We start from the raw sequence: 93,236 nt of genomic DNA, 5'->3' as shown, positions 1-93,236 counted from the left end.
CGTTGACGCCCAGATTCAGGATCACCGTGGTATCTTGGAGTCTTACATCGCAGCCATCGTCTACCAGAACATGGTAGATGCCAAGGAAGTGGACAACGAAAGCGGCGGTTCTGACGAGATCAGGATACCTGTGTACGAAGTTTATTATGCTTTGTTTGAAAACCAGATCCTTGATGTGGAGCATCTTTCCTCGGATGATGCCAGCGATCTGGAAAAACAGGTCTATCAGGCTTTCCTCTCCAAGGAGGAGAATGTATTTTCTGAGATCCGCAGTGAGCTGACTTCTGACACTCCTACGGCTTATCAGGATCTCACCAATGAGATGAAAGCATACTCTTCCTATATCGTGAACGATATGCTGGCTGAGGGCACGGGCATCTTGGATACGGACGCCATCGACAAGAATGATGAGACCTACAAGGCCTGGAGAGAGGACGAGACCATCAGCCTGAAGGAATTTCTCACCTATGCCATCAGCAAGGACTGGATCGATATCGGAAAACTTCAGCTGGATTCCGAATATCTGGCTTCCGATGAGATCTATAATGCTCTGGCAGATTACATTTTTGACTATCTGAAAACAGATGATGCCTTCACAAGACAGGTATACAAGTACATGATCGAGGAAGAACAGCTCAGCGGCCGTGATATCTGCCTTCTTCTCTTTGACCAGGGAATACTGGAGAAGAACGATGACGATTATACCGCTCTGGCATCAGGTACGATGGGCGCTTATGATTTCATTCGCTCCAAGATCTACAAGCTGGAGCTGACACCGGCCCAGCTGGCTCTGGAACCCTGCTCCGGTTCTGTAGTCATTACGGATCCGGACAATGGCAACGTGCTGGCCTGTGTAACCTATCCCAGCTATGACAATAACCTGCTGGCAAACACGATGGACAGTAAATATTATGAGAAACTCCGCACGGACAAATCCAGTCCCTTTTATAATCGTGCGACCCAGGAGGTAACAGCTCCAGGTTCCACCTTCAAGCTGGTGACTGCCACCGCCGGAGTCATGGAGAATAAGATCTCCATTTATGATACCATCACCTGTACCGGTAAATTTGACCTGGTAGAGAAGGATAATCCCATCAACTGCTGGATTTATTCCGCAGCGGACGGCTGGGGATCCCATGGACCGGAAACGCTGGAGACAGCCATCCGTGATTCCTGTAACTTCTATTTTAATACGGTTGGTTATTATCTGGGTCAGAACGAAAATGGAGAATACGTCGGCGATATGACTCTTCTCAATAAATATGCGGAGATGTACGGTTTCGATTCCACCAGCGGCATCGAGATCAGCGAGATGGATCCCCAGATCGCTACCGCCGACCCGACCCGTGCAGCTATGGGACAGAGTAACAACGCATTCACGACTTCCCAGCTGGCCAGATATGTGACGACCCTGGCAAACAGCGGAACCTGCTATGATCTGACCCTTCTCGACAAGATCACCGACGCTTCCGGAAATACCCAGGAAGAGCCGGATCCGGTGGTACACAACCGCCTGGAGCTCCCGCAGGATCTCTGGACGACGATTCATGCAGGTATGCATGATGTGACCATCAATAACGGAAATGGTATCTTTGCTAATCTGCAGACCCAGTACAACTTCAACGCAGCCGGAAAAACCGGTACGGCCCAGCAGAGAACAGATAAAGCGAACCATGCGCTGTTTATCGGATATGCCCCCTATGAAAATCCTGAGATTTCCATGGCAGTCCGTATCACTAACGGTTACTCCTCCAGAAACGCAGCTCTGGTGGCAAAAGACATCATGTGCTATTATTTCAATCTGAAGGATAAAGATACCATTATCGACGGTACCGCAGGAAATGCGATCCAGAATGTAACAAAGGGCAGTAGCCAGGATTAAACAAAAGCAGGAGGCCAGAGAAAAATGAACATCCATTCCGTGATTATCAAATGCAATAAGTACGGTCTGATCGTTATTCTGGATAAAGATCTTCCCTTTGAGGAACTGTTGAAGGACATTGAAGATAAATTCAAAGAATCCGCAAAGTTTTTCAAAAATGCCAAGATGGCTATGACAATCCGGGGACGGGTATTAAGCCAGTCAGAAGAAAAGCAGGTGGTGGAGACCATCGTCAACAGCTGTGGACTCCATATCCTCTGTGTTATCGACGAAGATCAGAAAGAGGAAATGCTTTTTCATCAGGCAGTGGATAAGGCCATGGAGGCAAAAGAAACAGAGGACGGCTGGTTTTACCGGGGAACACTCCGGGCCGGCCAGGTTCTGGAGACCGAGCACAGCATTGTGATCATCGGAGATGTGAATCCCGGAGCCAATGTGGTTTCCAAGGGAAACATCGTGATCCTGGGTTCCCTTCGGGGAACGGCCTATGCGGGAGCTACTGGTGACAGAAGCTGCTTTGTCGCAGCTCTCGTCATGAAGCCTATTCAGGTCAAGATTGCAGATAAAATGGCCCGGAGCGCTATCACCAAGCGGGTGGATATCGCGGAATACAAGATGGACCCGAAAATCGCCTATGTAAAAGAAGATCACATTTATGTGAAACCTATTTCCCAGGAAACCCTGGGAGAGCTTTCCGTATAAGATCAGAAAAACACCAAGGATGACCAAACCAGTAATTGAATGAGATGGAAATCGGAGGCAAAACTATGAGTGAAGTCATTGTGATAACATCTGGAAAAGGCGGCGTGGGAAAGACCACCGCTACAGCAAATATCGGAATGGGCCTGGCCCGTATGAAAAAGAGGACCGTGGTCATCGATACAGACATCGGTCTTCGGAATCTGGATGTGGTTCTGGGGCTGGAAAACCGGATCGTCTACAATATGGTGGACGTCATCGAGGGAAACTGCCGTCTCAAGCAGGCGCTGATCAAGGATAAGCGTTGCCCGGAGCTTTCCCTTCTTCCTTCCGCCCAGACCAGAGACAAATCCGCAGTAACTCCGGAACAGATGATCAAGCTGACGGAGGAACTGAAGGAACATTTTGACTATGTACTCCTGGATTGCCCCGCAGGCATCGAGCAGGGCTTTAAAAATGCCATTGCCGGAGCGGAGCGGGCTATTGTGGTTACAACTCCGGAGGTTTCCGCCATCCGTGACGCGGATCGGATCATTGGCCTGTTGGAAGCTGCTGACCTCCGGGATATCGACCTTCTGATCAACCGGATCCGGCCGGATATGGTGCGGCGCGGAGAGATGATGTCCGTGGAGGATGTTGTGGAGATCCTCGCGGTAAATCTCATCGGAGCGGTGCCGGATGACGAGGAGGTGGTCATCTTCACAAATCAGGGAGAACCTCTGGCAGGAGACGATACGCCGGCGGGACAGGCATTTTTCAACGTGTGCCGCAGGATTCTCGGTGAGGAAGTGCCTTTGATGGAGCTTGACCGGACACCGGGCTTTCTCTCCAGAATATCCGAGCTGTTTCACAGGAACAGATAACGGAGGGCTTCTATGAAAAAATTCAGTTTCATGCGTCAGGATAATTCCTGCAGGGTTGCGAAAGACAGACTGTCCACGGTGGTGCTGTCAGACAGGCTGAACTGTACGCCGGAGATGGTGGAACTGATGAAACAGGAAATTTTATCCGTCATGGAAAAATACCTGGAAATTGACAGAACCAGGATGACGATACACTTGGAAATAACGACCAAAGAAGAACAGGGTGTGAAACATGCTAAGACAATACAGATTAAAGGACTATAATTTTCGACTGATCATATGGGTGATCGCGCTTTCTGTCGTGGGAATCCTGGTGATCGGAAGTGCAAAAGAGAGCGTACAGACAAAACAGATCGCGGGACTGATTCTGGGACTGGTGGTCATGGTGCTCACCTCACTGATCGATTACAGCTGGGTTTTGGGTTTTTACTGGCTTTCTTATTTTGTGGGTATCGGACTTCTTGCCGCCGTGCTGCTTGCCGGTGAAAATGTGGGTGGTGCAACACGTTGGATTCGTGTGGGAGGAGTCCTGCAGTTTCAGCCTTCCGATGTGGTAAAAATCCTGATGATCGCATTTTTTGCCAAGTTTTTTTCAAAACATGAAGAAGATATCAGCCGCTTCAAAACGATCCTGATCGCTTTGCTTCTTGTGGCAGCTCCGACAGCCCTGCTTTTGAAGGAACCGGATCTTTCCACGACCATCGTATTTGTATTACTTTTTTGTGCAATGTTTTTTGTATCAGGATTGAGTTATAAAATTGTTGGTGGTATAATAGTGGCATGTGTTCCGTTGGCGGTTCTCCTTATGAGTCTGATCCTGTCGCCGGATCAGCAGGTTCTCCAGGGCTATCAGGCAAATCGTATCCTGGCGTGGCTGAAACCGGAGGAGTATCCGGATATTGCCAGACAGCAGGTAAATTCGATCATAGCCATCGGATCCGGACAGCTTTACGGAAAAGGTCTGGACAATAATGTGGTTTCGTCAGTAAAAAACGGAAATTTCATTTCCGAATCCCAGACAGACTTTATTTTCGCTGTGGCCGGTGAGGAGCTTGGTTTTCTTGGATGTTGTATCATTATTATCCTGGAGCTTCTGATCGCTTTGGAGTGTATCAACATCGGAAGACATGCAAGAGATCTTCCAGGCACCCTTGTAGGGTGCGGAATGGGAGCTTTGATCTTTTTTCAGAGCTTTATCAACATCTGTGTTACGACTGGCCTGATGCCAAACACCGGCCTTACACTTCCCTTTGTAAGCTACGGGCTGACATCTCTTGTCAGCTTCTGTATCGGAATCGGTCTGGTTCTGAATGTAGGGCTTCAGGTACGAAAATATTAACAGGGGGTAGCAAATCATGAACATTGGATTAGTTGCACATGATGCAAAGAAGATTTTAATGCAGAATTTCTGCATCGCATACAGAGGGATCCTGAGTAAAAATACTCTGTATGCCACAGATACCACCGGACGGCTCATTGAAGAAGTCACAAATCTGAATGTCCATCGATACCTGGCCGGACACCTGGGCGGAATCCAGCAGATGGCGGCGCAGATCGAGAATAACGGCATCGACCTTATGATTTTTCTTCGAGATCCCATGAATCCCAAAAAATTCGAGCCGGATATCAAGGATATTTTCCGTCTTTGTGATACCCACAACATTCCACTGGCTACGAACTTGGCAACAGCAGAATTGCTCATCAAATCATTAGACAGAGGAGATTTAGAGTGGCGTGAGATGTACAAATAAAAATGAAAAAACAATTCCCAGGGAGAGAAGGAGCACTTACCAGAGAGAGATCAGCCGCAGGCGCAGACAACGGCGGCTGATCATTCGTTTTGTCTCTCTTCTGGTGATTCTGGTCCTTCTTCTGGGAGGCTTGGGATATGAGTTTCTCCTGAAAAGTCATGAGATCGAGCTGGTGAAAGCTTATGATAAGACGGACAGCACCTTCGGGCTTACCACAGTAAGTTTTGACGGTGATTTTTCCACCTCCTTTGCCTCAGATCTCTGTGTGGCTCCGCAGGAGGATGTCGTTCTTTCTGACTTTTCCGTGGAGGCCGTGTCAGCGGCTATTTTTTCCGAGGCCGATCATCAGACGGTCTACGCGAAGGCTGTTCATGAGCGGCGCTATCCCGCGAGTCTGACCAAGATCATGACCTGCCTGGTGGCACTGAAAAATGGAAACCTCGACGAGATGGTCACCGTGGGAGACGAGTGCCGGGATATCGATGTGGGTTCTTCCGTCTGTGAGATCCAGCCGGGGGACGTCTTAAGCTTAAGGGAACTGCTTCTGGGACTCATGATCAATTCCGGTAATGACGCCGCCATGACCATCGCGAAAAATGTAGGCGGCAGCGTGGAGAACTTTGTGGCTATGATGAATGAACAGGCGGCAGAGATAGGGGCTGTAAATACACATTTTATGAATCCCCATGGTCTTCAGGATGAAAACCATTACACCACCGTCTATGATATGTACCTGATTTTCCATGAGGCTTTGAAAAATGATGATTTCCGCGATATCATCAGCCGCCACAGCTACTATGCTTCTTTCAACACGACGACCGGCGAAGAGCGGAATATTACCTGGGAGTCCACGAACCACTATTTTATCAATCAGGCGGTTCCTCCGAAGGATGTTGAGGTCGTAGGCGGCAAAACCGGAACTACCAGCGAGGCCGGAGCCTGCCTGGTTCTGCTCTCCAAGAACAAATATGGCAACCCTTATGTGACCGTAATCATGAAAGAACCTGACAAAGACAGCCTTTATCAGGAAATGAATCAACTTTTAGGTAAAATAAACGAAAAATAGTTGTATTTTTGAGAACGATATAGTATAATTGCAATATAATTACTTGTGTCGATAGACTAAAGGAGGAGATTACAATGATACAGATCATCGCAGGTGAGAAAGGCAAAGGAAAGACAAAACAATTACTGGACAAGGTAAATACGGAGATTAAAACTGCCCATGGCAGCATCGTATACCTGGACAAGAATGCGAAACACATGTATGAGTTAAACAACAAGATTCGTTTGATTGATACTTCCGCATTCCCCATTGGAAACAGCGACGAATTTATCGGATTTATCTGTGGTATTCTTTCACAGGATCACGATCTGGAGCAGATGTACCTGGACAGTTTCTTAAAGGTTGCAAAGCTGGAAGGCTGTGACATCAGCACTACAATTGAAAAACTTGATAAGATCGGTGAAACTTTTGGTGTGAATTTTGTACTGAGCGTATCCATGAACGAGTGCGATCTTCCGGAATGCGCGAAATCAAAGGTAATTGTTTCATTGTAATACATATCCGAAAGATGAGGGCTGTCTCCGAAAAGGAAGGCAGCCCTTTTTATTTGTTTTTATTCGCCTGCTTCTTCTCCTACGGCAACGATGCGGCCGTACATACTTAAAACATAGAGTCCGGAGAGTCCCACCAGGGCATAGATGATTCTTGAGAGCAGGGACAGTGAGCCGAAAAGGTAAGCCACCAGGTCGAATTTGAAAAAACCGACCAGGCCCCAGTTGACAGCGCCGATGATGACAAGGGTCAGAGTAATGTAGTCAAGCCATTTTAAATTCATATCAATTCCTCCTTATGATTTTATCTTAGTGTTGTCTTTTTTGGGAAATTTATACACTCAATGCAAAGAAATCAAAAAAGCGGTTGAGAGATAGGTAAATAAGTGGTAAAATACCTTGGATAAGGAGGATGTTTCTTTGAACAAACAGAAAAACAATAAGATCGTGAAATACAGAAACGGTCCGGTTTTCAACATCGGAACGGTTCTGTTCGGTGTTATTTTCATTTATATGATCATCTGCCTTGTCATGTATGTGACAACCGATCATATTACAGCCTATGAAGTGACGGCTGGTCCTCTGGCAGGAAATTACCGCTACAGCGCCCTGGCGCTTCGCTCAGAGACCATTATCAATGCGGATCATGCGGGAAATGTGAGCTATTATGTCCGTGAGGGCAGCAAGGCGGGCACGGGTACGGCAGTCTGCACGGTGAACGAAGGTTCAGCCACAACCTCTCTGGTTCCGGAAAAGGTAAGCACGGGAAGCGAGGCTGCCAGTGCAATGACGGAGGAGAGCAGTCTGGATGAGGATACCCTGAAAAATCTCAAGGACGAGATGGAGAGCTTTTCCCTTGGCTTTCAGCAGGAAAATTTCCAGTCCATCTACAATTTTAAAGGTGATCTGGAAAGCACACTTCTTGAGGTGGGAAACACAGGGACAGCAGGAGCGGACGGAAGTTCCATCATCAACGCCTGCACAGCTCCCACGGAGGGAATTGTCGTTCTCTCCACGGATGGTTTTGAGTCAAAGCTTCCGGAGACAGTCACGGCCTCTGACTTTGAGCAGAAAAATTACGAAAAGAAAAATCTCCGTATGAACAAAACTGTTAAAAGCGGAGATCCGATTTATAAGCTGGTGACGGATGAGACCTGGTATCTCTGCATTCTGCTGGATCAGAAGATGGCCACGGAGTTGGCGGACAGCACCAGCGTGAAATTCCGCTTCTTAAAAGATGATACGATCTTTTATGCGGGCTTTCAGCTCCAGAAGCAGGGAAGCTCATATATTGGAATCCTGACGATGGATAAATGCATGAGCCTTTATGCTTCCGAGCGTTATGTGGATATCGAGCTGGTGCTGAACCGGAAGACCGGCTTAAAGATTCCCAATTCCGCCATTGCCACGAAGCGTTTTTACAAGATTCCGGATGAGTTTGCCGTCTACGACAGAGAGACTACGAGTATGCCCTCCGAGATCAGCGTTCTTTGCCCGGTGGTGGATAAAAACGGAGCAGAATCAGTAAAGACAAAGACGGTCACGGTATATGACAAGGCAGATGACGGCGGTTTCCTTGTAGACTGCACAAGTTTCAATGAAGGCGATGTGATCCGCAAGCAGAACAGCCAGAAGACTTACACGATCGGCGAGACGGAGACCATCAACGGTGTTTACAACATCAACAAAGGCTATGCCATTTTCCGTGAGATCACCATCATCGATGAGAACGAGGAATACTGCATCGTTGAGGCGGGCTCTACTTTCGGCCTGGCCCAGTACGATCATATTGCTCTGAATGCAGATACGGTCAATGATGAAGACATTGTGATTCACTACTAATATACAGAAAGCGAAGTGTAAAACATGAGTATGTTACTCGATAACCTGAAAGATGTGGAAGAACGAATCCAGGCAGCCTGCGATAGAAGCGGCCGTAAAAGAGAGGACGTTCTTCTGGTTGCTGTGAGCAAGACAAAGCCGGTGGAGATGATCGAGGAGGTCATGACGGCGGGAATTGTGGATTTTGGAGAAAATAAACCTCAGGAGCTCCGGGACAAATATGAAGTCCTTCCCCAAAATCTGCGTTTCCATATGATCGGCCATCTGCAGACAAACAAGATCAAGTACGTTATTGACCGGGTTGTGCTGATCCATTCCATCGATTCCATCCATCTGGCCGAGGCCGTCAATGCAGAGGCAAAAAAGCACAACCGGATCATGCCGGTTCTGGTGGAAGTCAATGTGGCTCAGGAGGAGAGCAAGTCCGGCTTTCTGGTGGAGAAAACCGAAAATGCTATCCGTGAGATTGCAAAACTGTCCAACATTCGGGTGGAAGGTCTCATGACCATTGCTCCTTTTGTTGAGAATGCCGAAGAAAATCGTCAATATTTTGTAAAATTAAGAAAATTATCTGTTGACATCGCCGCCAAAAACATTGATAATGTTACTATGCATCATCTTAGTATGGGAATGACCGGCGATTACGAGGTAGCCATTGAAGAAGGTGCAACCATGGTCCGCGTAGGGACCGGAATCTTCGGAGAAAGAAATTATCAGATTGGATAAAGATAGGAGATAAAAATGGGAGTATTAGACAAATTCTTAAACGTCATGAAACTAAACGATGATTATGATGACGATGATTATCTGGATGATGAGATTGATGACGAATTTGAGGAAGAACGCCCTGCGAAGAAACATTTTTTCAAGAAAAACGACAGCTTTGATGAAGATGATGATTTTCAGGATGACTTCAAGATCAAGGAAGCCAGAAAAACCAAAGCACCTGCACCAAAGGCGCCTGCTTCCGAGCGTCCCAGACAGATTAAGACTCAGCCTGTGACCAGCAGTAAGGTTTCCCCCATCCGCCCGCGGAAGAGCAGCGGAATGGAAGTCTGTGTGATTAAGCCGAAGTCCATGGAGGATGCCAGAGAAATCACCGAGACACTTCTCGGCGGCTGTACTGTTGTCCTGAATATGGAAGGCCTGGATCTGGATATTGCGCAGCGAATCATCGACTTTTCTTCTGGTTCCTGTTATGCCATCAACGGCACTCTTCAGAAGATCAGCGGTTATATCTTTATCATCACCCCGTCTACAGTGGATGTATCCGGTGATATTCAGGAGATCTTAGGCGGTTCCTTTGATGTGCCGTCCGTTCATTCTTCCAGATTTTAGGAGAAACGAAGATGAATCGGGAAGAAGAGTTATTTAAAAAGAGACTGAAAGATCTGGCCAGCGCTGCCGACCGAAGAGGGATCGCGGTCTTCACCGATTTCATGAATCTTAATGAACTGAATATTTTTCATAGCTGCACCAGGGAGTTTGGATATGTTTCCTATCAGCTCTTTGGCGGCTATGAACATGCAGAGCGTCAGATAGCAGCCTTTCTTCCTGATGCTCTTTCTTATAGTTATGACTTTCCCATCATTTCATTAAAGATTCGACCTCTTCAGAAGAAATTTGCAGAGGATTTAAGCCACCGGGATTATCTGGGGGCTCTTTTAAACCTGGGTGTGGACCGTTCCAAGATCGGAGACATCCTGGTGGGAGAAAAAGAAGCCATTTTCTTCTGTGAAGAAGGGATTGCACCTTTTCTTCAGCAGGAGCTCACCAGAGTCCGCCATACGCCGGTTCTGGTGGAAGAGGCGGCTCCAGATGAGATTCAGGTAACGGAGCACACCGAGGTTGTCCGCGGAACCGTGAGCACCGTACGGCTGGACAGCGTTATGTCTGTGGCTCTGAAGGCATCCAGAAGCAGTCTGGTTTCCCTCATTGAAGAAGGAAAGGTCTTCGTCAACGGCAGACTGGCGACGTCCAACGGCTGCCAGCTGAAGGAAAATGACCTGATTTCCGTTCGTGGAAACGGCCGTTTCCGCCTCTTGACCCTGGGCGGCCAGACAAAGAAAGGCCGCTGCGTTATTGAGATTGAAAAGTATCTATAAAAAGGAGAAACGATTATGAGTGAAGAGATCAAAAAAGCTCTGACTGTGAAAACAGGTCAGAGAACTTCTTATGATATTTACCTGGAGGAAAATTTTGACGGCCTTACCGAGGCAGTCAAGACTCTGGAGCCGGAAAAAAGAAAAATCTGTATCGTAACTGACAGTACGGTAGCCTCCCTCTATCTGAATCCGGTAAAGGCGGTTCTGGAAAAAAGTTTTGCCGGGGTAAGCATTTTTACCTTTCCGTCTGGCGAACCCTCCAAAAATCTTGACACTGTGAGAGAGCTCTACCGCCACCTCATTGAGGCTCATTTTGACCGGAAAGATGTTCTTGCCGCCCTGGGCGGAGGTGTCACCGGCGATCTGACAGGTTATGCGGCTGCTACCTATCTTCGTGGCATTGATTTCATCCAGATCCCCACCACTCTGCTGGCCCAGGTAGACAGCAGCATCGGCGGAAAAACCGGCGTGGATTTCGACGGTTACAAGAATATGGTGGGAGCTTTCCATCATCCCTCCCTGGTTTATGCCAACCTTTCCACACTCAAGACTCTTACGGCAGAGCAGTTCGCCTGCGGTATGGGCGAGGTGCTGAAACATGGTCTGATCAAAAACGCTTCCTATTATGAATGGTGCATCAATCAGATGTTTGAGATTCAGGACCGGGAAGTTGAGGCTTTGAAGACCATGGTTCTGGAGAGCATGAAGATCAAAAAAGCTGTTGTAGAGAAGGATCCCACAGAAAAAGGGGAGCGTGCGCTTCTGAATCTGGGGCACACCGTAGGCCATGCTATCGAAAAAATTCAGAATTTCCAGATGCTCCACGGTCAGTGCGTGGCTCTTGGATATCTCTGCGCCGCTTATATTTCCTGGAAGAGAGGTCTTCTCACCAACGAAGAGTTTTTCGAGATCCGCGATATGAACGTAGGGTTTGATCTGCCGATTTTCCTGGATGCTCTGGATGAGAATGAGGTGGTTCTGGCTACAAAATCTGACAAAAAAATGGAGCACGGCCAGATCAAGTTTATCCTTTTAAAGAGCATCGGCCATGCTTATGTGGACTTTACGGTGACAGACGAAGAGATCCGTGCTGCAGTCCACTATTTCCTTGATAACGGAGAAGAAGATGAAGAATAAAAAAAATGACCGCTGGTACATCCTCGGGTGTCTGGCGGCTCTTCTCATACTGGTCATTATCGATCAGTGGAGCAAAGAGCTGGCTGTTCATGGCCTGAAAGACCGGGATACTATTGTACTGATTCCGGGGGTCTTTGAATTGTTCTATCTGGAAAACCGGGGCGCGGCCTTTGGAATTTTTGAAAATATGCGCTGGATGTTCCTTTTAGGGACAGGCCTTATTCTTGTTCTGGCGGTGTTTTTGTTCCGCCGTTTTCCGAAAAAACGGAAATATCTTCCTTTTTTTATTTCGCTTACCATGATCGCTGCCGGGGGAATTGGAAATCTCATCGACCGCCTGCGTCTGGGCTATGTCATTGACTTTTTCTATTTTTCCCTGATTGATTTTCCGGTGTTCAATGTGGCGGATATTTATGTAACGGTGGGAGTGGCGCTTTTTGCCATTCTTTATCTGATCACAGGAGAGGAGGAGCTTTCCTGCCTTTCCGGAAAGAAATGACAGGAGGACAAATGGACGAATTTACTTACGAGATCGGCGTGGAAAATGCCGGTGAACGGATCGACAAATTTTTATCAGGAGAGCTTTCCGAGCTCTCCCGTTCTTATATTCAGAAACTTCTGAAAGAAGGCATGGTGACTCTGGGAGGAAAGGCCCTGAAGGCCAATTACCGGCTCAGGGAAAAGGATGAGATCGAGATCAAAATCCCGCCTGCCATGGAACCGGATATCCTGCCGGAAAATATTCCCCTCGATATCCTTTATGAGGACAGTGACGTTCTGGTGGTCAATAAGCCTAAGGGAATGGTGGTCCATCCCGGAGCCGGCCATTACAGCGGAACTCTGGTTAACGCTCTTTTATACCACTGCGGGGACAGTCTTTCCGGCATCAACGGCGTCATGCGTCCTGGCATTGTCCACCGCATTGACCGGGATACTACGGGTTCCCTTCTGGTCTGCAAAAATGACCTCGCTCATCGCTCGATCGCGGAACAGCTGAAAGTTCATTCTATCACGAGAAAATACCGGGCAATCGTCTATGGAAACATCAAAGAAGACGAAGGCACCATTGATGCGCCTATCGGCCGTCATCCTGTGGAGCGGAAGAAAATGGCCATCAATTACAAGAACGGAAAAGAGGCAGTGACCCATTACCGGGTACTGGAGCGTTTTCGTAATTATACCTACATTGAATGTCAGCTGGAGACTGGGAGAACGCATCAGATCCGCGTTCATTTGTCCAGTCTTCATCATCCGCTTCTCGGCGATGAGGTGTACGGGCCGAAAGAGAATCCCTTCCATCTGGAGGGGCAGACGCTGCATGCCATGGTTTTAGGCTTCGACCATCCGTCTACAGGTGAATATATAGAATTTTCAGCTCCATTGCCAGAATATTTTGAAAAACTTTTGAAAAAATTACCAAAATAAATGTACATTTTCACATTTTTATGCTATACTATTCACAAACAAAAATCCATTCTGTGTATCGTCTGGAATGGATAAAGAAAGGACGTGTTGTGTATGGCAAAAGCAATCATTACAATTGGAAGACAGTATGGAAGCGGCGGAAGAGAGATTGGTCAGAGGCTGGCAGAAAAACTGGGAATCAAATGCTATGACAGTGAGCTTCTCGACCGGGCCGCAAAAGACAGCGGTATGTGCCAAGAGATTTTTGAAAATCACGATGAGCGCCCGACGAACAGTTTCTTATATTCTCTGGTAATGGATACCTATTCTATGGGCTATTCTTCTTCTGCTTTTGCAGATATGCCGATTAACCACAAGGTTTTTCTGGCACAGTTCAATGCCATCAAGGAGATCGCCAAAGAAGGTCCCTGTGTTATGGTTGGCCGCTGTGCAGATTACGCGCTGGAAGACAATCCGAATCTGTTATCTGTTTTCGTTCATGCGCCTCTGGAAAATCGTATCCGTCGTATTGCAACAAAATATGATCTGACGGATTCCAAGGCCAAGGATTCGATCCTCAAGACCGATAAAAAACGTGCCAGCTATTACAATTACTATTCTAATAAGAAATGGGGAGATGCGGCCAGCTACCAGCTCTGCATAGATAGCAGTGTCTGCGGCATTGATGGTTCTGTGGAGGCGATCCTGAACTTTGTTGCCCTCAAGGAAGCGGCTGCCAAGAAGAAATGAGATTGGTGATACAGAGAGTGACGCATGCTTCCGTCACGGTTGATCAGGAAGTGATCGGCAAGATTGAAAAAGGCTTTCTGGTGCTCATGGGTGTGGGAGCGTCAGATGATGAAGCGATGGCAGATAAGTATCTGAAGAAAATGCTTGGTCTTCGGATCTTCGAGGATGAGAACGGCAAGACCAATCTTTCCCTGAAAGACGTGGGAGGAGAGCTTCTTCTGGTGTCTCAGTTTACGCTCTATGCCGATTGCAGGCATGGAAACCGTCCCGGATTTACACAGGCAGGTGCGCCGGATCACGCGGAGAAGCTCTATGAATATATGCTTGCACGCTGCCGGGAGACTGTTCCTGTTGTGGAGCATGGAAAATTCGGAGCCGATATGAAAGTTGAGCTCTGTAACGATGGACCGTTCACCATCATTCTGGATGAAAATACTTTTGCATAAGAAGAATGGAACCGCCGGGGGAACTGTCTCCCGGCGTTTTTTTACAGTACTCTTACACAAAATTTTCAGGATTCTTTTGTCAAAAAACCTTGAAAACGTTTTCATAAAATATCGAAACAGGAAAAAGAAGAAAAATATTACTAAAAAACGCAAGATTTTACTTCTTGAAACAGGTAAAAATAAATATATTTTCTGGATTTTCATGAAAAGATCCTTGTCATCCTTTTAGTTGACAAATAAAAGTGGGTCGTGTATAGTATGCTCAGTCAGAAGAAAAACGCAGAAAACATCTGCAATCTGAGAAAGGATGGTTCATATTATGGCTCAGACAAAGATTAAATTAAATGCAGTGGAAGATGCCACAGAGCTGGTTCAGGCAGCTGAGAAATGCGATTTCGATATTGATGTGGCAAATGGCCGGGCTATTGTAGACGCAAAATCACTTTTAGGTGTGATCAGTCTGGGGACTGGTAATGTTCTTATGGTTCAGTGCCATGGAGAGAACCAGGACTTTAATAAGACAGTTCAAAAATTTGCAATTGCATAACGAAATAAGATAAAGAAAATGTGATGAAAAAGACCTGTTGTTGAACGTGAAGTTTGGCGGCAGGTCTTTTTCTCTGTCCTGCCATCTGGCAGGCAATCCGGAATCAGGAGCAGCTGATGGATACTGCAATTTTGGAAATTTAGAAATTATGAAAACGTTTTCAGATAAAGGAATTGCCAGGGAATGGCGGTTGACAAAGGCTTCCTGGAAAATCTCCAGGGACTGACCACGTTGAAGATCTATCAGGCAGATGAGAAAAAGGCCCGGGAGATGGATGAGGAATCCCAGCGGTTCCGTCAGATCACGATGAAGGTGCTTACCATGCAGCTTAATTCTACCAGTGTTATGGATATCGTAGCTTACGGTGGAGCGGCTGCCGGAATGATTGTGGCCTCCCTGGAGTTTTTAAATGGCCATTTAAGCTTTGCCGGAGCACTGACGATCATTCTCCTGGCTTCCGAATTTTTCATCCCGCTGCGGCTTCTGGGCTCTTTCTTCCATATTGCCATGAATGGAATGGCGGCCAGCGATAAGATCTTCCATCTTCTGGATCTGCCGGAGTCTGAACATGGAACGAAGACTCTGGAAGGAGAGGCTCTAGATATCACGCTGTCAGATGTACATTTTTCCTATGAGAAAGACCACGAGATCCTGAAAGGAATCAATCTTTCCGTTCCTTCCGGAAGCTTTGTGGCTCTGGTGGGAACTTCTGGCTGCGGAAAAAGTACCATCGCGGGCCTTCTGCCCGGAAAAAACAAAGTTCAGAAGGGTGAAATCTGTATCGGAAACCGGCGCATAGAGGAGCTTTCTGAAACAGAGCTCCTGAAAAACGTCACGCTGATCCGTCACAACAGTTACCTATTTAAAGGAACCGTCCGGGACAACCTGAAAATGGCGAAACCGGAAATTGGATGAACGTTCCGTGAAACTGGCCTCTTTCCAGAAGGATCTCAGCAAAATGGAAGGCAGCCAGCGTTCCATCACGAATTTCTCAATCCTTGGGTTTTCGCTGGTCATGCTGCTTTTGACAATGGCGCTTTATCATCAGGGCGAGATCGGCTTTGACGCGATGCTGATCTGTACAGTCGCCATGATGGGCTCCTTTGGGCCTGTGGTGGCCTTATCCAGCCTTTCCAACAACCTGAATCAGACGCTGGCCAGCGGTGAACGGGTTCTCTCTATCCTGGAGGAAACACCGATGGTAGAGGAGATTCCTGTAAGATCTGAGGGCGAGAAGCTGGCTTTTGCAGGGGCTGCGGCAGAGAATGTGAGCTTTGCCTATGAAGAGGAAGAAATTCTGAAAAACTGCTCTGTAAACATAGAGAAGGGAAAGATCATCGGTATTCATGGAGCCAGCGGTTCCGGAAAATCGACCCTTCTTCGGTTGTTTATGCGTTTCTGGGACGTACAGAAGGGAAGCATTACGATCTCAGGAAAAGATGTACGGACAATTCCTACACCGGTTCTTCGGGACACGGAGAGCTTTGTAATGCAGGAGACCCAGCTGTTTCATGATTCCATCGCCAATAACATTGCGATTGGAAAGGAAAATGCTTCCCGGGAGGAAATCATAGAAGCTGCCAAAAAGGCTTCTATTCACGAGTTTATCTCGACTCTGCCGAAGGGCTACGATACGGAAGTCGGAGAGCTGGGAGATACCCTCTCGGGTGGTGAGAAACAGAGAATCGGAATTGCCAGAGCCTTCCTGCACGATGCGCCCTTCCTTCTGATGGATGAGCCCACCAGTAATCTGGATTCCCTAAATGAAGGAATTATCTTGAAATCTCTCAGAGAAGAAGGTAAAATGAGAACAGTTTTACTGGTTTCTCACAGGAAATCCACGATGAAAGTAGCTGATGTGGTCTTTCATATGGACCCTTCCGTCAGAAAGACGAGAACGTAAAAAATGAAATCTGCAGAGGGAAAAGGATGCGTAAGATTAACAGAGAAGATATGCTGGAGCTCACCAGGCGGATGACGGTAAAGAGAAACTGCTTTGACCGGATCGCCGGAGCTTATCTGGATGAGGAGGGCTATGTGGATGCCACCTTTAATCGTCATTTTCTGAAATTAAAACTGAATGAACAGGCGGAAAATCTGGCGATTGCAAAGGAGATTCCTTTTGCAGATACGAACAAAAATCTGAGAGAATATGCATTTCCGGAAGATGCTCAGAAGCCCGGAAGTATTTGGCAGCTTCTGATGGCATTAAAGAGCTGTGAGCTGAAAAATGATGCGCTTCTGGATGTGTTTTATGAGAAAGTCGGCGGGGCCTATAAGAGCAAAGGCCCCTACGCCGTCTATTTCTTTCATGGAAGCTACGACGTTCCACGAAAAGGAATGGACAAAGAAAGCCAGTGGGAGTCAGAAGAGGTCTATCAGTTTCTGATCTGCGCCATCTGTCCCGTCTATGGCGATTATGAACCCGGCAGGCCGGAATGTGGCTTTCTTTTTCCGGCTTTCACTGAACGCTGCGCCAATTTAAACGGTATTGACATCTTTCAGGCTGACACCAGCCATCCCCATATGGAACTGATACGGGAAATACTGGAAATGCCCGTTTAATCACGTCTCAGATGGACGGCGGAAGCTGCCTGACGGCGGCGATCCTCGCCCATGGCGGCGTAATGTTTACGGGTTGTATTGACATCTTTGTGTCCAAGCACCTCGGCTACCAGATAGATATCACCGGTTTCGCGGTAAAGGCTTGTGCCATAGGTACTGCGAAGCTTATGCGGGGTGATCTTCTTGGTGGTCGTGATAGCCCGGGCATATTTTTTTACCATATTTTCTACGGCCTGAACACCTATTCGACGGCGCTGGGTAGAATAGAAGAGAGCGTTCTCGTGACCGGCGATGGGAGTGATCCCTTCCCGGACCGGAAGGTAAGCTTTCAAGGCATCGGCCACTTCATCCCCAAAATAGACGATGGTTTCATTACCGCCTTTTCGTACGATACGGATGCCGTTGTTGTCAAAATCAATATCCTGAATATCCAGGCCCACACATTCGGAGACACGGATGCCGGTGCCCAGAAGAAGGGTCACAATGGCCAGATCCCGTGCTTTTGTCTTTTCATAGTACATTTTCCTCTGGCCTGTAAGTTCGTCGCCTCCATGCTCGATATAATCCAGAAGAGCGGCCGTTTCATTGACTTCCAGACGGATGATGGATTTCTCATGGATTTTCGGCATATCGACCAGGAGCGTGGGATTGCTGGAGATCACCTGGCGTTTGTAATAGTAAGTGTAGAAGCTCCGGAGAGCTGACATTTTTCGTTTCAAGCCACGTTCGCCGTTGGTGATCTGTTTGTCACAGCTGGAGGCCTCATAGACTTTTAAATATTCCTGATATTCCTCAATATCAACAGCTTCCAGCTGATCCAGCACATCCACAGGAAAATCCCGGATATCCATTGTGCGTAAAGCCGGATTCCGTTCCTTGAGAAATCGGAAAAACACGCGGATATCGTAAGCGTAAGAGATACGGGTCTTCGTGGAAGTCGTCGGCTCCATGGCCCGGAAATAATCCCGGCAAAATCCGGGAAGAGTTTTTAAAACCTCACGAAGCTTTAAGGTGTTTTCCACATCCTGTTCATCGTGATAAGTGACTCGCTGAGGCATAAAAAATCCTTTCTGACAGGGAAAAGAGTGCTCTATAGATCTATACGACAAACACATGTTTTTCAAATAGATCTATAGAAATTCACCAAATTCCCTGCATATTCTGTTGATTTCTAACTTTTAAAGCTTTTCTTATTTTTCAATAGCTGCCCAGGCTTTCAGATATTCCTTTGCCATAATTGCACAGCCAGGATCAGAAAGATGCACGCCATCGTAGCTCAACTCTTCTGTAGGCACTTTCTCGATGAGGCTGTTGGTCAGGATTCCATTCATTGGCAGATATACATCGGCGTACTTTCTGGCAAGCCTGCGTACGACTTCAATTTTGGGTCCGAGATCCTCCCAGAAGATTTCTTTTTCTGGATCTGTAGGAAGCAAAAACGGCTCGATTAGCATAAGCTTCGTGTCCGGAAGGTCTTTTTTGATCTTTTCCAGAAGCTCTGTCAGATTGGTCTCAAACTGTTCTTTTGAGGTAATATCGTTGGAATCATATCTTCGCCAGGTATCGTTGATACCGATCATAATGGACAGATAATCCGGTTTCACTTCCAGAATATCCTTCTGATACCGTTCCAGCAAATTCTGGCATCTGTCTCCGGATACGCCCCGATTGACAAAATTTACCGGATTATGCGGAAATAACAATTCATAAATTTTTGCAGCTCTATAGGCATAGCCTTTCCCCAGAGCTCCGCCTCCTTCAGGAAACATATCCATGAGCAAGCCGCCGTCGCGGCCCCAATCTGTGATGGAATCACCCTGAAATAATACCGTACTTCCTGCCTTAAAAATTGTTTTCATAGCTTTTCTCTGCCTTTCTGAGGGAATTTCCTCGTTTATTGTGTAAACCTACTCATCAAATTCTGCGGTGACGATGAAGCCTCTTGGCGTATTATCCACGCTTACAATAACACCTTCTCTGGATTTCAGCCGTTCCGGGGCTTTAAAACAGCCTGACATGGCCACAGCAGGCTCAATAATATAACTGTAATTCATGTTGGTCTGGATCTCTGTGATCTCTACATGGTCGCCTGGCTGTACCAGATTCGGCCGTTCCATCTTAAATTTTTCTCTGCGCATATACATGAAGTCCTTTCTGAAATCTAAACATCTGGCGATGTTCTGCACACTATGTATTAATTATGATATTCGAAATCCGCTGATTTACTGCGTAAATCGCTACTTTCTTATATTTGGCGTGTCCCAAGTTCAAAAGCCTTATCGTGCAAGCACGAACAGCTTTTTGACCTTTTGACACTGGTATCATTAATTATAGCATTTTTGGAAAAACAGGCAAGCAAAAAAGACAAATTAAAAACAAACTTAAGATGTGATGAAAGAAAGCTGCCGGTACGGATGGATGTCTCCGCCCTGCAGCCAGACAAAATATTTGATAAAATTAACGAAGCTGCTCCGAATAATAAGGAATAATCAGCTGCTGACCATTATAAATGCGGTTATAATTGATCGAATTGATCTCCCGGATCTCATCCATATAGTCGTCAAGAGAACGATAAACGCTGGAATCCATATATTTGTTTGCGATATCCCATAAGGTATCTCCACGCTGGACCCGTATTTCTGTATAGTATTTATAGGGTTCCTGGGCTTTCTTCTGGGTCGCTTCCACAGTCAGCTTGCTGTAAGTGATCCCGCCCAGGCAAAGGGCAGATAAGAGAATGGAAAGGTAGGTATAGCGTTTTACTCTTTTTGCTCTTGTTCTTCTGTAACTTTTCTTCCTCGTTTCGTTCATGATCATAACCTCCCTGCATTGCTGCGAACATCTGTTTGCTTTCGATAACAGCATTATAATACACGAACATGCGTTTGTCAATACAAAAACGAACATATTTTCGAACAAAAAACTGTCGAATATTTGTTTGCAATTTTGAAACGAACATGATATAATTTTTTAAAAGCAGCGTTTGCAAGCAGCACAGCGGGTCATGAGAAGGATATCCGCTGAATTTTCGGAGGTATTCAGCTATGGCATATGGAAAAATCACAAAAAAACAGGAAGAAATTCTGGAATATATCAAAGATCAGATTATGAACCGCGGTTTCCCGCCTGCAGTACGCGAAATCTGTGAGGCAGTGAACCTGAAGTCCACCTCTTCTGTTCACGCGCATTTGGAGACACTGGAGAAAAACGGCTACATCCGCCGGGATCCGACCAAACCCCGCGCGATTGAGATTCTGGATGATAACTTCAATATGGTCCGCAGGGAGCTGGTAAATGTGCCGGTCGTTGGACGTGTGGCTGCCGGCGAGCCGATTCTCGCTACAGAGAACGTGGAAAGCTATTTCCCGATTCCGGCTGAATATGTTCCGAAGAATCCTACTTTCATGCTCACAGTAAAGGGTGACAGCATGATAAATGCAGGGATTTTCAGTGGGGATCATCTTCTGATCGAGCAGAAAAGCACCGCGGAAAACGGTGAGATCATTGTCGCTCTTCTGGATGATTCCGCTACCGTCAAGACTTTTTATAAGGAAGATGGTCATTACCGCCTGCAACCGCAGAATGATGCGATGGAACCCATCATCACAGATGACGTTCAGATCCTGGGAAAGGTCATTGGGGTGTTCCGTTTCCTTCACTGATTGAGAAAGATTATAATAGCCTGTCTTCTGTTTTATAAGAACAGTTGTCAGGCTTTTCTTACGTCAATATCCATTTTCTCCTCATGTAGTTTACATAAGTAAATTATGTAAACTACAATACAAAAAATACCGCTCAGCCAGCAAGTCATAAGCAAACCGGACTGAGCGGTAAAAATTATATTCAGATTTTTTTCAATACCAGTACCCCATACGGTGGAATTGTAATCTCACCGGAAAGTTCTTTTCCAGTCAGAAGATCCACAGCACTCTCTGTCAGAGAGGCCGGCATGGGAACCGGTTTATAATTGAGAAGAAAATAGAACTTTTCCTCTCCTGCTCCCCGGATCGTCAGTTCCACCTCCGGCGGAAGATTCAGCCACCAAGCGTCTTCAAAGACGGCCGGCATTTTTAAGAGAAGTTTTTCTGCGGTATCCCCGGAGAATGCGCTTCCCAGGTAATAAACCGTACCTTTTCCATAAGAATGGCTCACTAGAGCGGCGGCTTTTTTGTACCAGGTTCCGGTGTAGGAAGCCAGAGTTTCCGCCTCCTCAGGAATCAGGATCTCGTGAAGGGAATGAACGGCTGTGATGCTATGATCCTCCTTCCACTCCATAGAACCGGCATTTACATCGTCCGGTCCCAATACCGTATATTCTTCCACATAGCAGCCTGCAAGCTTTCTGAGAAGCCCTGGTGCGGTCTGGCGGACGATGTGGCCATGTTCATCCTTGCAGCCTGTTCTGGCGCCGAGGATCAGCGTTTTTCCTTCGGAAACGGTCTGATCCAGAAGGGCAGCCTGTTTTTCTGTCAGTACGGCGTCATGGGGCGCAATGAGCAGATCATAGGGGGCCAGATTTTCCATCGTGCTCTCGGGACGGAAATCCACAAAATCAAAGGGAATATGATTTCTCTGAAGAGTCTTAAACCAGGCATCCAGGCTCAGATCATTTAACGGTTTCAGGAAGATATCATTTTCTGCATCCCAGTTGTTCCTGTAATCCTGGAGAATCGCCACACGGCTGAGGCAGGGCTTACCGGCTACGTCATGGATCTTCGCAAAATCCTGAATCGTCTCCCGGGCCTCTTTCACCCGGCGATTTTCCCGGCTGTCCTGATCAAAAAGGCCGGTCCAGTAAATTTCTGTGCCTACATCGCTGGTACGGAAACGGAAATAATGGACGAAATCAGCGCCGTGAGCGATGGACTGGAAGGACCAGAGCCTTAACTGTCCCGGTTTTGGAGCCGGCTGCAGCAATCTGGTATTCCAGCCGCCGCCTCCGGACTGCTGTTCCATAATACCAAAGCAGGGAGAAATACTCCGTACCCGAGCCAGATTAAAGGAGGTATTTCGATCGTTAAAAGCTCCTTCTTTTCTGGGATCGGTGCCGATAGCAAAGCCAAAATTCGGATAGCTGTCGTAAGTGATAAAATCCAGGATTCCTGTCTCAATGAGCTTCTGGTAATCCAGATGAGGGAAAATGCCGTTGGTTGTAATAAAAATCTTGTCGTCGATGTATTTCCGGATGATATCGGCCTGACGCTTCATATACTGAATGGCAATATGTGAGACAAAATCCTTGCTCTCCAGTACCACATGAGGATTGCTGGAATTGCAGATCGTGAGACCGGGAAGAGCCGTGTCATCGAAGGAAAGGCAGGACTGGTTCCAGAAATCTCCTCCAATCACCTGATTGTATTCCTCAATTGACCGGTATTTCTGCTGGAGATATTCCCGGAATGCCGCGTGATCTGCCGGAGAATAATAGGTAGAAATCTCGCAGTTGATCTCGTTGTCCAGCTGCCAGCCGATGATGGCCGGATGACTGCCAAAATGGGAAGCCATGGCTTCGATAAGCCGGTCGCATTTTTCCAGGTAGACCGGACTTGTCATATTGTGGTGCTGTCGCATGCCGTGGCGGTAGGGATTGCCCTCTATGGTGGTGTTCAGCGTTTCCGGGTAACGTCTGGAAAGCCAGGCCGGAGGCGTACAGGTGGGGGTACAGAAAATAATCTTGACTCCTGCTTCCTTTGCCTCATCCAGGAAACGGTCAAAGAGAGCAAAATCATAAACACCCTCCCGGGGCTCAAAGAAATTCCAGGCAAACTCTCCCACCCGGGCAGTTTCCAGGCCAAGCTCTTTCATGAGCTGGAGATCTTTTTTCCAGTAGTTTTCTCCCCAGTGCTCCGGATAATAGCACACGCCGGCAGCGATATGGTCCATTTTTAAAGGATAGGTATGTTCTTTCATAAAAACTCCTCCTTTTATGCCTGTTCTCTGCTGATCTCGTCGATCTTCTTAAGCTCTTCTTCCGTAAAATCAAGATGCTCCACGATGGAGATATTTTCTTCGATCTGTTCCGGTCGGGACGCACCGATGAGAACAGAAGCTACTTCATCGTCCTTCAGAATCCAGGAAAGGGCCATCTGTGCCAGGGTCTGGCCTCTCTCAGCCGCCAGTTTGTTGAGTTCATTGATCTGGTGCAGGCGTTCTGGTGTCAGGGCTGAGGCCTTCAGGAAACGATGATCCCTTGCGATACGGCTGTCTTCCGGGATTCCATGGAGATATTTGTCGGTGAGAAGTCCCTGAGCCAGCGGGCTGAAGGCGATGATTCCCATGCCGATCTCCTTACAGCAATTTTTGACACCATCCTCCTCGATGGTTCGGTCAAAAATAGAATACCGGCGCTGATTAACGATGAGCGGGCAATGAAGCTCCTTCATGATGGCGGATGCCTTTCTCGTGTACTCTTCGTTGTAATTGGAAATACCGGCATACAAGGCTTTACCGCTGTGAACGATGGAGGCCAACGCTTCCATGGTCTCCTCCAGAGGAGTTTCCGGATCCATGCGGTGATGATAGAAAATATCCATATAATCCAGTTGAAGTCGTTTAAGACTCTGATCGATGCTGGCAGTCAGATATTTTTTGCTGCCCCAGTCACCGTAAGGACCGGGCCACATATCGTATCCGGCTTTTGAAGTGACAATAAGTTCATCACGGTAAGGGCGGAAATCTTCGCTCAGAATCCGGCCTGCATTTTCCTCTGCGCTGCCGTAGACAGGGCCGTAATTGTTGGCCAGGTCAAACTGGGTGATACCGAGATCGAAAGCCTTCCTGCACATGGCTTTCATGTTGTCATAGTTGTCCTTGCTTCCAAAATTATGCCAGAAACCAAGAGAAACTGCCGGAAATTTGAGACCGCTTTTTCCAACCCGGTTGTATACCATTTTTTCATAACGTTTGTCGCTGGCTAAATAAAGATCTCCCATAAATGAAATACTCCTTTTCTCCTGTTAAAATTAAAATGCTGTCTGCATTATACCATTTTTTTCTCACGAAAAAAACAGCTTTTCAAAATTCTTATTTTGAAAAGCTGTCTGTATCAGGAATTGCCGCTCTTTTTTTGAATTTCACTTAAAGTATAATGATAAATCTTCAGGCAGGTGGCCGTCGTATAATGGCAACCGTCCAGAGTCTCATAACCGGAAGACTCCAAGTAACTGTAGGTATCAATGTAACAGTCCGGGAAAGCCGATTTGAGAATACTGTTAAAAATAGTTACCAGTTTTGTGGTCTTGTTTCGCTGGACAAGACTCGGGTATTTGACATCGTCCACCGGATTAACGGCCATTACATAGAAATGAGCCTTCGGGTAAGTATTTATCAATTCCTGGTAAATCTGAATGTATTTGGAAATATTCCCCAGATCATTTACTCCAAAATTTAAAATCACATCAGACTGGGGGTAGACCAGCAAAAGCTTTTTTAACTCGAGGATTCCTTCGTTTACAAACCAGTTATATCCTATGCCATATTTATAGACATAACTGGTTTCAGAAGAGCCAACTGCTTTTTTCAGCTGCATTGTGCGTGAATCTCCGCAAAAAATTTTATGGCGGGATTCTATTTGCTTCTCTGCCACCCGTTTTCCATTCGGGCCAAGATAGTTTCCGTCAATCGAACGATTGGCGACTCTCACTCCATTAACGAAAAAGTAATACCAGCTTCCATTGATTTCCATCCATCCGGTAGCTGCAGAACCGTCCTGTGTGAAATAATAGACCTTTTTTGAAAGACACTTCCAGCCCGTTACCATGGTTCCGTTTTCACGGAAAAAGTAAATTTTTCCATTGATCACTCGAAGACCTTTGACCATAGAACCGAAAGAATTGAAATAATAAGTATATTTCTTATATTTCACAAAACCGGTTGCACGGGTACCATCTTCCTGAACATACCACCTCTGAGAGCCATTTGTAACCCAGAGGTTCGAAGCCAATGTGCCGTCTTTCTTCAGATAATACCATTTTTTCTGCCAGGCAAGCCAGCCGGTTTTCCGATAACCATTCTTATCAAAATAATAAATTTGATTCTTGATTTTAGCCCAACCGTTCTTCAGATAATCTCCGGATGTCAGTTGAAACATGGCTCCCTGAGAAGTCTCTATAAAAGAGCCCTCCTGATTTGGTGCAGAACGCATAAGCAGAATCAGGCTGCTGTTAGTCGCTGATTTCATGGTGTTTATGAGATTCTGATAGGCTGAGGTGGTGTCCAGGGACTGATCCTTTGCCGTTTCCGTCGTCTCTGCAGCGCGGGAATAATTTCCCAAAGGCACAGCAGAAAACAGGGAACACGCAAGTAAAAAAGAAAGGATCTTCTTATTCGGTATATGCATGAAATTCCTCCATAAACGATAACAGATTCTTCTTAAAAATGTAAAGTTAACATAATATTTATTATACTATATCGGAGGATTTTTTTCAAGGCAATTTACATTTTTTTGAAAAAACTCATACAGGGATCTTGACAACCATTTTCCGATAAGTATTCTTTTTCTCCGTATGACAGCAGGGTTTGTGGCCGTCTTCCGGATAAACCAGATAGAAAGTACCGGCAGGAACCTCCATGAGACTGCCCTTTCCCTGCCAGAACTGGATGTCTTTTTCTGTATTGTAGGGAACGGTTTCCGTAAGGTCGTGAATGTTGGCATACTCCATCATCTCCTTGCCTTCCAAAATCCACTGAAGGTCAAGAAAATTTTTATGAGATTCAAATTCTGCGCCTTCCAGCGCTCTCGTCTCCCCCTCCTGAATCATAATCCTGCCGCCGGGATAAGGATAGGTTCCCACCGGCTTTTCTGCAGCCTTCCGGGCAAAATTAAGGATCACATCCAGATGTGGGATCAGGGATTTGTAAAGTTCCAGGTTCGATGTTTTATCAATGATCATAGTTGTCACCTCGAAATAACTTCTTTTTATTTTTCTTCATAACTCACACCTCCTGGCTATGATTATAGCACACTTATATATGGCTGAGAACCCTGGAAGCAAAAAAGCATGCACCAATAATAACTTGATGCATGCTTTTAAAAATCCAAAATTTAATTCTCTTTACAGCTCTTCCACCGCAACGTCCTTACCGTCTCTCCAGATTCTGGCGAGGTCATAAAATCTGCGGTTTTCCTGGTCAAAGATGTGGATGACTACGTCTCTGTAATCCATGAGAATCCAGTTTGCCGTTGTGTAACCCTCTACCTGTTTGGCAGAGAGACTGAGTTTTTTGCCGAGAGTCTCTTCTACATTGTCGGCCATGGCCTGGACTTGATTGCGGTTCATGCCGCCGGCGATGACAAAGTAGTCAGCCAGGCTGGAAACTTCGGAGATGTCGATGACTTTGATATCGTCGGCTTTTTTGTCAGCAAGGGCTTCGCAGGCAAGTTTTGCGATTTCTTTGGATGTATATTCGCTCATGTGTTGGCTCCTTTTCGTTCATTGTGCAGTTTCTGGTAATATTCGTATGCCTCAGTTGTGGACGGGTCCATCGTGTTGGCACTGCCGCTCAGATAAAGGATCGTATCTCTGAGGATCCGGTACATGGTCTCATCGAGATCCTGGAAAGCCAGATGGCGGACTTCCGGAAGATTCTTGGCCTTGTAGCGGCCGGGCTCGATATAGTCGGCGATATAGACGATCTTTTCAAGGGGCGTCATATCCGCCTTGCCCGTGGTATGGTACCGAATGGCATTTAAGATCTCCGGATCGGTGATCCCGTACTTTTTCTTCGCGATATAGACACCTACTTTGGCATGGAGAAGAGCTTCATTTTCTTCTTCCCATTTTGTAAGGGCAATATCGTTCTTCTTACAGATCTTGAGCTTCTTCCCGGTGGGAATGCATTTGGCACAGTCGTGAAGAAGGCCGGCCACCTGGGCTTTGACAAGATCTTCTCCGTGACACATGGCAAGGGCTGTGGCTGTGTACATAACGCCCTGGGTATGGATGAAACGGTCTCGGGTGAGATATTCTTTCAGCCGGTCCTGCATGCGTAAGATGTTGTACTCTTCCATGTTTCTGCTCTTTTCTGTGAAAACTAATTTCGGCTGTAAATCCGCTGTTCTTCTATATAGGAAATGACAGGGTTCGGAACATAATAGCGCAGCGAATGACCGCTGGCAATCCAGGAACGCAAAGTCTCAGAGGAAATATCAATATTCGGTGTGTCCAGTTTCTCAATCCTGGCGCCTAAAATTTCTTTCAGGTGAAGAATCTGAGCATCTAGTTTTTCCTCGGAAACATGGTCCCGGACAGCCACCACCAGAGTGGCCAGGCGGCAGATTTCCTCCGGCCCTTTCCAGTGCTCGAACTGAAACAGGGAATCGGCTCCCATAATAAAATAATAATCCGTGTCCGGATTTTCAGCCGTCAGCCGTCTGAGGGTCTCTTCTGTGTAAGTATAACCCTGATCATGGGTTTCCGCCAGTGAAAGTTCAAAATGCGGGTTGTCCTCAATCGCCAGCCGGACCATCTCCACTCGCTGCATTGTGGTGGCTCTGCCAGGCCGGTGAGGCTTGTGAGGCGGATTGCCGCTGGGCATGAAAAGAATGGAGTCCAGACCCAGCTGAAGACAGGCGTTTTCACCGAGGATCAGATGACCGATATGGATCGGATCAAAGGTGCCGCCCATGATTCCTTTTTTCTTGCACTTCCCTACCATTTCTCTGTCACTCCTTTTACGGGAGAATGATTTTCTTTTTCTCTTTTTTGCCTTCCCGGTACAGGACGATCTTTTTGCCGATGACCTGAACCACCTGGGAACGTGTGCGCTCTGCCACAACAGCCGCGATCTCTTTCGGATCGTCCAGGCAGTTCTGGAGAACACTGATCTTGATGAGCTCCCGGGCTTCCAGGGCCTCATCGATGGCTTTGGTGTTTTCCGGGGTCAGGCTGCTTTTTCCGATCTGGAAGATCGGATCCATAGTCATGGCCAGACCCTTTAAATAAGCACGCTGTTTGCTTGTCATATAAATTTTTCTCCTACTCTTTATAATAATCAAACTGGAGACCATACATGCGGACCGTATCGCCATCCTGGATACCGGCAGCCTCTAGATCTTTCAGAATACCGGTGTTTTTCAGGAAGTTCTGGAAGAACAGGAAGCCTTTCTCGGAATCCAGGTTTGTGTAACCCAGCATTTTCTCGATCTTGGGGCCTTCCACCACAAAGGTGTGCTCATCCAGCTGTTCCACAGTGTAGGAAAGATTATCATTGCTGTTGTAGTCGCCGGGGAAATACTCCTGCTCGAAGACAACGGGCTCCTGGGGAAGCTCTTTTAAAACCTCCCAGATGTAAGAGAGAAGCTCTTTTACACCTTTGCCGCTGACTGCGGAGATGGGAAATACTTTGATGCCCTGGGGCTCAAACTCAGCGCGGATCTTTTCTACGGGATCCTCGTCCTCGGAATAGATCACGTCTGTCTTGTTGGCAGCGATGATCTGCGGACGGGAAGCCAGCTCCTCGTTGTAATTTTTCAGTTCCTCGTTAATTTTATAAATATCATCAATGGGGTCGCGGCCTTCTGTAGAAGCGGCATCTACCACATGAAGAAGGATCTTGGTACGCTCGACATGACGAAGGAACTCGTGGCCGAGTCCGACGCCCTCAGAAGCGCCCTCAATGAGTCCGGGGATATCAGCCATGATAAAGCTGCTTCCGTCACCCAGATCTACGACACCCTGCATGGGATTCAAGGTTGTAAAATGATAATTGGCGATCTTCGGCTTTGCGTTGCTCACACGGGAGAGCAAGGTGGATTTTCCGACGTTCGGAAAACCGACAAGCCCTACGTCTGCAATGACTTTCAGCTCCAGATTTACCCAGAGCTCCTGGGCAGCCTGACCGGGCTGGGCATATTTGGGAACCTGCATCGTAGCGGTTGCATAGTGCATGTTTCCCTGGCCTCCGCGGCCTCCTTTTAAGATTACCTGGCGTTTGTTGTCACCGGACATGTCAGCGATGACTTTTCCGGATTCTGCCTCGCGGATGATGGTTCCGGCAGGGACTTTCAGGATCAGATTTTTTCCATTGGCACCGTGGCAGCGTTTCTTTCCGCCCTGTTCTCCAGGTTCCGCGGTAAATTTTGCACGGTGACGGTATTCGGACAGATTGGTGAGACCTTCATCCACCTCGAAAATCACATCGCCGCCTTTTCCGCCGTCTCCGCCGTCAGGACCGCCGTTGGGCACGAAAAGCTCCCGACGGAAGCTCACATGACCGTCTCCGCCTTTTCCGGAGCGGATAAATATCTTTGCTCTGTCTGCAAACATGAAAATTCTCCTTCTATATAAAATGAGGCTCCAAACCAAGAGATGATTTGAAGCCCTAAAGTGTCACTCATTATTCGGAAACAGGAACGATAGAAACCTGCTTCTTGTCTCTGCCTTTTCTCTCAAAACGAACAACGCCGTCAACCAGAGCGAACAGGGTGTCGTCACCGCCACGTCCAACGTTTACTCCCGGATGAATCTTGGTACCACGCTGTCTGTAAAGGATGTTACCAGCTTTTACAAACTGTCCGTCTGCTCTCTTGGCTCCTAATCTCTTGGACTCGGAATCTCTGCCGTTCTTAGTAGAACCAACACCTTTTTTATGAGCGAAGATCTGAAGGTTCATTTTTAACATAACCGTTACACCTCCTTGGTTGCAATCTTTATATATTTCTTTCCATAACTCTCCTGGATGGACTCAAGCCCGAGGACCAGAGAATCCAGAAGCAGGGATGACTCCTTGGAGCATGTCCCTTCAAGTCTCAGTTCCAGATAACCTTCGTCCTGTCGGACGTCGGCTGCATCGTCGGTCAGTTCGTCGATGGAATTGATCGCGTTCACTGTCAGAGCGGAAACTGCTGCACAGATGATATCGGATCCTTCCTCCGCATATCCCGCATGGCCGCTGCTTCGAAAGCCGCGATACTGGTCCTGATGCTTAAAAACTGTAATTGTGATCATAACAATTAAGCGTTGATTTTCTCAATCTTAACCTGAGTGTACTGCTGTCTGTGGCCGTTCTTTTTGTGATAGCCAGATTTCCGTTTATATTTGTAAACGATAACCTTTTTTGCTTTAGCGTTCTTTACAACGCTGGCAGTTACGGTAGCAGCTGCTACGTCAGCACCGACTTTCAGACCCTCGTTGCTTACAGCAAGAACGTTATCAAAGGTAACGGTCTCTCCTGTTTCTGCACCCAGTTTCTCTACGTTAATGATATCGCCTTCGGCTACTTTGTACTGTTTACCACCTGTTGCAATAATTGCGTACATATGGCACCTCCTATTATCATTACTCGCCAGATATGGTGACTGTCAGACAGTTCTTATACCTCTCTGTGCGGCATACTTGCATATAATAGCATGAGTTTTTCGCTGTGTCAAGCATTTTCACTAAAATTCGTGGATTTATTTTCTGCCGGGTTACGGGTCGCCAGAAACTGATCCTGCAGGGGCTTGCGAAGTTTTTTCCGGGTGACTTCCACAAGCTCCAGGGCCGTCATATCGACCAGCGTGGTCTTTATTGGATCCCGTTTCAGCCAGGACGCAAATTCCTCCATCAGAAGTTTTCGGTTTTCCGCTGCGTCCATATTGATGAAATCGACAACGATGATGCCGGAAAGGTTCCGGAGCCGGATCTCCCGGGCGATCTCCCGGGCCGCTTCCAGATTGATCTTCAGGAAAGTATCCTGCTGATTTTTATTCCCGTCAAATTTGCCGGTGTTTACATCGATGACCGTCAGCGCCTCCGTCGGCTGGATCACGAGATAAGCGCCGGATTTCATCCAGACCTTTTCCTTCAGGGCATTTTCCAGGGCTGTCTCCAGGCTGTGGAGCTTGATCAGCGGAAGCAGGGGATCCTCGTAGAAACGAAGCTTATCCAGATCTTCCCGCTGGTAATGCTCGAGATAATGGTGGATTTTCTCGTGAAGACCGGGATCGTCGGTGATGATCTCGGTGAGTCCCGCTTTATAGGTGTCCCTCAGGCTGGAGAGCCAGGTCGTGGGATTGTTCTGATGAAGGAGGGTCAGCGGTTTGCGAAACTTCGCTTTTTCTGTCACTTCCTCATAGATGCCCGTCAGAAGCTTCAGCTCAGCCTGGAAAGTCGCCTCATCGGCTTCCCGGGCGTTTGTCCGGACGATACAGCCAAAGCGGTCGCTGACAAAGGGCTTCAGCCACTCTCCCAGCTGTTGCTTTTCCTCCTTGGAAAGCTTGGAAGAAAAACCGATGCTCTTATTTTCCGTGGTGAGAACCACATAATTGCCGGTGAAATTCAGGTTGGATGTGACAGCCGGCGGTTTGGATTTCAGATTTTCCCGGCAGACCTGCACCAGAAGCTCATCGCCGGCCTGAAGCTTCGGGGAGCTTCCTTTTTTGAGGAAAATCGGGTCTTTATTATCAGAAAGAGAATAATAGCACTGAAGTCCGTCGCCAACCTCAATGAAGGCGGCGTGAATATTTTTTACAATATTATGTACGCGGCCGATGTAGATGTTGCCCAGAAGAGAATTGCGCTCCTCCTCATCCAGGTGGAGCTCCACGACCTTATCCCCCTCTTTCAGGGCGGTGAGGATTCGGCCGCGGCAGCGTACGATAAGCAGTTTTTTATCCAATTTTCTCACCCAGTTCATTTAAGGAGACAAAGGTTCCGTCGGGGCCTGCCGCATAGAGATCGATCCGTGTGACCATCAGGGAGAAGGGTTCCAGAGAGAAGCCTGCATAGGAAGCAAAGGCCTCCATCATAAGCTCCGGTTTGATGTTCGCAGCGCTTCCGGAAGAAAGACGTACAAAAATGCTGTCTCCTTCCAGATGGCTCTCGTAGATCAGCGGGCGGATATCCAGCTCTGTCTCGCTTTTTTTCGTTTTCTTGATAATGGAAATGGAAGGCTGTTCCAGAAAAGCAGTGTAGAGCTTTTTCCAGTCCAGATCCGGCTCGTAGCCCTCCCGGAAACGGATCCGGTAATCGGCAGCGGCCACAAGCGCCATGGCGTTGCTGGCTTTTTCCTCGGGAATCTGACGGAAATCGAGAATCCGCATGCCCTCGCTCATGACAGCGTCCAGGCGCCGTACGGCTTCCTCTGTGGAGAGGGGTTCTTTGATCTCGATATCCATGTACTCGCCTTCGCTCTCGATGCCTACGCCCAACGGGGAGGCAAAGGACATGACCATGTGGGGGCTGAAGCCTTCGGTGAAGACGATGGGAATTTCAGCCCGCCGGATGGCTTTCTGGAAATATCGCATGATATCCAGATGACCGATGAATTTCATGGCTCCGTGTTTGGAAAATTTCACTCTAATCTTCATAGCATACACCTCCGCCGTAGGATCTTCCGCCGCAGCCTGAGCAGCCCTGGCGGCAGTTGGGTGTCACGATACCCTGTTTTGCTCTCTCCCATTCCCGTTCCAGGAATTTCCGGGTGACGCCGATATGGATGAAATCCCAGGGCAGGATCTCGTCGAAGGTGCGGGTACGGAAATTGTAGAAATCATAGGAGATTCCGGTCTCTTCCATGGCTTTGAGCCAGATATCATAGTGGAAAGTCTCGCTCCAGGCGTCGTAGAGAGCGCCATTCTCATAGGCTTTCAGGATCGTCCGGCCGATTCTCCGGTCACCCCGGGCCAGCAGACCTTCCAGCAGAGTCACATCGGCTTCGTGCCAGTTATATTTGATACTCTTCTTATTTAACTGATCTTTGATCGTGTGGTTGACCGTGTAGGCTTTTCCGAGGAACTCCTCATGGGTATTCATGGGAGCCCACTGGAACGGCGTGAAGGGCTTCGGAACGAAGAAGGAGGTGCTGACTGTGATCTGGCACTTTCCGTTTCGCTGGTCCTTCGGGATCTCATAATAATGCTCGGCGATTTTTTCCGCCAGATAGGCGATACCCTTGATATCCTCATCTTCCTCGGTGGGAAGACCCAGCATAAAGTAGAGTTTTACCTTATTCCAGCCGCCGGCAAAGGCTTCGCCGGAACCTCTCAGGATATCCTCCTCGGTGAGTCCCTTATTGATGACGTTTCGCATTCGCTGGGAACCGGCCTCGGGAGCGAAGGTCAGGCTGCTTTTCTTGATATCCTGCACTTTGCTCATGACGTCCAGGGAAAAGGCGTCGATACGGAGAGACGGCAGGGAAATATTGATGCCCTGGCCTTCGCAGTGCTCGATGAGGAAATTTACGATGCCTGCCAGCTCGGAGTAATCGCTGGAGCTTAAGGAGCTTAAGGAAATCTCCTCATGGCCGGTATTTTTCAGCATGGTGATGGCATAATCCTTCAGCATGGAAAGATCGCGTTCTCTTAAAGGACGGTAGAGCATACCTGCCTGGCAGAAACGGCAACCGCGGATACAGCCTCGCTGGATCTCCAGCACCACGCGGTCCTGGGTGGCCCGGATAAAGGGAACGACAGGGGCCTTTGGATAATAGGTGTCCGTCACATCCATGACGATCTGTTTTTCGATGACAGCGGGAATATCGGAACATACGGGGGCAAAGGACTCAATGGTGCCGTCCTCCTTATAAGTCACCTCATAAAGGGAGGGAACGTAAATCCCCGGAATTTTTGCCGCATCATGGAGAAATTCTTTTCTGGAGAGGCTTTTTGCCTTGTACTCCTTATAAAGGTCCATCAGATGGAAATATTCGGTCTCACCTTCGCCAATATAAAAAATATCAAAGAAATCAGCCAAGGGCTCCGGGTTATAGGTGCAGGGGCCGCCGCCGATCACGATGGGGTCTTCCTCCGTACGCTCGGAAGCAAGCAGCGGAATGCCAGAGAGGTCCAGCACCTGAAGGATATTGGTGTAGCACATCTCATACTGGATCGTGAAGCAGAGGAAGTCGAACTCCTTCACGGGATCCTGGGATTCCAGGGCGAAAAGGGGAATGTGTTTTTCTCTCATGACCTTGTCAAGATCGGTCCAGGGAGAATAAACGCGCTCACACCAGATATCGTCACGCTGGTTGAACATATCATAAAGAATCTGGATGCCTAAGTGGGACATACCGATCTCATAGACATCCGGAAAACAAAAAGCAACGCGGATATCCACCTGCTCTTTGTCTTTCATCACCGAGTTTACCTCATTGCCGATATAGCGGGCTGGTTTCTCGATGCTCAGTAAAATTTCATCGCTTAAAGCCAGTTTTCTCATGTTTTTCCTTTCGAAAATAAAATGATATGATCTCTTAAAAACAGGAATGCCTGGTGTAAAGGATTGGGTTAACCCTGAACACCATAACATTCCTATTATATCCGGATTCTTAAGTAAGTTCAAGCAAATATTCATTTCCCGGGAAATGTGATTCTCAATTACTCCATGCAACTGTTTTCGTGAAACAAAATCTGCGAAAAATAGCGAATTTTTCCATCATGGCCCCAGCAGATCATGCCTACGGCGTCTGCCATCTCCTGGGCGTCCACGCAGTAAGCGGACATGCAGGAGTGATGCTTGTAGGGACCGGCGCTCATGATGAGAAGGTCTGTCATTCCGGCGGCTTTCATCTGTTCGGCCAGTTGTTCTGTCAGCTGGTTATGGGAATGTTTCGCTTTCTTGTACTCCATTTCAGGAGTCTGGATAGTCTGAAGAACCAACGTTTTTTCATATTTCAGAGCCTGGGCCATCATTTCTTCCACAGTGCCGCTCTCCGGGGGACAGGCCGGATTCAGGTTATAGTTCCCGCACTGATTTTCCTCGCAGAATTTCCGGTATTCCGGTTTGAAAACGAGGTCCTTCGTATTCATGATAGCTGCATCGGAAAAACCTAAATTTTTTGCTGCCTGGATAAGATCCATAGATAAAACCTTCTTTCTGTATGTTAAGCTTGTGATGTAAAAAAGGGCGTGCAAAAAACAGACTCATTTTTTACACGCTTTTCTTTTTTAATCGCAGTGATACTGTTCTTTTTGGGCCTGAGTGAGCGTCAGGCCGCCCAGGAAATCTTTGCCGTTCTGGTACTGTTCTTCCATGGAGAGGAAGGGAACGGCATAGCCCAGAAGCTTCCAGCCGGCAGGGTTTACCAGAGTGATCCGCTGCTCGCCGTTTTCCAGATGGGTTTTCATGATCTCTTCTGCTCTGGGGTTGATCCGGTATACCTAGCAGGTATGGCGGAACGGAAGCTCCATCTGCAGGATTCCGCATGAGATTCTGTCTACCATACCGGCTTAAAACTTCTCATTCCAGGCAAGAATACTTTTTTTCAGCCGGTTCATGCCGTCCTCCACCCGGGATTTCGGGCAGGCCAGGTTGATTCTTAAGAAACCGTAGCCCTGGCGGTATTCCTGCCCGTCAGAGACGTACAGGCCGCTGGTCTTCCGGATAAAATCACTGAAATCGGAAAGATCGCCTTTCAGGGCATTGCAGTCCACCCAGAGAAGGTAGGTAGCCTCGGCTTTTATGACATGAAGCATGGGAAGCTCTTTCTCGATAAAAGCTTCCGCATAATGGCGGTTCTCAAAGAGATAGGCCCGAAGCTCATCCAGCCACTCTCCGCCTTTTCCAAAGGCGGCAGCAGGGGCGATCGCTGCGAAAACGTTGGGCTCAGCTACCTCATCGGTATTGAGGCCGCGGTTTACCCGGTGACGGATCGTCGGATCGGGAACGATGACGGCTGCGGTCTGAAGGCCGGCCAGATTGAAGGCTTTGGTGGGGGCCACACAGGTGATGCTGTTTTTCCGGCAGTTCTCGGAGACGGAGGCGAAAGGAACATAATCCTTCCCCGGCTCGGTGAGGTCGCAGTGAATCTCGTCGGAAAGCACCAGGACATGGTGTTTCACACAGAGGTCACCCACCTTTTCCAGTGTCTCCTTGTCCCAGATCTTGCCCACAGGGTTGTGGGGGTTACAGAAGATCATAAGGGAGGTCTGGGGATCGGCAAGCTTCTCTTCCAGGTCCTCGAAATCAATGGAATAGGCACCGTTTTCGTATTTCAGCGGGCTTTCCAGGATGTTTCGTCCATTGTTGTAAATGGAATTAAAGAAAATATTGTAGACCGGGGTGAGAACTACGACTTTTTCTGCCGCTGTGGTCATTTTCCGGACGATACTGGAGATGGCGGGAACCACGCCGGTGCAGAAAATCAGCCAGTCTCGCGGAATCTCGAAATTGTGGCGGATTTTCCACCAGTTCTGATAAGCCTCGTACCAGTCGTCTTCGATGAGGGTGTAGCCAAATACACCGTGAGCGGCTCTTTCGCGAATCGCTTCCTGCACTGCAGGAGCCGTCTCAAAATCCATATCCGCTACCCACATGGGAAGTTCCTCCGGGGTCACATCCCATTTCATGCTTCTGGTGCCCCGGCGGTCTGTCTCTTTATCAAAAATGCTCTGCATAAGTCTTCACTCCTTTTATACCATCAGATGATCGCTGACTTTGCCGATCTTTTCGCACACGATCTCTGTCTTAGAGGGATCGATTTTTTCCTTATCCATAATGAGTTCGCCGATGGATGCGGCCCGGATGATGCCGGAGGTTGGATTTAAGACGCTGATAATATCGCTGGTGATCTCGGCATCCACGGTGGAATACTCAAAGGCCAGGTTGGTATTTAAGAGCTTACAGTTTTTCATCACAAGATTCTCGATATAGCACATGCCCTGAAGGCTCTCAATCGTACAGTTGATGAGGGTCAGGTTCTTTGCGTTCCAGCCCAGGTACTCTCCGGAGATGAAGGAATCATAGACCGTGACGTTTTCGGTGTTCCAGAAAGCGTCCTTGGAGAGCATTTTCGCATTGTGAACTTCCACATTTTTCGCTCCATCGAAGGAGTAGTTGCCGATCAGCTCGAAGTTGCTGATTTTCATATTTTCACAGTTCATGGCGAAATAATCGCCCTTGGCGGAAACCTCGTTCATGGTGACACCGCTGCAGTGCCAGAGGGTCTCGGCTGCGTTGGGCATAAATACATGGTCCAGAGTCAGCTCATGGCAGCGGCGGAAATTCTTCGGCGCCTGGATCACGGCATTTTTCACCGTGAGATTGTCGGTGTACCAGACACCGGCCCGGGCCATCTCAAACCAGGTGCAGTCCTCGGCGGTGATGTTTTTCGCGTACCAGAGGGGATATTTCCACTGGAACATGCTGTTTTTCAGGTCGATATCGCTGGCCTCCTTTAAGGGAGACTCGCCGTCGGTGAAAATGGTATCCTGGATGGAGAGATTTTTCCCGCCGAATAAAGGACGCTCACCGGTGAGGTATGCGCCGCTGATTTCTTTTTTTTCTGATTCTTCTTTACACATTTCTTCTTTTCTCCTTATCTATCGTTACTGTATACAAAAGTGCAGATATTTACTTATAGAATGAGTGTACCATTAAAGTCGAGTTTCAAGTCAAGAGGTTTTATAAAAATTTTACAAAAAAGTTTCTTTTCTGAGATGCTCATGGTATAATGCAAATACTCAAAGTAAGAAAGGTTGTTTTTTCATATGGCAGTACATAAGAATGGAATTATTGTAATCGGAGCTGTTTTTGTGGATATCAAGGGCTTTCCGGAGGGAATTTATCTTCCCACGGGCCGGAATGCCGGAAAGATTAAATACGTTCACGGCGGCGTGAGCCGGAATGTGGTGGAGGATATCGCCAATATCGAGCTTCGCCCCACCTTTTTAGGCATCGTTGACGACTCTGCCCTCGGCGGCGACGTCATCCGCAAGCTTCAGAATCACAAGGTAAATACCGAATATATGCGTACGATTCCCAATGGCATGGGAACCTGGCTGGCCGTCTTCGACCACAACGGAGATCTGGCCGGTTCCGTCTCCCAGCGGCCGAACCTGATGCCGATTCTCGATATTCTGGAGGAAAAAGGCGACGAGATCTTTGCCGAGGCCGATTCCGTGGTCGTCGAAGTGGACATAGACAAGGAGATCGTGAAAAAGGTCATTCAACTCTGTGAAAAGTATGATAAAAAGCTCTACGGCGTCATCAGCAATATGAGCATCGCCATTGAGCGCAGAGATTTTCTCCAGAAATTCGATTGTTTCATCTGCAATCTCGAGGAAGCAGGAATCTTTTTCACTGACGATTACAGTGAAAAAACGCCGGCTGAGGTGGAAAAAATCCTCGCCGGCTGTCTGGAGAAAGCCAACATCGATTCCATGGTCATCACGATGGGCGGCGAAGGAGCCGTTTACGCGGAACGAGGTGGAAAGAGCGGCTTCTGCCCCGCCAGAAAGGTTCAGGTCCGGGATACCACCGGAGCCGGTGATTCCTTCTGTGCCGGCGTCGTCAGCGGCCTGACCTACGGCTGTGACTTAAGCGAATCCGTGGAGATCGGCACGAGACTGGCCGCCTCCGTTGTTACCTCCTCCGAGAATGTCTGCCCGAGATTTCTGCCTGCAGAGCTGGGGATCCGGGTATGATAGGAGAAAAAACGTTGAAACGAAATGCAATAAGTTTATTTTCATCGTCCGGCATTGGTGATCTTGGTTTAAAAGCCAATGACATCACAACGATCATAGGCTGTGATATTCTCCCGGAAAGAATGAATCTTTTTCAGCATAACTATCCGGAAGCAAAGTGTTTTTGTGGTAATATCTGGGACGAAAAGAAAAAAATCATTGATTATTATCGTTCGATATATAAAGAGGAACCTTTTTTAATTCTGGCTACACCTCCCTGTCAGGGAATGTCTTCTAATGGTATGGGAAAAATGCTCAGCGATTATAGAAAAGGGTTGCGCCCTAAGATGGATGAGAGAAATCGCCTGATTATTCCAGCTATTGAAATCATTAAAGCACTGAAACCGGAATGGGTCATCCTTGAAAATGTTACGAATATGGTAAATACTCTGATTTTTGATGAAAATGAAGAGCTTATCAATATCATAGACTACATTATGCGTGAACTTGGAAAGGACTATTTTGGCAAACCAGTCGCGATTGATACTGCCGATTATGGTATTCCACAGCATCGAAAACGTCTGGTAACCGTACTTTCAAGAAATGAGCATGCCAAAAAACAATATTTAAAAAATGGCTCTTTATTTCCTGAAGCAACACAACCGTGGATTACATTGCGTGAGGCGATTGGAAATCTTCCGTCATTGAGAGCAGAAAAAGGAAAAAATAAGGCAACGGGCTATGATGGCTTACATAAAGTCCCTTTGCTTGATGCGAAAAAATTATTTTGGATTGATAATACTCCTGAAGGAGCCAGCGCATTTAATAATCAGTGTGTGAATCCTGCCTGCAGATTTCAAGGCAATAAAATACATGGCGCTTCACATGATAAAAATGGGATCAACAAATTGCATACGGATACTCCTCTTTATTGTGAAAAATGTGGTGCTCTCCTGCCCCGTCCCTGGGTTGAAGACAAGAAAACCGGTGAGAAAAGACTGATGAAAGGTTTTGTCAGCGCTTATAAACGGATGAACTGGGATGAACCGGCCAGCACTTTGACACAAAATTTTCAATATGCATGTTCAGATAATAAGCTGCATCCGGATCAAAGCAGAGTACTCTCTTTGTATGAAGGGCTTATAATCCAGTCGATTGCTTCCTATCCATTTTCTTTTACCATAGACGGAAAGCTTGTATCTGACGGTCTCATCCGCGATACGATCGGAGAAAGTTTTCCACCCCGTATTACGGATCTCATCTGCAAGCATATCATTGAACTTTCTAAATAAAATTAGAAGTGGTATACGTCAAATGCACTTATACCACTTCTTTATTATTCTTTTATTTTATATCCAATCCATTTTCGTCTGGAAAAAGCTTCTATATAAGCATCCATATCAATGACGGCCAGCCAGCCCTCACACATTTTCCTGACTCCGCCAGCTGTCATGATGGAAACGCTGGTGGTTCGTCCGCCGTCCTTTCGAGGCTGAACGATCTTTCCCCAGTCATCCATATTCAGATCATTACGATAAAAACAGGCTGTGATTGTGGGTACTTCATTAATAAAATCCCATACAATTGCTAATAAATTATTTGTTTCACGGTGATGTGCCTTCCAGTCAAGAGAGATTATTTTTTCTATCCGCTGTTCACCAATCAATGGTTTTGGAGATTGAGAAGCTGGCGGTGTATTGCCACAGGTTGCTTTTACTTCTATTCCTCCATACTTAAACGGGCTGAATAAAGACTTCTCAGATGGATATTTTTTGCCGTTTTGCTCCAGATAAAGTGACGCGTAATAATTCAAACTTTCCCTTGTGTTAGTCAGCAACAGATCCGGATAACCATCCTGATGCAGATTTGAATGTAAATGTCCTTCTGAAAAACGCTGAACACTTTTCGCAAAATATTCGCCGACCATTCCGCTTAAATTCCGCATTCCAAGAATCTCAAAAATATTGATATCAAACTGCTTTGTTTCCTGATCTAACTTCTGCAGTGCCTGATTGCAAAAATTTATTGCCTGAAGGATCTGCTGATTTGATAAAATCAATTCGTCCCTGATGATAATGCGATTATTATTGTTTACGATATACTTATATTCCAAACCATTACACCTCACATTCCCTCAAAAAATTCTGCAAAGCTGGTATCCAGTGCAATGATAAGTTTCTCAAGATTAACAATAGAAATATTTCGTTTTCCGCTCTCTACGCTGGCTATATAAGTCCGGTCAATATCAGCTGCAAGTGCAAGTTTTTCCTGACTCAGGCCTTTCTGATTCCTAAGTTCCCGCACGCGCGCTCCTACTTTTTGCTTTATCATTTGCATACAACCTCATACTATATCAGTATATAAGCAAATTGTAATGATATGTTGCTTATGTATCAACGGACTATAAGTAACATTTCCTCACTTTTTATGAAAAGCATGAAATACGATTTCAAGTTCTTCTTCCGTCGCCAGCGCCCAACAGCTTTTCTCAATCCGGAATCGGTTATCTCCGATGGCGGGCATCTGGTAGTCTGCCATGAGCTCGCGGAAGGCGGCAGAATCGAAGAAGCCGCGGACTTTTTCTTTGGCCGGAGCGACGGGTTTCTGGTAGAGGAGCATGGGTTCGGCGAGGGCTCCGCTTCTGGGGATGACAACCTTTGCCGCCGGTTTTTCCAGGCAGATCTGGGCAAACAGGGGCGGCATGAGAAAAATGGAACCGTAGGTGTTGGAGAGCCGTCCCACATGGCGGAGAGTCTCCGAGGGCGGGGCGAAGGAGGCGACGTTTCGCACAAAGGCCTCCAGGCCTTCTGGTCCATATTTCCGGAGCATGTAGAGACCGGCGAGAGGGTCCGGCATCTTTTTATTTCCGATGAGGCAGATCTCGCCCCGGTACTCTTCCCTTAAAAGGTCGTCGTAGGTTTCAGGTATCTTTCGCTCGCCCAGACGTCTTATATCCACCGCCATCACCTCGGGGAACCAGGCACGGATCTCCGGCTTTTCGTAAGCCTTTTCTGCCAGGGCGGCAAAGGTGGCTTCCGAGCACTCGCCGAAATCCATGAGAAAACAGGCGTCGGGAAGGTCTTCGGGCTTCATCCCTTTTAAATATTCTTCCTTTGGCATATTTCCGCCCACCTGGGCCGGGACGTAGGCTTTCAGAAGAATGCCGTCTTTCTGAAAACACTCCTCTGCATAGGCGGTAAAGGCATTTCTTAATCTCGTCTTTATGGGGCTTGGAACCTCCGCCCAGAGATCATAGGGTCGTTTATCCAATGTTTTTCCCTCCCCGGATCTGATTTCGGATCTCTTTCATCCGCTCTTCCTGCGCCCGAAGTTCTTTTAAAAGCTCCTCTTCCGTCGCTGTGCGGGTGACAATTCCCCGGATTCCGCCGTTTTCAATGAAGATCCGTTTTTCACAGGACAGGGCCAGGATCGGATCATGGGTGGAAATGAGAACGATCTTCCCTTTCTCCGCCAGGATCCGGATGATGGCGTCCTTGTCGATACCGGCATTTTCCGGCTCGTCGATGAGGACTGCCGGGGCTGCTGAGAGAAAGGCGATATCTGCGATCATCAATGCCCGGGACTGGCCGCCGCTCAAAGCTGTGATCATATCCTCCGGGTGAAGGGGCTCCCCGGCCAGGGAGTTGGCGCAGGCGAGGATTTTCTCCATGAGTTCTTCCGTACAGGGAATCCCCCTGCTTCCGGCATGCTGAAAAATAAAATCCCGGCAGGAAAGTTCCATGACAAAGTTCATACTCTGGGACAGGCAGGCACAAAAACGGTTTTCCAGCTCCAGCCGTAGTTCCTCCGTGAGTTCTAGACCGTTGATCCGTATTTTTCGGCCAGAGGGGGAATCGCCGGAGGCCAGGTACTCGATATCCTCCAGAAGCCGCGTCTTTCCGGAGCCGGTCTTTCCACAGACGCAGGCACAGTCCCCTTTGTGAAGTGTCACTTCTATAATTTCTGGCTTCCGGTCCTTGTCGAAACCGCCGTAAACTGTAAAAGACTCCACGGCTTCCGGGAAGCCCTGTAATAAGTTTTCTGAATTTTTATCCATTCTCTTCTCCCCACATTCGCTTGATCCGTCCACCGTTTCCTTTCTGCTGGAGCTGCATCTGCCCGGCGCAGAAGCTGCAGACCGCCGAGGGCATTGTGAAGCGTAAAAATTTACCGTCGATGGTCTCCTCCTCCGCACTTTCCCGGATGAAGGAAGCCAGCCGGTAGGCTCCTTGACCGGTCAGACCGTTGATAAAGCTCACCCGGGCTTTCCGGTTGGCCAGGCGGATGTTGTGAAGAAAAACCTCCCGCTCCGCCGGGGACACGAGATCCCCTTTCGTCACGGCGATGAAGTCCGCATACCGCAGCATGGGCCCGATCTTCTGGGGCGCGGTAATGCCGGAGAGGCAGTCGATCACACAGACCGCCGGAATATCGCGGATATGCGGAGAACATCGGCCGCAGAGGCCTGCGCTCTCCGTAATCAGAAGATCCAGCTTTTCTTTCAGGCCCCACTGGAAGATATCCGAGATGGAATCCGCAAAATAGTGGTCCGGGCAGATGTTTCCTGAAATGTATTTGACGTTTGTGATTCCTGCCGCGCTGTAGATCCGGTCGTCCTCACTGGAAATGCAGTCCAGCTTCATGACACCCGGCCGGCAGTTCTCCTTTAAGAGGAGCTCCGCCGTTTTTAGGATCACGGAGGTTTTCCCGCAGGCGTGAGCTCCTGCTACTGTGATCATTTTCATGGAAGATACCTCACACGAGATGGAGAGGAACGACGCTTCGGTATTCCCTTCCATCCACGGAAAACTGGTTGATATGGACCTGCACCGAGAAGGAATGGCGCATATTTTCCACGTTGATGACCTCAGCCGCATCTCCGAAAATATTGGTTCCGTCCTGGTTGAGAAGCAGGGCCTTGTCGGAAATCTTCAGGGCATGCTCCGGATAATGGGTATTGACGATGGCCGAAATCCCCCTGTTTTTTGAGAGCTTCTGAATCGTCTCCAGAATGATGAGCTGATTTTTGAAGTCGAGGTTGGACTCGGGCTCATCCAGAACCAGCATGGAGGGAAAAATCGTCAGCGCCCGGGCGATGAGAACCATCTGAAGCTCTCCGCCGCTCATCTCCGTACAGAGCTTGTCCCGGAGATAAGTGACGCCGATCTCCTCCATGGCTTCCTCCGCCGCTTTCCGGTCCTCTTTTCCCGGCTGGGCGAAGGTTCCGAGGTGAGCGCTCCGGCCAAGCGTCACCATGTCAAGAGCGGAATAACCGAAGGCGGCTCCCTTTGCCTGGGGAACATAGGCGATCTTTTTCCAGAAATCCTTGTGTTTCATCTGACTGATCTCCTGATCGTCCACATAGGAATGGCCACTGTTCCATTTGAGAAGACCCATCATACATTTCAAAAGGGTGGTCTTTCCCACACCGTTAGAACCCAGGACGGAAAGCACCTCCCCGTCCCCCACGGTAAAGCTGATACTTTTCAGAATCTGTTTTTCCTTGTATCCAAAGCATCCGTTTTCTACCCGAAAGATCATGACCAGGCACCTCCTGTTTTTCTTAAAAGTATGATAAATACCGGCGCTCCCACAATAGCTGTCAGAATGGAAATCGGAATCTCCGCCGCTGTGGCCGCCCGGGCAAAGGTGTCCATGACAATCATAAAGAATGCCCCAAGACCGATGCTTATGGGAATGACGGAGCGGTTGTTGTTTCCGCCGATCATCCGGGAGATATGTGGGATCAGAAGACCGACCCAGCCCACCTGGCCACACATGGAGACGCAGGAAGCCGTGATCATGGAAGAGGCCGCGATGAAGACCAGACGCATGATCTGGATATTCATGCCGAGGGAACTGGCCTCGTCCTCATTCAGGGACATGATATTGAGTCTCCAGCGAAGAGCAAAGATCAGAAGGATTCCGGCGATGATAAAGGGAGCGCCCATCATGAGGTTATTGTAGGTACTCCGGGACATGCTTCCCATGAGCCAGTAAGTAATCGTGGGAAGCTCCTCCTCCGGGTCCGCCACATATTTCATCAGGGAAACCAGAGCCTCAAAAACCGCGGAGATCACCATTCCGGCCAGGACAATCATGACGATGCTGCTCTTTCCGTTTTTTCGGCTGATGGAATAGGTGATAATACAGGAGATGATTCCAAAGATCAGGGCCAGCATCTGAACCAGGATCAGGTTTCCATGCATGAGAAGCCCTAAGACCGCGCCGAAGGAAGCGCCACTGGCCACGCCCAGGGTGTCCGGAGTCGCCAGAGGGTTGGAAAAAAGGCCCTGAAAAGCAGCTCCCGCGCAGGAAAGGCCCGCGCCCACTAGGATCGCCAGAAGGATTCTGGGAAGTCTTACGTTAAAAATAACCGTGTAGCCCGTGGGGTCCGGTTCATAGCCGGTGAAATGGGAAAAAAGAATTTTTACTGTTTCCTGGACGCTTAATGAATATCTGCCGATCCCCAGGCAGATGAGTGCCGCCAGAAGGGGAAGGACCGCGATGATAAGATTTCTGGTCTTATGAGAGGTTCGTTTTGCTGCCATCTGTCGTAAGTTCCTTTCAAATACTGGAAACGCCGGAAACAGTACGGAAAACTGCTTCCGGCGTAAGTCTTTCCGAAGTTATTTTACTCCGGATGCTGCACTTACAGGATTGTAGATCTTCTGAAGATCTTCATCCGTAAGGGTTACATTGTAATATTTCTCATAGTAATCTTTGATCTCCTGAGCCATATCCATATCTTTGAAAAGGTCCGGCTGGATCTTGGTGGCAAGCCATTTCAGTACCAGCGGAGTGTCAGATGCGGGCGGGAACCAGCGATACATACCCAGCGGGAATTTGTAAACCTGCTGATTCTTGACTGCAGTTACATTGCTCCAGTCGTCTCCGTCGATGGTGTTGTTGTAGAGATCGTCGGGCTGATACGGGGAGAAGTTCGTGATAAAGATGATATCCGGATCCCACTCGTAAACCTGCTCCATGTTGATCTCCGGGGTGCCGCTTAAGTCTGCTGCCACGTTGATGCCGCCTGCGGTCTCGATCCAGTACTGGCCGAAGAAGTTGGAACCGGAGGTTTTGATGACGCCGTCTGCATAGTTGAAGAGGATCAGAACCTTCGGCTTGTCCTCGTCAGAGATGGTGGAGGTCACAGATTTGATCTCTTCTGCAACACTTCTGCCCTCTGCGATGATCTCGTTAGCGGTGGCCTGCTCTCCGTAAATGTCACCAAGAAGCTGAATCCAGTCTGCGTAAGTCTCTACACAGTCATAGTCAGACATGCTGGTGGAGAAGCCAACAGCCGGGATTCCTGCGTTGTCGTACATCTCACGCTCGTCGGTATTGTTTGCACTGTAAAATACAACGTCCGGTTTCAGTGCTAGGAGCTGCTCAATGTTTACCTCTCCGTTTTCCACGAAGCTGGTGTCCGCATTGGCGATCTCCGGGAATACGTTGATCAGATAGGAGTTTTCTGCTGCGGCCATGGAGCTCGGATGAATACCTACAATGTCATCGGCGCTTCCACGGAACAAGCAGTATACAGAAGGAAGGGGAAGGATGGAGGAAATTACGACACGCTCGATCTTCTCCGGAAGAACAACCTCTGCTCCTGTGTGGTCCACGATGGTTCTGGTTCCTGTGCTCTCCTCGCTTCCTGCTTCAGAAGCTGCTTCTGTGGTGGTTTCGGAAACAGTCTCTGTCTCGGAAGCCAGTGCGCTGCCGCCGAAAAGGCTGGCTGTCAGTACAGATACCGTCAGTACGCCGGCAAAAATTTTCTGAATTTTTCTGATAGTCATTTGGTATTCCTTTCTTTTGTGTAGGGTTTGTAGTTTCTGTATGGGCAAGTGATAGCGGATCAGTTCCTCCCTTTCACTGTGCTTTCGATAATTTTAGAAATATCCTCCCCGAGATAATCCGGGTATTCGTCCCAGTGAAGCTTACTGGAAAGAGCCACATGGGGAAGTCTTACCAGCCGGACATCTTCCCGGCGGATCACCTTTTCAAATTCCGGATCTGCGAGGACGACCTGATATTTGCCGCTGTTGATCTCCCGGATGGCGCTGAGCTCATCAGGAAGGTGAACATCCTGCGGAGCTTTCAATTCTGCCTCCAGGCCGAAAAGGCTTCCCACGGTGATGGGAACGTCGGTCTCTTTGGAGAGAAGGGCCCGAAGCTCGTTGGCAAAAATCTGCTCGTGAATGATCAGGATGCCTTTCTTATCGCTATTGCCTTCCGGAAGGGGCTGGAACCGCTCCTGTTTTTCCAGACGGTCTTTCAGTTCTGCTCCGTCGCCTAAAGGCAGGCCGCAGATATAGGGGATGCCGTATTTTTTCTCCAGGAAACGGGCGGCGGCAAGGCCGGAACGGGCAGCCACCAGGTTTAAGTCCGCGTCCGGGCAGTTTTTGATCTGGTCCATGGAAAGACCCATCGCGAAATCGGACTGGATCTCATATCCTGCGTCTTTCAGCCAGGCAAGGATTCGGTCGGAATTTCCTCTGTTTCCCACATCCAGTGGAAGCATGCCGAGAACATTCAGCTTTTTGCTTGTTTTCTCCGCCGTGTTCTTTTTCTTTGCGAAGCGGCGGATCAGAGTCATGAAGACGTCGGAAGCGCCTTTGTCGTAATAGTCAAGGCCTGTGGTCGGAAAAGCGAAGGAGGGAATGCCGCTGATGTTCTCCGTCTCGGCCGCCATTCCTTTTAAGTCGGTTCCGATGACAGTTGGAACCGGGCTTCCGAGATAAGCGATGATGGAGGGATTTAAGTCCTCCGCGGCTTTCAGGGTGGCGTCGATGAATTTTTCATCGTTTCCCAGCACCGCGTCCATTCTCCGAAGGCCGGAGCAGTAGACTGCCGAGCGGGAACCCATCCAGCGCGGCTCGTCATAGCCGGTGAAGTTTCCGGTACAGCCGGAAGCGTCGTGCATGACTACGATGCCGCCCAGATCAAAAAGTGCCGATGCCGCTCCGGAATAATCTGGCGCCAGCGGAAGCATAAATACACAAAGTCTGCTCATATGATTAACCCCGCTTTCACGATCATTTCCCGGACGTCCGCCTTGCTCTGGTAAGCTTCCCGGAGCATCTCCATGAGACGTCTGGTTCCGTAGAAGCCGAACATGCCTTCATCCTCCATAAGATCTGCCACCCGGTCGGAACCGGTCATATAGCCGCAGTCAAAGCCGATGCAGAGATATTTTTCTCCCTCGTGAGGGAATTTCACGGCGTTATGAGACATGGGATTTTCGATGAGAACCTCCGGATCTTCTTTTTTCAGGGCTTCAAAGGAGGGCTTCTCAAAGGTGGACACACTGTCCGAAGCCACCATTCCCATATGGAAACCGTTTCGGCTCATCATGAGAGCCAGATTGTAGGGACGAAGAACCGCCTGATAATCCACGGCAATGGGATAATCCCTGATGACTTCTTTTGCCTTTTGGATCTCCTCGTAGGCTTTTTCTTTTTCTTCCTCGAGAGCCGGGCCGAAGTCCAGATCCAGCGCTTTTTCAAGCTTCCGGTAAACTTCTGTAATCTCTTCCGGATCGTAGGTTATATAGGCGGTGAAATAGGGAATGCCGAACTCTTTTTCCATCATCTCCGCTGTCTTGAGGGCGATGGGAGAAACAACGAGATTCAGTCTCGCGGAGGCCATCTCCATAAAGGAATCAAAATCGGTGTAATCTGCAATATTTGCCACGCGATAGCCTTTGGTTTTCAGGAGGCGTTTTAACTCCGAAGTTTTATCATAAGTAACATTGCTCCCCAGGACGTTGACCAGGTTCTTCGTCTCTTCTCTTTTTTTCAGGACGCTGAACATGTTCCGGTAGGTCGTGACTCCCGGTGGCAGCTTGGAATCCAATGAAATGGGATTCATCGTGCAGTGCCGGAATTTCACATCCGGATTTCTTCTCGTAAGCTCCGCCAGGATCGGCTCATGGTCGGTTCCCAGAAGGTCATCGAGGCAGGAAGTGAAAATCAGAAGGGCTCTCGGTTTTTTAGGCAGAGCCTCAAATAAAATATCTACATTATCGACGATCATCTGTTCAAAGTCGCCGGAAACGATGTCGGCTTCCGTGAGAAAGAGGTATGAGACCCGGTGTTTGATTCCGGCCACGGAAGCGCCGACAGCGTTGTGCCTTCCGCAGGCGGAAGGACATACGAACAAAAGATGTGCCTCCGGCACGAGAGCCGCCATGCGGACGATGCCCCAGCCGCCGTGGGAGGCGGAAACGTAATGAAGGGAACAGGCTTTACTCATAATTATTTTCTACCTCCGCCGAAAGGTTCAGGATATTCTCAGCCAGTTTCTGGTAAGCGCCAGCCATCTCGGAATCCGGCAGTGCTTCGATGACGGTTTTGCCCTCGGCTTCCGCTTCCTGAACGGATGCGCTTCTCGGAAGAACAGACACGATCTCGCCGCCGATCTCTTCCAGCGCTTTTTTGACCAGCGCCTCCTCGTTCTCAATGTTTCTGGAGTTTAAGATCACGCCGGAATACTGGGCATAGCCTCTTTTTCCGAAATTTTTCACCGCACTGGCGATGTTGGAAGCTGCGTAGAGGGCCATCATCTCTCCGGAAGTCACGATAAATACATTTCTCGCGTAACCGCCCCGGATCGGCATCGCAAAGCCTCCACAGACCACGTCTCCCAGCACATCGTAAAGAATGATATCCGGCCGGCAGATCTCGTAAGCGCCGATCTCCTCCAGCTTTTCAAAGGCGGTGATGATTCCACGGCCTGCACAGCCGATGCCCGGAGTCGGTCCTCCGGCTTCCACGCACCAGACACCGCCGTATCCCTGGAAAAGCACATCCTCGGAGGTGATATTTCCCTCTCCTTTTTCCCGGATCGCATCCAGTACAGAGGTGATTTTCTTTCCGTGCATCAGATTCTTCGTGGAATCTGCCTTGGGGTCACAGCCGATCTGCAACACCCGGTAACCCATGTCAGCCAGAGCTGCGGAAATGTTGGAGGTGGTGGTGGATTTTCCAATTCCGCCTTTTCCGTAAACTGCAATTTTTCTCATGTCTGCCTCCTGTCTTAAACAGTATTCTCATTAGTTTTAACTAACCTTGATTTATAAATATACACGGAAGTCTTCTGACTGTCAACATGGGTAATTATCACTTTTTTCTCATTACGCCGTTGAGATGTAGGTGCTGTGTGCCAGTGGCACACGTTTAGCACCGACCGAAGCGGAGCGGAGACCTTGCGTGAGCTGCGAAGCAGCGGAGCAATTCGTAGGCATCGGCGATTCTTTAAAAAAAGAAGAGCTGGTCTTAGACCAGCTCTCCCATATAGTAGAAGCCTCGGCTCTCTGTCAGATGAACAGAGACCAGCTTTCCGATGAGACTTTCGTCCCCTTTGAAATGAACGAGTAGATTGTTGGAAAGACGGCCGGTAAGATAGCCCTCTTCCTGGTGATTTTTCTCTTCAGCCAGGACCTCAACCACCTGTCCCGCATAGCGGGAGGAAGTCTCCTTGGCGATCTCCTGCACCTCTTTTAAGAGACGGTCGAAACGATCCTTGACCACGTCCTCCGGCACCTGGTTTTCCATGACGGCAGCAGGCGTTCCGGTACGTTTGGAGTAGATGAAGGTAAAGGCACTGTCATAGCGGACCTTCCGTACCACATCCAGGGTCTCCTGGAAATCCTCCTCGGTCTCGCCGGGGAAGCCCACAATGATATCTGTGGTGAGGGAGATATCCGGCATGGCCTTCCGGAGCTTCTCCACCAGCTCCAGATAGTGCTCCTTCGTGTATTTCCGGTTCATGATCTTCAGAATCCGGCTGCTTCCGGACTGAAGGGGCAGATGGAGATGCTGACAGATCTTTTTCGATTTTGCCATGACCTCGATGAGCTCGTCGGAGAGATCCTTCGGATGGGAAGTCATGAAACGAATCCGCTCCAAGCCTTCGATTTTCTCCACCTCTTCCAGAAGCTTTGCAAAGCTCATGGGATTCTTGAGATTTTTGCCGTAGGAGTTGACGTTCTGGCCCAGCAGCATGACTTCTACCACGCCGTCTGCCACGAGGGAACGGATCTCCTTGATGATCTCCTCCGGCTCCCGGCTCCGTTCCCGGCCACGCACATAGGGAACGATGCAGTAGCTGCAGAAATTGTTGCAGCCAAACATGATGTTGACGCCGGATTTAAAGAAATATTTCCGGTCACAGGGCAGATCTTCCACGATCTTGTCGGTGTCCTTCCAGACATCGATGATCATCCGGTCGGAAATCATGGAAGTGTAGACCAACTCGGCGAATTTATAGAGGTTATGGGTACCGAAAACCAGGTTGACGAAACGATAGCTCTTCTTGATCTTCTCCACCACCTGAGGCTCCTGCATCATACAGCCGCAGAGGGCGATCATCATATCCGGGTTGTTCTTTTTCTCATGACCCATGAGGCCAAGATGGCCGTAAACCTTGAGATTTGCGTTTTCCCGGACCGTGCAGGTGTTGTAAACGATAAAGTCCGCTTTCTCACTCTCAGTGATCTCATAGCCTACGGTCTCCAGAATGCCCTTGATCTTCTCGCTGTCCCTTGCGTTCATCTGACAGCCGAAAGTCTGGGCGCTGGCCACAAGGGGACGGCCCAGTTTCTTGCTTTTTTCTTTTACAAGAGCCCGGAGCTTTGCCATAAAATAATACTGGCGCTCAGGTTCCTGAACCGGCGCTTCCGTGCTTAAATCGATCTTATCTAAATCCAATGTATTCATAAATAGAATTTCCTTCCTGTGTGCATAATAAACCATCATTAATCTTATAAGATACCCCGGAAAATGTCAACCGGAAAAGAGAAAAGCCGGAGGCTGTCTTTTTCAGAACAGCGCTCCGGCTCTTACGATTCCTTTATTGATGTTTCAGTAAACCAAACTTGTTCAGCGGCCAGATTCTCAAGAAGGCCCGGCCTGTGATGTCGCTCCGCTTGATGTTTCCGACCTCCGGATAACGTCCGTCACGGCTGTTGTTCCGGTTGTCACCCAAGACGAAATATTCATCGTCCCCCAGTGTGATGGGCTCTGCGGCCCTTCCGGGATTTTTCATTACCTCTGCGCCGTAGATATCACTCTCCAGTTTCTCACCGTTGATGTAAACGTAACCGTCGATGATCTGTACGGTTTCACCGGGAAGACCGATGATTCGTTTGATGAAATGCTCTTTCTTGCCGTTCTCTTCAAAGGGGAAAACGATGATATCATAACGCTCCGGATCACGGAACCGATAGGAAACTTTATCCAGAATCAGGTTCTGTCCGTCTGCCAGCGTGGGATCCATGGAATGACCGTCCACCTGGGTTCTCTGGCCTACGAAGTTCACGATGAAAAGTGCCGCCAGCAGCGCGATCACCAGATAAAATACCATCTCCAAAATTTCTCTTGCCATACTTTTCTGCTCTTTTGGTTCCTGTTCCTTTGTGTTTGCTTTGCTCATAATCTACTTACACTCCTACTTCCTGATCTGTCCGTTTCCGTAAATAATGTATTTCGTGGTGGTAAGCGCCAGAAGCCCCATGGGTCCCCGGGCATGCAGCTTCTGGGTGCTGATGCCGATCTCCGCGCCGAACCCGAATTCAAAACCGTCTGTAAACCGGGTGGAGGCGTTCACATAGACCGCCGCCGCGTCGATTTCGTCCAGAAAACGCTGGGCGTGGCTGTAATCGTTTGTGATGATGGCCTCGGAATGGCCCGTGTTGTAACGATTGATATGTGCGATGGCCTCATCCAGGGAAGAAACGGTTTTGGCCGAAAGAATGTAGGCCAGGTATTCTGTCCCGTAATCCTCCTCCGTCGCCGGCACGATGCCATCAATGCTTCCGCAGACCTTTTCGTCCCCGCGGATTTCTACCTGTTTTTCATCCAGTCGGGCTTTCAGCTTCGGCATCAGCTCATCCAGGACTTTTTCATGGATCACCAGGGATTCACAGGCGTTGCAGACGCCGATCCGCTGGGTTTTTGCATTGAAAATGATATCCACTGCCATATCAAGGTCTGCCGTCTCATCCACATAGATGTGACAGTTTCCCGTGCCGGTCTCGATGACCGGTATTGTGCTGTTCTCCACCACAGCCCGGATAAGTCCCGCGCTTCCCCGGGGGATCAGTACATCCACATATTCCCGAAGCTTCATGAAAGCTGTTGTGGTCTCCCTTGAGGTGTCCTCGATGAGCGTCACCGCCGCCTCCGGAAAGCCTTTTTCCTGGAGAGCCAGGCGAAGTACCTTCACGATGGCCATATTGGAATGGATTGCATCCTTTCCGCCTTTTAAGATTACAGCGTTTCCTGTCTTAAAGCAGAGACCGAAGGCATCTGCCGTCACATTGGGCCGGGCCTCGTAGATGATGCCGACCACGCCTAAAGGCACCCGTTTCTGGCCGATGAGAAGGCCGTTGGGGCGCTTTTTCATGGAGAGTACTTCCCCAATGGGGTCTTCGAGTTGCTCCAGCTGATAAAGCCCCTCTGCCATCTGTTTTACTCTCTCTTCGGTGAGGAGCAGGCGGTCCAGAAGACCTTCCGGCATGCCGTTCTGTCTTCCGGCTTCCATATCCTTTTCATTTTCTTTCAAAAGAAATTCACTCTGCTCCACTAAAAGCTCTGCAGCCCGGTGGAGAACCTGATTTTTTGCGTCTGAATCTGCTTTCTGAAGGGAAGGCTGCGCGGCTTTCGCCAGGCAGCCGATTTCGTTTAAATCCATAAGTCTCCTCCTTTTACAAAAAATGTCAGCTGTGTCGGTATACTTTTGTGGGCGTCACCACCAGATCCGGCAGCACGTCAAAGGTATCCGACGGGATCTCTTCTTTGATCTGAAAATCCAGAGCCAGGGCGATCGTGGGATGCTTTGGGTGGGCGCTTAAGTAACGGTCATAAAAGCCTTTTCCGTAACCCAAACGATGGCACTCAGGATCAAATCCCACGCCAGGCACCAGAAGAAGCGCCGTTTCGTCCGTAGCTTCCGGAAGGGAAGTCTTCGGCTCCGGAATGGCGAAATAGCCCGGCTCCAGGTCTTCCTCCATAGAATGGATATAGTAAAAAGTCATATCCTCTCCGTGAACCCTCGGAGCAGCGATCCGTTTGTCGTCCCGCAGAGCCGCCTCATAAATTTCTCTTACGGAGGCCTCGCCCTTACAGTCTATGTATAAATATACAGCTTCCGCTTTCTGATAGACCTCCATCGAAAGGATTTTTTCTGCGATCGCATGGCTACCGGAACGGATTTCCTCCTCCGTCAGGGAACGGCGGTGCTTGAGGATCTCTTTTCTAATTTCCTTTTTCTTTGAGTTTTTGTCCATATTTTTCACCCAGGTTTTCCACGCTGCCGTCTTTGTTTAAAATATCGATGTTGTCCAGCTGGCTCTTCAGATTCATACGGACGGAAGCCAGAAATTCTTTTCGGAGAAGCTGCTGTTCCTTCTTCTCCTCCTCCGTCAGCCCCTCCGCCTTGGATCGGCGGGCCAGCTCGTTGATCCGCTGGATCTTTTCATCAGAAATTCCCATTTTTATGTCTCCTTACTTATAGTTTTTCCAGATAATCCATCAGGTAAAAATCTTTCCCTGAGGCCCCGGCAAACAGAGTGCCCAGATGCTCTCCGTTCATAAGCCGGTGCAGAATGCGGAAATCTTTTCCGTTGGCGATGATCATATCAGCTCCGGAACTCACAGCCAGCCGGGCTGCAGTAAGTTTAGAGGCCATACCGCCGGTTCCCACGTTGCTGCTGCTCGTGTCCTTTCCCATTTTCAGAAGATCCTCATCCAGCTCGTGAACCTCATCGATGAACTCCGCCTCCGGATTCGTATGGGGGTCATCGGTGAAAAGGCCGTCGATGTCGGATAGGAGGATCAGAAGATCCGCTCCCACCAGAGCCGTCACGATGGCAGAAAGCCGGTCGTTGTCGCCGAATTTCATCTCATAGGTGGAAACCGTGTCGTTCTCGTTTACGATAGGCACCACCCCGAGCTTTAAGAGTTCCTCAAAGGTATGATAGGCATTCAGCCGGCTGAGATTGTTCTGTACCGTACTCTTGGTCATCAGGATCTGCGCACAGCTCTGATTATATTCTGAAAAAAGCTTCTGATAGATCATCATCAGCCGGGCCTGGCCGATGGCCGCACAGGCCTGCTTTTCCTCGGTTCGCTCCGGCCTTTTCGGAAAACCGGCAGCCTGGCTGCCCACGGCGATGGCTCCGGATGAAACCAGCACCACGTCTTTTCCCTGGTTTCGAAGATCGGTGATCTCCCGGATCAGCACTTCCATCTTCGTGAGATTCAGCGCTCCGGTCTCCGGGTGGGTCAGAGATGAAGAACCGATTTTGATGACAATTCGCTTTTTGTCCTTCAGATGTTCCCGTAAATCCATACAGTTATTCCTCCTTAGGTCAAGCATATCGTTTTCATCTTACACCATTTTACGGAAAACATCCACTCTTTTTTCGATTAACTGCTGTAATTTTCCAGAAAGCTGAAGAGCTCCCCTTCCCCGGAAAGGCTCTTTCCCTCCCGGATTTCTTCCTGAATCCCGGCGGGAAGCTGCTTTACCGGAATAGAAGTTTTCTCATAGAGGGTATGCTCTTCTCCCTGATAAATGCTGACCTTTCCCTCTTCCTCCTCCAGATAATACACTATTCCTTCCTCTGCCCGGACACCCTCCTCGGCGCTCTGAAAGCGCAGGTCACTGAAAATATAGAGCAGGGAAAGCAGAAAAATTCCCACAAAAAAACCGATACCGTAACGGCGGCTGTTCATAGACATCCACTCCTTTTTCACAGTATCGGTCATTTTTCAGATTTTTTATGAAACAATTTTTACCAGTTCGAGAAGCTCCGGCTCCAGAAGAACGCCCTCCCGGGTATCATATCCGGCCGCATCACTTTTCTGAATGCAGTGAGCCACAAAGCGGTGGGCCGCCTCAGCCGCTTTCCGTAAGGACAGGCCTTTTAAAAGCGCTCCCAAGAGTACCGCTGAGAAAAGATCTCCTGTTCCGGGATAAGCCCGGCCGGTGGGCTCATAGGTGAACCAGTCCGCCTCGTCTCCATCAAGAATCCCTACGGCAGAAAGGCCATCCTCCAGCGGAATGCTGGTAAGGACTGCGTTTTTACAGTTCAGGTTTTTCAGCTTTTCTGTAATACGCAGAAATTTCTCTTTGCCGCAGCTCTCCTCGTAAGCTTCCCCGGTGAGAAGACAGCTCTCGGTATAGTTGGGCGTCATCAGCGTGCATCTCGGAATCAGCCCTTTTAAGAGTTCGTTATAGCTTTCGTCAAAGTTGGAATAAAATTTTCCGTGATCCGCCATGATCGGGTCGAAAAGCACCGGGCCGCCGGAAAAATCTTCCAGAAAAGTATAAGCCTCCCGGACGTTTTTTTCATTTCCCAGATACCCCACAAAGACGGCATCAAAGGAAAAACCCTGACTTTTCAGATGCTTTCCGCAATCCCCGGCAAAGCCGGACAGCGGATAAATGGCAGGTTTTCCGTAACCTCCCGTGTGGGTGGAAAGCACCATGGTCGGAACCGGGCAGGCTTCCACGCCGAGAACGGACAGCACCGGAAGGATATTTGTCATGGCTGCCTTCCCCACGGTGCAGAGATCGTGAAGGATGGCAGCTCTCTGGATCGGTTTCTTTTTTACAGCAGTCTGCATTTTTTCAGCACTCCTACAAGAATTGCGCCCTTGGGAATGGCGTAAAGTTCTCTCTCTGTGATTCCGCGAAGTTTAATGAGCACCACGCCGTAAACGACGATGGCCACGAGAATAGCTGCCAGGCAGGAAATTGCATTTCCCACAGCCAGATGGCAGAGATTATAAACGCCATAGGCGGCCAGTCCCATAATGCCGGAAGAAACCAGCGGAATGATAAAGGTCCGCACGAGCTCCTGACGGTAGCGGAGATATTTCTTGATGGAGATGGCATTGAGAATGCACATGATCAGCCCAAAGAAAATATTGGAATAAAGCACTCCGTAGATATTCAGCTTGAAAACAGTCATCAGAATCGCCAAAAGGATCAGATGAAGCACCAGAGCGATGGCGGAGTGGATCATCGGCTCTTTCATCCGGCCCAGACCCTGAAGGATACCTGTCGTCAGGGTGGAAAGGCCGAGAAGCACGATGAGCAGGGAACCGGTCTGCATGATACCGGAAGCCAGCTCTGTGGAATCGCTGAAGATCAGCTGCATGATCGGGGATGACAGTGCCAGAAAACCAACTGCACAGGGAATCGTGAGGATCATCGTATAGCGGATCGTGTCACGGACCTTTATGGAAGCTTCCTTCGTGTCATTGTCTGACATAACAGCAGCCAGGCTTGGCACCACAGAGGGAGCCAGGCAGGAGGCGATAGACAGCGGTACGTTCATCAGCACGCGGAACTCTCCGGAGTAGACGCCCCAGATCGTCACATACTGTTTCTCGGTATAGCCCTGGCCGGCCAGAATCGCGTTGAAAACGCCCTGATCGAGCACGGTTCCGATGTTGTAAATGACAGTGCTCAGTACGATGGGCACGAGGGTCCAGATCAGGATTTTATAAATCTCCCGATCGGATTCCTGCTCCGTGGTCACATCCCGCCGCAGCTGACGGTTCATCCGGCCGCGGTAAGCCATGTAGACCGCGATCAGAAAGATCAGAGCCACAGCAATGCTGATCACGGTTCCAAGCGTTCCGCCTGCAGCGCCGTAAGCAGCGCCCAGGCTGTCGTTTCCTTTTTTCTCACCAAGTTTCGTTCCGTAACCCACAAAGACAAAGGCAGCTGCCAGAGAGACAATGGCATTTACCACCTGCTCGATGACCTGTGAGGCCGCCGTGGGAACCATGGTGTTCCGTCCCTGGAAAAATCCACGGAACACACCGGTAATGGCAAAAAGGAAAATCGCAGGGGCCAGCACTCTAAGCGCGTAGGAAGCATTCTCTGCCTTCATGGCATATTTGGTAATGACTCCCGCAAATAAAAATGTCACGATGGACATGGACGCTCCCACGGCTATGGCAAAGCGCATGGCACACTTGAAAACCCGGTATGCGTTCTTCTGTTCCCCGGCATGGAGCCGTTCCGAAACCATCCTGGATACCGCCAGGGGAATGCTGAAGGACGAAACCATCAGAATGATATTATAGAGCTCATTGGCTGTGCTGTAATATCCGATTCCCTCTGTACCCAGTATGTTTTTCAGCGGAATCCGGTATACCATTCCGATGATACGGGCAATGAAAGAAGCCGCTACCAGAATCGTACCCTGTACTAAATAATCTTTATTTTTGCTTTTGTTTCCCACGGTACACCTCGTTGTTTCATTTTTTATTCGTTATTCGATAACAATATTATCCTCATAACTGTCCTGGATAATGCATACCCAGGTTCTTCCCTGATTCAGGGTGATCTCGTTGCCGTCGGCATCGTAATAAACGGCACGGCTGTCCGGATTCTCCGGATCTTCCTTCTTCCAGGTGCCTTTCTCATAGCCGCCCTTGGTGAAGTAATACATATCGCCGCCGGACTGGGTGTCGATGTTCAGATAGCCGTGATCGTCATAGTTCTGCCACTGGCATACCTGGAAAATGATGTTGGTGACAGCCAGCTGATCGTTGGTGTTCTGGTCGATCTGGGCCTCTCCGTACTGGAAACGGTTGTAGTAACCGGCCTCCGCATTGTACTCAAACCAGGGCTTGTTCACAGAATAACCCGGGCGGATCACCGTTGCGGTTCCCTCATCGGGCACGATGGTCTCATCGTCAGCGGCAAATTTATAATGTCCTGTAAAATCATCCTCATAATCGGTGCGGTAGCCGTTCCGCTCCATGGCTGTCTTGATGCCTTCCTCACTGATGTATACGTTATGGGGTGCGGGACGGTCGCTGGTGCGGTAGAAAATGTCCTCTCCGCAGTAGCCGCTGACAGCACCGGCCTGATCCTGATACTGAAGACCGCTGATGTTATCTGTTCCCTCGGCGTTCAGCTTGTTCATGGCATAAACGGCCTGGCCATAATGGATGTAAACGGCATCAAACTCTTTTGCAAAATCAATGTAATAGTCACGGCAGCTTCTGACAGAACCGATCTTCTCCATGCCGCGGTAATCCTCAAAGATTCCCATAAGACGGGTAAGTCCGCCTTCTACAGGAGCCTCGTAAACGATACCGGCTTCCTCGATACCGGCCTGGGGGCAGGCATCATAAATGTTGTTCAGCATGATTGCCATGGGGCGCTTCGTTCCCACTTCAGCATCAACCAGACGGCCGGTAAGCTTGCTTCGTACCTGAGCATCGGGGGCCAGGGACTCAGCCTCGGTGCTACTCTCCTCTGCTGCTGCAGTTTCAGCAGTCTCACTGCTGTCACTGGAGGAATCCACGCTTAAACCGGCCAGAGAATCGGTCCGGGTCACAGGTGCGTCGTCTTTCTGAACCAACTCTGCTGCCTGGGCGGAAGTGCCAAGGACGGCGATGGCTGCTGCTGTTACAAGAAGTCTTGTCTTTAATCTGTTCATAGTTTTATCCCCTCTCTGTTATCTTGTGATGGAAAGGCTCTGAAGGATTTCCTCCTGCCGCCGTTCCATTTCTTTTGCTTCCTCTTCTGTCATATGGTCGTACCCACAGAGATGGAGCATACTGTGAGCCACCAAAAAGGCAAATTCTCGTTTCGTCGAGTGACCATAAGCCTCTGCCTGCTCCAGGATCTTGTCCCCTGAAAGAACAATATCCCCCAGCATGAGTTCGCCGGATTCCGGATCAAAGGAATCGGCTTCCTCCTCTTCCACTCTGGAAAAATCAGACGGAGTCTCATAGTTTAAAAGCGGGAAGGAAAGTACGTCTGTGGGCCGGTCGATTCCCCGGAAATTCCGGTTCATCCCGTGGATCTCCTCGTTTCCCGTCAGAAGCACATTTACCTGGGCCTCATAGGGACAATTCTCATGATCCAGGCTCGCCTCGATCACTTTCCCGGCCAGCTCTTCCGGAGAAAAGGGCCAGTCCTTTCCATATTCATCTTCGTAAATAACGCTCATTGGCGCCTCCTTTGCTGTGCGGAAGTTTTCTTCTCGTACTCCTCATAGGCATTGACGATCTTCTGCACCAGCGGGTGACGCACGACGTCTTTGCTGGTAAGGTGGCAGAAGGAAATATCTTCCACATTCTTTAATACCTTCATTGCGATCTCCAGACCGGATTTCTGGGTGCTGGGCAGATCTTTCTGGGTGGAATCGCCAGTCACGATGACTTTGGAACCGAAACCGATACGGGTCAGAAACATTTTCATCTGGGCGGGCGTGGTATTCTGGGCCTCGTCAAGAATGATGAAGGCGTTATCTAGCGTACGGCCTCTCATATAAGCCAGCGGCGCTACCTCGATGAGACCTTTCTCCATATTTTTCGCGAAGCTGTCCGGCCCCATGATCTGATAGAGGGCATCGTACAGCGGGCGAAGATACGGGTCTACCTTGCTCTGCAGGTCTCCCGGCAGGAAACCAAGTTTTTCTCCCGCCTCAATGGCAGGTCTTGTGAGGATAATTCTGGCAACCTCGCCGTTTTTGAAGGCCGAAATCGCCACCGCCATCGCAAGATAGGTTTTTCCGGTACCGGCGGGGCCGATGCCGAAGACGATCATCTTGTTCCGGATGGCGTCCACATAGGCTTTCTGTCCAAGTGTCTTGGGTTTGATCACCTTGCCGTTGATCGTGTGGCAGATGCAGTCCTTGTCAATCTCCACCATGGAGCCGGTGTCTGTGTTTTCCATGGTGAGGGCCAGAGCGTAATTGATGTTCTGCTCCTCAATGGTGTTTCCTCTCATCGAGAGTTTCACCAGGTCCTGTACGATCTCCTTCGCCTTGGAGACATTGACCGCATCTCCGATGATCTTGAGCGTCCCGTCCCGGAGGATCATGGTCACGTTCAGGGTGCGTTCGATCTTTTTTATATGCTGGTCAAACTGACCGAATACGTTTTTCTCGTGCTCTGCCGGAATTTCTGTAATCGCTTCAATGATGCTCATGAATCTGTTCTCGTCCTTTCCACTCGTTTTCCGGTTCTCTGAATGAGCGTAAACTGCCCCCTTGCGGAACAGCTTTTCTCATCCGTTTCTATTTTAACATCATTTTCAAATATTTGAACCCCTTTTTCCTGAATTTTTTCCATATTTTTTTCCATTTGTTCCTGCATCCGGGCAGCGGCCTCCGCCGGGCTGTACCGTTTCTTCACCAGGCGGTATTCCCGCATACGCATCCGGCCATAAAAAAAGGGCAGCTTGAAATACCTGGAAAAGCCGAACTGCCGCTCTTCCGTCACCAGATCGAAGGTTTTGTAGGTCCCTTCCTTTGGTCTCCAGGAAAAAAGCCGGCTCCCGATCTGAAGAAGAAGCCCGCTCTTTTCTTTGCCGGTATAAACTTTTTCCTCATAAATCAATGGAAACTCATCCTGATACTCATAGACAGTCCGGATGAAAATGTCCGCATCCGCCCCGCAGTACTGATAGCCGGTGACTTCTTTCTCATCATTGAAAATCGGAATCTCGGAGGACACTAGGAGGTCTCCTTTTTTCACCCTATCCCCCACCTGGACCTGGGGCACGCCTTTCCGGGTCACAATACTTTCGATGACACCGCCGCTTCCGGCAATGAGATCGCTCTCCGGCAGCTCTTTCTGGGTGAGATCCCCAATATCGTTTTCCTTCACATCGATGAGGAGGCTGGTTCCCTTGATTTTGGCGGAAACCCAGAGAAAATCCGGAAATTTTTTCCGGAGGTCGGACTGAAGCTTCTTACAGTCGATGGTATTTTTCAAAGTTCCGTAGGTGGCCTTCTCCTCCTTGAGATAACGGTAAATGACCTCTGCGGAGGCGGAACGGTTGCCGTTGATCTCAATATTCCAGATAAAAAAAGAAAACAGAAACAGAAGGGTCGACCCGCCGAGAAAACCCACTGCAAATGCTTTCCGGTGCCGGTTCCGGAAAAGCCAGAATGGAAGGCCGCGCTTTTTAACAATGCGGATATGGGCTCCCGTCTTTCGGGCCAGGGGCCTGAGCTTTCGGAAATCTTTTATGGAAATGTTCAGTTCGTAGGCATTTTCTTTTGGGGTGAGATCCCATATGTAAAAACCATGAAGGGCACAGATGTTTAAGAAGCGGTCGTAGGAAACTGTCCGGACCCGGATTCTCACATAGCCCCTGATGAAGCGCTGGATTTTCTCCGTCATGAAAAATTCCTCCTGTCAGCTGGTCAGAAAGCAGATGCTGGTGATGGTTCCTGTAAGCTTCAGCGCATCCTTCGTGTAATAGACAAGAAAAAGATGCTGTCCTTCGATCCGCAAAAGGCAGGCTTTTGTCTGGAGTAAAAGAACAGCATCCGTGTACTGGAGAATTCCTTTGAAATTTTCAATGAACAGCTCTTCCTGACCGGTCATGGAAAGAAGGGGCAGGGAAGACACCAGCTCCGGCGGGATCCCTGCCGCGTCCGTCAGCGCCCGGCCAAAGGGCTTTTTTCCTTTTCGTCCCATAGGCAGCCGACCCTCCGGGCTTTTGTTATCCAGTATATGTAGAAAAGGGGCAGTTCAGAACTGCCGCATGTTATCCGGTCTGCCCTACAATAGAAATCAGATCTGCCCGGTAGGCTTCCAGCGGATGGCGGCTCTCGTAATCCATCCAGAATACCCAGCGGTCCGGTCCCACATCGGCGATGGGATCATAGGCGGTGACAGCTACCTGGAGATAATGGCTGTTCATCTCTCCGATGGTGAGCTTATCCAAAAGTGCATCCCTGGAAAAGAGCGTGCCGTCTTTATATTTTTTGAGTTCTTCCAGCCAGGAATCCTCACTGGTCAGCTCCATGAGATCCCAGCGGCTGAACTGTTTTTCGTACATGTCAATATCCACCAGCTTCTGTGCCGTCACCTGATCGGAAAGTTTGATCACTTTTCCGGTGGACGCATCCACGAGGTAGCAGTAAGAAAGGGTATCGTTCAAATAAACGGAGCCTTCCCACCATGCATCCTCTCCAAAGACATCCAGGCTGGTCTCGATCCTCATTTCCGGGTTGGCTTCCGTCTCTCCCTCTGCCGTCATGGGGAAGGTCACATCAAAAATAAGGTTCATCTCAGAAAGTGCGGTATTTGCAGCCGCCGAGCTGGAAACAGGAGTTTCTTTCGCCTCTGCCGTATTGTCATTGAGCTGGTAGGAAAACTGCTCGCCCGCCAGAACGCTTCCACTTCCCGGTGTCAGAAGCAGGCAGCCGCCCAGAAAAGTCATTGCGTACAGCCAGTGTTTTCGTTTCCTCATAAAAATGCCTCCTCTCAAAGTTCGTAATGTTTTGTCTGCGATTCCGTTAGTGTTACGGCGATTATAACATATAATTTGCAGAAAAATATATGGTTTTTCTTAATTGTATATATTCTTTTTGATAAGACAAACAAAAGTTCTGAAATTTATCTGTCATGTTGAAATTTCAACAGGGATAGGATAAACTGATGGAAGACAAAATTTTAACGACAAGGAGTGGATACGGAAGATGAAAATCGGACTGATTATGGAAGGTGGAGCCATGCGGGGAATGTTTACCGCCGGGGTGATCGATGTGTTAATGGAAGCAGGCGTGAGTTTTGACGGGGCCATCGGCGTCTCCGCTGGTGCCGTCTTTGGCTGTAATTATAAATCACGGCAGATCGGGCGGGTGATCCGCTACAATAAAGCTTACTGTCAGGATCCCCGCTATGTCAGCTTCCGCTCTCTTCTTAAGACCGGCGATATTTACGGAGAGCAGTTCTGTTATCACGAGCTGCCCGACCGGCTGGATCCCTTCGATGTGAAAACCTATGCGGAAAATCCCATGAATTTCTATGTGGTCTGCACGGACGCGGACACCGGAAAAGCGGTTTATCACAACTGCCTAAAAGGAGATGCCGAGGATATTCAGTGGATGCGGGCTTCCGCCTCCATGCCGGCCCTCTCCCGCTTCGTAAAGCTGGATAGCTATTCCCTCTCCGACGGCGGCACCGCTGATTCCATTCCGGTGCGCTTCTTTGAGAGCATTGGCTATGACCGGAACGTCGTCATCCTCACCCAGCCCGAAGGCTATGTGAAAAAGCCCAACCAGCTGCTCCCCCTCCTCCGGATCCTTCTCTGGAAAAATCCGGCTCTCATCCATGCCCTCGAGAACCGCCACGAGCGCTACAACGAGACCCTCGCCTACATCAGAGAACAGGAACGCTCTGGAAACCTCCTGGTCATCCGCCCCGAAGCTCCTCTCAACATTGGCGCCGTCGAACGCCACCCTGAGGAATTGGAACGGGTGTATCAGATTGGAAGGAAAGAAGGGGAAAAACGGTTGAGGGAAGTGAAGAAATTTCAGCCCTCCTTTTTTTAAAAAATTCAGTTCTTCAACAACCCTTTGATAGCCCGGTAGATCTCGCTGCCTTTTTTGTTGCCGAACTGTTTGACCAGGGCGTTGTTAATACCCTGTTTGGATTTGAATTCGTTGATGCAGGCCATGACTTCGTCCGCGTCGTCTTTGCAGGAGGCGGGGAGAAGATCCAGAACCTGATTTTCCTCGATGCTCTGGAACTGGAGGTTGGAGATCTGCTGGATATCTACGCTGCGCTGTTTCCAGAACTGGATGATATAGTGGAAGCCGTCGTCGTTGCTGACGATGAAGTAGTTCTCGTCAGGATTTGCCGCCGTGAGAGAACCGAGATAAGTCGCCAGCTGGAAATCCAGGGCATTTTTTGCTCCGGTTTCTACCTTATAATAGAAGACCCGCGCTTTGGAAGCGTTGATGCAGAGGTGAATATCAAAGGTCAGCTTGTCTGCATTGCTGCTGTAGAAAAGATGTACCTGATCTCCCTCGGGAAGCTTCTCGATGCCTTTCAGTCCATTGTAACCGATGTTTTCAAAATCCACTAAATAAATTGCCATATACGATTCCCTTTCTATTGTTTCCGTTCCCGCCTTTTACCTGTAAGAGACGATACCCGGAGGCAATAGACAGCGGCAGCTTCCAGCATTTCCGGCCGGAAAACAAGGTTTGCTCCGGGAGCCGCATGCTTCATAAGAAGGGTCAGCGCCCGTTCCTTTTTTTCCGGCGTCTCCAAAAGGGTAACTGTTCCGTTTCCCATAATGCTCTCATAAGCTGCGGAATAGCTGCAGGCGTAGTCGCCTGTGATTACCTCGTAACCACAGTCCAGCTCGAAGGCCACATTTGGATCCTTGCGGAAGGCATCAGCTTTCCGGCCTTCCTTTGCCGAATGGAAATAAAGGAGCAGTTCGTCCTCCCACTCAAAACCATAGTTGACGGGGACGACGAACATACCTTCCTCATCCATGGCGCCGATCCTTAAAATCTGACATTTTTCCAGAATCCGGCGAAGCTCCTCCGGGGAGGTCACTTCCCGTTTCTGCCGCCTCATGGGGCGATGCCCGTTTTTCATTTTTCACCTCCTGGTATCGTTAAAACGTATAAAACGTTTTGGGCGCGATCTCCTGCTCGCGAAGAAGGGCGTGAACGATTTCTTCATACACGGCAAGGGAACCGGCCTTTTTGATTTTTTTCATGTAAGTTTCCGGACTGGTAAAAAGATGACTCATGTAAAACCAGAGTTCCTTCATCTTAAAAAGCACATCCTTGTCACCGGACATTACGCCCCGGTACTCTTCCACCAGACGGTCATGGAAATGCAGAAAGCTTTCCTTTGAAAGCCCATGCTCTCCATAAAGCTCGTTTAAAAGAGCGGGATTTGCCACCAGCCCCCGGCCCAGCATCAGTCTGTCCACAGACGGAAACTGCTCCGTAAACTGTCTTACCATTTCTTTTGAAAAGAGATCCCCGTTGTAACAGAGGGGATTTTTGCTCTCCCGCACTGCCAGTGCAAAGGCCTCAAGGTCCGGTTTTCCCTTGTAAAAATCTTTCCGGAGTCTCGGATGCACGATGAGCTCCACCAGCGGAAAACGGTTGAAAAGCGTAAGAAGTCTTGAAAACTCCTCAGGTTCTTCCAAACCGATTCTCGTCTTGACGGAGATCTTAAGATCCAGAGCAGAAAAAATTTCATCCAGAAAAGCTTCCAGCTGATCCGGATCAGCAAGCATGCCGGAACCTTTGCCTTTTGCCACCACAGTGCCCGACGGGCAACCTAAGTTCAGATTGATCTCCTGAAAACCATATCTCTGAAGTTCTCTGGCCCCACGGATAAAGTCCTCGCTTTTTCCTGTGAGGATCTGGGGAACTACCGTCAGTCCCGGATTATTTTCCGGCAGGATATCCTGGATTTCACGGTTCCGGAAGATCTTTTTCGTCCCAGGAACCAGGAAAGGCGTAAAATATTTATCCGGCGAGCGAAAACACTCCCCATGGACTCTGCGGTAGATATGGCCTGTGATGCCTTCCATCGGCGCAAAATAGTAATTCATAACATGAAAATCCTCTCATTCATTGTAAGTTTATCCCTTTTACCTGTCAAGCCCGGGATTTTCAAAAGCAATACTGGCAAAGAAAAGTTCATAAAAATCATCCTCTCCTTCCAGCATCGGGGAATTTTCTCCGCCGCCGTTAGTGCTCCGGCGCATGGAGGCATAAAATTCCTCCCCTTCCTGGATGAGATCCATCTCATAGATCGGATAGCCCAGCTCCCGGCAAAGGCTGCAGAAGGCGCTTAACGGGGCTTTTTCCTTTCTGGTGTCCAGAAGTCTTTCGCGAAGACCGGGATCTGCCAGTGCTTCTTTTCTCAGTTTTTCCAACATTTCCGCAAGATTCATATGACTACCTCCTTAAGCATTTTTCTTTCCCTACTTGATCTCCATTATACCTGCATCAGGGCAGCAGAGCAAATAAAATCTGATTTTTTATAGGAAATGCTGACACTTTATGGTATACTGGATTCAAAAAACGAAAGGAGAAAAGTTATGAACACAACCAGACGCTGGCTGACTCACCTCTCTGCCTTCTTCTTCGTCCTATTTATGGCCTTTGGCCTTACCTCTTATGCGGACGACGGAATGAAGGTTCATTTTCTGAATGTGGGTCAGGCAGACTCTACACTGATCACCTGCGGGGATCACGCCATGCTCATCGACGCCGGAAAAAACGATGACAAAGAGCCGATTCTCAATTACATCCAGAATAAGGCAGGACTTACCCATCTGGATTATATGATCGGCACGCATCCTCATGAGGATCACATCGGTTCCATGGATTCCGTCATTGAAGCGGTCTCCGTCGATACCGTGATGCTCCCCAATGTAACCGCCAACACCCGGACTTTTCAAGATGTGCTGACAGCCATCGATGAGAAAGGGCTTTCCATCACGGTTCCGGAAGTGGGCGAGACCTACTCTCTGGGCGATGCTTCCTTCACAATCCTGGGTCCCGTCTCCGATTATGGCGATAACCTGAACGACTGGTCCATCGCCCTCAAGATCACCTATGGAAACACCAGTTTCATCTTCACCGGTGACGCCGAGGCAGATGCGGAAGCTGACATGCTGGGCACTGGCCTGGATCTCAGCGCGGATGTTTATCAGGTAGGCCACCACGGTTCCCGGACTTCCTCCAGCAGTGCCCTTCTGGATGCCATCAGTCCCAGGTACGCGGTCATCAGCTGCGGAGCTGGAAATGATTATGGCCATCCTCATCAGGAGACGCTGGATGCCCTCTCTGCCAGAAACATCGAAGTTTACCGGACAGACCTTCTGGGAACGATCGTCGCAGCCACCGATGGAAACAGCATTTCCTTCAGCACCGCTTTCGGCAGCGGCTCATCCGGTTCTTCCTCTGAAAACCAGAGCTCTTCCAGCTCCACCGCTGTCATCAGCGACGACGGTCAGTACAGCCAGGATAACTCGGCTTCCAGCAGTGATGTCACCGTTCACATTACCAAAACTGGAGAAAAATACCACTCTGCAGGCTGTCAGTATCTGAAAAAATCAGATATCGAGGTCACGCTCTCCGAAGCAAAAGCCCGGGGACTTACTCCCTGCAGCAGATGCAATCCTCCGCAATAATGAAAGGAGCATTTCTATGAAAGGAACTGTAGACCGGATCGAAGAAAACTTTGCTGTCTGTGAAATGGAAGGAAGGATTATGCAGAACATCCCCCTCTCCGCTTTTCCGGAGCAGCCAAAGGATGGAGATCTTTTTGATTATGAAAATGGAATTGCCGTCCTAAGACCAACTGAGACAGCAGAACGAAAAGAAGAGATACAGTCTCTTTTTGAACGGTTAAAAAAGAAAAAATAACTACAGACTGGAGTTTTTATTTATGGAAAGAGAAAAATTTTCGTCCCGCTTGGGATTTATCCTGATTTCCGCCGGCTGTGCTATCGGCCTCGGAAACGTCTGGCGCTTCCCCTATATTACCGGAAAATATGGCGGAGCCGCTTTTGTCATTTTATACCTGTTTTTCCTCGTAATCCTGGGACTTCCCATTATGGTTATGGAGTTTTCCGTTGGAAGAGCCAGCCGAAAAAGCGCAGCCCTCTCCTTTGACGTCCTGGAGCCCAAAGGAACCAAATGGCACCTCTATAAATATGGAGCTATGGCCGGAAACTATCTGCTGATGATGTTCTACACCACCATCGGCGGCTGGATGGTCCTCTATTTCTTCAAGACCGCTCTGGGACAGTTCGACGGCCTGACCTCTGCGGAAGTTTCCGAGAGTTTCGGAACTCTCATGAGCCAGCCCGGACTCATGACCTTCTTTATGATTCTCACGGTTGTGATCTGCTTTGGCATCTGTTCCCTCGGTCTTCAGAAGGGCGTGGAAAAGATCACGAAAGTCATGATGGTCTGCCTGCTGGGACTGATGATTGTCCTGGCTGTCCGTTCCCTCCTCTTAAAAGGCGGCGAGGACGGCATCAAATTTTACCTGTTCCCGGATTTCAAAAAGCTGACGGAAGGAAGCGGCGGCCTCTGGGAGGCAGTCTACGCAGCTATGGGCCAGTCTTTCTTCACCTTAAGCCTCGGTATCGGCGCTCTGGCGATCTTCGGAAGCTATATCGGCAAAGAGCGTTCCCTCACCGGCGAAGCCTTAAGCATCGCCGTCCTGGATACCTTCGTAGCCCTGATGGCAGGACTTATCATTTTCCCGGCCTGCTTCGCCTACGACATCCAGCCGGACAGCGGTCCCAACCTGATCTTTATCACCCTGCCCAACGTATTCAACACCATGAACGGCGGTCGGCTCTGGGGAAGTCTCTTCTTCCTCTTCATGTCCTTCGCCGCTTTTTCCACGATCATCGCGGTGTTTGAAAATATCCTCTCCTTCGCCATGGATCTCACAGGCTGCAGCCGGACGAAGGCCGTTGTGGTAAACCTCATCGCCATCATTGTGCTTTCCATGCCCTGCGTACTGGGCTTCAATGTGTTGAGCGGCCTCAAACTCCCCGGTGGTTCTGTGCTGGATTTCGAGGATTTCCTCGTCAGCAACAACCTGCTCCCCTTAGGAAGCCTCGTTTACCTTCTCTTCTGCACCAGCAAGTACGGCTGGGGCTTCAAGAATTTCATGAAAGAAGCCAACACCGGAGAAGGCCTAAAATTCCCCAAATGGGCAAGATTCTATGTGAGCTATATTCTTCCGGTGATTGTGCTCGTGATCTTCTTTATGGGGTATTGGAGTTTCTTCCACTAATTATAATTATTGCAATCGAGTGGAAGGCTAATCATTAGTTGATTAGCCTCCTCTCACACCACCGTGCGTACCGTTCGGTACACGGCGGTTCTTTAGTTTTCACAAACTCTCAGATAATAGTCAAGCATGGATGTATATCCCAGCTTGACTATTATTTTATTTGAAAAGATTTGATTCAGCACTTTTGCCATTCTCCAGTAACCTTTTCTACTATTGGCTAGTTCCTTTGCCTTCCAATGTTCCATACCCTGTGCCTTCAACATTCGGTATTTCGTTTTGATTTTCTTCCATTGTTTCCAATAGACCGCTCTCATTCGTCGTCTTACCCATTCATCTGTTGTCCTAAGAAGTCCTTTCATATCTGCAAGCCTAAAGTAATTTACCCATCCTCGCACATAATCTTGATAATTCTTCTCGCGTACCGCGTTACTAATTCCTCTCTTCCTGTCCGTCAATTCTCTGATTTTCTTCTTCATCTTCGCTACCGACTTTGGGTGTACTCTGAATCTGCATTTTCCTTTGTATCTATAAAAGAAATACCCAAAGTACTTGGCTTTGCTGATATGTTAGACGAATTTGCCTTACAAAAAACCATGTATGAACTCAATGAAAAAATAAAACTTATACTGAATTTGATGAATCAGCCTCAAAAAAATAAGTCCCAGAAAACCATGTCATTCGATGAGTATATGAAAGAGGCAAAAGCTATTAATAATATTTTTATTATTAATGTATCTATCAGTATTAAACTATATCGTAACCCCTATACATTTTAAAAGGCGCCGGAAGGCGCCTTTTGTTTTTCTATTTATGATAGGGTTCTCCGTGGATGATCCGGTAGCTTCGGTAGATCTGTTCCAGAAGGATCACACGCATGAGCTGGTGGGGGAAGGTCATATCGGAGAAGCTTAAGAGGTAATCGGCCCGTTTGAGGAGACGGTCGCTCATACCTAAGGAACCGCCGATCAGGAAAACCAAATGGCTGGTTCCGGTGATTCCAAGCGTATCGATTTTTTCGGCCAGCTTTTCGCTGGTGAGCTTCTTTCCTTCGATGGCCAGAGCGATGACGTAGGAGGAATCAGGGAGGTATTTTTCCATGCGCTCCGCTTCTTTGTCTTTGATCTGGCTTACTACCAGGTCGGAGGCGCCGTCCGGCGTCTTCTCATCCGCCACTTCCACGATTTCCAGTTTGCAGTAGCGGCTCAACCGTTTGCTGTATTCTTTGATCGCATCCGCGAAAAATTTTTCTTTGATCTTTCCCACGCAGAGGACAGTTATTTTCATAGATACGGGTTCCTTTTTCAGAAATCAAAAGCCGTACGGTCGGTACAGTACTTTTTGATAATCGTCTCCACAACTTTCACATGCTCCGGATGGCTGGCGTAGGTTTTTAAGGCGGCTTCGTCCTCGTATTCACCGATAAGGGCGATGTCTCTGGTGCTGGAGACCAGGGGCTCTGTGATGACTTTTACGGAGAGAACGCCGGGAACGATCTCTTTTAAGGCTTCCAGCTTCTCTTTCATCTCAGCTGCAGCCTGTTTCTTCGTCTCTTCTGTAAGGGAAGCGTCAAAATTCCACATAACGATATGCGTTACCATAAAAAACACTCCTTTCTGACTGCAAAAACAGGGTACACAGCGCAACCGCCATATACCCTGCCTTTTACAGAACCTTGTTTTTATTATTTGTTCTTCAGGAACTCGTCGATACTTTTGGCAGCGGCTTTACCTGCACCCATTGCAAGGATAACAGTAGCTGCGCCTGTTACGGCATCTCCACCGGCATATACACCCTCTTTACTGGTCTTACCAGTCTCCTCATCAGCGATGATACATTTTCTCTTGTTTGTATCCAGACCGATGGTGGTGGAAGAAATCAGCGGGTTCGGAGAAGTACCAAGGGACATGATAACGGTATCTACATCGATCTCGTACTCAGATCCCGGAATCTCTACCGGACGTCTTCTTCCGGATGCATCCGGCTCGCCAAGCTCCATCTTCACCAGACGGATACCTTTTACCCAGTCGTTCTCGTCGACGAGAATCTCCTTCGGGTTGGTCAGAAGGTCAAAAATGATACCCTCTTCTTTTGCGTGATGAACTTCCTCTGCACGGGCAGGCAGCTCAGCTTCGCTACGACGGTAAATGATATGTACCTCAGCGCCGAGACGAAGAGCGGTTCTTGCAGCATCCATAGCTACGTTTCCGCCGCCAACAACTGCAACTTTCTTGCCGTGTGCGATTGGTGTATCGTAATCATCACGGAAAGCTTTCATCAGGTTGTTTCTGGTCAGGAACTCGTTGGCAGAGAATACGCCGTTGGCGTTCTCACCCGGGATTCCCATGAACATCGGAAGACCAGCACCGGAACCGATGAAGACAGCTTCAAAGCCTTCTTTGTCCATCAGCTCGTCGATGGTGGTGGATTTACCGATGATAACGTTGGTCTCGATCTTAACACCGAGAGCCTTTACGTTCTCAACCTCTTTCTCTACAACAGCGCTCTTCGGAAGACGGAACTCCGGAATACCATAAACCAGAACGCCGCCGGCTTTGTGAAGAGCCTCGAAGATGGTTACATCGTAACCCATTTTTGCCAGATCGCCGGCACAGGTCAGTCCGGAAGGACCAGAACCGATGACGGCTACCTTCTTGCCGTTTTTCTCAGCCGGAGCAGTCGGTTTGATACCGTTCTCGCGGGCCCAGTCAGCTACGAAACGCTCCAGTTTACCGATGGAAACAGCCTCTCCTTTGATACCGCGGATACATTTACCCTCACACTGGCTCTCCTGGGGGCAGACACGGCCGCAGATAGCGGGAAGTGCGCTGGACTCGGAGATGATGCGGTAAGCTTCCTCGATATTTCCCTCTTTTACCTGATGGATGAAATCCGGGATATGAATGCTTACCGGGCAGCCCTCTACACATTTTGCCTTTTTACAGCCCAGGCAGCGGCTGGCCTCTTCCATTGCTTCTTCTTTATTATAACCAAGACATACTTCGTCAAAATTTGTTGCTCTAACCTTCGGAGCCTGCTCTCTTACAGGAACCTTCTTTAATACGTCTGCCATTATTTGTCACCTCCGCAATTTCCACATCCACCGTGATGGGTATCGCCCTCACGCAGTTTCAGAAGGGCCTGGCCTTCCTCTGTCTTGTACATGGCCTGTCTCTTCATGGCAACGTTAAAGTCGATCAGATGACCGTCAAACTCCGGTCCGTCTACGCAGGCAAATTTGATCTCATCGCCTACGGCAACACGACAGGCGCCGCACATACCGGTACCGTCTACCATGATCGGGTTCATGCTGACAATGGTGGGGATGTTCAGTTTCTTGGTGGTCAGACAGGCAAATTTCATCATGATCATCGGTCCGATGGCGATGCAGCGGTCGTACTGTTTGCCCTCTGCTACCAGATCCTCGATCACCTTGGTTACCAGTCCGCTTCTTCCGTAAGAACCGTCATCGGTGGTGATATAGAGGTTTCCGGCAACTGCCTCCATTTCTTTCTCCAGAATGATCAGGTCTTTGGTCTTTGCACCAACGATCACATCTGCATCAATTCCGTGCTCGTGAAGCCATTTTACCTGGGGATATACCGGTGCGGTACCTACGCCGCCGGCAACAAACAGAAGTTTCAGCTTCTTCACTTCCTCAAGATCATCCGTGCAGAGCTCAGACGGACGTCCCAGAGGACCTACAAAATCTTCAAAAGCATCACCGGTTTTCAGAGTTGCAAACTTCTCTGTGGAAGCTCCGATGGGCTGAAATACGATGGTGATGGTTCCTTCTTCTCTGTCATAGTCACAGATGGTCAGGGGGATTCTCTCACCTTCCTCATCCATCTTTGCGATGATGAACTGTCCGGGCAGGCAGTGCTCGGCAACACGCGGAGCTTCTACAACCATGGAGTAAATGTTGCTTGTAAGCTTTTCCGCTTTTCTGATCTTGTACATAATGCTCCTCCTCTTCTTATTTTGCACGGGACTCGGAAGAGAGCTCCGCACAGAATGGTAGGGGAAACCATAAAAGGTCCCTCTCTATGATAAAAGGCCTGTGTGACACGCATATGCCAGTACATACCTCATTGTACTTGCATATACGCATCCTACTGTCTTTCATATAGCGCACTTTTTACGCTCCCAACAAGTATAAAGCAATGCCATAAAAATATCAATACTTTAATCAACAAAAATGTACAATTAATCATACATAGTTATCGATATAATCTTCAAATTCTTCCATAGACATCAGGATCTTCCGGGGTTTCGTGCCTTCCTCGGGACCGACGACGCCGGCATCCGCCAACTGGTCCATGATCCGGGCGGCCCTGTTGAAGCCGATTTTCAGGAGACGCTGCAGCATACCGATGGAAGCCTTGTCCTTCTCGATAATGAAGCGGCCTGCTTTCTCGAAGTACTCGTCGATCTCGCTCTCACCGGAGCTGTCCCCGCAGCCCATACTCTGGGCCTGGGTGATCTTGCTCTCGATATCGGCGCTTCCCTGGGAGACACCGTTTTCACTGGTGAGAAACTCTACCACATCGCTGACTTCCGTATCGGAGACAAAAGCACCCTGCACCCGGGCCGGTTTCTGGTAGCCCTGGGGATAGAACAGCATATCTCCTTTTCCGAGAAGTTTCTCCGCTCCAACCATATCGATGATCGTCCGGGAATCCACACCGGAAGAGACGGAAAAAGCGATTCGGGAAGGCATATTTGCCTTGATGAGACCGGTGATAACGTTGACGGAAGGCCTCTGGGTGGCGATGATCAGATGGATGCCCGCTGCCCGGGCCAGCTGGGCCAGACGGCAGATCGCATCCTCCACCTCTCCGGGTGCTACCATCATCAGGTCCGCCAGCTCGTCCACGATAATGACGATCTGCGGCATTTTTTCTGGTTTGTCTTTGTCCGGAATATCCTTGATGGCTTCCACTTTCTTATTATAACCCTTCAGGTCACGGACGTTATATTCCGCGAACTTCTGGTATCGGCCGGTCATCTCCGCCACAGCCCAGTTTAAGGCTCCGGAAGCCTTTTTGGGATCCGTCACAACGGGGATCAGAAGATGAGGAATGCCATTATAAACGCTGAGTTCCACAACTTTCGGGTCGATCATAATGAGCTTTACATCCTCAGGCTTGGCCTTGTAAAGAAGACTCATGATGATCGTGTTGATGCAGACAGATTTACCGGAACCGGTCGCGCCTGCAATCAGAAGGTGAGGCATCCGGGCAATATCGGCTACCACAGGCTTGCCTGCGATATCTTTTCCGGCTGCAAAGGCCAGACTGGAGGGATGCTCCTTAAATTCCTTCGTTTCCAGAAGCTCACGCAGGGGCACCGGGCTGTTGGTCTTGTTCGGCACCTCGATACCGACAGCCGCTTTTCCGGGAATCGGTGCCTCAATACGGATATCGGCCGCCGCCAGATTCAGCTTGATGTCATCAGAAAGATTGACAATCCGGCTGACCTTCACGCCCTGATCCGGGGTCAGCTCATACCGGGTGACAGAGGGGCCGCAGCTTACGTTGGTGACACGGACGCCCACGCCGAAGTTGTGAAGCGTCTGCTGCAGCTTGGCTGCCGTCTCCCGAAGCTCCTGATCCCGTCCTACTGCCGGATTGCTCTTGGGTTTGCTTAAGAGATCCAGCGGCGGGAAGACATATTCCTTCTTTATGACCTGATTGGAGGCTTCGATCTCTTTTGCCACGTTTTCCTGGTTCTTCTGCTGCTCTTCCTGACTGGATTTCGGGTTGCGGAATTGTTTTTCACCGGGAGCAGGCGGTGCATCCTGGAAGACAGTGCCTGCTGATGTGGGCCGCAGGGAGTTATCCTCACGGAAAATGCTATCGGAGGATCGCGTGGAAGGCGCTATGATCTCCTCCATATCGCCTGAATCACGGAAAGGCTCGGGGTCTTCGGGGTCTTCTGACTCTTCATCAGCATCCATGTCGTTTTCCGGCTCCTCATAAACCTCCGGATTTTCCTCATGAGGAACCTCTTCCATACTGGCATCCTCACAACTTTCCGGTACCTCCGTCTCTTCCTCTCCAAAGGGCGGAATCTCCTCTGCCTCCTGAAACTCTCTGTGGAACTCCAGTCCATCGGCTGTCGGGTCTTCCGGTGTCCCCCAGCGCTCACGGAAAATCTCTTCCGGATCGGCATCTTCAGCTTCATCGGCCCGCTGTAAGAAGACCGGCTGTCTTAAGGGCTGGTAAAGCTCATCAGTTGCTTCCATAAATTCTCCGCCATCCTCCGGCTCCTGTGCCTGCTCTTCCGCCTGATTTCTCGCTGCGGAAACCAACTCGCCGTTGATCCGTAGCTGTTCCTCAAAGGAGCTCGGCCGCTGTTCGTGAATGGAAACAGGAGTCACTTCCTCCTCCACTTCCTGAATCTCCGGTTCCGGGAACTTCCGATCTACAAAGGGAAGCTTCGGGCTGGCCTTCGGAATCCGCTCTCTCGGAGGCACCTGGAAGCTTTTGCCGCCGATGGCCTGATCCATGACCTTGAGATTCAGTTCTTCCACCTCAGGCCGTGTTTTCGGCACCGGAGGCACGATCTCATGCACTTCCTCCAGCGGCATGGAACGGGGAACAAGGCCATTCAGGTTTACGCCGCTGACTTTCTGATTTCTCCGCAGGGTCTCCGGCAGAGTTTTCAGCTGATCCTTCTCTTTTTCCAGCTGTTCCCGCTGCATTTTCCGCTGTTCTTCACGGATGATCCGGCGCTTTTCCTCACGGATCGCCGCCCGTTCCCGGCGGATGGCCGCATCTTCCCGTGTATTTTCATACACGTTTTTGTATACTTTTTTGCCTGTCTTACGAAAATCCTCAAAGAAAGACCGCTCGGTAATCAGCACCATGCAGAGGATCATGAGGACTACCACCAGCACATAAGCTCCTGCCACGCCGAAAGCCGGGCAGACGAGGGTACAGAGCACGCCGCCAGCCAGGCCGCCGCCGCTCCTGTTTACTGCACTGACTTTATAGAAATCCAGGAAATCCCTGTCTGCCTGATAGGAATTTAAAGCCAGTTCCACCACCGTGCAGACGCAAATCACCAGAAGAATCACCGCTGCTGCCTTCATCCAGGCCAGAGGATTGTTCCTGTTGCTTATAAGAAAAGCCACCATGAAAAACAGGATCAGTGGCAGCAGATAAGCCATAAAACCGAACACGCCGAAAAAGAACCGGCTGATGGCATCACCTACGAAGCCGCCGATTCCGAAATTGCTGATAAAGAGGATCACAGAGAGGGCCAGCGTCCCCCAGAGGATCACCTCCTGTGCAAAAGGAAAGCCGAAGACACTCTCCTTCTTTTTCTGCTGTCCCTTTCCATTTCCCCTGGGAGCGGAAGATGTTTTCTTCGCCGAAGAAGCAGACGGCCTCTTGGAAGCCGTCTGCTTTCTCCCGGTGGTTTTCTGTGTTTCTGTCTCTTTCTTTGCTGCCATGAATATCTCCTCTTACTTTTATACAATAAAATGAGCGATGATCGCAACGAGACCCGCTGCGAAACAGTAAATGGAAAAGCCCTTGAAGTTCTTCTTTCTCACAACCACCAGCATCGTGCGGATGCAGATGTAACCAACCACGCCTGACACAATAGCGCCCACGACACAGTTTGTCACCAGGCCGCCGGAGATCGTCTCGGAACCGATATCCTTAAGCTCCAGAACGGCTGCGCCAAGAACTGCCGGAATGGACATGATAAAGGAATACTTTACTGCAAATCTCCGGTCAAAGCCGCTTAAAAGGCAGGCGGCAATGGTGGTACCGGAACGGGAAAGTCCCGGCAGGGTAGCCAGTCCCTGAGCAATACCGATGAGAAAACCGTTGCTGTAGCTGATATCCTTCGGGATCTTTTTTCCATCCTTACAATGGTCTGCCACCAGAAGCAGAAGACCTGTCAGAAGCAGGCAGACACCGGGGACAATGAGGGTTGTGGAGGCAAAGCTGATGAGATCCTTTCCCATCACGCCAATGATACCCGTGGGAATTGTGGATACCAGTACCAGCAGAACAAATTTGCGGTAGTTGTTATGTATGATCCGATGATAGCGGAGAGCTTCGTCATAGCGCCGGTTCCGGTAAAAAATCTTGACGTTTCTGATGATATCCCCGCACATGCGAAAGAACTCCCGTATCATCTTGAAAATATCTTTCCAGTAAACGATAAAGACCGCCGCCAGCGTACCAATATGCAGGCAGACGTCAAACAGCAGTCCGCCGTCCGTCTTCATATCGAAAATATTCTGAAATATGGCCAGATGGCCGGAACTGCTGACAGGAAGAAACTCGGTAACTCCCTGTACGATTCCTAAAAAAATTGCCTGAAGCAATGACATAACCGTTCCTCCTTGACTTTTTCTCTCCCAGCAGATCGCCGCCGGTTTCAGAGAAACCGGCAGGCATATAGATCTAGTATAACATATTTTGTCAAGATGTACAAATCATTTTCCGAAGTCTTGCAACGGCGTCCCGGATGCCTCCCACTTCGTCGATGATTCCCTCTTCCACGGCCTGATGCCCCACAAGAATCGTGCCGAGATCTTTGGTAAGCATGCCCGTATCAAGCATGAGCTCCTCAAGCCGTTCTCTTTTTGCCTTGCAGTGATCCGCGATAAAGCCAAGGATCCGATCCTGCATCTGTTTGAAATAATCGTAGGTCTGGGGCGCCCCGATAACGGTGCCGTTCATCCGCACGGGATGAATCACCATAGTCCCGGTGGCCACAATAAAGGAATAATCCGTGGAGACTGCGATGGGAACACCGATGGAATGGCTGCCTCCCAGCACCAGGGAAACCGTAGGCTTACTTAAGGAGGCCAGCATCTCTGCGATAGCCAGTCCCGCCTCCACATCCCCGCCCACGGTATTTAAAAGCACCAGCACGCCTTTGATCTCGTCGCTGTCCTCGATGGCCGCCAGCTGCGGAAGCACATGTTCATATTTCGTGGTTTTGGTGTTGGCGGAAAGGCACTCGTGTCCCTCGATCTCGCCGATGACAGAGATCAGATGAATCCGGTCTTCCATCTTCACCTCGCCAAATTCCTTCAAATTTTCCCGCTCATTCTCCGTTTTTTCTTTTCGCTTTTCTTCTGCCATTTTTCTACCTCATTTCCAGCATCGCTGCCATTTTTTAAGAGTATTTCCGGAAATGAAAATTTTAGACAGGACAGAAAAACTGCCCGCCTCCTTTTTCAGGAAAGCGGACAGCTCTTAATTTTTGTAAAAGTATTCCTTTTCCAGGTTCCGTACCATTTTGGTGTAGAGCACCTGGCAGTCTTCTTTTCTGTCTTCCTCGATGAGATGAAGACAGGGGGACAGATATTCTTCCCAGATGGACGCGTAGATCTCTCTGGAATTTTCTGCCCGGTTGATATGTTTCACAATCGTGGGCGCGATATCGTAATATTCCTGTACGATGGCCTCGCCCTCGTCTGTGGTCAGAAGATAAGTATCGCGGTAATTCCGGAAGCAGTTCAACTCGTAGCAGTCGTCCGGTTTTCCAAGCGTCGTGCAGGCCGCCGTCGTAATGTAGCAGAATTTCCGTTTGAAACCGCCATTGATCTGCTCAAAGGTAGCCGGGGATACGTTGGTATCCGGGAAATGCTGCTTCCAAGCAACGCAGAGTTTCTCGGAAAAAAGCTTTCCGGATTCTCCCTCATATTTCAGGACTGCCGGATAAAGGTATACCACCAGGGAAAGATTGTAATCCACGAGAAGATTGGCACGCTTGCTTTTCTTTTTCTCACGCATCAGAGCTTCCTCCGCCCCGGCAGCTACAGCCTCCGCCATATTGGTGAGATACTGCTCTTTGTCGATCACCTGCTGATATCCGTTCTCCAGCGCCTCGAGAGTACCGAGGTGCTGCTCATAATAAGCTTCAAAAGCTGTCGGATAACGCTTTCTTTTAAAATTTCCGATGGGGTCCTCCACATCCAGGAGCATGCCAGGAAGGCCCTCAATCGCGGTCGTATAAAAGCTCATAATCTTTCTCCCTTTGTATCCGGTTCTTTACTCATCCCAGTTGTGGAATACGTTCTGTACGTCGTCGTCCTCATCCAGAAGATCCAGTGTTCTCTGAAGGTTCTTAATAGCGGTTTCGTCGGTCAGGGTCACATAATTCTGGGGGATCATGCGGACCTCGGCCTCAGCCATCGGAACGCCCTCTTTTTCCAGGGTCTCGCGGACTGCGCTGAAATCATCCGGAGCGGTGAGGATCTCGTAGCTGTCCTCCTCCTCGGAGAAGTCCTCTGCGCCTGCGTCCAGAGCCAGCATCATGAGATCGTCAGCATCCATATCGCACTCTTCCTTGTCGATGATGATCTGTCCCTTCTCATCGAAGCTGTAGGATACGCAGCCCGGAGTACCGATGCTTCCGTTTCCTTTGGTGAATGCGCTTCTTACGTTTGCTGCGGTACGGTTTTTATTGTCAGTCAGTGCCTCAACGATGATAGCAATTCCGCTGGGTCCGTAACCTTCATAGGTAACGTGCTCGTAGTTGACTGCATTGGCATCGCCTGCTGCCTTCTTGATACCGCGGTCGATGGTATCGTTCGGCATGTTGTTGGCTTTTGCTTTTGCGATACAGTCGCGAAGCTTGCTGTTGTTCTCCGGATCCGGGCCGCCCTCTTTTACTGCGACTGCGATCTCACGGCCGATGATGGTGAAAATTTTTCCCTTTGCTGCATCGTTTTTCTCTTTTTTGTGCTTAATATTGGCAAATTTTGAATGTCCTGACATGAAATTTCTACTCCTTTTACTTTTTCTTCATATGTCTCTTTAATAATATATATCATCTTCCCGCCCATTCGTCAAGAATCCTGTTTATGTAGGCAGTTCCAGACTTACCATAAGGGCGTGGTCCACTCTTCTCAGCACGCTTTCGTCCAGATGGCAGACCCGATCCCGCAGGCGGGTTTTATCGATGGTCCTCAGCTGCTCCAGAAGAATCACTGAGTCCTTAACGATCTCACATTTTCTGGCGTCAATCTCCACATGAGTCGGCAGCTTCGCCTTGTTCATGCGGGAAGTGATGGCCGCACAGATCACCGTAGGGCTATGACGGTTCCCGATATCGTTCTGAATGATGAGCACCGGCCGGATGCCCCCCTGTTCGGAACCAACCACCGGTCTTAAATCCGCATAAAAAACATCGCCTCTTCGAATAACCACGCATTTCACACTCCGCTTCCTGATTTGATAATGACCAGTATTTCCATAATCCCTGCGGTTTATGCGCTTTTGTATCCTTTTGGCTTTTGGACTCCTATTTTCTCAGGTCATCCACGATCTCCACGGGTTTTCCGTCCCGGTAATAGACCCGGGGAACCCGTTTCCCGATATCACAGACAAATTCATAGGGGAATCTGCCTGCCTGCTCTGAAATGGTATCGACGGAAAGTACTTCCTCCCCATCTCTTCCCATGAGCGTGACTTCCTCCAGCTCTTTCGCTTCCGGAATCTCCGTCACATCCACCATAAACTGATCCATGCAGATGCGGCCCAGGATCGGAGCTTTTTTCCCGTGAATCAGAATGTAGCCCTTGTTGGAAAGACTCCGGGGATAACCGTCCCCGTACCCGGCTGAAATCGTAGCGATCTTCATGGGCTTCTCCGCCACGAAGGTGCCGCCATAGCTCACAGCGTCTCCCGACTGAATCTCCTTGATAAAAACGATCCGGCTTTTGAGCGTCATCATGGGCTCCAGCGGCAGATTTTCCGGCTTCACCTCTCTGGAAGGGTAAATGCCGTAGATCGTGATGCCTGCCCGGACCATGTCGATCTGGGCTTCCGGAAACTCCATAATGCTGGCGCTGTTGGCCGCATGGCGCAGCTTAAAGGTGATGCCTGCTCTTTCCAGCTTTGTCACAAAGCTCACGAAACGGAGCAGTTGGGCCCTCGCATAGGTCTTATCCGCCTCGTCGGCTCTGGCAAAATGGGTAAAGATTCCCTCCAGCTCCACGTTTTCCAACTGCTGAATCTTCTGGATTTCTTTGATGCTCTCCGCCGTATCCGGAAAACCGATCCGGTGCATGCCCGTATCCAGGCCAATATGAATATGTACGGTCTTCCCGGCTTCCTTCGCCGCTCTGGAAAAGATTTCAGCGGTCTCATAGCGGAAAACCACGGGACGGATCTCCTGAGCCACCATCTCGGGATAATCTCCCTCAAAGGTGTAGCCAAGGATCAGAATGGGCTTTTTGATCCCGTTTCTCCGAAGAGAAAAGGCTTCCTGGGACGTAGCCACCGCATAGCCCCAGACCCGGTCGAGCGTCTCTCCCAGTCTCGCGACGGGAAGAGCTCCGTGGCCGTAAGCGTCGGTCTTGATGACCAGAGTCATCTTTGTCTCCGGCCGGAGCTTTGCCAGCATGGCGTCGATATTTTTTCTGCATGCGTCCATATCGATGGCCGCATAGATACGCATTGCTTCTATTTGATTCATTGTTATCCTTCTTTCAGTACCCCGGGGAGTTCTTTCAAGAGATCTGTGGAAAGCATCCCCCGTACCCCTGTATTTTCCGCTGCCCGGTCCCCTGCCAGGCCGTGGAGATAAACGCCTGAAACTGCCGCCTCAAAGGGGGCCATTCCCTGAGCCAGAAGACCGGTGATGATACCTGTCAGCACATCTCCCGAGCCTCCGGTGGCCATCCCATTATTTCCCGTAGTGTTGAGAACGATGCGTTCCCCGTCTGTCACCACAGTTCTGGCATCCTTTAAGACCAGAATTACCTCGTGTTCCTTCGCGTAGGCCGCCGCCAGTTCCAGAGGCTTCTGCTTCAATTCCTCCATGGAATGACCGGAGAGCCGCACCATCTCACCCATATGGGGCGTCAGGATTTTCGGCGTATCGCCTTTTTTCAACCAGTCCGGATGCTTTGATAAAATATTCAGGGCATCCGCATCCAGCACCAGCGGGATTTTGGCCTGTGTTAGCACACAGGCGAGCTCTTTTTCCGCAGCTTCTCCGGTAGAAAGGCCGGGACCAATCCCTGCGGCATCCGCCCAAGAGAGCGCATTTACCAGCGTTTCTTCGGAGAGCATTTCCTCCGTGGTCAGAACCGCCTCCGGAAAAAGTGTCTGCAGAATCTCCCGGTTGCAGCCTTCCGTCACGACCCGGACCAGGCCAGTTCCCGTGATGGCTGCCGCTTTTCCGGAAAGATAGGCGGCTCCCGCCATATTCCGGCTGCCCGCCATGAGACAGGCTTTTCCGAAGGTTCCTTTGTTTCCGAAGGCTTTCCTTGTGGGAAGCAGAGAAAAAATCCCACGGTCCGGAGCCTGTACCCTGGGAAACTGCCCCTTGAAGCCTTCTTTTGTGATGCCGATATCCAGAAGAAACGTCCGCCCGGCATACTCTGTCCCCGGATAAAGCACATGGCCCAGCTTCCGGAAAGCCAGAGCTCCGGTCACAGCCGCCCGGACGGCTGTTCCCTGGACGCTACCGTCATCGGAGGAAATCCCCGAAGGGATATCCACAGCAAAAACCTTCGCCGGATGGCGGTTGATGCTCTCGATGACCTCCCGGTAGCTTCCTTTCACTTCCCGGGAGAGGCCGGAGCCGAAAACGGCATCCACAATAGTAGTATATTCACCGGCGGGAAGATTTCGCACAAATTTCATGCCATAATTTTCGCAGATTTTCTTCTGGAGGGCTGCCTCCTTTGAGAGGTGGTCCGGATTTCCGACAAACCAGAGCTCCGCCTCAATGCCTTTCAGATAAAGAATCCTTGCCATCGCAAAGCCGTCGCCGCCGTTGTTCCCGCTTCCGGAAACCACAAGCACCCGGGAAAGGTCAAAACCTTCCCGCTCCATAAGCTCCACAGAGGCTAAGGCCGCCCGCTCCATCAGGACCAAGGAGGGAACTCCATACTCCTCGATCACACAGTGATCCGCCCGGCGCATTTCCTCTGCCGATACCAGATATTCCATGAAAAACCCCCTTTTTAGACACGAAAAGGACGCGCTAAAACAGGGTCTTACCGCGTCGTTTTCTTTACTTTTCTTTTGTCCTGCTCTTTTTCTGGGTCTTGTCTTTATAATTGCTCATGTTGTAGGAAAGCTGCATGAGACTGTCAGAAAGATGAACACTCTCCACGATCACATCCTCCGGAAGCTTCAGATCCGTATGAGCAAAATTCCAGATCGCCTTCACGCCGTTGGCTGTCACCAGCTCCGCCATGGCTTTCGCCTGGTTTCTGGGCAGCGTCAGAGCTGCGATCTGCACATCATTTTCTTTCAGATACCGAGGAAGCTCACTCACCATACGGATCGGAATATCCCGCACCATGGTCCCGTCAAGTTCCGGGTCCACATCAAAAATTCCAATCACCTTAAATCCCCAGCGGGCAAATTTAGAATAATTTGCCAGCGCCTGTCCCAAGTTACCTGCACCGAGAATGATCATATTGTAGGTACGGTCCAATCCCAGAATCTTTCCAATTTCCGTATGCAGATGCTGTACGTTGTAGCCGTAGCCCTGCTGGCCGAAGCCGCCGAAATTGTTCAGATCCTGCCGGATCTGTGATGCTGTCACCTGCATCTTGTCACTCAGCTCGTTGGATGAAATCCTCTCGACTCCGCTTTCCAGAAGATCTCCCAGGTAACGATAGTATCGCGGCAGACGTTTGATCACTGCCCGCGAAATCGTTTTTCGTTCCACTTTATACCATCCTTCCTAGTTCCTCAAAGACCCAAAAGGTCTTTTTCCATATTATATCCAATCCCTTTAAGATTGTCAAATAAATATCAAATCTTTCGAATGGTACAAAGTACACTGATTTTTAAAGGCGCGTCATGACAAAGATGTTATAGATGGCCTGGATCGCCGGCTCAAAGTCTTCGTTTTTCACACCGATAATGATGTTGAGCTCACTGGAACCCTGATCGATCATCTTGACATTAACGTTCGCGTGGGACAGGGCAGAGAAAATACGTCCGGCCGTGCCGCGGTTGGAACGCATGCCTCTTCCCACCACAGCGATGAGGGCCAGATCCGACTCCAGCTCGATAGAATCCGGGCTGACTGCCCGATGAATACCGGCCAGAACTTTCTGTTCCTTCTCTTCAAACTCGCTCTGATGGACAAAGACCGTCATGGTGTCGATGCCGGAGGGCATATGCTCGAAGGAGATGCCGTTTTTCTCGAAAACTTCCAGCACTTTCCGGCCAAAGCCCACCTCGGAGTTCATCATATCCTTCTCGATGTTGAGGGCAGCAAACCCCTTCTTTCCAGCGATGCCGGTAATCGTGTATTTCGGCTTCCGGCAGGTGCTCTCCACGATGAGGGTACCCTTGTCTTCCGGCGCGTTGGTGTTGCGGATATTGATGGGGATGCCTTCCTTTCGTACAGGAAAGATGGCCTCCTCATGGAGTACAGTGGCTCCCATGTAGGACAGTTCCCGGAGTTCACGGTAGGTGATGGTCTCGATGACCTCGGGATTTACCACGATCCTGGGATCGGTAACAAGGAAACCGGAAACGTCGGTCCAGTTCTCATAGATATCTGCATGGATGGCAGCAGCAACCAGAGAACCGGTGATATCGGAACCGCCTCTGGAAAAGGTGATGACATGACCGTCCGGCAGAGCGCCGTAGAAACCCGGAATCACGGCATTTTTCATATCTTTGAGCCGTTCGCCCAGAACTTCTGTGGTCTTGTCCATATCAAAGCTTCCGTCTTCACAGAAAACGATCACTTCTGCAGCATCCACAAATTCATATCCCAGATAATTCGCCATGACGATACCGTTCAGATATTCGCCTCTGGATGCGGCATAATCTTTTCCTGCCTTGCCTGCAAAGTTCTCACGGATCAGGGAAAATTCCTTTTCCAGAGAAAGTTTCAGTTCCAGGCCGTCAATGATCTCCTGATAGCGCTGCTCGATCTGACGGAGCTCCCTGCCGAAATCCTTCCCTTCTGCTGCCAGGGCATAGCAGGCGTAAAGCATATCTGTCACCTTCGTGTCCTTGTCAAAGCGTTTGCCCGGCGCGGAAGGTACCACAAAACGTCTGCCTGCATCGGAACGAATGATCGCTCCTACTTTTTTGAACTGTTCGGCGCTGGCAAGAGAACTACCGCCGAATTTTACAACTTTTTTCATCTTCTCTCCTCCTGATCTTATGTATACTCTGTCGCTTCACCTTACTGCTGTCTATAAATCTTAGCGCAATTTTCCCCATCCGTCCAGTTATTTTTTCCATTTTCGTCTTTTTTCATGGAAAATAAGCTGGCCGAAGCGTTCAAGATGTGCTAAAATAATAAGGATTATGCGAAATTACGCAAATATATTTTAGAAAGAAGTGAATCCCATGATACTGGCATGTCAGAATATTCAAAAAGCTTTCGGAACCGATGTCATCCTGAAAAACGCTTCTTTTCATATCGAAGACCGTGAAAAGGCGGCCATTGTAGGCATCAACGGGGCGGGAAAATCCACCCTTCTGAAAATTATCATGCATCAGCTGGACCCGGACAGCGGTGAGGTGATCCTCGCAAAAGGAAAAACCATCGGCTATCTGGCCCAGCACGACGCAGTCTCCTCGGAAAACACAATCCACGACGAGCTTCTCTCCGTGAAGGCAGAGCTTCTCGCCATGGAAAAAAGAATCCGTGAACTGGAGCTGGAGATGAAATCTCTCTCTGGCGAAGCACTGGAAAACGTTCTGGAGACCTATAACCGACTCAATTCCCAGTTTGAGCGTGAGAACGGCTACGCGATCCAGAGTGAGATCACCGGCGTTTTAAAAGGCCTGGGCTTTACCGAGGAAGACTTTACGAAAAAGGTCTCCACGCTCTCGGGAGGCCAGAAGACCCGTGTGGCCTTAGGAAAACTTCTGCTCTCCCATCCAGATCTCATCCTTCTGGACGAGCCCACCAACCACCTCGATATGAACTCCATCGCCTGGCTGGAAACCTATCTGCTCAACTATTCCGGAGCCGTGCTCATCGTGGCCCATGACCGGTATTTCCTGAACCGCGTCGTCACGAAGATCGTCGAGATCGATCAGGGAAACGTCACCACCTTTATGGGCAACTACTCCGATTACTCCATGAAAAAGGCCCAGGTGCGCCAGGCCCAGATCAACGCCTACTTAAACCAGCAGCGCGAGATCAAGCATCAGCAGGAAGTCATCGCCAAGCTGAAATCCTTCAACCGTGAGAAATCCATCCGCCGGGCCGAGAGCCGGGAGAAAATGCTGGATAAGATCGAGGTTCTGGAAAAACCCACAGAAGTAAACACCGAGATCCATATTCATCTGACTCCCCGCGTCATCAGTGGAAATGATGTTCTCAAGGTAGAGGGGCTGGAAAAAGGCTTTGATGGCCATACGCTCTTCTCCGACCTGAATTTTGAGATCAAGCGCGGTGAACGCGTGGCTATCATCGGTAACAACGGAACCGGGAAAACTACGATCCTGAAGATCTTAAACGGCCTTCTCGCTCCGGATGGCGGAAGCTTCACCCTCGGAAGCAAGGTCCATATCGGCTATTACGATCAGGAGCACCACGTTCTTCATATGGAGAAAACCCTCTTTGAGGAGATCTCCGACACCTATCCGAATATGAGCAATACCGAGATCCGAAACGTCCTGGCAGCCTTTCTTTTCACCGGCGACGATGTCTATAAACGGATCCAGGATCTAAGCGGCGGTGAACGGGGCCGTGTTTCACTGGCTAAGCTGATGCTCTCCGAGGCCAATTTTATCATCCTTGATGAGCCTACCAACCATCTGGACATCACTTCCAAGGAGATACTGGAAAATGCCCTGAACCAGTACGAGGGAACCGTCCTCTACGTTTCCCATGACCGTTATTTCATCAACCAGACCGCAACCCGGATTCTGGAACTCACTGGAAACACGCTGGTAAACTATATCGGCAACTACGATTATTACCTGGAGAAAAAGGAAGAGCTGACCGCCATCTATGTACCCGGCGAAAACGCTTCCTCCGCCGTCTCCTCTGATAAAACCGAAACGGAATCCAAACTGGACTGGCAGCAGCAGAAAGAGCTCCAGGCCAAAGAACGGAAACGGAAAAATGCCCTGAAAAAGACAGAGGATCAGATCGCGGCCCTCGAAGAGCGGGACGCAGAGATCGACACTCTCCTAGCTTCTCCGGAGGTCGCCACCGACGTGGGCAAATGCATCAAATTAAGCAAAGAAAAAGCCCAGATCAGCGAAGAACTTGCGGCTCTCTACGAAACCTGGGAAGAACTGGCGGAAGATTAAAAACAGCCTGTGATGATAGAAAAATCCCCCGATAAGGTTTTCAAAACCTTGCCGGGGGATCTTTTTATGCTCTTATTTGTCGAAAAGATGGCAGGCAACAAAATGGCCTTTTTTGATCTCTTTCAGCTTCGGAGTCTCGCTCTTACATTTCTCGGAAGCGTATTTGCAGCGGCTTGCGAAACGACAGCCCGGTCCGCAGTTGATGGGGCTTCCCACCTCGCCTTCCAGAGGAAGCACTTTTTTGCTGCGCTCCAGCTCCGGATTGGGGATCGGGATGGCAGAAAGAAGAGCTTTCGTGTAAGGATGCTCCGGATCTCCGTAAAGCTCGTCACTGGAAGCCAGCTCCACGATATGTCCCATATACATAACGCCGACACGGTCGGAAATATGTTTTACCATGGAAAGGTCATGGGCGATGAAGAGGTAGGTCAGACCCAGCTCTTTCTGAAGCTTGATCAGCAGGTTGACGACCTGTGCCTGAATGGACACGTCCAGAGCGGAGATCGGCTCGTCACAGACGATAAATTCCGGATCCACAGCCAGAGCTCTCGCGATACCGATACGCTGTCTCTGTCCGCCGGAGAACTCGTGGGGGAAACGGCCTGCGTGCTCTTTGTTCAGTCCTACCAGGGACAGAAGCTCGCTGATCCGCTCCTGCTTGTCATTGGGATGGAGACCAAAGTTTTCCAGTCCCTCACCGATGATATCGCCGACGGTCATACGGGGGTCCAGGGATGCATAGGGGTCCTGGAAGATCATCTGGGCTCTCTTTTTGAACCACAGGCTGTCTTTTTTTCCAAGCTTTGTCACATCACGGCCGGCGTACTCGATGACACCCTCGGTAGCCGGGTAAAGGCCAAGGACGGTTCTTCCGCAGGTAGTCTTACCACAGCCGGACTCGCCTACCAGACCAAGGGTCTCTCCCTTGTAGATATCAAAGGAAACGTCATCCACAGCCTTTAAGGTGTCCTTTTTATGTACTTTGAAGTATTTTTTCAGGTGCTCTACATGAACCAGCACTTCTTTATCATTTGCCATCTTCAAACACCTCCTTGATGTCTTTGATTCCGTATACTTCTTTTGCCATGGGGTGATTCAGCCAGCAGGCTGCCTCATGGGAATCGGAAAATTTGGTGTATTCCGGTGACTGCTCCTTACAGATACCCATGCAGTACTGGCAGCGGCTTGCGAAGCCACAGCCCTTGGGCGGAGCAATCAGATCCGGCGGTGTTCCGGGAATGATACGAAGTTCTGATTTGTTCTCATTTTTCAGGTTCGGAACGGCCTTCAGGAGGGCATCCGTATAGGGATGTTTCGGCTCGTTGAAGATCTCGTAAACCGTACCTTTCTCCACGATACGGCCTGCGTACATAACGATGATGTCATCCGCCATACCGGCAACGACGCCCAGGTCATGAGTGATCATGACAACGGCCGTATTGTTTTCTTTCTGAATCTTTTTCAGCAGATCGATGATCTGTGCCTGAATGGTCACGTCTAGAGCCGTGGTGGGTTCGTCGGCGATCATCAGTTTCGGATTGCAGGCCAGGGCAATGGCGATAACCACACGCTGTCTCATACCGCCGGAAAACTCGTACGGATACTGGTTCATACGCTCTTCCGGATTCGGGATATTTACCATTTTCAGAAGCTCCAGGGCACGTTTCTTTGCCTCGTCCTTGGAAACCTTGCTGTGAAGAAGGATACTCTCCATGATCTGCTTGCCGACTTTCATGGTCGGGTTCAGGGAAGTCATGGGATCCTGGAAGATCATGGCCGCATCTTTTCCACGGTATGCTCTCCACTCCTTCTCGCTGTAGTTCATGATATTCTGGCCGTCGAAAATGATCTCGCTGGTCTTTTTCACATCTCCTGGCGGGGTGGCGATCAGACCTAACACAGCCTTGGAGGTTACGGTCTTTCCGGAACCGGACTCTCCTACGATGGCGAGACATTCACCAGCTTTTGCCTCAAAGGATACTCCCCGTACCGCCTTGACCTCACCGGCATAGGTATGGAAAGAGACCTCCAGATTTTTTACTTCCAACAGATTGCTCATTTTTCACACACCTTTCTTTTTTACTGACGGAGTTTCGGGTCAAATGCGTCGCGCAGACCATCGCCCAGAAGGTTGAAGGCCAGCATGGTTACGGAAATAGCCAGTGCCGGGAAAATCAGCTCATGAGGATAGTAAGCCATCTGCTGCTGTCCCAGGGAAGCCATAGCGCCCCAACTGGTGAGCGGCGGCTGGATACCCATTCCGATGAAGCTTAAGAAAGCCTCGGAGAAAATGAAGCTCGGAATGGAGAAGGTGGTCTGTACGATGATGATACTCATGGTATTGGGAATCAGATGTCTGGTGACAATCTTAAGAGTCGGAGTACCCAGCGCTTTTGCAGCCATGACATACTCGCTCTCTTTGAGCTCCAGCACCTGTCCTCGAACCAGACGGGCCAGGCCGGTCCAGCTCGTAATACAGAGAGCCAAAAGAAGGGAACTCATACCTTTTCCAAGGAAGACCGTTACGATGATAACCATAACCATGTAGGGAATACCGGAGAGGATCTCCAGGATACGCATCATGATATCATCCACAAGACCTCCCATATAACCGCTGATACCACCGTAGAGAACGCCGATCAGCAGGGATACGAGGGCTCCCACCACACCGATGGTCAGGGAAACACGGCCGCCGATCCAGATACGGGCGAAGATATCTCTTCCCAGGTCATCCAGACCGAAGATATGCTGCAGGGTGGGACCCTGGTTCGTAAACTCAATGTTCTGCTCATCATAGGGATGAGGATAAATATACGGTGCAAAGATGCACATAAACACGATGATAAGAAGAAGAATCAGGCTCGCCATGGCGACTTTATTTTTCTTGAGTCTTCGGAATGCATCCTGCCAGTAGGAAATGCTGGGGCGCACCAGATTCTCTGATGCCTGTTCGTCCACTCCTACCCGGGCGAACTGTTCTTTTGTAAGCTTTCCGCTCTGTTCTGTCATTCTGGTCTCACCCTCCTTACTTGTTGCCTTCAATAATGCTCTTTCTCACTCTCGGGTCTACGATGGCGTACAGGATATCCATCAGTACCATACAGAAAATGAAGATAAATGAGAAGAACAGTGTGGTTGCCATGATCATCGGATAGTCACGTCCGTTTACACTTTCTACATAGTAACGGCCCAGACCCGGAATAGAGAAGATACGCTCGATTACGAAGGAACCGGTTACGATGTTGGCTACCTGCGGAGCCACGATGGAGATGATCGGGGTGATGGCATTACGGAGCACATGACGTTTTACGATCTGGAAGTTGGAAAGACCTTTGGACTTTGCCAGAAGGATGTAATCATTGCTCAGTACATCCAGTACAGAGGAACGCATGAAACGGGAATAGGTTGCGATACCGCTGATGGACGCCGATACCGTCGGCAGGAACGTGTATTGAAAGATCTGCCCGACTCCCATACCCTTGGAGGACCAGCCGACGATGGGGAAATAAGAACCTGCGGCGTATTTCTGAAGCAGAGCCGCGAACACGAAGCTCGGGACAGACACGCCGATGATGGCGACGAAGATCGTCAGGAAATCGATCCAGCGCCCACGGTGCAGAGCCGCCAGGATACCAAGGATCAGTCCAAGGATCAGACCAACTGCCACGGCCTGCAGACCCAACTGCAGAGAAGCCGGGAAACGCTCGGAAATAATCTGGTTTGCGGTAAGGCCGGGAGTCTTATAGGACTCTCCCATCTGGCCGTGAAGAAGATTCTTCAGATAAATAATATACTGCTCTCCTACCGGTTTATCGAGGCCCCAACGTGCCTTCAGGTTGTTGGCTACGGCCTCCGGAAGAACTTTCATGCTGTCCTGGGTGGGGTCGCCCGGAATACAGTTCATCAGAAAGAAGGTGATGGTAAGAATTACCCACAGGGTTACGATCATGTAACCGATCTTCTTTAATATGTATTTAATCATTTAGTCGCACCTCCTAAGTGAAAGCCTAGTGTTCTGTATCGCGCATCTTTCGATTTGAAAATGAGCGATACAGAACACCAGGAATCTTTGACTTATAAATGCCGGAACGTATGGGAAGCTCTACCTCCCACAGGTTCCGGCACCTTTCAACAGATCACCTGGTGAGATCTGTTGCTCTAGTGATAATTATCTGTTACTCAGCAAGATATGCATCTCTGAACTCGATGGAAGGACCACCTGCGCCGTTGACGTATACGCCCTGAAGTTTCGGGTTTACAACAACATTGGAGTAAGAGAAGGTAACCGGGGAGATACCGCATTTATCAACAGTCAGGATTTTCTCAGCTTTTGCGAAGTTCTCGCCGCGGACTTTCATGTCAGACTCGGTCTTGCAGGCATTTACCAGCTCGTCATACTCAGCATCAGAGAAGAATGCGGGGTTGTTGCCGTCGCCGGTGGTGTAGCACTGCATGAAGGTCATCGGATCGTTGTAGTCTGCGCCCCATCCAGTCTGGCAGATCTGGTACTGTCCTTTGGAAACCTGGTTGTTGAAGGAAGAGTTATCGGAAGCAGTCTCGATGTTTACAACAACGCCGAGTTTTGTCTGCCACTGGTTCTGATAGTACTCAGCTGCAACCTTGGTCTCGTTATCAGCGTTTCTCTGGAGGAAGGTAACCTCGAGGGTCTCGCCTGCTTTGCCGATCTCCTCAAGACCTTTGTTCAGAAGCTCTACCGGATCCTGCTCAAGGAGCTCTTTCATGGGCTCTTCATAGAGGTCACGGAACAGATCGTCGCCGATAGCGGTTCCGTAAGGAATCTCACCGTAAGCGGCCTGATCTTTTTTCAGAACGTTCTTTACATAAGACTCACGGTCGAAGGCGATCGCAAAGGCTTTACGGATGTTCTCGTTTGAGAATACGCCGTCCGGATCTTCGTTGTTGAAGCAGATGTAGCTGTTTCTCGGCTGCGGGCCGGAAATCAGGGTGATCTCGCCGGAATCAATCTTGGACTGAACCTGATCGATATACTCGGTACGAACGTTTCTTAACAGATCAATCTGTCCCTGATCGAAGAGCTGCTGTCTGGTGTTCTCATCCTGAGCCAGAACCATGTCGATCTCGTCCAGTTTGATGTTGTCAGCATCCCAGTAGTTCGGGTTCTTTTTCAGAACAACTTTGGAACCACGGGTCCACTCGGAGATGTAATACGGACCGCACTGAGCCAGATCGTCTACGATTGCTCCGTAGGAAGAGTTGTTCTCGCCTTCGGTCTTGGATTCCGGAACCGGAGTGATGTTTGCGAAGGTCAGAAGCTGTGCGAAGTACGGGATCGGCTCGGTGAGGGTGATCTCCAGAGTCTTGTCATCGATGGCTTTGGCTCCTACATCCTCTTTTGCGCCTGAACCGGTGTTGAAAGCTTCGCCGCCAGCGATGCAGTAGAAGATACCTGCGTTATGGCAGTTTACTTCCGGGTCGAATACACGGCGGATGGAGTTTACATAGTCCTCTGCAACAACCGGTGTTCCGTCGGAATATTTGTTGTCACGCAGATGGAA

Annotated in this window: 101 protein-coding genes and 2 pseudogenes (1 of these 103 cut by a window edge); 29 read left to right on the top strand and 74 right to left on the bottom strand. The window is 49.3% G+C overall.

The window, feature by feature from the left end; all coding sequences use genetic code 11:
* The 8 genes from LKD71_RS04070 to LKD71_RS04035 all read left to right on the top strand — a co-directional run.
* A partial coding sequence (locus tag LKD71_RS04070) for a penicillin-binding transpeptidase domain-containing protein (protein ID WP_255632925.1) occupies positions 1–1,882 on the top strand: 1,882 nt, incomplete at its 5' end.
* Positions 1,883–1,906: 24 nt separating this feature from the next.
* The gene (gene minC / locus LKD71_RS04065) at positions 1,907–2,584 is read left to right on the top strand and encodes a septum site-determining protein MinC (protein WP_227614452.1); all 678 of its coding nucleotides are present in this window, start codon (positions 1,907–1,909) and stop codon (positions 2,582–2,584) included.
* A gap of 65 nt (positions 2,585–2,649) precedes the next feature.
* Positions 2,650–3,444, top strand: coding sequence for a septum site-determining protein MinD (gene minD / locus LKD71_RS04060; protein WP_227614450.1), 795 nt, complete (start codon positions 2,650–2,652; stop codon positions 3,442–3,444).
* Between the two features lie 12 nt (positions 3,445–3,456).
* Entirely contained in the window at positions 3,457–3,708 is a 252-nt protein-coding gene (gene minE, locus LKD71_RS04055) for a cell division topological specificity factor MinE (protein ID WP_178045632.1), read from the top strand.
* A complete protein-coding gene (locus LKD71_RS04050; RefSeq protein ID WP_227614449.1) occupies positions 3,677–4,783 on the top strand; it encodes an FtsW/RodA/SpoVE family cell cycle protein in 1,107 nt (368 codons plus the stop codon). The genes minE and LKD71_RS04050 overlap by 32 nt, the downstream gene beginning before the upstream one ends.
* A 16-nt stretch (positions 4,784–4,799) precedes the next feature.
* A complete protein-coding gene (locus LKD71_RS04045; RefSeq protein ID WP_178045630.1) occupies positions 4,800–5,195 on the top strand; it encodes a methylglyoxal synthase in 396 nt (131 codons plus the stop codon).
* Positions 5,179–6,261, top strand: coding sequence for a D-alanyl-D-alanine carboxypeptidase family protein (locus LKD71_RS04040; RefSeq protein WP_227614447.1), 1,083 nt, complete (start codon positions 5,179–5,181; stop codon positions 6,259–6,261). The genes LKD71_RS04045 and LKD71_RS04040 overlap by 17 nt, the downstream gene beginning before the upstream one ends.
* 74 nt (positions 6,262–6,335) lie before the next feature.
* Positions 6,336–6,755 (top strand): twitching motility protein PilT, encoded by a 420-nt coding sequence (locus LKD71_RS04035; RefSeq protein WP_178045229.1) that lies wholly within the window; start codon positions 6,336–6,338, stop codon positions 6,753–6,755.
* Between the two features lie 59 nt (positions 6,756–6,814).
* On the opposite strand, the gene LKD71_RS04030 is transcribed toward LKD71_RS04035, so the two are convergent.
* Positions 6,815–7,036: a DUF378 domain-containing protein gene (locus tag LKD71_RS04030; RefSeq protein ID WP_178045228.1), complete on the bottom strand. Its 222-nt coding sequence runs from the start codon at positions 7,034–7,036 to the stop codon at positions 6,815–6,817.
* A 136-nt stretch (positions 7,037–7,172) separates the two neighbouring features.
* Between LKD71_RS04030 and LKD71_RS04025 the strand changes: the two genes are divergently transcribed.
* The 13 genes and pseudogenes from LKD71_RS04025 to LKD71_RS03965 all read left to right on the top strand — a co-directional run bounded on the left by LKD71_RS04025 (position 7,173) and on the right by LKD71_RS03965 (position 17,548).
* Positions 7,173–8,594, top strand: a complete 1,422-nt coding sequence (locus LKD71_RS04025) for an HlyD family efflux transporter periplasmic adaptor subunit (RefSeq protein ID WP_227614445.1) — start codon at positions 7,173–7,175, stop codon at positions 8,592–8,594.
* A gap of 30 nt (positions 8,595–8,624) precedes the next feature.
* Positions 8,625–9,320: a YggS family pyridoxal phosphate-dependent enzyme gene (locus LKD71_RS04020; RefSeq protein ID WP_227614456.1), complete on the top strand. Its 696-nt coding sequence runs from the start codon at positions 8,625–8,627 to the stop codon at positions 9,318–9,320.
* A 15-nt stretch (positions 9,321–9,335) separates the two neighbouring features.
* Positions 9,336–9,932 (top strand): cell division protein SepF, encoded by a 597-nt coding sequence (locus LKD71_RS04015; protein WP_178045226.1) that lies wholly within the window; start codon positions 9,336–9,338, stop codon positions 9,930–9,932.
* Positions 9,933–9,943: 11 nt separating this feature from the next.
* The gene (locus LKD71_RS04010; RefSeq protein WP_227614444.1) at positions 9,944–10,699 is read left to right on the top strand and encodes a YlmH family RNA-binding protein; all 756 of its coding nucleotides are present in this window, start codon (positions 9,944–9,946) and stop codon (positions 10,697–10,699) included.
* A gap of 15 nt (positions 10,700–10,714) precedes the next feature.
* Positions 10,715–11,836, top strand: coding sequence for a 3-dehydroquinate synthase (gene aroB / locus LKD71_RS04005; RefSeq protein ID WP_227614443.1), 1,122 nt, complete (start codon positions 10,715–10,717; stop codon positions 11,834–11,836).
* On the top strand, positions 11,826–12,335 hold the full coding sequence (gene lspA, locus LKD71_RS04000) for a signal peptidase II (RefSeq protein ID WP_227614442.1): 510 nt from the start codon (positions 11,826–11,828) through the stop codon (positions 12,333–12,335). Before aroB ends, lspA begins: the two co-directional genes overlap by 11 nt.
* 11 nt (positions 12,336–12,346) lie before the next feature.
* On the top strand, positions 12,347–13,261 hold the full coding sequence (locus LKD71_RS03995) for an RluA family pseudouridine synthase (RefSeq protein WP_178045222.1): 915 nt from the start codon (positions 12,347–12,349) through the stop codon (positions 13,259–13,261).
* A gap of 93 nt (positions 13,262–13,354) precedes the next feature.
* Complete coding sequence (locus tag LKD71_RS03990; protein ID WP_178045221.1) at positions 13,355–13,990, top strand: cytidylate kinase-like family protein; 636 nt, start codon at positions 13,355–13,357, stop codon at positions 13,988–13,990.
* On the top strand, positions 13,987–14,436 hold the full coding sequence (gene dtd, locus LKD71_RS03985; RefSeq protein ID WP_178045220.1) for a D-aminoacyl-tRNA deacylase: 450 nt from the start codon (positions 13,987–13,989) through the stop codon (positions 14,434–14,436). Before LKD71_RS03990 ends, dtd begins: the two co-directional genes overlap by 4 nt.
* 319 nt (positions 14,437–14,755) lie before the next feature.
* Positions 14,756–14,983, top strand: a complete 228-nt coding sequence (locus LKD71_RS03980) for an HPr family phosphocarrier protein (RefSeq protein ID WP_178045219.1) — start codon at positions 14,756–14,758, stop codon at positions 14,981–14,983.
* Between the two features lie 201 nt (positions 14,984–15,184).
* A pseudogene (locus tag LKD71_RS03975) lies at positions 15,185–15,889 on the top strand (ATP-binding cassette domain-containing protein); the annotation flags it as partial.
* A pseudogene (locus LKD71_RS03970) lies at positions 15,879–16,886 on the top strand (ABC transporter ATP-binding protein); the annotation flags it as partial. The pseudogenes LKD71_RS03975 and LKD71_RS03970, both read left to right, overlap by 11 nt.
* 26 nt (positions 16,887–16,912) lie before the next feature.
* Complete coding sequence (locus tag LKD71_RS03965) at positions 16,913–17,548, top strand: DUF4317 family protein (protein ID WP_227614441.1); 636 nt, start codon at positions 16,913–16,915, stop codon at positions 17,546–17,548.
* Here the strand turns inward: LKD71_RS03965 and LKD71_RS03960 are convergent.
* From LKD71_RS03960 to LKD71_RS03945, 4 genes are all read right to left on the bottom strand, one after another.
* Positions 17,545–18,606 (bottom strand): tyrosine-type recombinase/integrase, encoded by a 1,062-nt coding sequence (locus LKD71_RS03960; RefSeq protein WP_227614439.1) that lies wholly within the window; start codon positions 18,604–18,606, stop codon positions 17,545–17,547. The genes LKD71_RS03965 and LKD71_RS03960 overlap by 4 nt on opposite strands.
* A gap of 132 nt (positions 18,607–18,738) precedes the next feature.
* Positions 18,739–19,407 (bottom strand): SGNH/GDSL hydrolase family protein, encoded by a 669-nt coding sequence (locus tag LKD71_RS03955; protein ID WP_227614437.1) that lies wholly within the window; start codon positions 19,405–19,407, stop codon positions 18,739–18,741.
* A 48-nt stretch (positions 19,408–19,455) separates the two neighbouring features.
* Positions 19,456–19,686 (bottom strand): hypothetical protein, encoded by a 231-nt coding sequence (locus LKD71_RS03950; protein ID WP_178045212.1) that lies wholly within the window; start codon positions 19,684–19,686, stop codon positions 19,456–19,458.
* Between the two features lie 319 nt (positions 19,687–20,005).
* A complete protein-coding gene (locus tag LKD71_RS03945; protein ID WP_178045211.1) occupies positions 20,006–20,359 on the bottom strand; it encodes a LysM peptidoglycan-binding domain-containing protein in 354 nt (117 codons plus the stop codon).
* Positions 20,360–20,592: 233 nt separating this feature from the next.
* Between LKD71_RS03945 and lexA the strand changes: the two genes are divergently transcribed.
* Positions 20,593–21,210 carry a transcriptional repressor LexA gene (gene lexA, locus LKD71_RS03940; protein WP_227614435.1) on the top strand — a complete coding sequence of 206 codons (618 nt, stop codon included), beginning with the start codon at positions 20,593–20,595 and terminating at the stop codon, positions 21,208–21,210.
* A 181-nt stretch (positions 21,211–21,391) separates the two neighbouring features.
* Here lexA and LKD71_RS03935 read toward each other — a convergent pair whose 3' ends face one another.
* From LKD71_RS03935 to LKD71_RS03845, 19 genes are all read right to left on the bottom strand, one after another.
* On the bottom strand, positions 21,392–23,458 hold the full coding sequence (locus LKD71_RS03935) for a beta-galactosidase (protein ID WP_227614434.1): 2,067 nt from the start codon (positions 23,456–23,458) through the stop codon (positions 21,392–21,394).
* A 14-nt stretch (positions 23,459–23,472) separates the two neighbouring features.
* Positions 23,473–24,480 (bottom strand): aldo/keto reductase, encoded by a 1,008-nt coding sequence (locus tag LKD71_RS03930; RefSeq protein ID WP_227614432.1) that lies wholly within the window; start codon positions 24,478–24,480, stop codon positions 23,473–23,475.
* Between the two features lie 113 nt (positions 24,481–24,593).
* Complete coding sequence (locus LKD71_RS03925; protein ID WP_227614431.1) at positions 24,594–25,886, bottom strand: hypothetical protein; 1,293 nt, start codon at positions 25,884–25,886, stop codon at positions 24,594–24,596.
* Positions 25,887–26,001: 115 nt separating this feature from the next.
* A complete protein-coding gene (locus LKD71_RS03920; RefSeq protein ID WP_227614429.1) occupies positions 26,002–26,439 on the bottom strand; it encodes a YhcH/YjgK/YiaL family protein in 438 nt (145 codons plus the stop codon).
* A 162-nt stretch (positions 26,440–26,601) separates the two neighbouring features.
* Positions 26,602–26,961 carry a ribosome silencing factor gene (rsfS, locus tag LKD71_RS03915; RefSeq protein WP_178046505.1) on the bottom strand — a complete coding sequence of 120 codons (360 nt, stop codon included), beginning with the start codon at positions 26,959–26,961 and terminating at the stop codon, positions 26,602–26,604.
* Positions 26,958–27,557 carry a bis(5'-nucleosyl)-tetraphosphatase (symmetrical) YqeK gene (gene yqeK / locus LKD71_RS03910; protein WP_227614427.1) on the bottom strand — a complete coding sequence of 200 codons (600 nt, stop codon included), beginning with the start codon at positions 27,555–27,557 and terminating at the stop codon, positions 26,958–26,960. The genes rsfS and yqeK overlap by 4 nt, the downstream gene beginning before the upstream one ends.
* A 23-nt stretch (positions 27,558–27,580) precedes the next feature.
* Positions 27,581–28,204, bottom strand: a complete 624-nt coding sequence (gene nadD / locus LKD71_RS03905) for a nicotinate-nucleotide adenylyltransferase (RefSeq protein WP_227614425.1) — start codon at positions 28,202–28,204, stop codon at positions 27,581–27,583.
* Positions 28,205–28,220: 16 nt separating this feature from the next.
* Positions 28,221–28,511: a ribosome assembly RNA-binding protein YhbY gene (yhbY, locus tag LKD71_RS03900; RefSeq protein ID WP_178044937.1), complete on the bottom strand. Its 291-nt coding sequence runs from the start codon at positions 28,509–28,511 to the stop codon at positions 28,221–28,223.
* Between the two features lie 13 nt (positions 28,512–28,524).
* Positions 28,525–29,814: a GTPase ObgE gene (gene obgE, locus LKD71_RS03895; RefSeq protein ID WP_178044936.1), complete on the bottom strand. Its 1,290-nt coding sequence runs from the start codon at positions 29,812–29,814 to the stop codon at positions 28,525–28,527.
* Positions 29,815–29,884: 70 nt separating this feature from the next.
* Positions 29,885–30,169, bottom strand: a complete 285-nt coding sequence (gene rpmA, locus LKD71_RS03890) for a 50S ribosomal protein L27 (protein ID WP_117764800.1) — start codon at positions 30,167–30,169, stop codon at positions 29,885–29,887.
* 5 nt (positions 30,170–30,174) lie between these two features.
* Positions 30,175–30,495, bottom strand: a complete 321-nt coding sequence (locus LKD71_RS03885) for a ribosomal-processing cysteine protease Prp (RefSeq protein ID WP_227614423.1) — start codon at positions 30,493–30,495, stop codon at positions 30,175–30,177.
* 5 nt (positions 30,496–30,500) lie between these two features.
* A complete protein-coding gene (gene rplU / locus LKD71_RS03880; RefSeq protein WP_178044708.1) occupies positions 30,501–30,806 on the bottom strand; it encodes a 50S ribosomal protein L21 in 306 nt (101 codons plus the stop codon).
* Positions 30,807–30,913: 107 nt separating this feature from the next.
* Positions 30,914–32,146 (bottom strand): ribonuclease E/G, encoded by a 1,233-nt coding sequence (locus tag LKD71_RS03875; RefSeq protein ID WP_227614422.1) that lies wholly within the window; start codon positions 32,144–32,146, stop codon positions 30,914–30,916.
* Positions 32,139–32,837: a TIGR03936 family radical SAM-associated protein gene (locus tag LKD71_RS03870; protein WP_178044706.1), complete on the bottom strand. Its 699-nt coding sequence runs from the start codon at positions 32,835–32,837 to the stop codon at positions 32,139–32,141. The genes LKD71_RS03875 and LKD71_RS03870 overlap by 8 nt, the downstream gene beginning before the upstream one ends.
* Entirely contained in the window at positions 32,827–34,686 is a 1,860-nt protein-coding gene (locus LKD71_RS03865; protein ID WP_178044705.1) for a TIGR03960 family B12-binding radical SAM protein, read from the bottom strand. The genes LKD71_RS03870 and LKD71_RS03865 overlap by 11 nt, the downstream gene beginning before the upstream one ends.
* A 158-nt stretch (positions 34,687–34,844) precedes the next feature.
* On the bottom strand, positions 34,845–35,327 hold the full coding sequence (locus LKD71_RS03860) for a DUF2284 domain-containing protein (protein WP_227614421.1): 483 nt from the start codon (positions 35,325–35,327) through the stop codon (positions 34,845–34,847).
* 87 nt (positions 35,328–35,414) lie between these two features.
* Positions 35,415–35,594 (bottom strand): hypothetical protein, encoded by a 180-nt coding sequence (locus LKD71_RS03855; RefSeq protein ID WP_227614420.1) that lies wholly within the window; start codon positions 35,592–35,594, stop codon positions 35,415–35,417.
* Positions 35,595–35,696: 102 nt separating this feature from the next.
* Positions 35,697–36,863: a MalY/PatB family protein gene (locus LKD71_RS03850; protein ID WP_227614419.1), complete on the bottom strand. Its 1,167-nt coding sequence runs from the start codon at positions 36,861–36,863 to the stop codon at positions 35,697–35,699.
* Positions 36,864–36,878: 15 nt separating this feature from the next.
* A complete protein-coding gene (locus LKD71_RS03845) occupies positions 36,879–37,769 on the bottom strand; it encodes a DUF3737 family protein (protein WP_227614418.1) in 891 nt (296 codons plus the stop codon).
* Between the two features lie 186 nt (positions 37,770–37,955).
* On the opposite strand from LKD71_RS03845, the gene LKD71_RS03840 reads away from it, so the two are divergent.
* Both LKD71_RS03840 and LKD71_RS03835 read left to right on the top strand, forming a co-directional pair.
* On the top strand, positions 37,956–38,891 hold the full coding sequence (locus LKD71_RS03840; RefSeq protein ID WP_178045455.1) for a PfkB family carbohydrate kinase: 936 nt from the start codon (positions 37,956–37,958) through the stop codon (positions 38,889–38,891).
* The gene (locus LKD71_RS03835) at positions 38,888–40,162 is read left to right on the top strand and encodes a DNA cytosine methyltransferase (protein ID WP_178045454.1); all 1,275 of its coding nucleotides are present in this window, start codon (positions 38,888–38,890) and stop codon (positions 40,160–40,162) included. Before LKD71_RS03840 ends, LKD71_RS03835 begins: the two co-directional genes overlap by 4 nt.
* Positions 40,163–40,206: 44 nt before the next feature.
* Here the strand turns inward: LKD71_RS03835 and LKD71_RS03830 are convergent, their stop codons facing one another.
* From LKD71_RS03830 to LKD71_RS03705, 26 genes are all read right to left on the bottom strand, one after another.
* The gene (locus tag LKD71_RS03830) at positions 40,207–40,983 is read right to left on the bottom strand and encodes a hypothetical protein (RefSeq protein WP_227614417.1); all 777 of its coding nucleotides are present in this window, start codon (positions 40,981–40,983) and stop codon (positions 40,207–40,209) included.
* An 11-nt stretch (positions 40,984–40,994) separates the two neighbouring features.
* Positions 40,995–41,201, bottom strand: coding sequence for a helix-turn-helix domain-containing protein (locus LKD71_RS03825; RefSeq protein WP_331466373.1), 207 nt, complete (start codon positions 41,199–41,201; stop codon positions 40,995–40,997).
* An 87-nt stretch (positions 41,202–41,288) separates the two neighbouring features.
* Positions 41,289–42,140, bottom strand: coding sequence for an ABC transporter substrate-binding protein (locus LKD71_RS03820; RefSeq protein ID WP_227614415.1), 852 nt, complete (start codon positions 42,138–42,140; stop codon positions 41,289–41,291).
* Positions 42,133–42,927: an ATP-binding cassette domain-containing protein gene (locus LKD71_RS03815; RefSeq protein WP_227614413.1), complete on the bottom strand. Its 795-nt coding sequence runs from the start codon at positions 42,925–42,927 to the stop codon at positions 42,133–42,135. The genes LKD71_RS03820 and LKD71_RS03815 overlap by 8 nt, the downstream gene beginning before the upstream one ends.
* Positions 42,920–43,615, bottom strand: a complete 696-nt coding sequence (locus tag LKD71_RS03810) for a GTP-binding protein (protein WP_227614412.1) — start codon at positions 43,613–43,615, stop codon at positions 42,920–42,922. The genes LKD71_RS03815 and LKD71_RS03810 overlap by 8 nt, the downstream gene beginning before the upstream one ends.
* Before the next feature lie 10 nt (positions 43,616–43,625).
* Positions 43,626–44,411 carry an ABC transporter ATP-binding protein gene (locus LKD71_RS03805; protein ID WP_227614411.1) on the bottom strand — a complete coding sequence of 262 codons (786 nt, stop codon included), beginning with the start codon at positions 44,409–44,411 and terminating at the stop codon, positions 43,626–43,628.
* Entirely contained in the window at positions 44,408–45,421 is a 1,014-nt protein-coding gene (locus LKD71_RS03800; RefSeq protein ID WP_227614409.1) for a FecCD family ABC transporter permease, read from the bottom strand. The genes LKD71_RS03805 and LKD71_RS03800 overlap by 4 nt, the downstream gene beginning before the upstream one ends.
* A gap of 78 nt (positions 45,422–45,499) precedes the next feature.
* On the bottom strand, positions 45,500–46,672 hold the full coding sequence (locus LKD71_RS03795) for an ABC transporter substrate-binding protein (protein WP_227614407.1): 1,173 nt from the start codon (positions 46,670–46,672) through the stop codon (positions 45,500–45,502).
* A 59-nt stretch (positions 46,673–46,731) separates the two neighbouring features.
* The gene (locus LKD71_RS03790) at positions 46,732–47,889 is read right to left on the bottom strand and encodes a nitrogenase component 1 (protein ID WP_227614406.1); all 1,158 of its coding nucleotides are present in this window, start codon (positions 47,887–47,889) and stop codon (positions 46,732–46,734) included.
* Entirely contained in the window at positions 47,886–49,130 is a 1,245-nt protein-coding gene (locus LKD71_RS03785; protein ID WP_227614405.1) for a nitrogenase component 1, read from the bottom strand. The genes LKD71_RS03790 and LKD71_RS03785 overlap by 4 nt, the downstream gene beginning before the upstream one ends.
* A complete protein-coding gene (locus LKD71_RS03780) occupies positions 49,123–49,899 on the bottom strand; it encodes a nucleotide-binding protein (RefSeq protein WP_227614404.1) in 777 nt (258 codons plus the stop codon). Before LKD71_RS03780 ends, LKD71_RS03785 begins: the two co-directional genes overlap by 8 nt.
* Positions 49,900–50,152: 253 nt before the next feature.
* Complete coding sequence (gene miaB, locus LKD71_RS03775; protein ID WP_178045717.1) at positions 50,153–51,595, bottom strand: tRNA (N6-isopentenyl adenosine(37)-C2)-methylthiotransferase MiaB; 1,443 nt, start codon at positions 51,593–51,595, stop codon at positions 50,153–50,155.
* A 133-nt stretch (positions 51,596–51,728) separates the two neighbouring features.
* Complete coding sequence (gene lepB / locus LKD71_RS03770; protein WP_227614403.1) at positions 51,729–52,310, bottom strand: signal peptidase I; 582 nt, start codon at positions 52,308–52,310, stop codon at positions 51,729–51,731.
* A gap of 15 nt (positions 52,311–52,325) precedes the next feature.
* Positions 52,326–53,570, bottom strand: coding sequence for a glutamate-5-semialdehyde dehydrogenase (locus tag LKD71_RS03765; RefSeq protein WP_178045719.1), 1,245 nt, complete (start codon positions 53,568–53,570; stop codon positions 52,326–52,328).
* Positions 53,571–53,595: 25 nt separating this feature from the next.
* Positions 53,596–54,165, bottom strand: a complete 570-nt coding sequence (locus LKD71_RS03760) for a 5-formyltetrahydrofolate cyclo-ligase (protein ID WP_178045720.1) — start codon at positions 54,163–54,165, stop codon at positions 53,596–53,598.
* Entirely contained in the window at positions 54,134–54,370 is a 237-nt protein-coding gene (locus tag LKD71_RS03755; RefSeq protein ID WP_255632924.1) for a DUF896 domain-containing protein, read from the bottom strand. The genes LKD71_RS03760 and LKD71_RS03755 overlap by 32 nt, the downstream gene beginning before the upstream one ends.
* 16 nt (positions 54,371–54,386) lie before the next feature.
* Complete coding sequence (proB, locus tag LKD71_RS03750; RefSeq protein WP_178045721.1) at positions 54,387–55,229, bottom strand: glutamate 5-kinase; 843 nt, start codon at positions 55,227–55,229, stop codon at positions 54,387–54,389.
* A gap of 77 nt (positions 55,230–55,306) precedes the next feature.
* A complete protein-coding gene (locus tag LKD71_RS03745; protein ID WP_227614402.1) occupies positions 55,307–55,615 on the bottom strand; it encodes a hypothetical protein in 309 nt (102 codons plus the stop codon).
* A gap of 45 nt (positions 55,616–55,660) precedes the next feature.
* Positions 55,661–56,509 (bottom strand): pyridoxamine kinase, encoded by an 849-nt coding sequence (locus LKD71_RS03740; protein ID WP_227614401.1) that lies wholly within the window; start codon positions 56,507–56,509, stop codon positions 55,661–55,663.
* Complete coding sequence (locus LKD71_RS03735) at positions 56,494–58,140, bottom strand: putative polysaccharide biosynthesis protein (protein WP_227614400.1); 1,647 nt, start codon at positions 58,138–58,140, stop codon at positions 56,494–56,496. Before LKD71_RS03735 ends, LKD71_RS03740 begins: the two co-directional genes overlap by 16 nt.
* Positions 58,141–58,170: 30 nt before the next feature.
* On the bottom strand, positions 58,171–59,349 hold the full coding sequence (locus LKD71_RS03730) for a DUF3048 domain-containing protein (protein ID WP_227614399.1): 1,179 nt from the start codon (positions 59,347–59,349) through the stop codon (positions 58,171–58,173).
* An 18-nt stretch (positions 59,350–59,367) separates the two neighbouring features.
* Positions 59,368–59,865, bottom strand: a complete 498-nt coding sequence (ybeY, locus tag LKD71_RS03725; protein ID WP_178046713.1) for an rRNA maturation RNase YbeY — start codon at positions 59,863–59,865, stop codon at positions 59,368–59,370.
* Positions 59,862–60,848: a PhoH family protein gene (locus tag LKD71_RS03720; protein ID WP_178046712.1), complete on the bottom strand. Its 987-nt coding sequence runs from the start codon at positions 60,846–60,848 to the stop codon at positions 59,862–59,864. Before LKD71_RS03720 ends, ybeY begins: the two co-directional genes overlap by 4 nt.
* Positions 60,845–62,047, bottom strand: coding sequence for a sporulation protein YqfD (gene yqfD / locus LKD71_RS03715; RefSeq protein WP_227614397.1), 1,203 nt, complete (start codon positions 62,045–62,047; stop codon positions 60,845–60,847). The genes LKD71_RS03720 and yqfD overlap by 4 nt, the downstream gene beginning before the upstream one ends.
* Before the next feature lie 15 nt (positions 62,048–62,062).
* Positions 62,063–62,347, bottom strand: coding sequence for a YabP/YqfC family sporulation protein (locus LKD71_RS03710; RefSeq protein ID WP_178046710.1), 285 nt, complete (start codon positions 62,345–62,347; stop codon positions 62,063–62,065).
* Positions 62,348–62,417: 70 nt separating this feature from the next.
* A complete protein-coding gene (locus LKD71_RS03705; protein WP_227614395.1) occupies positions 62,418–63,125 on the bottom strand; it encodes a hypothetical protein in 708 nt (235 codons plus the stop codon).
* 229 nt (positions 63,126–63,354) lie between these two features.
* Between LKD71_RS03705 and LKD71_RS03700 the strand changes: the two genes are divergently transcribed.
* Positions 63,355–64,209 carry a patatin-like phospholipase family protein gene (locus LKD71_RS03700; protein WP_227614393.1) on the top strand — a complete coding sequence of 285 codons (855 nt, stop codon included), beginning with the start codon at positions 63,355–63,357 and terminating at the stop codon, positions 64,207–64,209.
* Positions 64,210–64,214: 5 nt separating this feature from the next.
* On the opposite strand, the gene LKD71_RS03695 is transcribed toward LKD71_RS03700, so the two are convergent.
* The 4 genes from LKD71_RS03695 to LKD71_RS03680 are packed head-to-tail and all read right to left on the bottom strand — an operon-like array spanning position 64,215 to position 66,590.
* Complete coding sequence (locus LKD71_RS03695) at positions 64,215–64,757, bottom strand: PIN domain-containing protein (RefSeq protein WP_178045615.1); 543 nt, start codon at positions 64,755–64,757, stop codon at positions 64,215–64,217.
* Between the two features lie 14 nt (positions 64,758–64,771).
* Positions 64,772–65,269, bottom strand: coding sequence for a pyridoxamine 5'-phosphate oxidase family protein (locus LKD71_RS03690; protein ID WP_178045616.1), 498 nt, complete (start codon positions 65,267–65,269; stop codon positions 64,772–64,774).
* 19 nt (positions 65,270–65,288) lie between these two features.
* Positions 65,289–66,245 (bottom strand): tRNA dihydrouridine synthase, encoded by a 957-nt coding sequence (locus LKD71_RS03685; protein WP_227614392.1) that lies wholly within the window; start codon positions 66,243–66,245, stop codon positions 65,289–65,291.
* Between the two features lie 39 nt (positions 66,246–66,284).
* Positions 66,285–66,590, bottom strand: coding sequence for a hypothetical protein (locus LKD71_RS03680; RefSeq protein ID WP_227614390.1), 306 nt, complete (start codon positions 66,588–66,590; stop codon positions 66,285–66,287).
* A gap of 147 nt (positions 66,591–66,737) precedes the next feature.
* Between LKD71_RS03680 and LKD71_RS03675 the strand changes: the two genes are divergently transcribed.
* The 3 genes from LKD71_RS03675 to LKD71_RS03665 are packed head-to-tail and all read left to right on the top strand — an operon-like array spanning position 66,738 to position 69,460.
* Positions 66,738–67,835: a ComEC/Rec2 family competence protein gene (locus LKD71_RS03675; protein ID WP_227614388.1), complete on the top strand. Its 1,098-nt coding sequence runs from the start codon at positions 66,738–66,740 to the stop codon at positions 67,833–67,835.
* Positions 67,836–67,851: 16 nt separating this feature from the next.
* Positions 67,852–68,070 (top strand): DUF3006 domain-containing protein, encoded by a 219-nt coding sequence (locus LKD71_RS03670; RefSeq protein ID WP_227614387.1) that lies wholly within the window; start codon positions 67,852–67,854, stop codon positions 68,068–68,070.
* 22 nt (positions 68,071–68,092) lie between these two features.
* Positions 68,093–69,460, top strand: coding sequence for a sodium-dependent transporter (locus LKD71_RS03665; RefSeq protein WP_227614386.1), 1,368 nt, complete (start codon positions 68,093–68,095; stop codon positions 69,458–69,460).
* Positions 69,461–69,552: 92 nt separating this feature from the next.
* Here the strand turns inward: LKD71_RS03665 and LKD71_RS03660 are convergent, their stop codons facing one another.
* The 15 genes from LKD71_RS03660 to LKD71_RS03590 form a co-directional block, all read right to left on the bottom strand.
* Positions 69,553–69,936: a group II intron maturase-specific domain-containing protein gene (locus LKD71_RS03660; RefSeq protein ID WP_227614384.1), complete on the bottom strand. Its 384-nt coding sequence runs from the start codon at positions 69,934–69,936 to the stop codon at positions 69,553–69,555.
* Positions 69,937–70,264: 328 nt separating this feature from the next.
* A complete protein-coding gene (rlmH, locus tag LKD71_RS03655; RefSeq protein ID WP_227614382.1) occupies positions 70,265–70,744 on the bottom strand; it encodes a 23S rRNA (pseudouridine(1915)-N(3))-methyltransferase RlmH in 480 nt (159 codons plus the stop codon).
* 17 nt (positions 70,745–70,761) lie between these two features.
* Positions 70,762–71,058, bottom strand: a complete 297-nt coding sequence (locus LKD71_RS03650) for a Dabb family protein (protein ID WP_227614381.1) — start codon at positions 71,056–71,058, stop codon at positions 70,762–70,764.
* An 83-nt stretch (positions 71,059–71,141) separates the two neighbouring features.
* A complete protein-coding gene (gltA, locus tag LKD71_RS03645; protein WP_227614379.1) occupies positions 71,142–72,530 on the bottom strand; it encodes an NADPH-dependent glutamate synthase in 1,389 nt (462 codons plus the stop codon).
* The gene (locus LKD71_RS03640) at positions 72,530–73,417 is read right to left on the bottom strand and encodes a sulfide/dihydroorotate dehydrogenase-like FAD/NAD-binding protein (protein ID WP_227614377.1); all 888 of its coding nucleotides are present in this window, start codon (positions 73,415–73,417) and stop codon (positions 72,530–72,532) included. The genes gltA and LKD71_RS03640 overlap by 1 nt, the downstream gene beginning before the upstream one ends.
* Positions 73,418–73,667: 250 nt before the next feature.
* Positions 73,668–76,916, bottom strand: a complete 3,249-nt coding sequence (locus LKD71_RS03635; protein ID WP_227614375.1) for an FtsK/SpoIIIE family DNA translocase — start codon at positions 76,914–76,916, stop codon at positions 73,668–73,670.
* An 18-nt stretch (positions 76,917–76,934) separates the two neighbouring features.
* On the bottom strand, positions 76,935–77,810 hold the full coding sequence (locus LKD71_RS03630) for an undecaprenyl-diphosphate phosphatase (protein ID WP_227614374.1): 876 nt from the start codon (positions 77,808–77,810) through the stop codon (positions 76,935–76,937).
* Between the two features lie 91 nt (positions 77,811–77,901).
* Positions 77,902–78,570, bottom strand: a complete 669-nt coding sequence (locus LKD71_RS03625; RefSeq protein ID WP_227614373.1) for a ClpP family protease — start codon at positions 78,568–78,570, stop codon at positions 77,902–77,904.
* 114 nt (positions 78,571–78,684) lie between these two features.
* A complete protein-coding gene (locus tag LKD71_RS03620) occupies positions 78,685–79,455 on the bottom strand; it encodes a CFI-box-CTERM domain-containing protein (protein WP_178044799.1) in 771 nt (256 codons plus the stop codon).
* Between the two features lie 27 nt (positions 79,456–79,482).
* A complete protein-coding gene (locus LKD71_RS03615; RefSeq protein ID WP_178044800.1) occupies positions 79,483–80,211 on the bottom strand; it encodes a YebC/PmpR family DNA-binding transcriptional regulator in 729 nt (242 codons plus the stop codon).
* Positions 80,212–80,295: 84 nt separating this feature from the next.
* Positions 80,296–80,643 carry a type II toxin-antitoxin system PemK/MazF family toxin gene (locus LKD71_RS03610; protein ID WP_178044801.1) on the bottom strand — a complete coding sequence of 116 codons (348 nt, stop codon included), beginning with the start codon at positions 80,641–80,643 and terminating at the stop codon, positions 80,296–80,298.
* Positions 80,644–80,737: 94 nt separating this feature from the next.
* Positions 80,738–81,913 (bottom strand): alanine racemase, encoded by a 1,176-nt coding sequence (gene alr, locus LKD71_RS03605; protein ID WP_227614372.1) that lies wholly within the window; start codon positions 81,911–81,913, stop codon positions 80,738–80,740.
* Positions 81,914–81,915: 2 nt separating this feature from the next.
* Positions 81,916–83,397: an NAD(P)H-hydrate dehydratase gene (locus LKD71_RS03600; RefSeq protein WP_227614371.1), complete on the bottom strand. Its 1,482-nt coding sequence runs from the start codon at positions 83,395–83,397 to the stop codon at positions 81,916–81,918.
* Between the two features lie 64 nt (positions 83,398–83,461).
* Positions 83,462–84,127: a redox-sensing transcriptional repressor Rex gene (locus LKD71_RS03595; RefSeq protein ID WP_227614370.1), complete on the bottom strand. Its 666-nt coding sequence runs from the start codon at positions 84,125–84,127 to the stop codon at positions 83,462–83,464.
* A gap of 121 nt (positions 84,128–84,248) precedes the next feature.
* On the bottom strand, positions 84,249–85,568 hold the full coding sequence (locus tag LKD71_RS03590) for an aspartate kinase (RefSeq protein ID WP_178044805.1): 1,320 nt from the start codon (positions 85,566–85,568) through the stop codon (positions 84,249–84,251).
* 208 nt (positions 85,569–85,776) lie between these two features.
* Between LKD71_RS03590 and abc-f the strand changes: the two genes are divergently transcribed.
* Complete coding sequence (gene abc-f, locus LKD71_RS03585) at positions 85,777–87,699, top strand: ribosomal protection-like ABC-F family protein (RefSeq protein WP_227614369.1); 1,923 nt, start codon at positions 85,777–85,779, stop codon at positions 87,697–87,699.
* A 72-nt stretch (positions 87,700–87,771) separates the two neighbouring features.
* On the opposite strand, the gene LKD71_RS03580 is transcribed toward abc-f, so the two are convergent.
* The 5 genes from LKD71_RS03580 to LKD71_RS03560 form a co-directional block, all read right to left on the bottom strand.
* On the bottom strand, positions 87,772–88,737 hold the full coding sequence (locus LKD71_RS03580) for an ABC transporter ATP-binding protein (protein WP_227614368.1): 966 nt from the start codon (positions 88,735–88,737) through the stop codon (positions 87,772–87,774).
* Positions 88,727–89,758, bottom strand: a complete 1,032-nt coding sequence (locus LKD71_RS03575; protein ID WP_227614367.1) for an ABC transporter ATP-binding protein — start codon at positions 89,756–89,758, stop codon at positions 88,727–88,729. The genes LKD71_RS03580 and LKD71_RS03575 overlap by 11 nt, the downstream gene beginning before the upstream one ends.
* A gap of 20 nt (positions 89,759–89,778) precedes the next feature.
* Positions 89,779–90,708: an ABC transporter permease gene (locus LKD71_RS03570; RefSeq protein ID WP_227614366.1), complete on the bottom strand. Its 930-nt coding sequence runs from the start codon at positions 90,706–90,708 to the stop codon at positions 89,779–89,781.
* Between the two features lie 16 nt (positions 90,709–90,724).
* A complete protein-coding gene (locus LKD71_RS03565) occupies positions 90,725–91,681 on the bottom strand; it encodes an ABC transporter permease (protein ID WP_227614365.1) in 957 nt (318 codons plus the stop codon).
* A 193-nt stretch (positions 91,682–91,874) separates the two neighbouring features.
* A protein-coding gene (locus LKD71_RS03560) for a peptide ABC transporter substrate-binding protein (protein ID WP_227614364.1) crosses the window boundary here: on the bottom strand, positions 91,875–93,236 show its 3' portion. Its footprint extends 276 nt past the window's final position; only the last 1,362 of its 1,638 coding nucleotides appear in the window; its start codon lies beyond the right edge, outside the window; its stop codon occupies positions 91,875–91,877.

The sequence above is a fragment of the Fusicatenibacter faecihominis genome (assembly GCF_020686945.1).
Taxonomy (GTDB): Bacteria; Bacillota; Clostridia; order Lachnospirales; family Lachnospiraceae; genus Limivivens; species Limivivens faecihominis.
The sequence above is the reverse complement of the archived record's forward strand: the minus strand, read 5'-3'. Positions and strand labels throughout refer to the sequence as shown.

What these genes read in the sequence shown, in the direction of transcription:
- LKD71_RS03835 (WP_178045454.1), top strand. Translation starts at nt 38,888, where the DNA reads ATGATAGGAGAAAAAACGTTGAAACGAAATGCAATAAGTTTATTTTCA.
- LKD71_RS03705 (WP_227614395.1), bottom strand. Translation starts at nt 63,125, where the DNA reads ATGAGGAAACGAAAACACTGGCTGTACGCAATGACTTTTCTGGGCGGC.
- rplU (WP_178044708.1), bottom strand. Translation starts at nt 30,806, where the DNA reads ATGTACGCAATTATTGCAACAGGTGGTAAACAGTACAAAGTAGCCGAA.
- LKD71_RS04050 (WP_227614449.1), top strand. Translation starts at nt 3,677, where the DNA reads ATGCTAAGACAATACAGATTAAAGGACTATAATTTTCGACTGATCATA.
- LKD71_RS03765 (WP_178045719.1), bottom strand. Translation starts at nt 53,570, where the DNA reads ATGGATTTAAACGAAATCGGCTGCCTGGCGAAAGCCGCGCAGCCTTCC.
- LKD71_RS03620 (WP_178044799.1), bottom strand. Translation starts at nt 79,455, where the DNA reads ATGAGCTTTTATACGACCGCGATTGAGGGCCTTCCTGGCATGCTCCTG.
- LKD71_RS03920 (WP_227614429.1), bottom strand. Translation starts at nt 26,439, where the DNA reads ATGATCATTGATAAAACATCGAACCTGGAACTTTACAAATCCCTGATC.
- LKD71_RS03640 (WP_227614377.1), bottom strand. Translation starts at nt 73,417, where the DNA reads ATGTACAAGATCAGAAAAGCGGAAAAGCTTACAAGCAACATTTACTCC.
- LKD71_RS03740 (WP_227614401.1), bottom strand. Translation starts at nt 56,509, where the DNA reads ATGCAGACTGCTGTAAAAAAGAAACCGATCCAGAGAGCTGCCATCCTT.
- LKD71_RS03930 (WP_227614432.1), bottom strand. Translation starts at nt 24,480, where the DNA reads ATGGGAGATCTTTATTTAGCCAGCGACAAACGTTATGAAAAAATGGTA.
- LKD71_RS03850 (WP_227614419.1), bottom strand. Translation starts at nt 36,863, where the DNA reads ATGCAGAGCATTTTTGATAAAGAGACAGACCGCCGGGGCACCAGAAGC.
- dtd (WP_178045220.1), top strand. Translation starts at nt 13,987, where the DNA reads ATGAGATTGGTGATACAGAGAGTGACGCATGCTTCCGTCACGGTTGAT.
- yqeK (WP_227614427.1), bottom strand. Translation starts at nt 27,557, where the DNA reads ATGGAAGAGTACAACATCTTACGCATGCAGGACCGGCTGAAAGAATAT.
- LKD71_RS03760 (WP_178045720.1), bottom strand. Translation starts at nt 54,165, where the DNA reads ATGGACAAAAACTCAAAGAAAAAGGAAATTAGAAAAGAGATCCTCAAG.
- LKD71_RS03690 (WP_178045616.1), bottom strand. Translation starts at nt 65,269, where the DNA reads ATGAAAAACGGGCATCGCCCCATGAGGCGGCAGAAACGGGAAGTGACC.
- LKD71_RS03730 (WP_227614399.1), bottom strand. Translation starts at nt 59,349, where the DNA reads ATGAACAGATTAAAGACAAGACTTCTTGTAACAGCAGCAGCCATCGCC.
- rlmH (WP_227614382.1), bottom strand. Translation starts at nt 70,744, where the DNA reads ATGAAAATAACTGTCCTCTGCGTGGGAAAGATCAAAGAAAAATTTTTC.
- LKD71_RS04045 (WP_178045630.1), top strand. Translation starts at nt 4,800, where the DNA reads ATGAACATTGGATTAGTTGCACATGATGCAAAGAAGATTTTAATGCAG.
- LKD71_RS03795 (WP_227614407.1), bottom strand. Translation starts at nt 46,672, where the DNA reads ATGACTATCAGAAAAATTCAGAAAATTTTTGCCGGCGTACTGACGGTA.
- LKD71_RS03675 (WP_227614388.1), top strand. Translation starts at nt 66,738, where the DNA reads ATGAACACAACCAGACGCTGGCTGACTCACCTCTCTGCCTTCTTCTTC.
- LKD71_RS03790 (WP_227614406.1), bottom strand. Translation starts at nt 47,889, where the DNA reads ATGAGCAGACTTTGTGTATTTATGCTTCCGCTGGCGCCAGATTATTCC.
- LKD71_RS03660 (WP_227614384.1), bottom strand. Translation starts at nt 69,936, where the DNA reads ATGAAGAAGAAAATCAGAGAATTGACGGACAGGAAGAGAGGAATTAGT.
- LKD71_RS03685 (WP_227614392.1), bottom strand. Translation starts at nt 66,245, where the DNA reads ATGAATTACTATTTTGCGCCGATGGAAGGCATCACAGGCCATATCTAC.
- LKD71_RS03780 (WP_227614404.1), bottom strand. Translation starts at nt 49,899, where the DNA reads ATGAGAAAAATTGCAGTTTACGGAAAAGGCGGAATTGGAAAATCCACC.
- LKD71_RS03870 (WP_178044706.1), bottom strand. Translation starts at nt 32,837, where the DNA reads ATGAAGATTAGAGTGAAATTTTCCAAACACGGAGCCATGAAATTCATC.
- yhbY (WP_178044937.1), bottom strand. Translation starts at nt 28,511, where the DNA reads ATGACAAGCAAACAGCGTGCTTATTTAAAGGGTCTGGCCATGACTATG.
- lepB (WP_227614403.1), bottom strand. Translation starts at nt 52,310, where the DNA reads ATGAGCAAAGCAAACACAAAGGAACAGGAACCAAAAGAGCAGAAAAGT.
- LKD71_RS03945 (WP_178045211.1), bottom strand. Translation starts at nt 20,359, where the DNA reads ATGAACGAAACGAGGAAGAAAAGTTACAGAAGAACAAGAGCAAAAAGA.
- LKD71_RS03865 (WP_178044705.1), bottom strand. Translation starts at nt 34,686, where the DNA reads ATGAGAAAACTGGCTTTAAGCGATGAAATTTTACTGAGCATCGAGAAA.
- LKD71_RS03980 (WP_178045219.1), top strand. Translation starts at nt 14,756, where the DNA reads ATGGCTCAGACAAAGATTAAATTAAATGCAGTGGAAGATGCCACAGAG.
- LKD71_RS03885 (WP_227614423.1), bottom strand. Translation starts at nt 30,495, where the DNA reads ATGATCACAATTACAGTTTTTAAGCATCAGGACCAGTATCGCGGCTTT.
- LKD71_RS03990 (WP_178045221.1), top strand. Translation starts at nt 13,355, where the DNA reads ATGGCAAAAGCAATCATTACAATTGGAAGACAGTATGGAAGCGGCGGA.
- LKD71_RS03925 (WP_227614431.1), bottom strand. Translation starts at nt 25,886, where the DNA reads ATGCATATACCGAATAAGAAGATCCTTTCTTTTTTACTTGCGTGTTCC.
- LKD71_RS03840 (WP_178045455.1), top strand. Translation starts at nt 37,956, where the DNA reads ATGGCAGTACATAAGAATGGAATTATTGTAATCGGAGCTGTTTTTGTG.
- lexA (WP_227614435.1), top strand. Translation starts at nt 20,593, where the DNA reads ATGGCATATGGAAAAATCACAAAAAAACAGGAAGAAATTCTGGAATAT.
- LKD71_RS03600 (WP_227614371.1), bottom strand. Translation starts at nt 83,397, where the DNA reads ATGGAATATCTGGTATCGGCAGAGGAAATGCGCCGGGCGGATCACTGT.
- aroB (WP_227614443.1), top strand. Translation starts at nt 10,715, where the DNA reads ATGAGTGAAGAGATCAAAAAAGCTCTGACTGTGAAAACAGGTCAGAGA.
- LKD71_RS03625 (WP_227614373.1), bottom strand. Translation starts at nt 78,570, where the DNA reads ATGGCAGAAGAAAAGCGAAAAGAAAAAACGGAGAATGAGCGGGAAAAT.
- yqfD (WP_227614397.1), bottom strand. Translation starts at nt 62,047, where the DNA reads ATGACGGAGAAAATCCAGCGCTTCATCAGGGGCTATGTGAGAATCCGG.
- LKD71_RS03955 (WP_227614437.1), bottom strand. Translation starts at nt 19,407, where the DNA reads ATGAAAACAATTTTTAAGGCAGGAAGTACGGTATTATTTCAGGGTGAT.
- LKD71_RS03565 (WP_227614365.1), bottom strand. Translation starts at nt 91,681, where the DNA reads ATGATTAAATACATATTAAAGAAGATCGGTTACATGATCGTAACCCTG.
- LKD71_RS03825 (WP_331466373.1), bottom strand. Translation starts at nt 41,201, where the DNA reads ATGATAAAGCAAAAAGTAGGAGCGCGCGTGCGGGAACTTAGGAATCAG.
- LKD71_RS03665 (WP_227614386.1), top strand. Translation starts at nt 68,093, where the DNA reads ATGGAAAGAGAAAAATTTTCGTCCCGCTTGGGATTTATCCTGATTTCC.
- LKD71_RS03855 (WP_227614420.1), bottom strand. Translation starts at nt 35,594, where the DNA reads ATGAAAACCCATCTGGAAAACGGCGAGCAGCGGATCACTCTGGTAAAC.
- LKD71_RS03590 (WP_178044805.1), bottom strand. Translation starts at nt 85,568, where the DNA reads ATGAAAAAAGTTGTAAAATTCGGCGGTAGTTCTCTTGCCAGCGCCGAA.
- LKD71_RS03935 (WP_227614434.1), bottom strand. Translation starts at nt 23,458, where the DNA reads ATGAAAGAACATACCTATCCTTTAAAAATGGACCATATCGCTGCCGGC.
- ybeY (WP_178046713.1), bottom strand. Translation starts at nt 59,865, where the DNA reads ATGAGCGTTATTTACGAAGATGAATATGGAAAGGACTGGCCCTTTTCT.
- LKD71_RS04030 (WP_178045228.1), bottom strand. Translation starts at nt 7,036, where the DNA reads ATGAATTTAAAATGGCTTGACTACATTACTCTGACCCTTGTCATCATC.
- LKD71_RS03650 (WP_227614381.1), bottom strand. Translation starts at nt 71,058, where the DNA reads ATGGTAACGCATATCGTTATGTGGAATTTTGACGCTTCCCTTACAGAA.
- LKD71_RS03810 (WP_227614412.1), bottom strand. Translation starts at nt 43,615, where the DNA reads ATGAAAATGATCACAGTAGCAGGAGCTCACGCCTGCGGGAAAACCTCC.
- minE (WP_178045632.1), top strand. Translation starts at nt 3,457, where the DNA reads ATGAAAAAATTCAGTTTCATGCGTCAGGATAATTCCTGCAGGGTTGCG.
- LKD71_RS03815 (WP_227614413.1), bottom strand. Translation starts at nt 42,927, where the DNA reads ATGGATAAAAATTCAGAAAACTTATTACAGGGCTTCCCGGAAGCCGTG.
- LKD71_RS03800 (WP_227614409.1), bottom strand. Translation starts at nt 45,421, where the DNA reads ATGGCAGCAAAACGAACCTCTCATAAGACCAGAAATCTTATCATCGCG.
- obgE (WP_178044936.1), bottom strand. Translation starts at nt 29,814, where the DNA reads ATGTTTGCAGACAGAGCAAAGATATTTATCCGCTCCGGAAAAGGCGGA.
- lspA (WP_227614442.1), top strand. Translation starts at nt 11,826, where the DNA reads ATGAAGAATAAAAAAAATGACCGCTGGTACATCCTCGGGTGTCTGGCG.
- LKD71_RS03805 (WP_227614411.1), bottom strand. Translation starts at nt 44,411, where the DNA reads ATGATCTTTCGGGTAGAAAACGGATGCTTTGGATACAAGGAAAAACAG.
- LKD71_RS03575 (WP_227614367.1), bottom strand. Translation starts at nt 89,758, where the DNA reads ATGAGCAATCTGTTGGAAGTAAAAAATCTGGAGGTCTCTTTCCATACC.
- LKD71_RS04035 (WP_178045229.1), top strand. Translation starts at nt 6,336, where the DNA reads ATGATACAGATCATCGCAGGTGAGAAAGGCAAAGGAAAGACAAAACAA.
- gltA (WP_227614379.1), bottom strand. Translation starts at nt 72,530, where the DNA reads ATGGCAGACGTATTAAAGAAGGTTCCTGTAAGAGAGCAGGCTCCGAAG.
- LKD71_RS03630 (WP_227614374.1), bottom strand. Translation starts at nt 77,810, where the DNA reads ATGTCATTGCTTCAGGCAATTTTTTTAGGAATCGTACAGGGAGTTACC.
- rpmA (WP_117764800.1), bottom strand. Translation starts at nt 30,169, where the DNA reads ATGTTAAAAATGAACCTTCAGATCTTCGCTCATAAAAAAGGTGTTGGT.
- nadD (WP_227614425.1), bottom strand. Translation starts at nt 28,204, where the DNA reads ATGGTAGGGAAGTGCAAGAAAAAAGGAATCATGGGCGGCACCTTTGAT.
- LKD71_RS03755 (WP_255632924.1), bottom strand. Translation starts at nt 54,370, where the DNA reads ATGGGAATTTCTGATGAAAAGATCCAGCGGATCAACGAGCTGGCCCGC.
- alr (WP_227614372.1), bottom strand. Translation starts at nt 81,913, where the DNA reads ATGAATCAAATAGAAGCAATGCGTATCTATGCGGCCATCGATATGGAC.
- LKD71_RS03680 (WP_227614390.1), bottom strand. Translation starts at nt 66,590, where the DNA reads ATGAATCTTGCGGAAATGTTGGAAAAACTGAGAAAAGAAGCACTGGCA.
- abc-f (WP_227614369.1), top strand. Translation starts at nt 85,777, where the DNA reads ATGATACTGGCATGTCAGAATATTCAAAAAGCTTTCGGAACCGATGTC.
- LKD71_RS03745 (WP_227614402.1), bottom strand. Translation starts at nt 55,615, where the DNA reads ATGAACAGCCGCCGTTACGGTATCGGTTTTTTTGTGGGAATTTTTCTG.
- LKD71_RS03635 (WP_227614375.1), bottom strand. Translation starts at nt 76,916, where the DNA reads ATGGCAGCAAAGAAAGAGACAGAAACACAGAAAACCACCGGGAGAAAG.
- LKD71_RS03710 (WP_178046710.1), bottom strand. Translation starts at nt 62,347, where the DNA reads ATGGGACGAAAAGGAAAAAAGCCCTTTGGCCGGGCGCTGACGGACGCG.
- LKD71_RS03720 (WP_178046712.1), bottom strand. Translation starts at nt 60,848, where the DNA reads ATGAGCATCATTGAAGCGATTACAGAAATTCCGGCAGAGCACGAGAAA.
- LKD71_RS04010 (WP_227614444.1), top strand. Translation starts at nt 9,944, where the DNA reads ATGAATCGGGAAGAAGAGTTATTTAAAAAGAGACTGAAAGATCTGGCC.
- LKD71_RS03995 (WP_178045222.1), top strand. Translation starts at nt 12,347, where the DNA reads ATGGACGAATTTACTTACGAGATCGGCGTGGAAAATGCCGGTGAACGG.
- minC (WP_227614452.1), top strand. Translation starts at nt 1,907, where the DNA reads ATGAACATCCATTCCGTGATTATCAAATGCAATAAGTACGGTCTGATC.
- miaB (WP_178045717.1), bottom strand. Translation starts at nt 51,595, where the DNA reads ATGAATACATTGGATTTAGATAAGATCGATTTAAGCACGGAAGCGCCG.
- LKD71_RS03615 (WP_178044800.1), bottom strand. Translation starts at nt 80,211, where the DNA reads ATGTCAGGACATTCAAAATTTGCCAATATTAAGCACAAAAAAGAGAAA.
- minD (WP_227614450.1), top strand. Translation starts at nt 2,650, where the DNA reads ATGAGTGAAGTCATTGTGATAACATCTGGAAAAGGCGGCGTGGGAAAG.
- LKD71_RS03695 (WP_178045615.1), bottom strand. Translation starts at nt 64,757, where the DNA reads ATGGCAATTTATTTAGTGGATTTTGAAAACATCGGTTACAATGGACTG.
- LKD71_RS04015 (WP_178045226.1), top strand. Translation starts at nt 9,336, where the DNA reads ATGGGAGTATTAGACAAATTCTTAAACGTCATGAAACTAAACGATGAT.
- LKD71_RS03700 (WP_227614393.1), top strand. Translation starts at nt 63,355, where the DNA reads ATGAAAATCGGACTGATTATGGAAGGTGGAGCCATGCGGGGAATGTTT.
- LKD71_RS03580 (WP_227614368.1), bottom strand. Translation starts at nt 88,737, where the DNA reads ATGGCAAATGATAAAGAAGTGCTGGTTCATGTAGAGCACCTGAAAAAA.
- LKD71_RS03860 (WP_227614421.1), bottom strand. Translation starts at nt 35,327, where the DNA reads ATGGATCTTATCCAGGCAGCAAAAAATTTAGGTTTTTCCGATGCAGCT.
- rsfS (WP_178046505.1), bottom strand. Translation starts at nt 26,961, where the DNA reads ATGAGCGAATATACATCCAAAGAAATCGCAAAACTTGCCTGCGAAGCC.
- proB (WP_178045721.1), bottom strand. Translation starts at nt 55,229, where the DNA reads ATGGATTTACGGGAACATCTGAAGGACAAAAAGCGAATTGTCATCAAA.
- LKD71_RS03570 (WP_227614366.1), bottom strand. Translation starts at nt 90,708, where the DNA reads ATGACAGAACAGAGCGGAAAGCTTACAAAAGAACAGTTCGCCCGGGTA.
- LKD71_RS03845 (WP_227614418.1), bottom strand. Translation starts at nt 37,769, where the DNA reads ATGTGTAAAGAAGAATCAGAAAAAAAAGAAATCAGCGGCGCATACCTC.
- LKD71_RS03965 (WP_227614441.1), top strand. Translation starts at nt 16,913, where the DNA reads ATGCGTAAGATTAACAGAGAAGATATGCTGGAGCTCACCAGGCGGATG.
- LKD71_RS03670 (WP_227614387.1), top strand. Translation starts at nt 67,852, where the DNA reads ATGAAAGGAACTGTAGACCGGATCGAAGAAAACTTTGCTGTCTGTGAA.
- LKD71_RS03950 (WP_178045212.1), bottom strand. Translation starts at nt 19,686, where the DNA reads ATGCGCAGAGAAAAATTTAAGATGGAACGGCCGAATCTGGTACAGCCA.
- LKD71_RS03785 (WP_227614405.1), bottom strand. Translation starts at nt 49,130, where the DNA reads ATGAGTAAAGCCTGTTCCCTTCATTACGTTTCCGCCTCCCACGGCGGC.
- LKD71_RS03960 (WP_227614439.1), bottom strand. Translation starts at nt 18,606, where the DNA reads ATGCCTCAGCGAGTCACTTATCACGATGAACAGGATGTGGAAAACACC.
- LKD71_RS04020 (WP_227614456.1), top strand. Translation starts at nt 8,625, where the DNA reads ATGTTACTCGATAACCTGAAAGATGTGGAAGAACGAATCCAGGCAGCC.